The sequence below is a fragment of the Streptomyces sp. NPDC091279 genome (assembly GCF_044757465.1).
In the GTDB taxonomy this organism is placed as follows: domain Bacteria; phylum Actinomycetota; class Actinomycetes; order Streptomycetales; family Streptomycetaceae; genus Streptomyces.
The window spans coordinates 109696-225038 of record NZ_JBIVVA010000008.1; the positions used below are offsets into that span (position 1 = coordinate 109696).

Sequence of the window (115343 nt, forward strand, 5' to 3'; positions counted from 1 at the left end):
GCATGCGCCGCGTCGAGGCCCTCGCCTCCTGGACGGAATCGCTGCGCGACACCATCGCCGGCGCGGTCGGCCTGGAACAGGCCATCCCCGCCTCCGCGCGCGCCGCCGCCCCCGTCCTGCGGCCCCATCTCGACGCCCTCGTCGACCGGTTGAGGTCCCGCACCCCGCTGCCCGAGGCGCTCCAGCACCTCGCCGACGAGATCGACGACGCGTCCGCCGACATCATCGTCGCCGCGCTCATCCTCAACGCCCGGCTGCGCGGCCCCGGTCTGCGCCAGGTCCTCGGCGCGCTCGCCAAGTCCGCGCGCGAGGAGGTCGACATGCGCCAGCGCGTGATGGCCCAACGGTCCTCCACGCGCCGCTCGGTGCAGATCGTCGTCGGCGTCTCGATCGCGTTCGTGCTCGGCCTCTCCATCTTCAACCGGGACTTCGTGGCGCCGTACTCCACGCCCACCGGGCAGCTCGTCCTGGCCTGCGTGTGCGGGCTGTTCGCGCTCGGCTTCTGGTGGCTGCGCAAGCTCTCCACCATCGAGACGCCCGAACGTTTCCTGGTCCGCGACGACTCCAACGTCCAGCTGGTCCGCCCCCGCACCACCCCCGCCCCGCAGGCCCACCCCGGCCAGCCCGCCCCGCAGGCCCACCCCGGCCGGCAGGGCTACCCGGGCCAGCCCGTCCACCCCGGTCAGCCCGGTCAGCCCGGCCAGAGCCCGTTCCCGGAAGAGGGGGTACGACGATGAACCTGACGATGCCCGTCCTCGTCGGCGCGGTCCTGGGCCTCGGGATCTACGTCCTGGTCCGCGCCCTCATGCCGTCCAAGCGCAGCGCCGTCTCACAGGTCGCCCGCATCGACGCGATGCGCGCCCGCGGCGCCGCCTACGAATCGGCCAGAAAAACGGCGGAGCAGGGGAAGTTGGGTTCGGTGCGGGCCCAAGTCGGCCTGCGCGTATCGGAGTTCTACCTCCAGCAGGGCTGGGAGCAGCGCTCGCTGCGGGCCGACCTCGCTGTCCTGGACCGGAGTTGGGAGAACTTCCTCGCGACCAAGGTGCTCCTCGCGGTCGCCGGGCTGATCTTCGGGCCGTTCCTCTTCGCCGTCGTGTGGACCCTGAGCCTGGCCAGCGGCCCGGTCATCCCGGTCTGGCTGGCGCTCGCCTGCGCGGCCCTGTTCTTCTTCCTGCCCGACGCCGAGGTCCGCAGGGACGCCGCCGAGAAACGCCGTGACCTGCGGCGCGTGATCGGCGCCTATCTCGACCTGGTGTCCATGAGCCTGGCCGGCGGCCGGGGTCTGCCCGAGGCGCTGATGGCGGCGGCCGAGGTCTCCGACGGCTGGGCCACCCAGCGCATCCGCAACGCCCTCGCCGACGCCCGCATCACCGGCATCAGCCAGTGGCAGGCGCTCGGCCAACTCGGCGAGGAGATCGGCGTGGAGGAGCTGAAGGACCTCTCCGCCTCGCTCGCCCTGGTCGCCGACGACGGCGCCAAGGTCCGCGAATCCCTCGCCTCCCGCGCCGAGACCATGCGGCACCGCGAACTCGCCGAGATCGAGGGCAGCGCGGGCGAGAAGTCCCAGTCGATGCTTGTCGCCCAACTCCTGCTGTGCGCGGGCTTCTTGGTGTTCCTGATCTTCCCGGCGGCGATGCGGGTGTTCCAGGTGTCATGACGCGAGCAGCGGCATCCGGCGACCGTCGCCGGCCCACCGCCACCGGACCGGCGCCGTACCCGCGCGCCGACGACCAGCTTCTGAACCAGCGGACGCGAACCGCCGTCGAACAGTTTCTGAGAGGACAACTCACCATGAACCAGCGGAACTTCCACACCGGTGTCCCCGGCCTCGACTTCCTGGTCACCTTCTTCCAGGGCCGCGTGCAGCGCGTCCGCTCCGGCGAACTCGACCGCGGCGCCTCGGCCGTGGAGTGGGTCATCATCTCCGCGGTCGTCGTCGCCATCGTCGGCGTCGTCGCCGCGATCATCAACGCCGCGCTGAGCGACGGCGCCAACAAGGTCGGCGACTGCATCAAGGGCGCGAACGCGGGCAGCACCTGCTGATCGCCCTTCCGGGAACAAGGCCAACGGGGATGTCGGTGCGCGTACGTCGCTGGATACGCCGCCGGGTGGAGGCAGCCTCCGCCCGCGGTGACTCCGGCATGACCGCGATCGAGTTCGTGCTGCTCACGCCGGTGCTGTTCTTCATGATCTTCGCGACGGTGCAGTTCGCGCTGTACTTCTTCGCCGATCATGTCGCTCAGGCGGCGGCCCAGGCGGGCGCCCGCAAGGCCCGCGCCACCGCCCACGACCAGCCCGGCGCCTGGCGCGGCGAGGCCCGGGACGTCGTGGACAGCTACATCAGTCAACTGGGCCCGCAGTTGGTCCTCGCCCCGAATGTGACGATGCGTCAGCCGGACGCCAACACCGTGGGGGTGGAGATCACGGCCCGCATCCCGACCGTCTTCCCCGGCCTCGACCTCACGGTCCACGCGCAGTCCGAGGGCCCGGTGGAGCGATTCGTACGGGACGACGGGACCACCAACTGATGAGCCGTCACGCCGAGTTGGACGGCGTTCGCCCGCCCGTGCAGGCCTCCGACGACCGGGGCCTGTCCACCATCGAGGTGGTGATCCTCGCCCCGGTGATGATCCTGTTCATCCTCGTGCTGGTGGCGTTCGGGCAGTTGGTGGACGGCCGGGGCGCCCTCGACGGCGCCGCCCGCGACGCCGCCCGCGCCGGCTCCATCCAGAAGGACTACGCAACGGCCCTGTCGGAGGCCGAGTCGGCGGCGCAGGCCGATCTCACCGACGTCTGCTCGGGCCCGGTGAACGTCACCCAGACCAGCAGCGGCTTCGAACCCGGCACCATCTTCACGGTCGAGGTCAGCTGCCAGGTGCGCGGTCTTGCGATGCTCGGCCTGGACATCCCCACCACCCTGACATCGACCTTCAGTTCACCCCTGGACCCGTTCCGGAGGTCGGCATGAGGCTCAACGCCCTTGAAGCGGCGCGCACTTGGCTGTCGTCCCGCAAGTCCCTGATGGACGACCGGGGTTCGGGAGCGGGCGCGGTCATCATCTTCGCCCTGGTCTTCCTCTCCCTCTCGGCGTTCGTCATCGACGGCGGCATGTCCATCTCCAAGCGCGAACGCGCCGCCGACATCGCCGAACAGGCGGCCCGGTACGCGGCCCAGGACATCGACCTCGACGCCCTCTACGACGACGAGGGCGGCGCGGCCCCCATCAACTACGAGAACTGCGACGCCCGCGTCAAGACCTTCGCCGCCACCATGAACATGTCCGGCGCCGACATCGCCGCCACCCACTGCATCACGGCCACCGCCGACGAGGTCCGAGTAGAGGTCCAACTCACCTACTCCCCAGTCTTCACCGGCCTCTTCTACGGCGGAGCGGTAGTGGTCCACGGAGACGCAGCAGCCGAGAACGAGGTGGGGTAGGGGTGTTGGGGCGGAAGAAGAAGGAGCCGGTGCTTGAACCGGTGCCGTGGGAGCGGGCCGACTGGTTCGTGGTCACGGAGACGGTACGGCTGTCGACGTTCCGCCGGAAGAAGCTCACCGGCCCGCGCGCCGTGCGCGTCCCGACGATGGTCGACGGCGTCCGGCACTTCGCGCCGGTCGCGGTGGTCACCGGCAGCGGGGGCGACACCCCGACGTACACGCTGTACGACGCCACCCGCCCGGATGCCGTGCTGTGCACGCTCACCCCCGAGAAGGGCGGCGCCCGTTACCGGGTGACGGACGAGCGCGGCACCGAGCTGGGGACGGCCCACCGCACCCCCGCCGCCAAACGCACGATCCAGCACAGCTGGTGGCTCCGCCCCACCGGCCACCCGGACGTCGTGGCCCGCTACCACTGGTCGCGGGGCAGCGTGAAGGACATCGCGGTACGGGGCAAGGACATGGCGGTGCGGGAGGCGGGGCGGGTCGTGGAGACCGCGATCGACACCGCCCTCAGCTTCGGCGTCGAGGACCCCGGGGCCGGCGGGAGACCGGGCCCCGCCCGCCCGGTCACCTGGCTCGCGGACGGCGCCGAGGAGCCGTTGGCGCTCACGTCCGGCCACGTGGACGGCGTAACGACCTATACGCACAAGGCGAGTTGGCTGGACCGCCGACTGGTGTTCGCGCTGGGGATACTGCGAGAGGCCTGAACGGCGCCCGGGGCAACGTCACTTGCCCCCGGAGCCCTCCGATTTCACGGCGTCGTCGGCCTTCTTGGCGAGGTCGTCGTCGAGCTTCTTGAACTCCCGTACGACAGCGTCGGACATGTCGGCCAGCGCGTCCAACTGCTGGGTGATGTCCTCGCGTCCGTCCTCCCAGTGGGACTCGAAGTCGTCGAGAGCGTCATAGACACTGCCGTCGCCGAGGTCGTCCCGGTAGGACTCGAAGAGCTTCTTGGTGTGGTCGAGGCGGGTCTTGAGGGAGCGCAGTCTGCCCCCGTACTCTTCCAACTCGCTGAGCGGCAGCGCGAGGTCGCTCTTGCCCTTGCCCATAGGCCCGTCCCCCCGGTCTCGTAGTCTGAGCGAACCGTATGTCCGAACGATATTCCCACGCGCAACCTCGGGAACGGGGAGAACCGGAGACAATCATGGCCCGCTACATGGAGGCGCTCACGATCGAGCGCGGAGGCTTCCGGATCAAGGTGCCCGAGTCGTGGTGGGAGTTCGACGTCCGCCCGGAGTCGCGCGACGACTCGATCCACCGCATGGTGACGGAACGTGTGCGCCGGCAACCGGAGTTGGCTCCCCACCGGGACACCTACGTCGGCTTCCTCCAGAAGGCCGCGGCGGATGCCTGGAAGTCCGGTGCGCTGTACTGCGGTTGCATGGCGGAGAGCTTCGGCGGTGACACCCCGATCACCGGATCGGTGACGGTCTCACTGGTCGGCGGCCGGACCCGCGAGGGCGCCCCCCTGTCGACCGACCCGGCGGCGATCGCGGCCGGCCTCGCGCCCAAGGAGGCCCAGCGCGAGGGGGATTCCTGGCGGAAGGTGACGAACGTCGACATCTCGGGCGTCGGCGGCGCGGCCCGCACCTTCGGCGTCGAGGACATCGCCGTACCGGACGACGCTCTCAACCGCACGGTCCGCGCCGTGCTCATGCAGACGTTCATCCCGGTCCCCGGCCAGGAGGGCAAGATCGCCCTGGTGGCCGGCAGCAGCCAGGTCCTGGACCTCGCCGACTCCTTCTTCGACATCTTCGACGCGATCACCTCCACGTTCCGGTTCACGGGGTGAACGGGGGAGGGGCAAGGCGTCTCCGACCTCCATGCCACCCCCAACTGGACGTTGCCTCCGGCGAGTTGGTACGCCGACGACGAGACCGACGTTCGGACGCAGATCGGACTCAGGCGAGAAAGGACGGACGGGAACGGTGGACCTGACCGGTCACGCGACGGACTACCTCGTGGACGCGACGTTCCCCGAGGCGATGAGCCGCTTCGTCGATCACGGCCGCCGCCGCTGGCCGGACGCACACGTGAACGGCCGACCGCTTCCCCCGCAACCGGCGCGGCCCTGGCATCTCCCCGAGCCCGAGGGCGACGGTTACCCGGACATCGTCACCTTCTCATCGGGCCAGGAGATGGAGGACTTCTGGGAGGAGAACGGCTATGCGCTGGACGCGGCGGGGGAGGGGCCGTACGCGGTCTTCCACCGACTGCACCCGACAGTGCAGGACGGCTCACCACAGGCGAAGGAGGAGACGGCGCTGCCGCCTGCCGGGTACTACACCGTCAGCTTGGTCACCCCGGACGACCCGTCCACCGACCCCTTCTCCCAGACCGTCGTGACCGACTTCGAGGCGTCCCTCGGGGATGCGGGCGCACGGCTGCGGACACGGTGAGGGAGAGAAGGCCTGGCGGTGGAGCGGGGGTGGAGCGTGGCGGGTATCAACGATCCCGTGGCAGTGGGCGCCGCGTTCGGGAGTGGCGGGCGGGGCTTCGGGGCGGTTGGTGGGGCGGCGCCGTTACGTGCTTATTTGACGCCTGAGTTGTGCATCGCGTTGCGAGGTGAAAACTCCAACGGCCATGCTGTCGAAGCCATTCGAGCACGCTGACGCGGTTCAAGCGGCGGTGACTGGTGACCGAAGGCGGGGCGGCCGGAGGGGTGCTGATTCTGGTGCGGGGATGTGGTGGGGGAGGCTTGGCGGGCGGGGTGCGTCGAAGCCCTCTCTGAGTGGTCAGGCTGCTTGCAGCGGCCCTCTGTTCGCATCCGGGGCTTCACGCTGAATGGGCGTGCGCGGTAAGTTCGCTTGTGCACATGGCTGTTGACGGGGTGTCTGTGGCGGGGGTTGCGTGATGGTGGGGTATCGGCCTCGGGATTGGCATGTCCTGGACCTGGACAAGGACCCCACGCCGGGTGACCCGGATCGGGTGCGGACGCTGGCGAAGTCGTTGCACGACTTCGCGGATGACGTCTCGGACGCGTTGAAGGTCGTCAAGGGGATGGCGGACGACGACGCGACGTTGCAGTGGGCGGGGCTGTCCGCGGAGGTGTTCAAGGACCAGTTCTCCGGCGTCCCGAAGAACTTCAAGAAGCTCAAGAAGTCGTACGAGCTCTGCGGTGATGCGCTGGCGGCGTACTGGCCGAAGCTGGAGCGGGCACAGGCGCTGGCGGACAAGGCGCTGGCGAAGGGCCGTGAGGCGCAGGCGGACCTGTCGTCGGCGAAGTCCCGCCTCTCGTCGGCCGATTCATGGGTCACCCGGGCGGGCAAGGAAGCGGACAAGTACAAGGACGATCCGACGGGCAGCAAGTCGGATGCCGAGAAGCCGGACGAGTCGAAGGTCCGCGCCGCCACCCGCGACGTCCAGAACGCCAAGTCCGCGCACACCAAGGCGCAGTCGGACGTCACCGGCGCCCAGAACGCGTTGGACGCGGCGAAGAAGATGGCCGAGGACGCGCGCACGATGCGTGAGGACGCGGCACGGGAGGCCAAGCGGAAGATCGACGATGCCTCCGATGCCGGTATCCAGAACCGGCATTGGTGGGAGGAGGTCGGCGACTGGTTCGAGGACAACTGGGACACCATCGTCACGGTCTGCAAGGTGGTCGTCGCGGTCGTCGGCATCATCGCGATGATCATCGGTGGGCCGATCCTCGGTGCGATCGTGCTGGTGGCCGCGCTCGTGGTGCTCGCGGACACGCTCTACAAATACTCCAAGGGACAGGCGTCCTTGTGGGATGTGGGGTTCGCGGCGCTGGACTGCATACCGGGCATGAAGGGCCTGACGACGCTGGGGGGTCTCGCCAAGGGCATGAAGGTCCTGGGCAAGGGCGGGCTCAAGGGCATGGCACTTGGCGCGAAGGGGCTAGGCAAGTCCACCCGTTCACTCGGTCGCCCGATGAAGAGGCTCTTCACCTGCGGCGACCCGATTGACATGGCAACGGGTCAGATGGTCATGTCCGAGACCGACATCTTCCTTGACGGCGTCCTTCCCTTGCAGTTGGAGCGACACCATCGTTCGGGTTTGCGATCGGGGCGTTGGTTCGGACCTGGTTGGGCGTCCACTCTCGATCAGCGGCTCATCCTCGATCCGGACGGCGTCCGGTTCACCACGGCCGACGGGATGATCCTCACCTATCCGGTACCGGACGTGGACATCTCCGTGTTCCCGGTCGAGGGGCCGCGCTGGCCGTTGGAGTGGGACGAGTCCGAGGCCGGCAGCATGATCGTGCGGCAGCCCGACCTCGGTCAGGTGCTCCGGTTCCGACCGTTGCCCGACAGTGGGTCGGCCGAGTTGCCCGTGGCTGATATCAGCGACCGCAACGGCAACGCGATCGAGGTGGGTTACGCGGCGGACGGGGCTCCCCGGGAGGTGGTGCACACGGGGGGTTACCGCGTCGGAGTGACTACGGAACAGGGGCGCATCACCTCGTTCACCCTACTCAGCGACCCCGAGCAGCCGGTCGTCGTCCGCTACGGGTACGACAGTCGGGCCAATCTTGCCGAGGTCTACAACTCCTCGGGGCTCCCGCTGAAGCTCTCCTACGATGAGCAACGACGCATCACCGGATGGGTAGACCGGACCGGCACCTGGTACCGCTACGACTACGACGTCGAGGGGCGCTGCGTCCGCACCGACGGTACCGATGGCATCCTCGGCTACACCTACTCCTACGACAGCGTCAGCCACATCTCGGTGGCCACGAATTCCCTCGGCCACAGCACCATCCACCGCTTCAATGACGCGTATCAGCTCATCGCCGAGACCGATGCGCTCGGACACACGACGAACCGGACGTGGGATCGCTACGACAATCTCGTCTCTCTCACCGACCCGCTCGACCGGACCACGGCCTACGAGCACGATGACGCGGGCAACACCGTCCGAGTCGTCCACCCTGACGGTAGTGCCGCCCACTACACCTACGATGCTCACGGGGCACTGGCCTCGGCCACAGAGCAGGACGGTGCGCACTGGCGGTACGACCACGACGACCGTGGGAACGTTGTTGCGATCACGGACCCCGTGGGGACCACCACCGCCTACGCGTACGACGAAAGCGGAGCCGTTGCCTCGGTGACCGACGGACTCGGCAACGAGAGCCGGGTGCGCAGCAACGGGGCCGGTCTCCCGACCCTCGTTGTCTCTCCTGTGGGCGCTACCACCCGGTTCGTGTACGACGCCTTCGGCCGAGTCCGAGTGGTGGTCGAACCGGACGGCGGCACCACCATGGTCGGGTGGACGGTCGAAGGACTGCCCGCGCGCCGGGATCATCCCGACGGTTCTGCCGAACGCTGGGTCCACGACGCAGAGGGCAATCTCCTCTCCCACACCGACGTACGCGACCGTGTCACACGTTTTGAAGCAGCCCCCTTCGACCGGCCCCGGGCGCGGATCGACCCGGACGGCACCCGGATCGAGTTCGCGTATGACACGGAGCTGCGACCTGTTGCCGTTCGTAACGCCCAGGGGCACAACTGGACTTACGAGTACGACGCCTTGGGTAACGTCCTGCGCGAGACGGACTTCAACGGCCGGACTGTCGCGTATCGGTACGACGCCGCATGTCAGGTCGCAGAGCGGACCAACGGCGTTGGCCAGACTGTTCGTTACGGCAGAGACCTCCTCGACCGGGTGGTCGAGCAGCAGGACTCGGAGGGACGGGTCACTCGCTTCGCGTACGACCTGGGCGGTGGCCTGGTCATGGCGGACAACGAGGACGCCCAGCTCCACTTCACGTACGACGCGTGCGGTCGCATTCTGACGGAGACCTGCAACGGCCGTGTTCTGACGAACAGCTACGACGTGCTCGGCCGCCGGGTACGGCGGCGGACTCCTGGCGACGTGGTCAGCGAGTGGCGTTACGATGCGGCGCATCAGCCGATCGAGCTTCGTGGCTCCGGCAGGACCGTGGGGTTCGAGTACGACGTAGCCGGGCACGAGGTATTGCGTTCCCTCCCCACTGGAGCGTCGCTGTCGCAGCGGTGGAGTGCCGTGGGCCACCGGTTGGTCTCCCAGACAGTCCGTTCCCCGGAAGACGCGAGCGTGACACGCGATCGACGCTATTCCTACCGGTTGGACGGTCTGCCCACTGCGGTCGTGGACTCCGTCACGGGGACGACGGTTTATGAACTCGACGAGGTCGGCCGCGTCACGGCGGTCACCGCTGCGGCCGGTCAGGAGCGGTACGCCTACGACACGCTGGGCAATCTCGTCCGTTCCGAACTACCCAGCGGGGACGTTGAACAGGCGAGCGGTGCTCGGGCAGAGATGACGTACAGCGGAACGCTCGTGCGGACCGCTGGACGCTCCCGGTACACGCACGATGCCCAGGGCCGGGTGGTACGTCATACGCGCTCCCTCCTGTCGGGCGGATCGCGCACATGGCTCTTCGCATGGGACGCCGAGGACCGACTGACGAGTGTCACCACCCCGGACGGAAGCCGTTGGCGGTATCGGTACGACGCCTTGGGCAGGCGCATAGCCAAGGAACGCCTCGCTGCGGATTCTGACAACGTGTGTGAACACACCATGTTCGTCTGGGACGGAACGCGACTGGCGGAACAGAGTCGGTCGCGCATGCCGGGAAGGGATGCCCCGAGCGTCACCACCTGGGACTGGGAGCCGGGCGGTGACCGTCCCCTCGTCCAGCGCACCGGTTTCGGAGAGACGAACGACGAGGCCTGGGTTGACGAGCAGTTCTACTCCATCGTCACCGATCTCGTGGGCACTCCCACAGAACTCGTCGACGAAGCCGGCGGCACAGCATGGCGTGCTCGTCATTCTCTCTGGGGGCTGCCACTGCCCGATCCGGCGAGGGATTTCGTCGACTGCCCCTTGAGGTTTCCAGGCCAGTACTTCGACGGTGAGACGGGCCTTCACTACAACCTTCACCGCTACTACGACCCGGGCGCGGCGCGCTACCACAGCCCTGACCCGTTGGGTCTGGAACCTGCCCCGCACCATCACAATTACGTCGTCAATCCCCTTGTCTGGCTCGACCCGCTCGGCCTAGCCCCCTCTTGCAAGGCCATCATCAGGCACTACACGGACAAGACCGGATACAACAAGATCATGGGCGGCGGTGGTAAGGACGGAATCACCCTTAAGGTTCCGAGGAGCACCAAGAGCAAGAACGCAGCTGCTGTGTATGTCAGCCCGATGAGCCCTGCCGATCTGGCCAAGAGGCCCAGTGGGTTCAAGTCCTATCTCGGCGTCACTAAGGAGAAGAGCGAGTACATGATCGAGTTCGAGATGGAGAAGAAACTGTTCTCTGGGCGCCTGCGAGGTGGCCGTGATCACGTCTGGTTCGCCAATTCCGACGTGGCCATTCCCCGGGACGCGATCAGGTATCACGGCCCGACCTCCGGCTGGAAGGGCTGACCCGTGGAGCCGACTGGCTACTCGACGGACTACATCGTGGACGCGTCGTTTCCCGAGTCGATGCGCCGTTTCGTGTACCGCGCGCAGCGGCGCTGGCCCGCTGTATACGTGAACGGCCAGCCTCTGACGTCCGGTTCTGCATCGGCCTGGAGTCTTCCCGAATCCCCTGACGACGACTACGGAAGTATCGTCACCTTCTCGTCGGGCCAGGAGATGGAGGACTTCTGGGAGGAGAACGGCTACGCCCTTGATGCCTCCAGTCAAGGCCCGTACGCCGTCTTCTACCGATTCCATCAGCGATCCTTGTCGGCGGGAACCGTGTCCGGGGTCCGGGTCGGCTCGCGAGAGGCCGAGGAAGCGACGGAGGGAGTGTCGTTGCTGATGTCGGAGTATTACGCCGTCAGCTTGGTCACCTCCGGTGACCCTGCGGCAGATCCCTTCTCCCAGGCCATCGTGGAGGACTTCGTAGAGTCCTTCTCCTCTTCGGGATGAGCAACTGTTACCTGGACGGCCCCCTGTCCTGCGTCCCATGACAGTGAGGGAGCGCGGGCTCCACGGGGCTAGTGGTTGACGGCCTGGAACTCCTGGACGTTCATGTCCTGGGTCGTCTCGAACGTCCCGTCCGGCAGGTCGCCGCCGGTGCCCCTCCAGCAACGCCTCTCAGGTCTTGGCGACGACACGCGGTGCGGCCAGCTGCAAAGTCGTGCCTCCCCGTCCCGCCTCCAGGTCATCCCTCGGCAAAATCCGGATATGGGCGGCAACGTGTCGCCCCGTCAGAGGCGACCCCGTCCGGAAGATCACCGCGCGGGGTATCCGTTCCCCGGGCGGTGATGACGTCGGCAGCCGGGTACCCGCCCCCGGTTGCCCGGGCTCGACAGGAACTGTTCATGCAGCACAGGAACACCCCGGCCGATGCGCCCCGTCGGCACCGCAGAGGGACCTTTGTGAAGGCGCGGATCGCGCTGAGCGCGGCGTTGGCGGCGGCCGCGGCCGGTGGAGTGGTCGCGTATGCGAACGCCGCCGGCACGACCACGACCACCGCCGCCGCGATACCGGCGTCGGCCACCGGCGACAGCCGTACGGTCACGGAACCCGCCGTTCCGAAGACCGTCTGCCGCAGCCTCGCGGCGACCCTGACGCTGACGGGCCGCAAGGCGAGCAGCGCCCAGGAGGCCGCCGCGCCCGACACCTCCCGCATCCAGCAGGCCCTGGACGCGTGCAAACAGAGCGGTTCCGGCCAAGTTGCCGTGAAGCTCACCGCGGGTGGCAGCAACACCGCCTTCCTGACCGGCCCGCTCACGGTGCCGCAGGGCGTCGTGCTGCTGCTCGACAGCCCCGTCACGCTCTACGGTTCGCTGCGGGCGTCCGACTATCAGATCAGCGGCAAGTCCACGTGCGGCACGGTCGCCTCGTCCTCCGGTGGCTGCAAGCCGCTGATCAGCGTCTCCGGCGCGCACACCGGCATCGAGGCCGTCCGCGCCTCGAACGGCACCCAGGGTCGCGTCGACGGCCGCGGCGACCTCGCCCTGTACGGCACGAGCACGTCGTGGTGGGACCTCGCCGAGCAGGCCAAGAACAACGGCGGCAGCCAGAACAACCCGCGCATGATCCAGGCCGTGTCCTCGAACGACTTCACCCTCTACGACCTCGACCTCGTCAACGCCCCCAACTTCCACGTCTCCTACCAGAACGGCACCGGCTTCACCGCCTGGGGCGTCCGCATCAAGACCCCGGCCGGCGCCCACAACACGGACGGCATCGACCCGAGCGGCGCCACCGACGTGACCGTTTCCGACTCATACGTCATGGCCGGTGACGACGGCATCGCCATCAAGGGCGGCAGCAACGCCTCGAAGAACATCACCATCAGGAACAGCCACTTCTACGGCACCCACGGCATCTCCATCGGCTCCGAGACCGCCGCCGGCGTCAGCAACGTCCTCGTCACCGGCAACACCCTCGACGGCAGCGACGCCAACGGCACCGCGAGCGTCGCCAGCACCGGCCTGCGCATCAAGAGCAGCGGCCTCAACGGCGGTGCGGTCACCCAAGTCACCTACACCGGCACCTGCATCACCCGGACCAAGCAGCCCCTGGTCTTCGACACCCACTACGCCACGGGCAGCGGCAGCACCCCGAGCTTCACGGGCATCGTGGTCAACGGCGTCAAGGCGACCGCGTCGACCTCCGGCGCCAAGTCCGTGATCAGCGGCTACGACGCGGGCCACCCCGTCGGCCTGACCCTCCTCAACGTCGCCCTCGACACCAGCACCACAACGGCGCAGTACGCGACGGTCGGCCTCTACAACTCGACCGTCAAGCCGTCCGGTACCGGCGTCACCACCACGTCGGTCACCGGCACCGGTTCGGTGCCCATCTGCACGTTCCCGGGGTACCCGGCGCTGTAGTCCCGGCCGAGTCCCGCCCATCTCCCGTGCGGTGGGCGGGACTTGCGTCCAGCGCGGTCAGCGGTTGACGGCCTGGAACTCCTGGACGTCCATGTCCTGCGTCGTCTCGAACGTCCCGTCCGGCAGGTCGCCGCCGGTGCCGTCGCTGCCCTTCCAGGACACCTTCCACGTGATGCTGGCGGTGAGTTGGTAGGGGGTGCCGCTCGTCGCGCGGAGGTAGGTGATTCCGCACGGCGGGGTCTTGCCCGCGTCGCCCTCCTGGAACTCCGTGCCGATCGAGCCGTCGTCGTTGATCGTGCAGTCGCCGGAGGCCGGGAAGGTGGCGGCGTCGGAGGTACCCGGATTCAGGTGCAGGGCAACGGGCTTGGCGGTCGTCTCCGCCCACAACCCGGTATGCGGCAACTCGGCCCGAACGGTGACGTCCTGAAAGGTCCCCTTGTCAAGCCACACCCAAGTGGGCGCGTTGACAGTGGACTTGGCCTTCGGCTTCAACTCCACCTCGGTGCTGGGGACTTTGACCTGGTTGTAGGCGTACTCGGCGAGGGTCTTGGGGGTGGGGGCGTTGGGAACCTTGGGTACCTTGCCGGCGTCCTCCCAGAACATGATCTTGCCGCAGTCCCAGGACTCGGTGGCGCTGTCGTCCGGAGCGACGCCACGCCAGAAGTAGCCTTCCTTACCGATGTTGTAGTCCTTGTACCCCTTGGCGATGCTGTTCGTGGGCGCGTTCATGTCGAAGTTCTCGTGCGGCTTCCCGTCCCGGTAGTGGTCCGTCCACAACCCCTTGCCGTACCAGGACTGGTGGATGCCGACGTCCCCTTGACCGTTCGTCTTGTCGACGAACGCCTTGAGTTCCTCGCCGGTGAACAAGGGCTCGTACCAGCAGGCCGGCGGCTTCCAGTTGGAGTCCACAGAGGCGAGAGTGCCGCGCTTGCCCTTTGTGGAGCCGCTTACCTGGCGGACCTGGATCTGGGAGTGGCTGGCGGAGGCGTACAGCTCGTCTCCCTTGCTGCCACCCTGCGGACTGCTGTCGGCGGGCGGGGTCGTTCCGCCAACCGGCTTGTCGGCGTGGGCGGTACCCGCTGTCCAGAGCAGGGTGCCAGCGGCTAGGGGAACGATCCACTTCGCTCGCGTGGACGCGGTCAGTCCCGGCATTCTGCGGCCTTCCCGGTGACGGTGATCTGCGAGGCACGCCAGACGGCTGATCCCTTGGGCAGGGCCATGACCAGGCTGAACTTCTGGTAACTGGCCAGAGTGTCCTTGGTGTAGAGGATCTTGTCGGTCTTGACCTCCTTGCCATAGACCTTGGACTGGTCGGAGCAGAAGGTCACGCGGACCAGCTTGACCGCCTTCGTCTCCGCGGTCGTGGCGGTCTCGGCCCGGTAGTACCGTTCCTTGCCGGTGAGGGTCCAGCCGCCGTCCACGTACTCCTTGATCTGCCCGTGCGCGTACTGGAAGGCCTGGCCCGACGAGTAGAACTGGAAGGCCCGGTCCGTGGGGTCCTGTCGGGTGATGCCGTGGTCGAGGGCGCGCAGGTAGTTGCCCGCGTCCGCCAGGGCCGCCGCGTGGTCTTCGTCCGAGGGCTTGTCGAAGTCGAAGACGATGCTGAGGTCGTCGGGAAGGCTCACATCGGGCCGCTTCACCGCAGATGCCGAAGCCGTCGCCGACGCCGAAGCCGAAGGACTCCCCGACCCCGTGTCCGCCCCCTCGATACCCCCCGAGGACGCGTCGTCACCCCCACCGCACCCGGCGAGAAGCAGAGCCGCCGCGACGGTGAACGCGGTGGTGATGGTCGGCAAGGCGCGGCGGGCCACGTGTGATCTCCCCCGGAGTAGGTCAGGCGTAGGTCGGCGTATACACCAGGAAACGACGCTAACAGGGCCAGGTGAGGGGGCCTTGGGCGGTTGTCGGGGATTGTGTGGGGGATGTGAGGAGTGTGCTGCGACCTGAACCCGCCGCACCGATCCTGCCTGTGTGGGCCCGGATCGATTGCAGATCGAGTCCTTCTCGCTTCGACCTCGCAAACCCCCAGTCCATAAGATCTCTGTAGGCTCGGAACACCCCACCCCCGCACGTGCCCCCACCGACGTGCCCCGCACGACCCGCACACCCGCAGGACCGCAATACCCGCACGACCCGGCCCCCGCCGGACCCCCGCACCACCCGGCCCCCGCCGCGGAACCCGTACGACCCGTACGACCCGTACAACCCGCACCACCCCGGCCACGCCGGACCTCGCACCACGGTGCACCCGCAGTACCCGTAATACCCGCACCACCCGGCCCCCGCCGGACCCCCGCACCACCCCGGCCCCGCCGGACCCCCGCACCACGGTGCACCCGCAGTACCCGTAATACCCGCACCACCCGGCCCCCGCCGGACCCCGCACCACCCCGGCCCCCGCCGGGCCCCGTGCCCCCGCACCCCCTCCCGTCCCACTCACCCACGATCCAGGACACTCGCCATGCCGCGACGCAGTACCTCTAGCTCGACGGGACGTTCGACGGGCGGTTCGTCGGCGCCCAGGAACCGGACGCCGCAGGCGGTGCGTCTGCGGCGGCGGAGTTTCGGTGACATCGCGAAGGCGTTCTTCGCGTTCCTCGCCCTGCTCGGGCTGGTCGTCGGGGTGCCGGGCGCGCTCGCGATGTTCATCGGGTGGCCGCTGCCGAGCGGGATGCCGGGGCTCGACTGGCTCCAGCAGGAGATCACCGTCTCGACGTTCCTGCACATCCTCACGGTGATCGTCTGGCTGGCCTGGGCGCAGTTCACGGCGTGCGTGCTGGTGGAGGTGAAGGCCGCGCTGTCCGGCGTCGGCGTCCCCGGACGCGTCCCCGGCGCGGGCCCCAGCCAGATCCTCGCCCGGCAACTCGTCGCCGCGCTGCTGCTCGTCGGCGCCACCGCGGCGAGTCTCACGCCGGGCCTCTCGCAGCTCGGGCACAGCATGGAGGGCAACCAGAAGCCCACCGTGGCCGCCGCCCAGCAGACCCCGGGCCTCTTCGCACAGCAGCGGGAGCAGGCCGCCGACAGCGCCGCCGCCCTCGCCGAACAGGCCTCGCACGCCGCGGCGCACGCCGAGGCCGGTGCCAAGCAGCACGGCGCCACGAAGTACTACCGGATTCAGCCGCCCGAGGGCCGCCACCACGACTCGCTCTGGGAGATAGCGCAGCGCCACCTCGGCGACGGACGCCGGTACAAGGAGATCTACCAGCTCAACAAGGACCGTGTGCAGCCCGACGGTTCGCGGCTCTCCGAGGCCAGCCTCATCAGGCCCGGCTGGATCATGGAGATGCCCGGCGACGCGCACGGCGGCGAACTCGTCGAGATGCCCGACGCCGGCGGCCAGGCCTCCTCGGGCCTGACGCAGCAGCTGCACGACTACGCCCAGACCGGCGACCACGCCCAGGGCAGCGGCGGCGGCAGCCAGGCCTCCGTACCCCAGCAGCGGCCCGCCGACGGCGGCACCGGACACCAGCGGCAGGAACAGCACCAGGGGCCACAGCAGCAGGCCAACGACGTTGCGGGCAGCGACAGTTCGTTCGGGCTGCCGGAGGCGCTGCTCGGCGCCCCGCTGCTCGCCGCCGGTCTCCTCGGCGCCCTCGGACGACGCCGCCGACAGGCGCTGTGGCAGTCGGCGTTCGGTGCCGTCGGCGGGCGGCGCGGCATGGAGCCGCCGATCCCGACCGGCGACGCCGCCGACGTCCAGGACGCCCTGCTGGTCGGCGCCGACCCCGAGGGCGTCCGGCTCCTGGACCGTTCGCTGCGCGGCCTCGCCGCTCAACTCGCCGCCGAATCACGGCCGTTGCCCACGGTCTACGCGGCCTGGCTCACCGGCGGTGACCTGCATCTGCAACTCGCCCAGCCGGCCGGCAAGCCCCCGGCGCCCTGGCAGCTCGGGCAGGACCAGACGTTCTGGATGCTGGCCCGCACCGACGCCGAGCGCTACGACGACAACGACACCGCCGCCCCCTACCCGGGCCTGGTCAGCCTCGGCACCCTGGACGACTCCCGGCTGCTGCTGAACCTCGAAGCCGTTCCCGGCATCGTCTCGCTCAGCGGGCGGGAGGCCGACCGGTCCGCGTTCTTCGCGTCGGTCGCCGCCGAACTCGCCACCAACGGCTGGTCCGACCGCATGACCATCACCCTCGTCGGCTTCGGCGAGGACCTCACCCCGCTCGCCCCCAACCGGCTGCGCCACCTCGACGGCATCGACGACCTCATCGAGACGATGGAGGCGGAGACCCGGCAGCGCCGCGGCGCCCTCGGCGCGGCCGGTCACGACTCGGTGCTCACCGGCCGCACCGGCCCTGCCCAGCACACCCGTTGGGCCCCGCACCTGGTCCTGCTCGCCGCCCAGCCGTCCGCCGAGGACGCCGTCACCCTCGCCGAACTCGCCTCCGACGCAAGCCGGTTGGGCATCGGCTACCTCGTCGGCACCGAGACCGGTGAACTCCCCGGCGCCTCCTGGGAGATGGAGGTCACCCCGGAGGGCCGGCTGCTCGCCCCGCTGCTCGGCCTCGAACTCGACGCCCAGCTCCTGCCGTCGGCCCAACAGCGGGCGGTCGTCGAGCTGTTCACCGACGCCGACCCCGAGCGCGATCCCCAAGGCCCGTCCACCGCACCGCCGTTCCTCGTGGACATCAGTGAGCAGGGGCGGCCCGCGGTGTACGCGCGGCTGGTCGGACCGTACGAGATCATCGGGCTCGACACCCCCGACGGCGACCGCAGCGCGCTGCTGCACGAAGCGCTCGCCCTGCTGCTCCTGCACCGCGAGGGCGTCCATCCCCGGGTGCTGGCCTCGGCGTTGTGGCCGCGCGGCGCCACCGACGACGTCCGCGAGGCGCTGCTCGAACGGCTCCGCGCCTGGCTCGGCACCGACCCCGACGGCACCCCCCGGCTCACCGCCGACGCGACCGGGCGCCTGGTGCTCGCCAAGTCCGTCGTCTCCGACCTGGACGTGCTGCGGTCGCTGTACCACGAGGCCACCCAGGGCAAGGGCGTCGACAGCCGGGTGGTGCGCGGGCGGCTGCTCACCGACGCCCTGGTCCTGGTGCGCGGGCCGCTCCTCGCCGACCGGCCCGAGGGCCGTTACCGCTGGCTCACCCACGAGATCATCGACGCCCAACTCCCGTTGCTGGTCGCGGACATCGGACTCGCCCTGTCCGAATTCCACCTGGAGAAGGACCGCGCGGAGAAGGCCATCGAGGCGCTGACCGCGGCGCTGGGCTCCGCGCCCGGCGACGAGCGGCTCTGGCACGAACTGCTGCGCGCCACCCACGCCACCGGGGACACCGGCCGCCTCCAGGCGCTCGCCGTCGACCTCGTCGACCGCAGCGGCGCCCGGGGCGTTCCGCCGCGCACCGAGGCGCTCCTCGACGAGCTGCTGCCGAGCTGGCGCGGCGGCGCCACCGCGGCGGGATGACGCCGGACACCGGACCGCTCCTCGCCGTCGCCGCCCTCTGGGGCGCGGCGGCGGGCGCGCTCCTGCCGCGCGCCGCCTACCGGCTCGCCGCCCCGGACGGCGGCCCCTGGCACCGCACCTGCCCCCAGGGGCATCCCCTCAAGGGTTGGCTCGGCCGCGCCCGCTGCCCCCGGTGCCAGGACACCCCGCAAGCGGAACGCCGGGCCAACGGCGGTTACGGGCCCGGCGTCCTGCCGCTCGCCCTCGCCACCGCTCTCGTCTGCGCCGCCCTCGCCGCCGCCACCGGCGCCCGGTTCGAACTCCTCGTCTGGCTGCTGCTTGCACCCCCAGGGGTCCTGCTCACGGTCGTCGACTTCCGGGTGCGGCGGCTGCCGGACCCGTTGACGCTGCCGTTCGCGGGCGCCGCGCTCGCGCTCCTCGGCGTCGTCGCGCTGCTGCCCGAGCCCGCCGGGCACTGGCCGACCGCGCTGTACGCCGCCCTCGCCCTCGGCCTCGCCTTCACCGTGCTGTGGCTGATCAACCCGCGCGGCATGGGCTTCGGCGACGCCAAGCTGGCGCTCGGCGTGGGCGCGGTACTCGGGTGGTACGGGTGGCCGACGGTGATGCTGGGCACGTTCGCCGGGTTCCTGCTCGGCGCGGTCTACGGGATCACCCTGATCGCCCTGGGCCGCGCCGGGCGCAGGTCGACGATCGCGTTCGGGCCGTTCCTGCTGGCCGGGGCGTTCCTGGGGCTGCTGATCGGCGCGTTCACGGCCTGACGTGGGCCGCTCCCGGCCGCTGGCGTAGGCTGGTCCGGTCCGTCCACACCCCTTGACGAAAGGGACGTTCCCGGTGACCGAGAAGGCCGATCTCCAGTCCGTTCTCGACCGTGCCGCTGCCGGTGGGCGGATCACCCCCGAGGAAGCGCTCGTCCTCTACCGCGACGCGCCGCTGCACGCGCTGGGCGCCGCCGCCGACGCCGTACGGCGCCGCAGGTACGCCGGGACCGAGCACATCGCGACGTACATCATCGAGCGGAACATCAACTACACGAACGTGTGCGTCACGGCGTGCAGGTTCTGCGCCTTCTACGCGGCCCCCAAGGACACCGCGAAGGGCTGGACCCGCGACCTCGACGACATCCTGCGCCGGTGCGCGGAGACCGTCGAACTCGGCGGCACGCAGATCATGTTCCAGGGCGGCCACCACCCCGACTTCGGCGTCGAGTACTACGAGTCGCACTTCAAGGCCATCAAGGACGCCTTCCCGCAGCTGGTGATCCACTCGCTGGGCGCGTCCGAGGTCGAGCACATGGCCCGGATCTCCAAGGTGTCGGTGGAGGAGGCCATCACCCGCATCCACACGGCCGGCCTCGACTCCTTCGCCGGCGCCGGCGCCGAGCTGCTCCCGGCCCGCCCCCGCAAGGCCATCGCCCCGCTCAAGGAGAGCGGCGAACGGTGGCTGGAGATCATGGAGACGGCCCACGGACTCGGCGTCGAGTCGACGTCGACGATGCTGATGGGCACCGGCGAGACCAACGCCGAGCGCATCGAGCACCTGCGGATGATCCGGGACGTCCAGGACCGCACCGGCGGCTTCCGGGCCTTCATCCCGTACACCTACCAGCCCGAGAACAACCACCTGAAGGGCCGCACGCAGGCGACGCTCTTCGAGTACCTGCGCATGATCGCCATCGCGCGCCTCTTCATGGACAACGTCGCCCACATCCAGGGCAGTTGGCTCACCACCGGCAAGGAGGTCGGCCAACTCTCCCTGCACTACGGCGCGGACGACCTCGGCTCGATCATGCTGGAGGAGAACGTGGTCTCCTCGGCCGGCGCCAAGCACCGTTCCAACCGGCTGGAGATCATCGACCTGATCCGCCGGGCGGGCCGGGTGCCGGCGCAGCGCGCGACGACCTACGAGCACCTGCTCGTGCACGACGACCCGGCCAACGACCCGGTCGACGAGCGCGTGATGTCGCACATCTCGTCCACGGCGATCGAGGGCGGCACGGCCCACCCCGAGTTGAAGCTCCTCTCCGCCAACTGACTCCCCGTTGCAGACCCTTCACGCCGCAGAACGGCTCCGGACGTCCTGGGACGGCGCGTTCGACGAGCCTGTCGTGGGCGGCGCCGTCCTGGTGACCGATGGCCGGATCACATCGGTCGGTCAACTCGCCGTGCTGGCCGAGGAGTTCCCCGGCGCCCGGGTGCGGCGCTGGCCCGGCGTGCTGGGCCCGGGTCGGCTCCACGAAGGCCCGCTGCCCGACGCCCCGTCCCCGCGCGAACGCGTCCACGCCGTGCTGAAGTCGGGCGCGACGGCCGTCCTCGCCGGTTTCCTCGACTCGCCCGGACTCCGCTCCGCCGCCGACCGCAACGACCTCGTCGTCCTGTCGGCGGCCACGCCCCCGGCGCTCGGCGAAGGGGGCCGCGCCGACCTCGCCGTCTTCGACGAGACCGGTGCCTGCGTCGCCACGGTGTGCGCGGGCCGCCTGGTCTTCCGGCGCCGGTAGCCGCTCGGCCCCGGTCAGCCACGGGCCGCTCGGCCGCTCAGCGCCTCAGCCGCACGCCGCACGCCGCTCAGCGCCTCAGCCGCTCAGCGCCTCCGCGAACGCGCCCGAAGTCTGGCTCACGCCGCTACAGTTGGTCGCCGCGTTGTCCTGCGAGGATTCACCCGACTCGCACGGAACGTCCCGGAAGGTCGACCACATCGATATCCAGCCGACTTCCTTCTCCTCCGCGAACGTCCGCACCTCCGCCGCGTCCGACAAGGTGAACGTCTCCCCGTCGACGTCGTTCACGCCGATCATGGAGGTGAGCGCCATGCCCCGCCACGCGCCCTCGTCGGAGAGCCCGAACACCTTCTTCAGCTGGGTGTGCGCGGCCTTCGCGGCGGTGATCGCATAGCTGCCCATGTCGCCGCTGAAGGACTCGGCGTAGTTCATGGTCATGATGTTGACGTTGGAGACCTGCACGTCGTACTTGTTCGCCGAGGCCAGCAGCGCGAGGCTGTCCGAGTCGAGGCCGGTCGGCATGACCGGGAGGGTGAACGTCACCTTCAGGTCGGTGCGGTCCTCCTGGAGCAGCGCGATCGCCTTGGAGCGCAGGGTGATCGAGTCCGTGTCGGTCAGCTGGTCGCCCTCGATGTCGAAGTCCGCCTGGCTGGAACCGGCCGCGTCGAGGGCCTTGCCGTAGGCGGCGGCGAGTGCGGAGGCGCTGTCGCAGGTGGACGCCAGCTCGGTGCCGGAGGCGCCCCCGAAGGAGACCCGGACCGCGGCGCCGCCGCTCTTCAGCTTGGTGATCCGGGACGTCACCGCGGAGTCGGCGATGGCCTCGGCGCCGTTCCACTTCGGTGTGCAGGTGCTGCCGTCGGAGATCACGAACGCGAGGTTGTACGTCGTCGGCGACCCGGCCGAATCGGTGTCGGCGGCGTCCGTGGCGCTCACGTAGGGGGCGTACGAGGTCCCCGTCGAACTGTCGCTACTTCCTGTGCTGCTCGACGCCTCCGGTGAACTGGACGCCTGTTTGGAGCTGCTCGGCGTCGAGCTCGACGTGGTGCCGGACGTCGAGGAGCATCCTGCCGTGGCCATGGCAAACACGCAGGTGAGCCCGGCCATCGGCTTCAGAACACTCCGCATTGAACACGCACCCTTACTCATGGCGTCTGTCTCAGGATGGAAACAGACTCGGATTGTTTAAAGGGAATGTCTCACACCCGACTGAGCTTCACGGGCACAGGTAATGCACGGGAAACACATAGCGGGGACTGGGCATACCGTGCCAATCGGTCGAACCCGCCGGACATTCAACGGCTTTCGCCCCGTGGGGAGTTGTGCAGGCTTTCTTGGAATCTCTCAGGTAAAAGACAGGTTCGGTGGTTTCTCATGGGCGCCTCACAAGAAGTCTGATTTCGGGCACATAAAGGCTGCCTAATATCTGGGGAATGCAATCCGAGCCTGCCATCGAAAGCCGTGCTGCCGTGCACGGTCGCCGCCGCAAACGCGGTAACGGGTCCGCCGAAGGGCCCGTGTTCGTTGACAACTCCGGTCGTCGCTCCAAGATGCTGCGGCGGATCGGCCTCCTCCTCGGTGCCCTGTGCCTGGGCTACGCGGGCCTGCTCGGCCTCACGTTCATGGGCATCGGCACCTCGTACACCCCGTCCTCGCTGCTGCCCTTCGCGGGCGGCGGCCAGGGCCCGGCCGGCGTCCAGGGCGGCAACGGCCCCGGCGGCGAGGCCGGGCGGCCCAGCGGCGTTCCGACCGCCGCGCCCTCGGGCGTGCCCACCCCGACCGCGTCCTCCTCCGCGTCCGCGTCCGCCGCCGCGGTCTCCAACTGACCTGAGCGCAGGCCCACATGACTACGACGACGTCTCCGCGCCGCCGCCGGCGCGCTCCCTCCCGGATCGAGCGGGCCGCGGGGAAGGCCGCGGCGCTCCAGAAGCCGCGAGTCATCCTCGCCGCCCTGCTCCTGCTGGCGCTGACCAGCATCATGCTGCTCGACGGCTATCTGCGTGCCGAGGTCGGCGGCGACGAGCGGGTGCGCGACGGGGCCAGCTCAAGCAAGGTGCCCGACAAGATCATCGACGGCGGGCCGATCCTGACCTTCCGGGGCGGCCAGGCGACCACCGTCTCCGTCCCGAAGAAGACCATCGCCCTCACCTTCGACGACGGCCCGAACCCGACCTGGACCCCGCAGGTCCTCAAGATCCTCCAGAAGTACGACGTACCCGGTACGTTCTTCCTGGTCGGCTCGATGATCTCGCGCTACCCCGACATCGTGAAGTCCATGGTGGAGGAGGGCAACGAGGTCGGCATCCACACCTTCACCCACGTCGACCTGTCGTACCAGAGCGACGCCCGGGTCGACCGTGAGATGCAGCAGACGCAGTTGGCGCTCGCGGGCGCGGCCGGCATCACGACGACGTTGTTCCGCGCCCCGTACTCCTCGGAGACGAACGCGATCGACAACTACAGCTGGCCCGTCTACAAGAAGCTCGGCAAGGAGGGCTACACCAGCGTCTTCGTCGACACCGACAGCGACGACTGGAAGAAGCCCGGCGTCTCGAAGATCGTCAAGTGGGCCACGCCGGCGAACGGCAAGGGCGCCTCGGTGCTCTTCCACGACGCGGGTGGCGAGCGCTCCCAGACCATCAAGGCGCTGCCCCAGTACATCGCGAAGATGAAGGCGAAGGGCTACACCTTCACCACCATCAGCGGCGTCATCGAGAAGGACAACACCAGCGCGAACGCCGCCAATCGGCAGGCCGGAGCCGTCAACTCCCCTGCCGACAGCGCCGTTTCGGCCACGCCGTCCGCCAACGCCTCCACCGCGCCGTCGGCCGCCCCGTCGGGCGCCCCGAACGGCACCGAGGCCGGCGCCGCCCCGGGCGCGGGCGCGGGTGCCGCCGCGGGAGCCGGTGCCGCCGGTGCCGGTGGCGCGGGTGACGGTGGTGCCGCCGGGGGCGGAGGTGCTGCCGGCGGCGGAGGTGCCGGCGGCGGCGGTTCCGGTAACGGCATCTCCCGGCTCCAGGCCGCCCACCGCACCGCCACGGGCACGATCCTCTACGAGGGCAAGGCGCTCATCTTCGCCGTGGACATCGCGGAGTGGACCGTGCCCGCCCTGTCGGTCGGGCTGATGGTCGTCGGTGTGGCCGTGATGGGCCGGTTCGGGATGATGGTGATCCTCGCCCGGCGCCACTACAGACAGCGCAACAAACGCCGCTTCAGCTGGGGCCCGACGGTCACCCGGCCGGTGACCGTGATCGTCCCGGCGTACAACGAGAAGGAGTGCATCGCCAACACCCTCAAGTCGCTGGCGACCAGCACCCATCCGATCGAGGTGATCGTCGTCGACGACGGTTCCACCGACGACACCTCGCAGATCGCCCGGGACGCCGCCGAGGAACTCGGCATGACCAACGTCCGGGTCATCCGCCAGGAGAACGCGGGCAAGCCCGCCGCCCTCAACAACGGTGTGCGCAGCGCCAGTTACGACATCGTCGTGATGATGGACGGCGACACGGTCTTCGAACCGGACACCGTCGGGCACCTGGTGCAGCCGTTCGCCGACCCCGAGGTCGGCGCGGTCGCGGGCAACGCCAAGGTCGGCAACCGCAACACGATCATCGGCGCCTGGCAGCACATCGAGTACGTGATGGGCTTCAACCTCGACCGGCGCATGTACGACCTGCTGCGCTGCATGCCCACCATCCCGGGCGCGATCGGGGCGTTCCGCCGCGAGGCGGTCCTTGAGGTCGGCGGGATGAGCGAGGACACCCTCGCCGAGGACACCGACATCACCATCGCGATGCACCGCGCCGGGTGGCGGGTCGTCTACCAGGAGCACGCCAAGGCGTGGACGGAGGCGCCGGCCTCGCTCAAGCAGCTGTGGTCGCAGCGCTACCGCTGGTCCTACGGGACGATGCAGGCGCTGTGGAAGCACCGCAAGTCCCTGACGGACAAGGGTCCTTCGGGCCGCTTCGGGCGGGTCGGCATGCCGCTGGTGGTGATCTTCCAGATCATCACGCCGGTCTTCGCACCGCTCATCGACGTGTTCACCGTCTACTCGATGATCTTCGTCGACTTCCAGGCGGCGCTGTACGCGTGGCTCGCGGTCCTCGCCGTCCAACTCTTCTGCGCCGCCTACGCGTTCCGGCTCGACCGGGAGCAGTACCGGTACCTCGTGATGATGCCGCTCCAGCAGCTCGCCTACCGGCAGATGATGTACCTGGTCCTCATCCACTCCTGCATCACCGCGCTGACCGGCGGCCGACTCCGCTGGCAGAAGCTCAAGCGCACCGGCGAGGTCGGCACACCGGCGGGAGCGGGTTCATGAGCTGGGAACAGCATCCGGGCCAGGGCGAAGGCCAGGACCGGGGTCAGGGCCGGGGCCAGCGCCCCGGCCAGGGTCGGCCGGGCCAGGAGCAGGGCCCCGCCCGGCAGTTGGAGTCGGGCGCGCGGGCCGTCCCCCCGCAGGGGTACGGGTATCCGCAGCGCCCCGTCACCCCGCAGGGCTACGGGTACCAGACCGGCCCCGGCCCCCAGCAGGGCCAGCCCCCTCAGCAGAGCTACGGGTACCCGTCAGGGTCAGGGCAGGGTCAACCCTCGGAGTACGGATACCAGCCGGGCTACCAGGGCTACGAGTACGACTACGGCACCGACCAGAGCCAGAGCCAGAATCAGGGCCAGGGTCAGGGCCAGGGTCAGGGTCAGGGTCAGGGTCAGGGGTACGGCAACGGCGGTCAGGCCCACGGCGTCGGCAACGGCAACGGCGTCGGGGTCGGCGTCCAGGGCCGTCAGCAGCCCTACGCCGACTACGCCTACGCCACCACCCCGGCGACGGAGGCCACCGCCCCGCTCCCGCCGGTCGGCCCGGAACCCGGCACGGACCTCCCCGCCGGGTCGGCCGGGCAGGCCGGGGCCAGGGAAGCGCACGGTTCCCTGACCCCCGACCAGGCTCAGGAGACCCCGGCCGCGCCGCCGGCCAAACCCCAGGGCCGGGACCGTTACTTCGACTCGCTCCGCTGTCTCGCCCTCATCCGGGTCGTCACCTATCACACCTTCGGGTGGGCCTGGTGCGGCATGGTCTTCCCGTCCATGGGCATCATGTTCGGCCTGGCCGGCACCCTGATGGCCAAGTCGCTGGAGCGCCCGGCGCCGAAGGTGGTGAAGAGCCGGCTGCGCCGCCTGCTGCCGCCGTTCTGGTTCTGGGGCTTCTTCGTCCTGCTCGCGATGTTGATCCACGGCTGGATGCCGGGCTGGCAGATCGTCTACTGGGTCGTGCCGCTCGGCGATCCGCCGGGCAACCCGTGGGGCCAGCAGGCCTGGGAGATCCTCTGGTACCTGCGCACCTACATCTGGTTCGTGCTGCTGTCGCCGGTGCTGCTGTGGGTGTTCCGCAAGGCGCCGATCCCGGTGCTGCTGCTGTCGCTGGTGCCGATCGTCCTCCTCAAGTACGTGTGGGCGGGCCCGGACAACCGGTTCGGCAACGCGCTGTGGGACCTGTCGACGTACCTGTTCTGCTGGCTGCTCGGATTCGCCCACCGCGACGGGGTGCTCCAGCGGCTGAAGCCGTTCCTGGTGGTGACCCTCTCGATCGCCGCGATCGTCTTCGGCGGCTGGTACGCCTTCTCGCACCAGGCCGAGGCCGGCACCTACGACCTGGACGAGAACCCGCTCGCCCAGACCTACTGGTCGGCCGGTTACGTCATGCTGCTGATGTGGGCCAAGGCCTACTTCAACATCGACTTCGCCTGGCTGACGCGGCTCCCGCGCCTCGACCGGATCGTGACGATCTTCAACGCGCGCGCGGTCACCATCTATCTCTGGCACGAGATCGCGCTGATCCTCGCGGTCCCGCTGACCGACCAGATGTGGAAGGTGCCCGCGTTCGAGAAGTGGCTCCCGCTGGGCAGCCAGTGGTTCATGTTCGGCGTCGGCTGGGTGCTGATCGCGGTGTTCGTGATGCTGTGCGGCTGGGTGGAGGACGTCGCCGGGAAGAAGAAACCCCGGCTCCTGCCGTGAGGCGGGCGCGGGCCGCCTGCAAGAATGGCCGGGTGACCCGCGCCTCCCTGAACAAACAGCCGCACGAAGTCGCCTCGATGTTCGACCACGTCGCGGAACGGTACGACCTGACCAACGACGTGCTCTCGCTCGGCCAGGACCGGGTGTGGCGCAAGGAGGTGGCCCGGGCGGTCGACGCCCGGCCCGCGCAGAAGATCCTGGACCTCGCGGCGGGGACGGCGACCTCGTCGTTGCCGTTCGCCCGCACCGGCGCGTACGTCGTGCCGTGCGACTTCTCGCTCGGCATGCTCCGGGTCGGCAAACGGAACCACTCCTGGCTGCCGTTCACGGCGGGCGACGCGACGAGGCTGCCGTTCCGCGACGACGTCTTCGACGCCGTCACCATCTCCTTCGGGCTGCGCAACGTCCAGGACTTCGACGCCGCGCTGCGTGAGATGTACCGGGTGACCCGGCCCGGTGGGCGCGTGGTGATCTGCGAGTTCTCGCATCCGACCTGGGCGCCGTTCCGCACGGTGTACACGGAGTACCTGATGCGGGCGCTGCCGCCGGTGGCGCGTGCGGTCTCCTCGAACCCGGACGCGTACGTCTATCTCGCCGAGTCGATCCGCGCCTGGCCCGACCAGCCGGCGCTGGCCGAACACCTCCAGAAGGCCGGCTGGACGAACGTCGCCCACCGCAACCTCACCGGCGGCGTGGTAGCCCTCCACCGAGGCTTCAAACAACCCTGACGGACCCCCGAGCCTCCGAGCCCCCGGCCACCTAGGGCCAGCCCCCTGCGGGCGGGCCCTTACGGGCGTTCCCCGACGGGGTGGTCCCCTACGGGTGACCCTCACCCCCCTGACAAGGTCACGTCGAGTCGACCATCGCGTACGGGCCGCCCGGTTCGGGGAGTTCGCGGGGGAGGCCGCCGTGCGGGGGGCGGGGGATGAGTGGCTCGCGCACGCCCCCGCCGCCCTCTCCCTCCGCGAAGTCGAACCACACGTAGACCATCGACTCCCGCGGCACCGCCGCCCCGGGCTGCGGATACTGGCGCACCACGTAGTCGACGACGGCGAGATGGAAGTCGGGGCGGTCCGGCGCGTTGACGAGGAGGCCCTGCGCCCGCGCCGTCTCGCGCGCGTCCACGGCCATCAGGCCGACGAGCCGTGGCACGCGCACCTCGGGTGTTTTCGGCTGTATATGCACAGATGTCACCCCCAGTGGGTACTGGCAGGGTAACCGCCGGGGGCCGCCATTCGGAAGCGCTGCGTGAGATTAAGTGCCAAACGGCTACGCTGCGTTACTTCCTAGAAGGTCGAGCCGATAGCAGTGCCCCTCCCGGCGCGAGGTCGGCGTCGCGAAGACCTCCGCGAGCCGCATGCCGAGCCGTCGCGTGACCTCGATCGAGCGCTTGTTGTCGGCCAGCACCATCGCCACCACGCGCTCCACCCGCGCCGCCCGCAGCCGCTCCAACGTCATCTGCGCGGCCGCCGTCGCATACCCCCGGCCCCAGAACTCCCGCCCCAGCCGCCAGCCGATCTCGATCTCGCCGGTCGGCCCCCACTCCCGCTCCCACGGCTGCGCGCCGGTGAAGCCGATGACCCGGCCCTCGGCGTCAAGCAGCGTCCACAGACAGAAGCCGCGTTCGGCGTCGTGCCGGCGCTGCCGCGCGGTCAACTCCTCGTAGACGGAGACCTCGGCGGAGGCGTTGCCGTGGAACTCCATGACCTCGGGGTGGTCGAAGAGCCGGTGCCAGGCGAGGGCGTCCTCGTCGGTGGGGACGCGCAGCCGTACGACGGGGAGAGCTCGGTTCACGAGGGCAGCCCTTCAGCCGGGTGATCAATTCTGCTGAATAGACTGCCCGTGTCCAGTGCCGCTCGGCACAGAGAATTCCGAACTTGGGGAGATCCCGCCGTGACCGCCGTGACCGAGCCCCACTCCGAGCCCAGCCCCGAGCCCAGCCCCGGGCCCCGCTCCGACCCCTTCTCCGAGAACACCGCCGACGTCATCGTCGTCGGCGCGGGGCCGGCCGGCGCGACGACGGCGTACCACCTGGCCAAGGCCGGACTCGATGTCCTGCTGCTGGAGAAGACCGAGTTCCCGCGCGAGAAGGTGTGCGGCGACGGGCTGACCCCGCGCGCGGTCAAGCAGCTGGTGGCGATGGGCATCGACATCTCGGAGGAGGCCGGCTGGCTGCGCAACAAGGGCCTGCGGATCATCGGCGGCGGCGTCCGTCTCCAGCTGGACTGGCCGGATCTCGCGACGTTCCCCGACTACGGCCTGGTCCGCAAGCGTGACGACTTCGACGAGCAACTCGCCCGCCAGGCGCAGAAGGCGGGCGCCCGCCTCTACGAGCGCTGCAACGTCGGCGCGCCGATCCTCGACGACCGCACCGGCCGCATCGTCGGCGTCCACGCCAAGCTCGGCGAGGAGAAACGCGAGGTCACCTTCCGCGCGCCCCTGGTGGTCGCCGCCGACGGCAACTCCACCCGGCTCTCCCTCGCGATGGGCCTGCACCGCCGCGAGGACCGCCCGATGGGTGTGGCGGTGCGGACCTACTTCGAGAGCCCCCGCCACGAGGACGACTACCTGGAGTCCTGGCTCGAACTGTGGGACCGCCGAGGCGCCGAGGACCGCCTGCTGCCCGGCTACGGCTGGATCTTCGGCATGGGCGACGGCACCTCGAACGTCGGCCTGGGCGTCCTCAACACCTCCGACTCCTTCAAGGAGTTGGACTGGCGCGAGGTCCTCAAGGCCTGGTGCGCCTCGATGCCGGAGGACTGGGGCTACACCCCGGACAACATGACCTGCCCGATCCGCGGCGCCGCGCTCCCCATGGCCTTCAACCGGCAGCCCCACTACACCAAGGGCCTGCTCCTGGTCGGCGACGCCGGCGGCCTGGTGAACCCGTTCAACGGCGAGGGCATCGCCTACGCCATGGAGTCGGGCCAGCTCGCCGCCGACGTCATCGTGCAGGCCCACGCCCGCTCCACGCCGGCCCAGCGCGAGACGGCCCTCCAGCACTACCCGCAGATCCTCAAGGACACCTACGGCGGCTACTACACGCTGGGCCGCGCCTTCGTGAAGCTCATCGGCAACCCGAAGGTCATGAAGATCGCGACCCAGCGCGGCCTGACCCACCCGCTGCTCATGAAGTTCACCCTGAAGATGCTCGCCAACCTCACCGACCCGACCGGCGGCGACGCCATGGACCGCATCATCAACGGCCTGAGCAAGGTGGCCCCGAAGGCCTGACCTCCGGCCACCGCAACAGTCGCCCGGCGTGCGAACACCCCGTCACGCCGGGCCACACCGATGAGCGCGGCGCGTTCGGGCCCGGGCTCGGGCTCGGGCACACCGAAAAGGCCGCTGCCCCCGAGCGGCTGCGGCCTCTTCTGTGGTGGGGGTCGGGTCAGAGGACCCGGACGGCGCCGGTCGGCGGGTCGTAGTCGAGGGGGCGCTCGACCACGCCGGTCGACGGGTTCTGCGCGCCGACGAACATGCCGTCGCCCACGTACACGCCCACGTGGTACGCGCTGCCCGCGCTGCCCCAGTACAGGATGTCGCCGGGCTGGAGGTTGCTCAGCCCGACCTGGGTGCCGGCCGTCGACTGGTCCTGCGAGACGCGCGGCAGGTCGACACCGACCTGCTTGAACGCCGCCTGCACCAGGCCCGAGCAGTCCCACGAGTTGGGGCCGGTGCCGCCGGACACGTACGCGTCGCCGACCTGGGCCTTCACGAACGCGATGACCGCGGCGGCCGAACCCGTCGCCGTCGACGTGCTGGTGGAGGCGCTGCTGCCGGCCGACGTGGAGGTGTCGGTGCTCGCGGAGGCGGTCAGGGTGGCCCGCTCGGCGCTGCGGGCGGCGGCGCGCTCGGCGGCGGCCTTGCGGGCGGCCTCCGCCTTCTTCTTGGCCTCGGCCTTCTTCTTGGCCTCCGCGAGGTCCGCCTTGGCCTGCTTGGCGGCCGACGCGGCGGCGGCGTCGCGCTCCGCCTGCAACTCGTAGTTGGCGGCGGCCTGCTGCGTGGCGTCGGCGGACTGGGCGACCTGGGCGGACAGGTCGGCGGTGAGCGTGGGCAGTTCGATGGTCTGCGTCACCGGCTCGGCAGCGCTCGCCGAACCGGACGCCCCGGCCACTGCCAGGGTGCTGAGGACGCCACCGGCAACTCCGGCTCGCATCGCGAGCGTCGACGCGCTGCGACGGGGTTTGCGGTGGCTCCGTATGAGAGCGGTGTGGGACATGGGTACAACCGGTATCAGGGCCTTCTCCATACCTTCAAGAAACGTGTGCTGCGCCACAGTTACTCAATCGCGACCCCAACTCCCGGGCGTGTCGGTCCTTATTGACGCCGTAACGGACATTGCGGGCGTGCCCCATGGGGCGTGTGATCACGTACTTTCGCCATAAGGTCCGAATTGCCCGCTGCCTAGCATCTGTTGGGGTAGGTGGCCAAGCCTCGTTCTCATGCGCCTCTCATCGATGTGGTGGAGGTCACGCAACGGTCACGACCGCGACCGCGTCCCGCGCGAACGTCCACCCTCACCCCCTCGTGAATGTGCGCACGCGTCCACATCCCGTCTCACCCCTCCCTCTGATGTGTGAATGCGGTGCCACTATCAACCACTCGTGTCCAGCGCCAATTTGCATGCACGGGAACCCACTTGATAGAGGGGCCACCCCTCTGAGCTGCTCCGACGAGCCAAAATGTCACCGCTGGTGATCAGTCGGACGCTTCGCGTATGAAGATCACTGCTCATCCGACTTCATGATCCTTCGTCAGGTGGTGGAGATCACAAAGCTTGTGCAATACGCCGTGTCGCAGATCACAGATCCCCGGGCATAGGATGCGAGGCAGTTGGGCTTGTGACCCGCTTCACATGTTCGCGATCTTCGTTGGGACGAACGAGGTTCGTGGCGTCCGTGAGGCACGCGAGCCCTGTGCCATCGCCAGCAGTCAGTGCCGACTGAGAGGAGCGAGGAGCGGTGAACGCCTATGCGCCCATCCTCGTACTGGGAGCCCTCGGGGCAGGCTTTGCGATCTTCTCCGTGGTCATGGCCACGCTGATCGGTCCGAAGCGGTACAACCGGGCCAAGCTTGAGGCCTACGAGTGCGGGATCGAGCCGACCCCCACGCCGGCCGGCGGCGGGCGCTTCCCCATCAAGTACTACCTGACGGCGATGCTCTTCATCGTCTTCGACATCGAGATCGTCTTCCTCTACCCCTGGGCCGTCACCTTCGACGCCCTGGGGATCTTCGGGCTCGTGGAGATGCTGCTCTTCGTGCTCACCGTCTTCGTCGCGTACGCGTACGTATGGCGGCGGGGCGGTCTGGAATGGGACTGAGGGGCTTTTAGAGACATGGGACTCGAAGAAAAGCTGCCGAGCGGCTTCCTGTTGACCACCGTCGAGCAGGCCGCGGGCTGGGTGCGCAAGGCGTCCGTCTTCCCCGCCACCTTCGGCCTCGCGTGCTGCGCCATCGAGATGATGACCACCGGCGCCGGACGCTACGACCTCGCGCGCTTCGGCATGGAGGTCTTCCGCGGGTCGCCCCGCCAGGCGGACCTGATGATCGTCGCGGGCCGGGTCAGCCAGAAGATGGCGCCGGTGCTCAGGCAGGTCTATGACCAGATGCCGAACCCCAAGTGGGTGATCTCCATGGGGGTCTGCGCCTCCTCGGGCGGCATGTTCAACAACTACGCGATCGTGCAGGGCGTCGACCACATCGTCCCGGTCGACATCTATCTCCCCGGCTGCCCGCCGCGGCCGGAGATGCTGCTGGACGCCATCCTCAAACTCCACCAGAAGATCCAGGGCTCCAAGCTCGGCGTGAACGCCGAGGAAGCGGCCCGGGAGGCGGAGGAAGCGGCGCTCAAGGCCCTGCCCACGATCGAGATGAAGGGGCTGCTGCGGTGAGCGACGCGAACGGCACGGGCGGGGCGAACGGCGCCCCGAAGGAGGCCGGCAAGGCCGCCGAGGGGGCCGGCGGAGCCCCGGGGGCGACGAACGGGACGTCGAGCGGGACGTCGGCCGGGACGTCGGCCGGGACGTCGGCCGGGACGTCGGACGGCGCGTCGGCCGGGACGTCGGACGGCGCGTCGGCCGGGACGTCGGACGGGGTGAACCCCGAGAAGGACCTCGGCACCGACAACCTCCCCGGCCAGCGAGGTCAGGGCGGCGAGGAGATCCGCGTCCAGCGCGGCATGTTCGGCGCCGGACAGAGCGGCGACACCTCCGGCTACGGCGGCCTGGTCCGCTCGGTCCGCCTCCCCGGCCCCGCGACCCGCCCCTACGGGGGGTGGTTCGACGAGGTCGCCGACGAGTTGGAGGGCGCCCTGGAGGAACAGGGGCTGCTGCCCGCCAACGCCATCGAGAAGACCGTCGTCGACCGCGACGAACTGACCTTCCACATCGAACGCGAGCACCTGGTCCGCGTCGCCCGCACCCTGCGCGACGACCCCGCCCTCCGGTTCGAACTGTGCACCGGCGTCAGCGGCGTCCACTACCCGCACGACAAGGGCCGCGAGCTGCACGCCGTCTACCACCTGCGCTCGATCACCCACAACCGGCTGATCCGCCTGGAGGTCAGCGCCCCCGACAGCGACCGGCACATCCCGTCCCTCGTCCCGGTCTACCCGACCAACGACTGGCACGAGCGCGAGACGTACGACTTCTTCGGGGTCGTCTTCGACGGTCACCCGGCCCTGACGCGGATCATGATGCCGGACGACTGGCAGGGCCACCCGCAGCGTAAGGACTACCCCCTCGGCGGCATCCCCGTCGAGTACAAGGGCGCCCAGATCCCGGCTCCGGACCAGCGGAGGTCGTACTCGTGAGCACGCAGTCAGCATCGGCCCGCGAGACCACCGAGGGACCCGTCTACACGGTCACCGGTGGCGACTGGGACGAGGTCGTCCAGTCCGCGGCCCGCGCCGACGACGAGCGCATCGTCGTCAACATGGGCCCCCAGCACCCCTCCACCCACGGAGTGCTCCGCCTCATCCTGGAGATCGACGGCGAGACGGTCACCGAGGCCCGCTGCGGCATCGGCTACCTGCACACCGGCATCGAGAAGAACCTCGAATACCGCACGTGGACGCAGGGCAGCACCTTCGTCACGCGCATGGACTACCTGACGTCGTTCTTCAACGAGACCGCCTACTGTCTCGGCGTCGAGAAACTCCTCGGCGTCGAGGACCAGATCACCGAGCGGACCAAGATCATCCGGGTGCTCCTGATGGAGCTGAACCGGATGTCCTCCCATCTGGTCTGCATCGCCACCGGCGGCATGGAACTGGGCGCCACCACGATCATGATCTACGGATTCCGTGATCGTGAAATGATTCTCGACCTCTACGAGTTGATCACCGGCCTGCGGATGAACCACGCGTACATCCGCCCCGGCGGCCTCGCCCAGGACCTGCCGCCCGGTGCGGTGGACAGCATCCGCGCCTTCGTCAAGAAGATGCGCAAGAACCTCCCCGAGTACGACAAGCTCGCCACCGGCAACCCCATCTTCAAGGCCCGTATGCAGGACGTCGGTTACCTCGACCTCTCCGGCTGCATGGCCCTCGGCGTCACCGGCCCGATGCTGCGCTCCACCGGCCTCCCGCACGACCTGCGCAAGTCCCAGCCCTACTGCGACTACGAGACCTACGACTTCGAGGTCCCGACCGCCGACACCTGCGACGCCTACGGCCGCTTCCTGGTCCGCCTGGAGGAGATGCGCCAGTCGCTGTCGATCGTCGAACAGTGCCTGGACCGGCTCCAGCCCGGCCCCGTCATGGTCGCCGACAAGAAGATCGCCTGGCCCGCCCAGCTCGCCCTGGGACCCGACGGGCTCGGCAACTCCCTCGACCACATCAAGAACATCATGGGCACCTCCATGGAGGCCCTGATCCACCACTTCAAGCTGGTCACCGAGGGCTTCCGGGTACCGCCGGGACAGGCGTACACGGCCGTCGAGTCACCCAAGGGCGAACTCGGGGTGCACGCCGTGTCCGACGGCGGCACCCGCCCCTACCGGGTCCACTTCCGCGACCCGTCCTTCACCAACCTGCAAGCCATGGCGGCGATGTGCGAGGGCGGCCAGGTCGCCGACGTCATCGTCGCCGTCGCGTCCATCGACCCCGTGATGGGAGGCGTCGACCGGTGACCACCAGTTCTTCGGAGCGGGGCGTCAGCCTGGGCATGCCCAGGCTGCCCGCGCCCGCCTACCCGGACGACATCCGGGCCCGCCTTGAGACCGACGGGCGCGCGATCATCGCCCGCTACCCGGACTCCCGGTCCGCCCTGCTGCCGTTGCTGCACCTCGTGCAGGCGGAGGAGGGCCATGTCACGCGCACCGGACAGCAGTTCTGCGCGGACCTGCTGGACCTGACGACGGCCGAGGTCGCCGCCGTTGTGACGTTCTACTCGATGTACCGGCGCCGCCCCTCCGGCGACTACCAGGTCGGCGTCTGCACCAACACGCTCTGCGCGGTGATGGGCGGCGACGCCATCTTCGAGGAGCTCCAGGAGCACCTGGGCGTCGGCAACGGCGGGACCACCGACGACGGCAAGGTCACCCTGGAGCACATCGAGTGCAACGCGGCCTGCGACTTCGCGCCGGTGGTGATGGTCAACTGGGAGTTCTTCGACAACCAGACCCCGGCCAGCGCCAAGCGCCTCGTCGACGACCTGCGCGCGGGCGCCGACGTACGCCCCACGCGCGGGGCGCGGCTGTGCACCTTCAAGGACACCGCCCGCATCCTGGCCGGCTTCCCCGACGAGCGGGCCGGGGCCGTCGAGGAGAGCGGCAGCGCGGGCCCCGCCTCACTGGTGGGCCTCCGCCTGGCCAGGGGGGAGACCGCACCCGCGCGGGTCGTGCAGCCGCGGGACGGCGGACCGCAGGACGCGCGCGACGCGGCCCGGGACCGGACGGCGCCCGAGCCGGCGCCGTCCGAGCACCTCAGCTCGCACGACGCGCCACAGGACACGTCGGCCTCCGACCCCGCCCACCCGGCAGGGCCCGCCGCCGAGGAGGGGGAGTGATGACCTTGGCACCCGAACTGAAGGACACCAGCCCCGAGAAGCTGCTGTCACCCGTGCTGTCGGCGTTCTGGGACGAGGACCGGTCCTGGTCCCTGGACGTGTACCGCCGCCACGACGGGTACGAGGGCCTGCGCAAGGCCCTCGCGATGACCCCGGACGACCTCATCGCCTATGTGAAGGACTCCGGGCTGCGCGGCCGGGGCGGCGCGGGCTTCCCCACCGGGATGAAGTGGCAGTTCATTCCGCAGGGGGATGGAAAACCGCACTATCTAGTTGTCAACGCCGACGAGTCGGAGCCCGGGACGTGCAAGGACATCCCGCTCCTCTTCGCGAACCCGCACAGCCTCATCGAGGGCATCGTCATCGCGTGTTACGCCATCAGGTCGTCGCATGCCTTCATCTATCTGCGGGGTGAAGTCGTCCCCGTTCTGCGGCGGTTGCACGAGGCGGTGAACGAGGCCCGTGCGGCCGGCTACCTCGGCGCGAACATTCTCGGTAGCGGCCTCGATCTCCAACTCACCGTGCACGCGGGCGCCGGCGCGTACATCTGCGGTGAGGAGACCGCCCTGCTCGACTCGCTCGAAGGCCGTCGTGGTCAACCGCGGCTGCGTCCCCCCTTCCCTGCCGTCGCGGGCCTCTACGCGTGCCCGACTGTAGTGAACAACGTCGAATCGATCGCGTCGGTTCCCGCGATCCTGAACCGGGGCAAAGAGTGGTTCCGGTCGATGGGCAGTGAGAAGTCGCCCGGCTTCACGCTCTACTCGCTCAGCGGCCACGTCACCAACCCCGGCCAGTACGAGGCCCCGCTCGGCATCACGCTCCGTCAACTCCTCGACATGAGCGGCGGGATGCGGCCGGGCCACCGCCTCAAGTTCTGGACGCCGGGCGGTTCCTCCACGCCGATGTTCACCGCCGAACACCTCGACGTCCCCCTCGACTACGAAGGGGTCGGCGCCGCCGGTTCCATGCTCGGCACCAAGGCGCTCCAGTGCTTCGACGAGACGACCTGCGTGGTGCGGGCCGTCACCCGCTGGACCGAGTTCTACGCCCACGAGTCCTGCGGCAAGTGCACCCCGTGCCGCGAAGGCACCTACTGGCTCGTGCAGTTGCTGCGCGACATCGAGGCGGGCAAGGGCGCCCTGTCCGACCTCGACAAGCTGAACGACATCGCCGACAGCATCAACGGCAAGTCCTTCTGCGCCCTCGGCGACGGCGCCGCCTCGCCGATCTTCTCGTCACTGAAGTACTTCCGCGAGGAGTACGAGGAGCACATCACGGGCCGCGGCTGCCCCTTCGACCCGGCCAGGTCGACGGCCTGGGCCGACCGCACGGAGGTGAACGCATGACCGTGACCAGCAACGCCCCCTCCGGGGGTGAGGCGGCGGCCCGCCCGCCGCAGGATCTCGTGTCGCTGACGATCGACGGCGCCGAGATCAGCGTGCCCAAGGGCACGTTGGTCATCCGGGCCGCCGAACAGCTCGGCATCGAGATCCCCCGCTTCTGCGACCACCCGCTGCTCGACCCGGTCGGCGCGTGCCGCCAGTGCATCGTCGAGGTCGAGGGCCAGCGCAAGCCGATGGCGTCCTGCACCATCACCTGCACCGACGGCATGGTGGTCAAGACCCATCTCACCTCGCCGGTCGCCGAGAAGGCCCAGCACGGTGTGATGGAACTGCTCCTCATCAACCACCCGCTGGACTGCCCCGTCTGCGACAAGGGCGGCGAGTGCCCGCTCCAGAACCAGGCCATGTCGCACGGCAACGCCGAGTCCCGTTTCGAGGGACGCAAGCGGACCTACGAGAAGCCGGTCCCGATCTCCACGCAGGTGCTCCTCGACCGTGAGCGGTGCGTGCTGTGCGCCCGCTGCACCCGGTTCTCCAACCAGGTCGCGGGCGACCCCATGATCGAGATGGTCGAGCGGGGCGCGCTCCAGCAGATCGGCACCGGCGAGGGCGACCCGTTCGCCTCGTACTTCTCCGGCAACACCATCCAGATCTGCCCGGTCGGGGCGCTGACCTCGGCGGCCTACCGGTTCCGTTCCCGCCCCTTCGACCTGGTCTCCTCGCCGTCGGTGTGCGAGCACTGCTCCGGCGGCTGCGCCACCCGCACCGACCACCGGCGCGGCAAGGTCATGCGGCGCCTCGCGGCGGCCGACCCGCAGGTCAACGAGGAGTGGATCTGCGACAAGGGACGTTTCGGGTTCCGGTACGCGCAGCAGCGCGACCGGCTCCAGACGCCCCTGGTCCGCAACCCGGAGGGCGACCTGGTGCCGGCCTCCTGGCCGGACGCCCTGGAGATCGCCGCGCAGGGGCTGCTCGCCTCACGCGCGCGTACCGGCGTCCTGGCCGGCGGCCGGCTCACCATCGAGGACGCCTACGCGTACAGCAAGTTCGCGCGCGTGGCGCTCGACACCAACGACATCGACTTCCGCGCGCGCGTGCACAGCGCCGAGGAGGCCGACTTCCTGGCGGCCCAGGTCGCGGGCCGCGGCCTGGACCTGGACGGAACGGGCGTCACCTACACCTCCCTTGAGCAGGCGCCCGCTGTTGTGCTGATCGGGTTCGAGGCCGAGGAGGAGGCGCCCGGCGTCTTCCTGCGGCTGCGCAAGGCGTGGCGCAAGCACGGGCAACGGGTGTTCGCGCTGGCCCCCTTCGCCACCCGGGGCCTTGAGAAGGCGGGCGGCACGCTGCTGCCTGCGGCTCCCGGCACCGAGACCGAGTGGCTGGACGCGCTCACCAGCGGCGTCGGCCTGGAGGACTCCGGGGCCCGGGCCGCCGAGGCCCTGCGCGCCGACGGCGCCGTGATCGTCGTCGGCGAGCGGCTGGCCGGGGTGCCCGGGGCGCTGACCGCCGTCGTGCGGGCCGCGTCCGCGACCGGGGCGGCGCTGGTGTGGATTCCGCGCCGGGCCGGTGAGCGCGGTGCCGTCGAGGCGGGCGCGCTGCCGTCGCTGCTGCCGGGCGGCCGCCCCGCCACCGACCCCCGCGCGCGGGAGGAGGTCGCCGCCGTCTGGGGCGTCGCCGAACTCCCGCACCGTTACGGGCGCGACACCGGCCAGATCGTCGAGGCCGCCGCCCGTGGCGAGTTGCAGGCCCTGGTGGTCGCCGGGGTCGAGGTCGCCGACCTGCCGGACCCGGCACGCGCGCGTGAGGCGTTGCGGGAGGCCGGGTTCGTGGTCTCGCTCGAACTGCGGCCCGGTGAGGTCACCGAGCACGCCGACGTCGTCCTTCCGGTGGCCGCGGTCGCGGAGAAGGCCGGCACCTTCCTCAACTGGGAAGGCCGGGTCCGCTTCTTCGAGGCCGCGCTCAAGCCCGACCAGATGGCCCGCACGCTCGCGCCGACCGACGCGCGCGTGTTGCAGATGCTGGCCGACGCCATGGACGTTCATCTGGGGCTGCCCGATCTGCGCACCGCGCGGGCCGAGTTGGACCGGCTGGGCGGCTGGGACGGCGACCGGGCCGGGGCGCCGGGGGCGACGGCGGCGCCGTTGCCGAGGCCCGCCGTCGGTGAGGCGGTCCTCGCCGGACACCGGCTGCTGCTCGACCGGGGGCTCCTCCAGGAGGGCGACGAGGCGCTCGCCGGTACCCGGCACGCCGCCTACGCGCGCGTGTCGGCCGCCACGGCCGCCGAGGTCGGCGTCAAGGACGGCGACCTGCTCGCCGTGACCGGGCCCGCGGGCGTCCTCGAACTCCCGCTCCGGACCACCGAGATGCCCGACCGGGTGGTCTGGCTCCCGCTGAACTCCGTGGGCGCCGGTGTCGCCTCCGACACGGGGGCGCTGCCCGGCGCCCTCGTCCGTATCGGCCCGGCGACGCTCGTCGACGGGGCCCCCGAGGAGGTGGAGGCATGAGCCCGTACCTCGCTGCGGAAGACCTCTCCATGTTCGGCCGCGACCCCTGGTGGCTCGTGGTCGTCAAGGCCGTCTTCTGTTTCGCGTTCCTGATGGTGACCGTGCTGTTCTCCATCGTGTGGGAGCGCAAGGTCGTCGCCTGGATGCAGCTGCGGATCGGCCCCAACCGGCATGGCCCCTGGGGCATGCTCCAGTCGCTCGCCGACGGCATCAAACTGATGCTCAAGGAAGACCTCGTCGTCAAACGCGCCGACAAGGTCGTCTACGTCCTCGCCCCGATCGTCGCCGCCGTGCCCGCCTTCATGGCGATCGCCGTGATCCCCTTCGGGCCGGCCGGCAACGAGGTGTCGATCTTCGGGCAGCGCACCACGATGCAGCTGACCGACCTGCCTATCGCGATGCTGTTCATCCTCGCGGTGGCCTCGGTCGGCATCTACGGCATCGTGCTCGCGGGCTGGAGCTCCGGATCGACCTACCCGCTCCTGGGCGGCCTGCGCTCCTGCGCCCAGATGATCTCCTACGAGATCGCCATGGGCGCCGCGTTCGCCTCGGTGTTCCTGTACTCGGGTTCGATGTCGACGTCCGCGATCGTCGAACAGCAGCACGACCGCTGGTACATCGTGCTGCTGCCGGTCTCGTTCCTCCTCTACATCGTGACGATGGTCGGCGAGACCAACCGCGCGCCGTTCGACATGCCGGAGTCCGAGGGCGACCTCGTCGGCGGCTTCAACACCGAGTACTCGTCGATCAAGTTCGCGATGTTCATGCTCGCCGAGTACGTCAACATGGTGACCGTCTCGGCCGTCGCGACCACCCTCTTCCTCGGCGGCTGGCGGGCCCCCTGGCCGGTCAGCACCTTCTGGGAGGGCGCGAACCACGGCTGGTGGCCGATGCTCTGGTTCGTCGTCAAGGTCCAGCTGCTGCTGTTCTTCTTCATCTGGCTGCGCGGCACGCTCCCGCGCGTGCGCTACGACCAGCTGATGAAGCTCGGCTGGAAGGTCCTCATCCCGGTCTCCGTGGTCTGGCTGATGCTGGTCGCCACCGTGCGGGCGCTGCGCAACGAGCACTACGGCTTCGCGAACATCGCGCTCTACATCGTCGGCGGGGTCATCGTCCTGCTGCTGTTGTCCTTCCTCGTCGACATGTTCCGCGAGCGGGCGCAGACGGCCGAGCGGGCCGAGGAGGCGCCGGCCGGGTTCGACCCGATGGCCGGTGGGTTCCCGGTGCCGCCGCTGCCGGGACAGGAGCTTCCGCCGGTGCCCAGGCGCAGGCCGCACCGCGAACGGGAGCTGATTGTCAGTGGTGGGTCGGATACTGCCAGTGACGGAACTTCGGAGGGAAAGGAGGCGTCCGATGGCTGACGAGCCCCAGGAGTCCGAGCAGATGAAGCCCGGCTTCCAGAACCCCGTGGCCGGCTTCGGCGTGACGTTCAAGGCCATGTTCAAGAAGCGGCTGACCGAGCAGTACCCGGAGCAGGAGAAGACCACCGCTCCGCGCTTTCACGGACGGCACCAGCTCAACCGCCATCCGGACGGCCTGGAGAAGTGCGTCGGCTGCGAGCTGTGCGCCTGGGCCTGCCCCGCCGACGCCATCTACGTGGAGGGCGCGGACAACACCGACGAGGAGCGCTACTCCCCGGGCGAGCGGTACGGCCGCGTCTACCAGATCAACTACGCCCGGTGCATCCTGTGCGGCCTGTGCATCGAGGCGTGCCCCACGCGCGCGTTGACGATGACCAACGAGTTCGAGCTGGCCGACAGCAGCCGCGCCAACCTGATCTTCACCAAGGATCAGCTGCTCGCCGGCCTGGAGGACGGCATGGTCGACAGCCCGCACGCCATCTATCCGGGCACCGACGAGCAGGACTACTACCGGGGTCTGGTCACCGAGGCGGCTCCGGGCACCGAGCAGCAGGTGGCCGTCTCCAAGGGCGAGAAGCCCGAGGAAGAGGGGGTGGAGGCATGAGTACGCAGCTCGCCGCCTACGCCACCTCCACCGGCGAGGCGGTCCAGTTCTGGCTGCTGGGCAGCGTCGCGCTGATCGGCGCCCTGGGCACCGTCTTCATGCGGCGGGCCGTGCACAGCGCGCTCTGCCTCGCCGGGACCATGATCATCCTGGCGGTGTTCTACCTCGCCAACGGCGCCTACTTCCTGGGCATCGTGCAGATCGTCGTCTACACCGGCGCGATCATGATGCTGTTCCTCTTCGTGGTGATGCTGGTCGGCGTGACGGCCGCGGACTCCCTGAAGGAGACCATCAAGGGCCAGCGCTGGCTGGCGCTGCTCAGCGGCGTCGGCTTCGGCGTCCTGCTGGTCGGCGGGATCGGCAACGCCTCCCTGACCGAGTTCGACGGACTCACCCAGGCGAACGCGAACGGCAACGTGGAGGGCCTCGCCGCCCTCATCTTCACCAAGTACGTCTTCGCCTTCGAGATCACCGGCGCCCTGCTGATCACGGCCGCCGTCGGCGCCATGGTCCTCACCCACCGGGAGCGCACCGAGCGCGCCAAGACCCAGCGCGAGCTGTCCGAACAGCGCGTGCGGGACGGCAAGCACCTGCCGCCGCTGCCCGCCCCCGGCGTGTACGCCCGGCACAACGCGGTCGACATCGCGGGCCTGCTGCCCGACGGCACCCCGTCCGAGCTGACCGTCAGCAAGACGCTGCGCGACCGAGGCCAGATCCGGGACGTCTCCAGCGAGGCGCTGGAGGACCTGCGGGCCCTGGAGCAGCGTTCCGAGGAGCGCCTGGAGCGCACCGAGGTGGAGCCGTCCCCCCTCCGGCGGACCGAGGAGGCGTCGAAGTGAACCCGGTCAACTACCTGTATCTGGCAGCCCTGTTGTTCACGATCGGCGCCACCGGAGTGCTGATCAGACGCAACGCGATCGTCGTGTTCATGTGCATCGAACTGATGCTGAACGCCTGCAACCTCGCGTTCGTCACCTTCTCCCGCATGCACGGCAACCTCGACGGCCAGATCATCGCGTTCTTCACGATGGTCGTCGCCGCCGCGGAGGTCGTCGTCGGGCTCGCGATCATCGTGTCGCTGTTCCGTTCCCGCCACTCGGCCTCGGTCGACGACGCCAGCCTGATGAAGCTCTGAGGGGCGCTGAATCGTGGAGAACCTGATTGCGCTGCTGGTGGCGGCGCCCCTGCTCGGAGCGGCGGTGCTGCTGTGCGGCGGCCGCCGCCTGGACGCCGTCGGACACTGGATCGGCACGCTGCTGGCGGCCGTCTCCTTCGTGCTCGGCGCCGTCCTCTTCGCCGACCTGCTCGGCCGGAGCGCGGACGACCGCACCCTGGTGCAGCACCTGTTCACCTGGGTCCCCGTCGAGGGCTTCCAGGCGGACGTCGCCTTCCGGCTCGACCAGCTGTCGATGACGTTCGTGCTGCTGATCACCGGCGTCGGCTCGCTCATCCACCTGTACTCGATCGGGTACATGGAGCACGACGAGCGCCGCCGCCGGTTCTTCGGCTATCTGAACCTGTTCCTCGCGGCGATGCTGATCCTCGTCCTCGCCGACAACTACCTCTTGTTGTACGTCGGTTGGGAGGGCGTCGGACTCGCCTCCTACCTGCTGATCGGTTTCTGGCAGCACAAGCCCAGCGCCGCCACCGCCGCGAAGAAGGCCTTCCTGGTCAACCGCGTCGGCGACATGGGCCTGTCGATCGCGATCATGCTGCTGTTCACGACGTTCGGGACGTTCGCCTTCGGACCGGTGTTCGCCGGCGCGGGTGACGCGAGCGAGGGCAAGCTCACCGCCATCGCCCTGATGCTGCTCCTGGCGGCCTGCGGCAAGTCCGCCCAGGTGCCGTTGCAGTCCTGGCTCGGGGACGCGATGGAGGGCCCGACGCCGGTCTCGGCCCTCATCCACGCCGCGACGATGGTCACCGCGGGCGTCTACCTGATCGTCCGCTCCGCCGTGATCTTCAACGGCGCCCCCGACGCGCAGCTCGTCGTCACCGTCGTCGGCGCGGTCACGCTGCTCTTCGGTGCGATCGTGGGTTGCGCCAAGGACGACATCAAGAAGGCGCTGGCCGGCTCGACGATGTCGCAGATCGGCTACATGGTGCTCGCCGCGGGCCTCGGCCCGATCGGCTACGTCTTCGCGATCATGCACCTGGTCACGCACGGCTTCTTCAAGGCCGGGCTGTTCCTCGGCGCGGGGTCCGTCATGCACGGCATGAACGACGAGGTCGACATGCGGCGCTACGGCGGCCTGCGCACCTACATGCCGGTCACGTTCGTCACGTTCGGCCTCGGCTACCTCGCCATCATCGGCTTCCCCGGCCTGTCCGGCTTCTTCTCCAAGGACAAGATCATCGAGGCGGCTTTCGCGAAGGGCGGCACCGAGGGCTGGATGCTCGGCGGCTGCGCCCTGCTGGGCGCCGCGATCACCGCGTACTACATGACGCGCGTGATGCTGATGACGTTCTTCGGCGAGAAGCGCTGGCAGCCGGACGAGCGGGGCGAGCAGCCGCACCCGCACGAGTCGCCCAGCACCATGACGATCCCGATGATCGTGCTCGCCTTCGGGTCGGTCTTCGCGGGCGCGATCTTCGGCGTCGGCGACCGCTTCCTGAAGTGGCTGGAGCCGGTCACCGGGCACGCGCACGGGCACCCGCCCGTCAGCGCCCTCACCGTCACCCTGGCCACCATGGTCGTCCTGGTGATCGGCGTCGCCGTCGCCTGGGCCCAGTACGGGCGCCGCCCGGTCCCGGCCGTCGCCCCGCGCGGTTCGCTGCTCACCCGGGCCGCCCGGCGCGACCTGCTCCAGGACGACTTCAACCACGTCGTCCTGGTGCGCGGCGGCGAACACCTCACGCGCTCCCTGGTCTACGTCGACCACACCCTGGTCGACGGTGTCGTCAACGGCACGGCGGCCTCGGTCGGGGGCCTGTCCGGGCGGCTGCGCAGGCTCCAGAACGGCTACGCGCGCTCCTACGCGGTCTCCATGTTCGGCGGCGCGGCGATCCTCGTCGCCGCGACGCTGCTGATGAGGGCGGTCTGATACCGATGTCCTTTCCCCTGCTGACAGCGACGGCGGTGCTCCCGGCCGTCGGTGCGGTCGCCACGGCCGCCGTGCCGGCCGCACGGCGCACCGCGGCCAAGTGGCTCGCGCTGCTCGTGTCGCTCGCCACGCTCGCGCTGGCGGTCGTCGTGCTGGTCCGCTTCGACCCGGACGGCGACCGCTACCAGCTCACCGAATCCCACGCCTGGATCAAGGACTTCGGCGTCCGGTACGAACTGGGCGTCGACGGCATCGCCGTCGCGCTGATCGCGCTGACCGCCCTGCTGATCCCGTTCATCATCCTGGCGGGCTGGCACGACGCCGACCCGCTGGAGACCGGCAGCACCCGGTGGCGGCCCACCCAGGGCTTCTTCGCGCTGATCCTGGCCGTCGAGGCGATGGTGATCATCTCGTTCGCGGCCACGGACGTCTTCCTCTTCTACATCTTCTTCGAAGCCATGCTGATCCCGATGTACTTCCTCATCGGCGGCTTCGGGGACCGGGCCCACGAGCACGGCGAGGAGAGCGCGTCGACCCAACGCTCGTACGCGGCGGTCAAGTTCCTGCTCTACAACCTGGTCGGCGGACTGATCATGCTGGCCGCGGTGATCGGCCTCTATGTGGTCGCCGGGAACTTCTCGCTCCAGGAGATCGCCCACGCGCGTGCCGACGGTTCGCTGCACATGGCGACCACCACGGAACGGTGGCTGTTCCTCGGTTTCTTCTTCGCGTTCGCGGTGAAGGCGCCGTTGTGGCCGCTGCACACCTGGCTGCCCAACGCGATGGGGGAGGCCACCGCCCCGGTCGCCGTCCTCATCACGGCGGTCGTCGACAAGGTCGGCACCTTCGCGATGCTCCGCTTCTGCCTCCAGCTCTTCCCGGAGGCCTCGAAGTGGGCGACGCCCGCCATCCTCGTCCTGTCGCTGATCAGCATCGTCTACGGGGCGCTGCTCGCGGTCGGCCAGCGGGACATCAAACGGCTGGTGGCGTACGCGTCGATCTCGCACTTCGGCTTCATCATCATGGGCATCTTCGCGATGACCAGCCAGGGCCAGTCCGGCGCGACGCTCTACATGGTCAACCACGGCATCTCCACCGCCGCCCTGATGCTGGTCGCCGGCTTCCTGATCTCCCGGCGCGGCTCGCGGCTCATCGCGGACTACGGCGGGGTGCAGAAGGTGGCGCCGGTGCTGGCGGGCACGTTCCTGATCGGCAGCCTGGCGACCCTGTCGCTGCCCGGCCTCGCGCCGTTCGTCAGCGAATTCCTGGTCCTGGTCGGCACGTTCGCGCGCTATCCGGTGATCGGCGTCATCGCCACCTTCGGCATCGTGCTCGCCGCGCTCTACACCCTCGTCCTCTACCAGCGGACGATGACGGGTCCGGTGCGGCCGTCGGTCGCCACGATGCCCGACCTACGCGCGCGTGAACTGGTCGTCGTCGCCCCGCTGGTGGTGCTGTTGATCTTCCTGGGCGTCTACCCGAAGCCGTTGACGGAGATCGTCGACCCGGCGGTGAAGTCGACCCTGTCCGACGTACACAAGAAGGACCCCCAGCCCGAGGTGGAGGCGGCCAAGTGAGCGCAGCAGCCGTCCACAGCCTGTGGACAACATCGGCCGAACCGATCGCCAAGATCCAGGCGCCGAAGATCGAATACGGGCAATTGTCGCCCATCCTGATCGTCCTGGGAGCGGCGCTCCTCGGCGTCCTGGTCGAGGCGTTCGTCCCCCGCAGATTCCGTTACCACGCCCAGGTGTTCGTCTCCGTCGTCGCCCTGTGCGCCGGGTTCGCGGCCGTCGTCGCGCTCGCGGCCGACGGCTACGGCACCACCAAGGCGCAGATCGCGGCCATGGGCGCGATCGCGGTCGACGGACCGGCCCTGTTCCTGCAAGGCACGATCCTGCTGGCCGGGCTCGTCGGCCTGTTCACCTTCGCCGAACGGCGCCTGGACCCCGACGAGCACGGCAGCCCTGTCGACTCGTTCGCCGCCCAGGCCGCGTCGGTGCCGGGCAGCGACCAGGAGAAGGCCGCCGTCAAGGCCGGGTTCACCACCACCGAGGTGTTCCCGCTGCTGCTCTTCGCGGTCGCCGGCATGCTGGTCTTCCCCGCGGCGAACGACCTGCTGACGCTGTTCGTCGCCCTGGAGGTCTTCTCGCTGCCGCTGTACCTGATGTGCGCGCTGGCCCGCCGCAAGCGGCTGCTGTCGCAGGAGGCGGCCGTCAAGTACTTCCTGCTCGGCGCGTTCGCCTCGGCGTTCACCCTGTTCGGCATCGCCCTGCTGTACGGGTACGCGGGCTCGGTGTCGTACGCGACGATCGCGCAGGTCGTCGACGGCACCGTCACCACCGTCGACCCGGCCCTCGCCGACACCATGGGCAACGACGCGCTGCTGCTGATCGGCGCCGCGCTGATCGTCATGGGGCTGCTGTTCAAGGTCGGCGCCGTCCCGTTCCACATGTGGACGCCGGACGTCTACCAGGGCGCCCCGACGCCGGTCACCGGCTTCATGGCGGCGGCGACGAAGGTGGCCGCGTTCGGCGCGCTGCTGCGGCTGCTGTACGTGGTGCTGCCCGGGCTGCGCTGGGACTGGCGGCCGGTCATGTGGGCCGTCGCGATCGTCACCATGCTGGGCGGCGCGATCGTCGCGATCACCCAGACCGACATCAAACGACTGCTGGCGTACTCGTCGATCGCCCACGCGGGCTTCATCCTCGCGGGCGTCATCGCGACCACCCCGGACGGCGTGTCGTCGGTCCTCTTCTACCTGGCCGCGTACTCCTTCGTGACGATCGGCGCGTTCGCCGTGGTCACGCTGGTGCGCGACGCGGGCGGCGAGGCCACGCACCTGTCCAAGTGGGCGGGGCTCGGCCGCCGTTCGCCGTTGGTCGCCGCCGTGTTCGCGGTGTTCCTGCTGGCGTTCGCCGGTATCCCGCTGACCTCGGGGTTCGCCGGGAAGTTCGCCGTGTTCAAGGCGGCGGCGGAGGGCGGGGCGGCCCCGCTGGTCGTGGTCGGTGTGATCTCGTCCGCGATCGCCGCCTTCTTCTACATCCGGGTGATCGTCCTGATGTTCTTCAGCGAGCCCCGGCCGGAGGGCCCGACGGTCGCCGTGCCGTCGCCGCTGACGATGACGGCGATCGGGATCGGCGTCGCCGTGACGCTGGTGCTCGGTGTGGCGCCGCAGTACTTCCTGGACCTCGCCGGTCAGGCGGGCGTCTTCGTGCGCTGACCCACCCGCACGGCCGTGCACCTCGCCGTGAGCATGTCACCGGGCCCCGGTTCCCCCGTGCGGGAGCCGGGGCCCGGGCGCACGTTCGGGTGGGGCCTGTGGATAACTTCGGGGGCTGTCGGTGCGGGCGCCTATCGTGGGGGCAGTGGTCGAGGGACGACGTACGGGGGACCAGGCGATGAGCGCGACGCGTGTGATGGGCGGGATCAGCGAGATGCCAGAGGTGACGGAGAGCGAGGCGCTCTCCACGCTGCACCGGGTCTTCGGTTACGAGGCCTTCCGCGGCGAACAGGGAGAGGTCATCGACCACGTCGTGGCCGGCGGGGACGCGGTCGTCCTCATGCCGACCGGCGGCGGCAAGTCGCTGTGCTACCAGATCCCGGCGCTGGTGAGAGCCGGTACGGGCATCGTGGTCTCGCCGCTCATCGCGCTGATGCAGGACCAGGTGGACGCGCTGCGGGCGCTCGGCGTGCGCGCCGGGTTCGTCAACTCCACGCAGGACTTCGACGAGCGCCGGGTGGTCGAGGCGCAGTTCCTCGCCGGGGAGCTGGACCTGCTGTACCTGGCGCCGGAGCGGCTGCGCCTGGACAACACGCTTGATCTGCTGTCGCGGGGCCGGATCTCGGTCTTCGCGATCGACGAGGCGCACTGTGTCTCGTCCTGGGGCCACGACTTCCGCCCCGACTATCTGTCCCTGTCCGTGCTCGGCGAGCGCTGGCCGGACGTCCCGCGGATCGCGCTCACGGCGACGGCCACCCACGCGACCCACGAGGAGATCACCCAGCGCCTGGGCATGCCGAAGGCCCGGCACTTCGTCGCCAGCTTCGACCGGCCCAACATCCAGTACCGGATCGTGCCCAAGGCCGACCCCAAGAAGCAGCTGCTCGCCTTCCTCAAGGAGGAGCACGCGGGCGACGCGGGCATCGTGTACTGCCTCTCGCGCAACTCGGTAGAGAAGACCGCCGAGTTCCTGGTCCGCAACGGCATCGACGCGGTGCCCTACCACGCCGGCCTGGACGCGGGCACCCGCGCGGCCAACCAGTCCCGGTTCCTGCGCGACGAGGGCCTGGTGGTCGTCGCGACCATCGCGTTCGGCATGGGCATCGACAAGCCGGACGTGCGCTTCGTCGCCCACCTCGACCTGCCCAAGTCGGTCGAGGGCTACTACCAGGAGACGGGCCGCGCGGGGCGTGACGGACTCCCCTCCACGGCCTGGATGGCGTACGGCCTCAACGACGTCATACAGCAGCGCAAGATGATCCAGTCCGGTGAGGGCGACGAGGCGTTCCGGCGCCGGGCCGCCGCCCACCTGGACGCGATGCTGGCGCTGTGCGAGACCGCCCGGTGCCGGCGCGGCCAGCTCCTCGCCTACTTCGGCCAGGACCCCGAGGCCGCCGCCTGCGGCAACTGCGACACCTGCCTCACCCCGCCCGAGACCTGGGACGGCACGGTCGCGGCGCAGAAGGCGCTGTCGACGGTGGTGCGGTTGCAGCGGGAGCGGGGGCAGAAGTTTGGCGCGGTCCAGATCGTCGACATCCTGCTGGGGCGGCGCACGGCGAAGGTGATCCAGTTCGACCACGACCAGCTGTCCGTCTTCGGCATCGGGGAGGACCTCTCCGAGAGCGAATGGCGGGGCGTGGTGCGGCAGTTGCTGGCGCAGGGGCTGCTCGCGGTCGAGGGCGACTACGGCACCCTGGTGCTGACCGAGGCCAGCGGCACGGTGCTGCGCCGCGAGCGGGACGTGCCGCTGCGCAAGGAGCCCAAGAAGCCGGAGACCGCCAGGTCGGGTTCCTCCGCACGCGGCGAACGCAAGGCCAAGGCCGCCGCGGTCGAACTCCCCGAGGCGCTTCAGCCCGCCTTCGAGGCCCTGCGCGCCTGGCGCGCCGAACAGGCCCGCGAACAGGGCGTCCCGGCCTACGTCATCTTCCACGACGCCACCCTCCGCGAGATCGCCACCACCTGGCCGACCTCAGTCGCCCAACTCGGCGGCATCAGCGGAGTCGGCGAGAAGAAGCTCGCGACCTACGGCGAGGGCGTGGTGGAGGTCCTGGCAGGCCTGGAACCGCCGACACCGGTCGAGCCCCCGGTGGCAGCGGCCTCGGGCGCCGGGTCGGCCGCCGGGTCGACTCCGAGGGGAACGTCGGGTTCCACGCGGGGGAGTGGGGCTGGGGCGGGATCGAGGTCGGCGTCGGGGTCGGGGTCGGTTGCGCGGTCCGGGTCGGCGTCGGGGTCCGGGTCTGCGGCCGGGGGCTCGGTGGTGGCCGGGTCCGAGGGCGAGGACGACTTCTGGGCGAGCTTGGGTGAGGAACCGCAGGACTGGGCGTAGGAGGGGGCGGGGGCGCTGGCTCGCGGGGGTTGTCCCCGTTGCGGGTGGTGGCGTCGGCTGCTTCCGGCTCCGGCTCCGGTTGCGGCACCGGCTCCGTTGCGGCACCGGCTCCGGTTCCGGCTTCGGTTGCGGCACCGGCACCGGCTCCGGTTCCGGCGTTGGCGGGTTGGCGGGGCGTGCGTCGGCTGCCATTCGCGTCCGGTGACTCTCGGGAGGCGGCTGCGGGGGTGTCGGTGCGTGCGGGGTTGGTGCGTGCGGGGGTGTCGGTGTCTGCGAGGTCGGTGCCTGCGGGGGGTATCGGTGCGTGCGGCGTCGATGCCTGCGGGGGTGTCGGTGCTTGCGGGGCGGTGCCCGGGGATGCTGCGTCGAGCGGGCGGTGGCTTCATGGGCGACGGTCGGTGGTCTCGATGGCGGGGCGTGTCCGTCCGGGTCCGGCGGGGTGGCGGTGTGGTCAGCCCTCGGGGGCGTCGGTGCGGTAACCCCACTTGCTGCCTCACGCGGGCCGTGTTCTCGTGGCCTACGGTCACTTGGGCGTGCCTGTGCGGTGCGGGTTCCTGTGCCCGCGCCTGTGCCGTGCGGGTTCCTGTGCCGTCACCGCGCCGCGTCCGTGCCGGTTCCCGGGCCGCGTCCGCTCCCGTGACGCGCCCGCGCTCGCCCGTGCCGCCCCGCACACGCGCCCTTTCCCGTGTCACGTCCGCGCCGTGTCTGCCCCCGTGCCCGTGCTGCCTCCGCACCCGCGCCTGCGCCGTCTCCTCGTGGCCTACGGTCACTTGGGCGTGCCCGTGCCGGTTCCCGGGCCACGTCCGTGCCGGTTCCCGGGCCGTACCCGTGCTGCGCTCGCCCGTGCCGCCCCGTTCTCGTGCCGCACCCGTACCCGCGCGCGGGCCCTTTCCCGTGTCACGTCCGCGCAGCGTCTGCCTCTGTGCCCGTGCCGTACCCGTGCTGCGCTCGCCCGTGCCGCCCCCTTCCCGTGCCGCTCCCGTACCCGCGCGCGTACCCTTCCCGTGCCGTGTCCGTGCCGCCTCCGCGCCGCCCCCGTACCCGCGCTCGCGCCGCCCCGCACCCGGCCCGCCCCCATACCCGCCCCCGGCGGGCTCCCGGCTTACGTCAGGGCTGTCAGGCCTGGGCTGAAGACGATCAGTAGGGGGAGCAGCGGCACCAAGGCCGCCAGGGTTGTCGTCAGGGCTCGGTGTCTTCGGCCCAGGCGTGGGGGCGGTTGGAGGAGGCGGTCGACGCGTTCGCCGAGCAGGCGGTGGCTGGAGGAGCAGGACAGGACACCGCGGTGCATGTTCAGTTCGATCAGGGCGAGTGCGGTGGTGAGGTGGCCGCAGCGCCGGGACGCGGTGTCGTCGGCGGCCAGTTCGACCAGCCGGTGGGTCTGGCCGCAGAAGTGGGTGAAGAGCGGCACCCTCGGGAAGCCGGTGGCCAGCGCCGTCGACAGGTGCAGCAGCCAGTCGTGGTGGGCGCGGGCGTGGTCGCGCTCATGGGTGAGGACGGCGTCCAACTGGTGGTCGGTGAGCCGGTGCAGGGCGCCCGTCGTCACGACCAGTTGGGGCGGGTGGCCCGGCAGCCACCAGGCGTCCGGGTAGTCGTCCTCCAGGACAAGGAGCGGCCCGCGTGCGGGTGCCTCCAGTCCCGCAGGCCAGTCGGGCGCGAGTTCCCGCAGGTGGGCGCGGGCCTGTCCGCGTCGGCGGCGGGCCTCGACCAGTTCGCGGACGAGCATCGCCGCCGTCCAGGCCGCGCCGCCCGCGAGGAGCAGGGTGAGGGCGGCGGCCCAGGAGGGCGCGGCCGACAGGTCGTACGCGGCGGTCACCGCGGGTGGCGCGGGCGCGAAGACGTGGTCGCGGACCGTGTGGAAGACGGCCGCCGCGCCCAGCACCAACGCCGTCAGGCAGCACAGCAGGACGGTCGCGACCAGGCACTGCCACACCCACAGCGCCACCACCGGCTCCCGGTCGGGCCACCCGGCCCGTACCAGGGCATGCGGCACCGGCACAGCGGCCGTCAGGGCGACGACGCTCAGCAGGAGCAGGCAGACGGTCATGCCACGGGCTCCGAATCCGGCTCGGAGGAACGGGAGGTGAGGTGCGGGGCGAGGGGAGCGTGGTGCGCGGCCTGCCCGCCGTCAGTATGACCGTGGGCGGCCCCGTGCGTCAGGACCTGAGCAACAACCACTACGTCACGTACGACCACCGTCACACCCCCGATTCCCTCGCGCTGCGCTCGTCCCCGTGGACCGGGCTCGCGTCGTGCTCTCGCCTGCTCCCGAGGGCGAGGCCTTCTCGCTGCGGCTGACCTCGCGGACCAGCTCTCCGTCCCGTTCCGCCGGTCCCCGCGAGCCCGGTTCCGTCTCACCCGGAGCATCCCCGCCGACCGACCGGAGATCACCCCGAGCCCACCCTGAGACACCCCGGACAACACCCCGAGACCAACCCCGAGCCCACCCCTGACCCACCCCTGCGACGGCCTGCGAGCCCCTGCCCCGCCCGCCAACGGGCCCCCGCCAGGCCTCACCTGAGCCCCGCCCGCCCCCGGCGACGAGCCGCCCGAGCTGGGGCCGGGCCCCGCCCGCTCACCGCAGCCGCGCCGCGCCCCGCCGCCCCCGGCCCACTCACCGTCGTTCGGCCGCGCCCCCGCCGCCCCCGGCCCACTCACCGTCGTTCGGCCGCGCCCCCGCCGCCCCCGGCCCACTCACCGTCGTTCGGCCGCGCCCCCGGCGCCCTCGCCCCGCTCGCCGTCGTTCAGCCGTGTTCCCGCTCCTCCTCCGCGCCCGCGACCACGCGGCCTGTTACCTCGCCCAAGCCCACCTTGAGGTTTCCTGGGCCTGGGGCCCAGGCTGTGAGGGTTACCTCGTCGTTGTTTTCCAGGAAGGTGCGGTTGCCGGTGGGGAGTTGGAGGGGGGCGCGGCCGTTCCAGGTGAGTTCGAGGAGGGAGCCGCGCTGGTGTTCGGCCGGGCCGCTGACCGTGCCGGAGCCGTAGAGGTCGCCGGTGCGCAGGGAGGCGCCGTTGACCGTCATCTGGGCGAGCTGCTGCGCGGCCGTCCAGTACATCGTGGAGAACGGTGGCTCGGCGACGACGTGACCGTTGACGGCGACGGAGATCCGCAGGTCGTAGCCGCCGGGCTCGTCGTCGGAGTCGTCGAGGTAGGGCAGCGGGGGGTGGGTGCGCTCCGGCGACGCCACGCGCGCGTCCTCCAGCGCGTCCAGCGGCGTGATCCACGCGGACACCGAGGTGGCGAAGGACTTGCCGAGGAACGGGCCGAGCGGAACGTACTCCCAGGCCTGGATGTCCCGCGCGGACCAGTCGTTGAGCAGGCACAGCCCGAAGACGTGGTCGCGGAAGTCACCGAGCGGCACCGGCGTCCCGCGCCGGGACGGCACGCCGACCACGAAGCCGACCTCGGCCTCGATGTCCAGGCGGACGGAGGGACCGAAGACGGGGGCCGGGTCGGCGGGCGCCTTGCGCTGGCCGGACGGGCGCACCACCTCGCTGCCGGAGACGACGACCGTGCCGGAGCGGCCGTGGTAACCGATCGGCAGATGCTTCCAGTTGGGGGTCAGCGCGTCCCCGGCCTCGGGGCGGAAGATCTGGCCGACGTTCCGCGCGTGATGCTCGGAGGAGTAGAAGTCGACGTAGTCGGCGACCTCGAAGGGCAGATGCAGGGTCACCGAGGACAGCGGGTGGAAGAGACCGGCGATCGTCTCCTGGTGCGCGGGCACCGTCACCCACGCGGTCAACGCGCGCCGCACGTCGGACCAGGCGGTGCGCCCGGCCGCGAGCAACGGGTTCAGCGACGGCCGCGCCAACAAGGAGGCGTACGGCGAATCGAGCGCGCGGGCCGCCGCGCCCGCGTCGAGAACCTGGTCGCCGAGGCGGACGCCGACGGTCCGGTCCGTCGAACCGGCGACCGAGAAGACGCCGTAGGGGAGGTTGTGCGGGCCGAAGGGGTCGCCCTCGGCTACGTCGAAGGGGGGCATGGGGTACTGCCTCGCTCTCACCATGTGTCGGGTGCTGACAGGTGGCCTGGCCACACGTTACGGGTGAGTTGCCGCTCCTGTGCAGTGCCTAAAGAGTTTGCAATGTCCTCATTGCCCCTGTCGGAGGCGCTAATTCCGGCTTAGCGTCCTTTGGGGACACGGACGGGGTGGGTCCGGTCCGGAGGGGGACGCGTGAGGGGACCCGTGGCCGGGAACGGCAGGCCGCCGTTGGAAGTGGACCGTGAAGTTCCGGGTCTCCTGGTGAAGTTCGGCGACTATCCGTTGCATCACGGTGGCGTCGGCGCCGTTCGCAGTCTCGGTCGGCTCGGTGTGCCCATGTATGCGATCACCGAGGACCCGTACACGCCCGCCGCCGCGTCCCGTTATCTGCGGCGCGCGTTCGTCTGGCCGACGTCGGGCACGGAGGAACCCGCGCGTCTCGTCGACGGGTTGCTGCGGATCGGGCGGCGCATCGGCCGGCCCGCCGTGCTGGTGCCGACCGACGAGGAGGCCGCCGTGCTGCTCGCCGAGCATCAGGAGGCGCTCGCCGGGCCGTTCCTCCTCCCGCGCGTGGAGGCGTCCCTGCCGCGCCGCCTGGCCAGCAAGCAGGGGTTGCACGAACTCTGCCTGGAACACGGCATTCCGACTCCGGCGACGGCGTTCCCGCTGTCCTACGCCGACGTCGTCGCCTTCGCGGAGACGGCACGGTTCCCGGTGGTGGCCAAGAACCGGGAGGCGTTCCTGCGGCGCGCGCGGCCCGCGGTGCGCGGCACCACCAGGATCGCCACCCGCCAAGGCCTCCTGGGCCTCGCCCGCGACTGGGGCGAGCGGCCCGGCGTGATCCTCCAGGAGTACCTGCCGCGCGAACACGCCGAGGACTGGATCGTGCACGCCTACTTCGACCGCGACGCGACGCCGCTCGCGATGTTCACCGGCGTGAAGGTCCGCTCCTGGCCGCCGCACGCCGGAATGACCGCGCACGCCTACGTCGTCGACAACCCGGAACTCGCGGACCTCGCCGCACGTTTCATCAAACAGATCGGCTTCACCGGCATCATCGACCTCGACCTCCGCTACGACCGACGCGACGGCCGCTACAAGCTCCTCGACTTCAACCCCCGGATGGGCGCCCAGTTCCGGCTCTTCGAGAACGAGTCGGGGGTGGATGTCGTCCGCGCGATGCACCTCGATCTGACCGGACGTCCCGTCCCCGAGGGCGAACAGCGGGCCGGTCACCGCTACGTCGTCGAGAACATCGACCTGCCCGCCCTGCTCGCCTACCGCCGCAGCGGCCGCACGACCCCGCACGCCCCGCCGCGCGCGAGCGGGACGGAGCTGGCCTGGTTCGCGGGTGACGACCCGCTGCCGTTCCTCACGATGCTCGCGCGCTGCGTACGGCCGGGCGCACGGCACGTGTACCAGCTGTGGCGCGCCAACCGCCGTACTGGCAACACCCGTTCGGGTGGCTGACGGGCCCGCCCGGTTGACCCCGTTCGCACACAACACATGCCAGCACACGCCAGCACATGACAACGCACAGCAAGAGATGTCGTCCTGGGGAGGGCTTCGTGGAACAACCGGGCATGGAAGAACCGGCAGTGGAACGTCCGGCCGTGCCGCAACCAGCAAGGGAACGATCGACCACGCGCCGCCCGGCCACAAGGCAACCGCCTGCCACAAGTCAACCGCCTGCCATAAGGCAACCGTCGGCCATGCGACAACCGTCGGCCAAAAGGCAACCGCCGGTCATACGGAACCCGGTGGCCGTCATCGGTGCCGGGCCGTTCGGGCTGTCGACCGCCGCGCATCTACGCGCGCGGGGCATACCCGTACGGGTCTTCGGTGAGCCGATGGTCAGTTGGCGTGACCACATGCCCGCCGGGATGCTGCTGAAGTCGACCCCGGCAGCCTCCAGCCTCGACTGCCCGCAGCCCGGCCACACCCTCGCCGACTACTGCGCGGCGGCGGGCGGCCCGAGCCTGGTCAGTGACGAGGACATCATCCCGGTGGAGACGTTCATCGGGTATGGCGAGTGGTTCCAACGGCGGTTGGTGCCCGGTCTGGAACGGGTCAGGGTGGTCTCCGTCGACCGACGGCCCGGCGGCGGCTTCGAACTGAAGCTGGACTCGGGGGAGTTGTGCACCGCGCGCGCGGTGGTCGTGGCGACCGGCCTTGACGGTCTGGCGTATCTGCCGCCCGAACTGGCCCCGGCCGCGGGGGACGGGCCCTCGGGGCCGGTGTCGCACAGTTCCCGGCACCATGACCTCGCGGCGTACGCGGGGCGGGAGTTGATCGTCGTCGGGGCGGGGCAGTCGGCGCTGGAGACGGCGGCGTTGGCGGCGGAGGCGGGCGCACAGGTGCGGGTGGTCGCGCGGGGGCGGGGCCGGGTCGGGTTCGGCGCGCCGCCGTGGGAGCAGCCGAGGCTGCGGCCGGAGTCGCCGTTCGGCCGGGCCTGGTCGTTGTGGGCGCTGAGCCGCTACCCGCAGTCCTACCGCCACCTCCCCGAGCGGACCCGCCACCACCTGGTCCGCAACGTCCTCGGCCCGCTCGGCGCCTGGTGGCTGCGGGAGCGTTTCGAGGCCCGGGTGCGGGTCGACGACGTCGAGCGGATCGTCGGTGCGCGGGCGGCCGACGGCGCTGTTGTGCTCACCGTCCGCACGCACGCCGGTCGCGTCGAGCGGCTCGCCGCCGATCACGTGATCGCCGCGACGGGTTACCGGGTCGACCTCGCCGCGATGGGGTTCCTCGGCCACGAGCTGCGCGCCCGTCTCGCGGTGAGCCGGGGTGCGCCGAAACTGGGCGCCGGGTACGTGTCCTCGGTGCCGGGCCTGTACTTCACGGGGCTGGCGGCCGCGTCGTCGTACGGGCCGGTGATGCGGTTCGTGTGCGGGACGGAGTTCGCGTCGCCGAGGCTGGCCGGGCACCTCGCGGCGGCGTGCTGCTGACGTTCCGTCAACCTTCCGGTAAGGGAGGTCCCGTAGGGGTTGTAGGGGCGGAAGAGCCGAACGGCACAGGGGAGTTGGCGTGGAACGGACGGGGCTGGCGGGAACCCGGTGGTCGTCCGGTTCGGAGCTGAGTGGGTGGGGCGTGCGATCCGTATTCTCTGATCATGGCCGCACCCCTCGCATATGCCCTCATCGCCACCGACCTGGACGGCACGTTGCTCCGAGGCGACGACACGCTGTCCGACCGGTCCCGTGCCTCGCTCACGCGGGTGGCGGCCGCCGGCGCCCGGCACCTGGTCGTGACGGGCCGGCCGGCGCCCAGAGTGCGCCCCCTCCTCGACGACCTGCACAGCAGGGGGCTCGCGGTGTGCGGGCAGGGCGCGCAGGTGTACGACGCCGGCGCGGACCGGCTGCTGTGGTCGGTCACGCTGGACCGGGAGTTGGCCGAGACCGCGCTCGGCAAGATCGAGGCGGAGGTCGGCCAGGTGTACGCGGCCGTGGACCAGGACGGCGTGAACGGCCTCACGCTCATCGAGCCCGGCTACCGCATGCCGCACCCGACGTTGCCCGCGGTGCGGGTCGAGCGCCGCGCCGACCTGTGGTGCGAGCCGATCAGCAAGGTGCTGCTGCGCCACCCGGACCTGTCCGACGACGAGTTGGCGGGGATCGCGAGGTCGGTCGTCGACTCCCTCGCCACCGTCACGATGTCGGGCCCCGGCACCGTCGAACTCCAGCCATGCGGCATCACGAAGGCGACCGGCCTCGCGCTGGCCGCCGAGCACCTGGGGCTCGGCCCGCACGAGACGATCGCCTTCGGTGACATGCCGAACGACATCCCGATGTTCGAGTGGGCGGCCCACGGCGTAGCCATGGCCAACGCCCACCCCGAACTCAAACGAGTAGCCGACGAGGTAACCCTCTCCAACGAGGAAGACGGCCTATCCCAAGTCCTAGACCGCCTCTTCCCCTAACGCGCCCTATAGGGGCGCGGGGCTGTGTCAATGTGCGGCTCCGCCGCGCGAGCGCGACCAGCCACAACGGCGCGTCAGCCGGCAACTCACCGGCCCGGCGCCCAGCCCCCCGCCCCTCGGGCGAAGGGTCTAGTACGCCCCGTACACGTTGTCGATCGACCCATACCGCTGCGCGGCGTAGTTGCACGCGGCAGTGATGTTGGCAACCGGGTCGTACGGGTCGTACGACGTCCCGGACACGTGGTACGCCGCGAACGTCGGGTCGATCACCTGGAGCAGCCCCTTGGACGGCGTCCCGGCCGCAGCGTTGGAGTCCCAGTTGTTGATGGCGTACGGGTTGCCGGACGACTCACGGATCACGTTGCGGTAGATGCCGTTGTACGTGCCCGGAATGCCCTTTTCTGCCATCACGGACAGCGAGGCCCGAATCCACCCGTCGAGGGTGTTGGAGTAGCCCAGCGAGGTCGCGGTGGCCACCGTCGGCGTGGCGGCGGACGCACTCGTCGCGCCGATGACCGGGAGGGCGAGCACGGCGGCCCCGGTACCGAGGACGGCCAGCTTGCGGGCGATGCGAGAGCGGCGGGGAGCGGTTGCGCGCATGGGGAAGTTCCTCTCCGTCGCCTGCGAGGTGAGCTGTCGGGTTCGGGCGGGAGCTGCCCGGTCGCGCGGCCGGTGGGCCGTGCGGCTTAACCCCGAGCCGTCCCGGGCGATGGCCCGGTCCGGCGACTTACCTGGTTCCCCCGCTCCTGCCGTGCGTGAGTCGTCTCGGTGAATGGATGTACGGGCGGCGGCAGGATTAGGCGTCCACCCGACAGGCCGGGAACGTATGCGAGAGCACATGTCCGGAACAAGTGCCGGATTCACACTTCACGACAGTTGACCTTGGTCTGGGCGTTTTAGGGCGCTTGATCCTTTGCGGTCGCCACGCTTCAACTCCCGTTGCGCACAAGTTCTGCACAAGAAACACAACGGCGCGCGGGACGGGTGTCCGCGCGCGCCGTGGCGTGAGTCAAGTCACGAGAATCATCAAGCAGGGTAAATCGGGCAATGAGCCCAACTCGGCGTCAACCGGCCGTGCGTGGAATCCGCTTCTCCCACGTCCGGTGGAAGACCATCTCGCCGCCCTCCGTGCAGACGACCTCGTCGGACGTGACGAAGTCGGTGGCGTCGCAGGTGATCTCCGAACGGGTGTGCACCGTGGCGTCCCAGCCCAGCTCGGGCCGGTGCAGCCGGATCGACCAGTCCGAGCGGGTCCGGGCCGACAGCGGGTCGTTCTCCTGGACGGTGTACGTCTCCAGCGCGTCCTCGGTGAACTCCAGGCCGTCGGGGTACACGCGCGTGCCGCCGTAGCGCGGGTCGACCTCCAGGCGCCACAGGCCCGCCGCGACGTCCCGCACGACCAGGCGCTCGGGGCGCGGCGCGTCGAGGGTGGCGGGGAAGTTCACGCCGAGCGGAGGCGACTGCTCCGGTTCCTCGAAGACGATCCCGGAGTCGCCCTCACGCGCGCGTACCGGCAGATCGAGGAAGCTGCCCGCCGGGTCCAGGGTGAGACCGGCCTCGGAGCCGGGCTGCGGCCAGATCCACGGCCAGTACGCGGACGACACGGCGAGCCGGATGCGGTGACCGGGCGGAAAGGCGTGCCCGATGCCGTTCAGCTCGAACTCCACGTCCTCGAACGCCCCCGGCGTCCACGCCACCGCCAGGTCCCGCCCCCGGCGCGCCGAGAGGTTCAGCACACCCCGCGTGACCAGCGTCGACGACCCGTCCGGAGCGACGTCGCAGACCCGGGCCACCACCTGCCCACGGGGCGCGTGCGAGGCCAGCCGCAGCCGTACCCGGGGCCGCCCGAGCACCCATGTCTCCTCGCCCACCGCGAACTCGAAGCACGCCGAGCGCGCGTCCTCCTCGCGCTGGTCGGGCGGCAGGTCGGCGTCGTTGCCGAACGGGAAGAACCGCCCGGCGTCCACGCCCGTGTGCTGCGGCGAGCGGACCAGCACCGGAGCACCCTCAAGGGCGTGCGGAACGGTCGTGACGTGCGGCGACGGCCAGGACGGCTCGCCCACCCAGCGTCCGGGCAGCGTGTCGTACACGGTCGCCGGAGGGTGCGAGTCGCTCACATAGGAGCGCAGCAGCGGCTCGGCCATGACGCCGTTGTCGGCGCCCTTGAGCCAGTGGTCCCACCAGCGCAGCGTCTCCTGGAGGAAGCCGATCGCCGGGCCGGGCGGCAGCCCCCGGTCCGGGTACTGGTGGGACCAGGGGCCGATCAGGCCGCGCACCCGGTCGGCCGGGAGCTGCTCGGCCAGCCGCAGCACCGTGTCGCGGTACGGGTCGTGCCAGCCGCCCACCGCCAGCACCCCGGCCCTGATCGCGCCGTAGTCCTCGCAGACGCTGCCGTGGCGCCAGTAGTCGTCCCGCGTCTGGTGGGCCAGCCAGGTGTGCGAGAACGGCTCCAGGGCCTCCAGACGCCTCAGCCACAGCTCCCGCCAGCCCTCGCCGAGGTACGCCGGGTCCGGCGGCCGGGAGGTGAACGCCAGCATCGTCGACGCCCACGCGTGCATGTCCACCGCGAGGACGGAACCTCCCATGTAGTGCACGTCGTTGTCATAGCGGTCGTCCGTCGAGCAGACCGTGACGACAGCCTTAAGGGGATCAGGAGCGAGCGCCGCGATCTGGAGGGAGTTGAAACCGCCCCAGGAGATGCCGAACATGCCGACCTTGCCCGTGCACCAGGGCTGCGCCGCCAGCCATTCGACGACCTCGACGCCGTCCGCCAGCTCCGTCGCCGAGTACTCGTCGGTGGGCAGCCCCTCGCTGTTGCCGTGGCCGCGCACGTCCACGCGCACGGAGGCGTAGCCGTGGCCCGCGTACCAGGGGTGGCGCTGGGCGTCACGGGGCGCCGTCCAGTCCGTCAGCCGGTACGGCAGGTACTCCAGGAGCGCCGGTACGGGTTCGTCGGTCAACGGCCGCCACACGCGCGCGTAGAGGAGCGTTCCGTCGGACAGCGGGATGCGCAGGTCCTCATGGGCCGTCTCGTAGGGGAAGGACGTACGGATGTGCAGGCTCATGGCGGTACCTCAGTGAACGGGGTGCATGGTGCGGCGCAGCCACGGCGCGGCGGCGATCACGGCGAGCCCCACGGCCACCGCGATCGCGCCGTTGACGCCGAAGTAGGCGGGCTTGGAGACGTCGTCGTAGAACTTCACCGTCTGCGCCTGGATGCCGTTGGCGAGCGCCAGCGACAGGAACCACAGGGACATGGTCTGGCTGGAGAACGCGGCCGGGGCGAGCTTGGTGGTGGCCGACATCCCGGAGGTCTCCAGCAGGATGTCGCCGAGCCCGAGCAGCAGGTAGGAGCCCACGATCCACCAGACCGACATCAAGTACTTGTCGCCGGAATGCCCCGAGGTCGGCAGGACCATCAGCAGGAACGACAGTCCGCCCAGGATCACACCGAACGCGATCTTGTTGGAGGCGTGCGGCTGACGGCGCCCCATGCGCACCCACACGGCGGCGACGACGGGCGCGAGCGCGACCTCGAAGGCGCCCAGCGCGGACGCGTACCAGCTGGCCGGGAAGTGGAAGCCGAGGATCGTCGTCTCGGCGTTCGTGGAGGCCAGCAGGATCATCGTCGAGTAGGCCTGGAACAGGATGAAGTTGAAGACCGTCGACGCGAGGAACAGCACCACATAAGGGCGCAGTCGGCCGCGTTCCTCGGCGCTCACGCGCGGGCTGGCGAACATCACCGAGAAGTAGACGACCGGCGCGATCACGGAGATCACCGTCAGCACGTCGACGAAGCGGCCCATGGTGAGCCACCCGGCCAGCGCGAGCGCGGTGGCGACGACGGCGACGACGACCGCGCCGACGGCGATCAGGAGCACCGCGCGGCGCATCGCGGCGGGGGCCAGCGCGAACTCCGCGGAGTGCTTGCGCCCCGCCAGATGACGCCGTCCGGCCACGTACTGGATCAGCCCGAACGTCATCCCGACCGCAGCCGCGGAGAAGCCCCAGTGCCAGCCCTTGTGATCGCCGAGCCAGCCGGTGACCAGCGGTCCCGCGAACGCGCCGATGTTGATCGCCATGTAGTACAGCGCGAACCCGGCGTCCCGGCGCTCGTCGTCGGTGCGGTACAGCTTGCCGACCATGGTGGCGACGTTCGGCTTGAGCAGCCCGGTACCGGCGCTGATCAGGCCGAGGCCCACCCAGGTCATCGCGGCCGTCGGCACCGCCATCGAGTAGTGGCCGACGGCGATCAGGATGCCGCCCCACAGCACCGCGCGGTACGAGCCGAGGATGCGGTCGGCGAGCCAGCCACCGGCCACCGACACCAGGTAGACGAGGGTGCCGTAGGCCGCCGAGACGGAGGCCGCCGTTCCGGGGGACATGCCCAGGCCGTCGTGGGCGACGGTGTCGGCGAAGTACAGGACGAGGATCGCCTGCATGCCGAGGAACGAGAACCGCTCCCAGACCTCCAGGCCGGAGAGCGTCAACAGCCCCCTGGGCTGGCCGAAGAAGGCATGATCGTCCGCGGCCGGCGGCTGATCTTCGGGTGGGACGTCAACCTCTGTTTGCGACACGCTGCACTACTTCCATCAAAGTCACTCAACAGTCATCCATATCAGGTGATCGAAAACATACCGGTCGTCGTTCGATACCGCCCAGGGTGGACCGGTGGGCGGCACCGGTGATCGAAAGGTGACCGGATACGCTGACTTGAGATGTCAGCGACCTATCGACAAACCGTGTAACCGCCAGTGGACACCAGCAGACAGGAGACCCCTCGTGACCGTCGTCGGGCCGTTCGGGCTGAGCGTGCGGGACCAGGCTCTGGAAGCCGACGTCCAGGCCGGGTTGACGGCTGTCGAGGAGGGACTGCTCGAAGCCACCAAGAGTGAGGTCCCTCTCATCACGGGGGCTGCCCAGCACCTGGTCAGGGCGGGGGGAAAGCGGTTCCGTCCGCTGCTCGTCATGCTCGCTGCCCAGTTCGGCGATCCTTATGCACCCGGAGTCGTACCGTCCGCCGTGGTCGTGGAGCTGACCCACCTCGCGACGCTCTACCACGACGACGTGATGGACGAGGCGACCGTGCGCCGCGGGGTGGCCAGCGCCAACACCCGCTGGAGCAACTCGGTCGCCGTCCTCACCGGTGACTTCCTCTTCGCGCGCGCGTCGCACATACTGGCCGACCTCGGGCCCGAGGCGGTACGGGTGCAGGCGGAGGCGTTCGAACGGCTGGTCACCGGCCAGATCCTGGAGACGGCGGGCCCGCAGGACGGCCGCGACCCGATCGACCACTACCTCGACGTCCTCGGCGGCAAGACCGGCTCGCTGGTCGCGGTCGCCTGCCGGTTCGGCGCGATGATGTCCGGCGCCGACGACACGGTCGTGGACACCCTCACCCAGTACGGCGAACGGCTCGGCGTCGCCTTCCAGCTCGCCGACGACGTCCTCGACATCGCCTCCGACTCCCACGAGTCCGGCAAGACCCCCGGCACCGACCTGCGCGAGGGCATCGCGACGCTGCCGGTGCTGCGGCTGCGCGAGCAGGCGGCCCGGCTCGGCCTGGCCGAGGACATCGCCCTGAGCGAGCTGCTCGACTCCGACCTGAGCGACGACGCCCGGCACGCCGAGGCGCTGAAGGCCCTGCGCGCCCACCCGGCCCTGGAGCAGGCCCGCCGGGACACCGTCCGCTACGCCAGGGACGCCCGCGCCTCCCTGGCCCCGCTGCCGGAGTGCGACGCCCGCGCCGCCCTGATGGAACTGTGCGACGCCGTGGTCCACCGCGCCGGATAACCGCGACCGCGATCGGGACCGGAACCGGAATCCGGCGGGGGAGCGGGGTCAGGGTTTTGCCGGACGTCCCGTAGGGGGCGGGAAACGGGGCCGCAGCGGGCCTGGAACGGGCGGCCGACCGTCGGCGGCCGCCCCGGCCCCGGCCGGACCCGCGACCACCTCCGGTACCACCCCTACGGGTGGGGTACCCGAGCGGCCGGTCTCTGTCATACCCGAGGCGTACATGGAGTTGGCTCCCCGGTCTGACGACTGATCCGCCCGGATTTGGTGAGATGGACACCACGGCACACACCACTGCTCACCGATTCGGGTGAGAATGGCGGCTCGGGGTTGTACGACGAGTGCAGTTGGACAGGCCGCCGCCGACGACGGAGGTAGGGCACACATGGCACCGCACGCATCCGACGACAGCACGACCGCACAGGAGCGCGACGAGCTGCGCACGGGCCGACGCAGGGCCGCGCGGTACGTCGTCCCGGTCACGGTGGTGGGGGTGGCCGCCGCCACCATCGGGCTGGTCCCGGCGCTCGCCGACTCCGGCGACCCCGATCTGCCCCAGGTCAGCGCGCAGCAGCTGATCGAGAAGATCGCCAAGTCCGACGTCCAGCAGCTGTCCGGCACCGTCAAGGTCACCACCGACCTCGGCCTGCCCGACGTCAGCGGTCTGACCGGCGGCCTGACGTCCGGCGCGACCGGTTCCGGTGACGGCTCCGCCGCCGACCCGTCGGCCAAGCTCACCGAGCTGGCCACCGGCACCCACACCCTGCGCGTCGCGGCCGACGGCCCCGACCGGCAGAAGCTCTCCATCCTGGAGAACGCGTCCGAGTACAGCCTCGTCCACAACGGCGACGACGTCTGGGGCTACGACAGCAAGTCGAACAGCGTCTACCACGCCACCACCGACCACGCCACGGACAAGGGCAAGGACAGCAGCAAGGCGCGTGAGCGGGAGCAGGCGCCGCAGGGCACGCCCGAGCAGCTCACCAAGGAAGCCCTCAAGGCCGTCGACAAGACGACCTCGGTGACCGTGGACGGCACCGCTCAGGTCGCGGGCCGGGACGCGTACCGCCTGGTCATCAAGCCGAAGGACGCCGGTACGACGGTCGGCGAGATCACCGTGGCCGTGGACGCGAAGACGGGCCTGCCGCTGAAGTTCACGCTGACCCCGAAGACCGGCGGCGCCGCGGTGATCGACGCGGGCTTCACGCAGGTCAGCTTCGCCAAGCCGGCCGCGTCGACCTTCGCCTTCACCCCGCCCAAGGGCGCGAAGGTCACCGAGGCAGACAAGGGCGCCAAGGGCGTCAAGGGCGACAAGGCCGGGCACAGCCTGAAGGACGGCAAGGGCTCCGGCTCCCAGGCGGGCAAGGGCACGGCCGGGGACCACCAGGGCCTCGACGGGCTGAACGTCATCGGGGACGGCTGGGACTCCATCGCCTCCTTCGACACCGGCGGCCAGGGCATGACGTCCGGGTCCAAGGCCGAGGGCGGACAGATAGGCGGCTTCCTGGACTCGCTGGGCGACAAGGTCAAGGGGAAGTTCGGCTCCGGGACGGTCTTCTCGACCCGGCTGGTCAACGCACTGATCACCGACGACGGCAAGGTCTACGTCGGCGCGGTCACCAAGGACGCGCTGGTGAAGGCGGCCGACGCGGCGAAGTGACCCCCGCGCGGGCGCTCCCTGTGCGGCGGGGCGGGCCCGCGCGAGCGGCACGACGAATCGAGGAAGCCGATGGACGAGGGGTCCGCCACGGAGCCGGATCAGCCGGATCAGGGTGACGCGGGTGACGGCGTCATCGTCACGCGCGGGCTCACCAAGCGGTACCGGGGCGGACAGCTCGCCGTCGACGGCCTCGACCTGACCGTTCCGGCGGGCAGCGTCTTCGGCTTCCTCGGCCCGAACGGCTCGGGCAAGACCACCACCATCCGCATGCTGATGGGCCTGATCGACCCCACCTCCGGCACCGCGCGCGTCCTGGGCCGCCCGATGCCGGGCGCCATCCGGACCGTGCTGCCGCACGTCGGCACCCTCATCGAGGGCCCGGCCCTGTACGGCCACCTCTCCGGTCGGGACAACCTGCTGCGCTACGACGCCGCCGACCCGACGGCCGACCCGCGCACCCGCAGAGCCCGGGTCGCGACGGCGCTGGACCGGGTGGGGCTGAGCGCGGCGGCCGGGAAACGGGCGAAGGCGTACTCGCTGGGCATGAAACAGCGGCTGGGCCTGGCCTGCGCCCTGCTCCAGCCGCGTCGGCTGCTGGTCCTGGACGAGCCGACCAACGGCCTCGATCCGCAGGGGATGCGTGAGATCCGTTCCCTGGTAAGGGAGTTGGCGTCGGACGGGGCGACCGTCTTCCTCTCCTCCCACCTGCTGGACGAGATCGAGCAGGTCTGCACGCACGCGGCGGTGATGGCGCGGGGCCGGTTGATCACACAGGGCGCGGTGGCCGAGCTGGCGGCGGGCGCGCGGGGCCGGCTGGTCGTGACGACGCCCGATGCCGGGGACGCGGCCCGGGTGCTGAAGGAGCAGGGCGCCGGGGACGTGGTGGTCGTCGACGACCGGGTCACCGCCGACCCGCCCGAGCGTGACCTCGCCGAGGTGAACGCGGCGCTGGTGGCGGCGGGCGTCCGGGTCAGGGGCTTCGGCGTCGAACGGGCGTCACTGGAGGACGCGTTCGTGGCACTGACGGGGGAGGGCTTCGATGTCGCGGGCTGAAGGCAGCGGGCAGGCCGGGCCGACGGCTCCTCCCGCCCCCGCCGAAGCGGCCGCCCCCGCCGACGTGGCCGTTCCCGCGGTGCCGCCGGTGCGCGGGGCCGGTCGGCTGTGGACCTTGGGGCTGTTGCGCAGCGAGCTGGGCACGACGTTGCGGCGATGGCGGACGGTGGCGCTGCTGGGGGTGTTGGCGGCGGTGCCGGTGCTGGTCGGAATCGCGGTGCGGATCGAGACCGGCGACGGGGGGTCGGCGGGCGGTGGGCCCGACGGGGGCGGCGGCCCGGCGTTCATCGCGCAGATCACCAACAACGGGCTGTTCCTGGTGTTCACGGCGTTGGCGGCGACGCTGCCGTTCTTCCTGCCGATGGCGGTCGGGGTGGTCGCCGGGGACGCGATCGCGGGCGAGGCCAGTGCGGGCACCCTGCGCTATCTCCTGGTGGCCCCGGCCGGGCGGACCCGGCTGCTGTTCACCAAGTACGTGACGACGATGGCGTTCTGTGTCCTGGCGACGCTGGTGGTGGCGGGCTCGGCGCTGATCGTGGGGGCGCTGCTGTTCCCGCTGGGCGATCTGACGACGATCTCGGGCACCCGGATCACGTTCGCGGAGGGGCTGTGGCGGGCCCTGCTGATCGCGCTGGTGGTGGCCGCGTCGTTGACCGGGGTGGCGGCGCTCGGCCTGTTCATCTCGACGCTCACGACCAGCGGGATCGCGGCGATGGCGACGACGGTGGGGCTGTTGATCACCGTGCAGATCGTCGACCAGATACCCCAACTGCACGCGGTGCAGCCGTACTTGTTCTCCCACTACTGGCTGTCGTTCGCGGATCTGATGCGGGAGCCGGTCTACTGGGACGACCTGGTGAAGAACCTCGGTCTGCAAGGCCTGTATCTGGCGGTGTTCGGTTCGGCGGCGTGGGCGCGGTTCACGACGAAGGACATCACCACGTAGCCGGTGCGGTGCACGCGCCCCGGGCGGGCGTGGCCGCGACGGGCGGCCGGACCGGCGGGAGCGACGCTGCTCCGTGGACCGGTCGGCCACCCGCCGCGGGGTCGGGGGGAGACAGGACGTCAGGGTGTCAGGGCGTCAGGGCGTCAGGGGGGGGCGTCACCAGGTGACGGGGAGTTCGTAGACGCCGTAGACCGAGCCGTTGTGCTTGAACGACAGGTCGTCGATGCCGGTGGCGAGGCGGAGGGTGGGGATGCGCTTGTAGAGGGTGCTGTAGACGACCTGGAGTTCCAGGCGGGCCAGCGGCTGGCCGAGGCACTGGTGGACGCCGAAGCCGAAGGCGACATGGGCGCGGGGGTTGCGCGTGAGGTCGAGGCGGTCGGGGTCGGGGAAGATCTCGGTGTCGCGGTTGGCGATGTCGTTGGGGGTGATGAGGCCCTCACCGGCGCGGACCAGTCGGCCGCCGACCTCCATGTCCTCCAGGGCGACGCGGCGCCGGCCGCTGTGGGTGATGTTGAGGTAGCGGAGCAGTTCCTCGACGGCGGAGGCGATCAGCTTCGGGTCGTCGGTGTCGCGCAACAGGGCGAGCTGGTCGGGGTGTTCGAGCAGGGCGAGGGTGCCGAGGCCGATCATGTTGGCGGTGGTCTCGTGTCCGGCGAGCAGCAGCAGGACGCCCATCTGGGCCACCTGGGCGCGGGTCAGTTCGCCCGCGGTCACCCGCTTGCTCAACCCGGTGAGCAGGTCGTCGGCGGGGTGGGCCAGTTTCTCGCCGACGAGGTTGTCGAGGTAGTCGCGGAGGTTCGCTCCGGCGGCGCCGCGCGCTTCGGGGGTGGCGTCCCGCTTGATCAGGACGCTGCTGTTCTCCTGGAAGAACTCGTGGTCGCTGTAGGGGACGCCGAGCAGTTCGCAGATCACCAACGACGGGACGGGCAGCGCGAACGCCGAGACCAGGTCGACCGGCTTGGGACCGGCGAGGATGTCGTCGATCAGGTCGTCGACGATCTTCTGGACGGCCGGGCGCATCGCGTTCATCCGCTTGATGGTGAACGGCGCGGTCACCATCCGGCGCAGCCGGGCGTGTTCGGGGTCGTCCATCATGATGAAACTGATGGAACTCTCGTCGATGAGCGGCATGATCCGCGGGTAGCCGGGCCGCCGGGGGTCGGCGCTGACCCGGGTGTCGCCGAGCACCTTGCGCTGGTCGTCGTAACGGGTCACCAGCCACGGCGTGCTGCCGTCCCAGAGGCGGACCTTCGTCAGCGGGGTCTCCTGTTGCAGGGTCCGCATCTCCGGCGGCGGGTCGAAGGGGCAGCGCATGTCCCTGGCCATCGGGAAGTCGGCGATCTCGGCTCCGTGCTCGTCGATGGGTTCCACGGTGCTGGTCATGACGTCCTCGATTTCACGGTCGATCGAACCTTCGGGGGCGACGCGGCCGGAGGTCTCCCGTCCGCTCGGCCGATGCGGCGGGCGGGCACGGGCTCTCGTCGCGTCGGGGCCCTCAGCCTCACAGGAGGTTGCCCAGTGTGCAAGTTTTCTCAATGGGCAATTTTGCTAGGAACCCCTATTCTCGCGGTGATGACTACGAGCCTGCGTGAACGCAAAAAGGCGGCCACCCGTGAGGCGCTGCACAACGCCGCCGTGCGTCTCGCCGTCCAGAACGGGGTCGAGAGCCTCACCGTCGAGGCGATCGCCGACGCGGCCATGGTCTCGCGGCGGACGTTCTCGAACTACTTCGCCGGCAAGGAGCAGGCGCTGTTGCACCGGGATCGGGCGCGGGTGTCCGTGCTGGCGGCGTTGGTGCGGGCGGTGCCTGAGCGCGAGCCGCTGCGGGCCGCGTTGGTCAGTGCGGTCGAGCAGATCGCCGTGGAGCGGGCTGCCGATCCCGAGCTGGAGGCGCAGTATCAGGCGTTGCGGCTGCACCCCGCGCTGATCACCGAGTACGTCGCCACGTACACGGCTGTGGAGCCCGAACTTGCCGATGCGATCGCCGAGCGGCTTCCTGTCGATCCGAACCGGGTGCTGAGGTCGCGGGTTCTCGCGGCGACCTTCCTGACGGTTCTGCGGGTCTCCGCGCACCAGCTCTTCGCCCACGACGAACGAGCCCCCCAGGACCTCGTCAACCAGGCCATCACAGCCCTCCGAGAGGACTTCAGATAGCGCGCAGGCTTGTCGCGCAGTTCCCCGCGCCCCCTTTTTTTTTGCGGCGCTGCCGTGCCGGAGTCGGACAGTCGGCCCCCGTCCAGACCCCGGGCCCGGGTCGTCGGGACGGTGCGGCGCCGTGGGGGCTGGTCGCGCAGTTCCCCGCGCCCCTTTGGGGCGTTGGCCCAGCGGAGTTGGACAGTTGGCCCCTTTCCAGGCCCCGGGTCAGGGTCGTCGGGATGGTGCGGCGCCGTCGTGGCTGGTCGCGCAGTTCCCCGCGCCCCTTAAAGGCAGGGCGTTGCCGGGCCGTGGGCGGGTGGCTCGGGAGCCTTGAGAGTGGTCGCGCAGTTCCTCGCGCACCTTTGGGGGTGCTGACCGGCCCGGAGTTTCTGGAGTGCTGGGGGTGGCAGCGTGTGGCTGCGAGACCGTGAAGCGAACGAACGTTCGAGGGGTGACGTCCCACCCGACCCCATGACCGCCCCACCCACAGGCCGAGCATCCAGCCCACGCCCCAGCAACGCCGCCAAGGGCCGCGGGGCTGTACCCAACACGCGGCTCCGCCGCGAGGACGCGCCCAGCCCCCACGACCCCGCACCCGCCCACCGGGCGTCCTCCAGGCCCCCGAGCCAACCGCCCACGGCCGAGCAACCCCCTGCTCTTAAGGGGCACGACCAGCAGGCCCGAGCCAGCCGCCCACGGCCCGGCAACGCCCTGCTTTTAAGGGACGCGACCAGCAGGCCCGAGCCAGCCGCCCACGGCCCGGCAACCCCCTGCTTTTAAGGGGCGCGGGGAACTGCGCGACCAGCCACGACGGCGCCGCACCCGCCCACCGGGCGTCCTCCAGGCTCCCGAGCCAGCCGCCCACGGCCCGGCAACGCCGAGAAGGGGCGCGGGGAACTGCGCGACAAGCCCCCACGGCGCCGCACCCGCCCCCCGGGCACCCCCCCGCCCCCCGGGCGCCGCACCCGCCCCCCGGGCACCCCCCCGCCCCCGGGGCGCCGCACCCGCCCCCCGGGCACCCCCCCGCCCCCGGGGCGCCGCACCCGCCCCCCGGGCACCCCCCCCGCCCCCCGGGCGCCCCCGACCCCGAGGTCGGCTACCTCGTACCGCCGTCGCCCCCGCCCAGTGCCCGCGCCAGCGGGGTTGTTTCCCGGGGCGGCGCTCCCGTGAAGTCGCCGAGTCGCCACGCCGGCACCCACGGCACCCGATGCACGGTGATGAGCGGCTCCAGGCGCCGAACCTGCTGGACCAGAGCCCGAGGCAGCCGCCCGGCGGAATCGGCGACCAGAACGACGGCGTTCAGAGTGAGCCCCGCAGGCGGCTCCCCGTTCCGGAACATCTGCAACGTACGCAACGCGGCGGCCAGCCCAGCCGCATGCGTCCGCGCAACCAACAACACCGCCCCCGGCGCCGGAGGAACCGGCCACTCCCGCCCACTGTCGTGGCCGCCGAACACCCCGGCGAGCGTGCTGGTCCCCGCACCCCCGTGCGCCCCGACCCACGAGTACAGCTCGGACGGCGCGTCCACCGGCCCCCGGACCCAGATCTCGGGGCCGAGGCCGCCGTCACTCCTGTCCGTGCCCATCGCGTGCTCCTCTCCCGGGTTCGACCAGGTTCGACGTTTCCTGGAACGAGTCTGTGACGCCATGGTGACGTCAGAACCCGCGCTGAGCGGCGAGACTCGAAGGTACGTGCACGACCGGATCTTGACGCCGGGGGAACGGAGACCCCGACGGCGGGAGGGCGCATCATGGAACGTGCCCGAACGCGTCGCGTCAGCCGAGTCCCGACGCATCCGAGTGAGGGAACGATGTCTCGACTCAGCCGCGACAAGAAGCGGGACCAGATCAGTGACCGGCAGCGGGGCGCGCTCGCGCTCGCGGCGACGCCGGTCGACGTGCGCGTTCCGGCGCGCGGAACGGCCGCGCTGGTGGGGGATGTGCCGGTGGTGGCGGGGGCGGGTGCGGAGTTGCAGCAGGTGGTGCTGGACCATCTGCACCGCATCGCGCGCACGACCGGCCGCCCGGTTCTCGCGACGGTCCATGACGAACGCATCGGCTATGTGGTGCGGTTGAGGATCGAGACGAACGGTTCGAGCGACCTGGCGGGCGAGCCGGTGAAGCTCCCGGCCCGCACCCCCTCGGGCACCCGCACCCCCGAGGAACCCCTAGAGGTCCCCACCTCCAGGCTCCGCATGCTGCGCGAACCGATCGAAGACCGCGCACCCGGAACGGCGTTGGCGCCCTTCGGCGAGTTCGGCCCACCCCCGGTGATGGACGCCGTGCCCGCAGGCAACGGAACGTCATCGGCACCGGAGTTCGCGGCACCCCCCGCACCCCAGGCCACCTCGGACCCGACCCCGCCGCACCCCACCGCCCCGCACCCCACGACCCTCAACTCGCCCCCGGCACACGGCTTCCCGCCCGCTCCAGCCTCCGCCTCCGACCAGTTCGCCCCGCAGTCGCCCCACACCCTGGCGACCCCCCTCCCCACCCCGCCCCCGGCGTCGAACATTCCCCCCTTCCCCCCAACCCCCCTCCCGACCCCGCACCCGGCGTCGAGGCCCCGTTCCCGTTCCCCCATCCCGCTCCTCCCCGAGCCGGAGCCCGAGCCGAAGGTCGCCCGCATCCGGGGGTTCGACGCGGTCGCCGAGGCGGTGATGGGGTGTGGGCCCGTCGACGGGCTGGCCGTGCTCGCGGAACCTGTGGGGCGGATCAACGACGCCGTGCAGGCCGGACGGACCGAGGAGGCGGGGGAGTTGGCGCGCCGGACGGTCGTCGAGGCGACTCGGTCGCTCGGGGCGGAGCACACCGAGGTGCTGCGGCTGCGTGAACTCGCCGCCTACATCGCGTACTTGGCGGACGACCCGGTCGACGCCCTCACGACCTGCCTGGATCTCGCCCGCATCCACCACTACGCCGGTGACGCGGAGGGGGCGTACAGCAACGTCCTGAGCGCGTCGACCGCGTGGCGTGCCGTGCGGAACCCGGAGCAAGGCCTCGCGCTGGGCGCCGAGTTGATCGACCTGTGGACCGAACTCGCCGCCCAGGACGGCCCGGCAGCCGAGGAGTCCGAACGACTGGACTCCGCCAGAACCCGCATGCTCCGCCTCACCACCCGAACCCAGTCCCCCTGACCAACCCCCCTCAAGGCTCCCGAGCATCCAGCACCCGGCCGGGCAACCCCCTGCTTTTAAGGGGTGCGGGGCTGTATCGATGTGCGGCTCCGCCGCGCGGGCGCGACAAGCCCCGACGCCGCCGCACCCGCCCCCCTCAAGGCTCCCGAGCATCCAGCCCACGGCCCGGCAACCCCCTGCTTTTAAGGGGCGCGGGGAACTGCGCGACCAGCCCCGACGGCGCCGCACCCGCCCACGAGCCCCTCTTCCAGGCCGAGACCCGAGCTTCAAACCCCCGCCCGGGCAACGCCGGAAAAGGGGCGCGGGGAACTGCGCGACCAGCCCCGACGGCGCCGCACCCGCCCACGAGCCCCTCTTCCAGGCCGAGACCCGAGCTTCAAACCCCCGCCCCGGCAACGCCGCTAAGGGGCGCGGGGAACTGCGCGACCAGCCCCCACGGACCCGCACCCGCCCGCCGGGCGAGCCGCACCCGCCCGCCGGGCGAGCCGCACCCGCCCGCCGGGCGAGCCGCACCCGCCCGCCGGGCGAGCCACCCCGCCCGCCCGGCAAGCCCACCACCTACTGCGACAACGCCCACATCGCGTAAGCAATCGCATCCGAATTCCGGTCAAGGGCAGTGTCGTTGATGTTGGACACCGTGTCGCAGGAAGCGTGATAGCACGCGTCAAAGGCCCGCCCGACCGTACCGCCCCACTTGCTGACCTGCGCCGACGTCTTCGTGTAGTCGGCGCCACTGAACAGCCCGCCGACCGGAACGCCCGCCGTCTTGAAGGGCGCGTGGTCGGACCGCCCGTCGCCCTCGGTCTCCGGCTCGGTCGAGATGCCCAGGCCGGTGAAGTAGTCCTTGAAGGTCTTCTCGATGGTGGGGTCGTCGTCGTAGACGAAGTACCCGGGGTTGGGGGAGCCGATCATGTCGAAGTTCAGGTAGTCGACGATCTTCGCGCGGTTGGCGGTGGAGAGGCCGTTCACGTAGGAACGGGACCCGACCATGCCCAACTCCTCGGCGCCCCACCAGGCGAACCGCAGATGCTTGGTCGGCTGGTACCCCGTACGGGCGACGGCGAGCGCGGTTTCCAGGATGCCGGCGGACCCGGAACCGTTGTCGTTGATCCCCGCACCGGCCGTCACGCTGTCCAGGTGTGACCCGGCCATGACAACCTGATTGCTGTCGCCACCGGGCCAGTCGGCTATCAGGTTGTAGCCGGTGCTTCCGGAGGAGGTGAACGTCTGGACGGTGGTGGTGAACCCGGCCGCGTCCAGTTTGCCCTTCACGTAGTTGATCGAGGCGAGGTAACCGGCGCGCCCGTGGGCCCGGTTGCCGCCGTTGGCGGTGGCTATGGACTGCAACTGGGTCAGGTGCGCCTTGACGTTGGCGACGGGGATGTCGGGCGCGGCAACGGCGGCGGCGGCGACGTCGGCCTTGGAAGCGGGCGCCGCACCGGCGATCGATCCGGTGGCGACGAGCGTGACGGCGGTGACGACGGCGGCGGCCGACGTCCGTCGAGAGACGGAGAACTTCATGTGGGGGCTCCGTGATCCAAGTACCAGGGGAATCAGGTCGATTCCACAGTGAGTGGGGGTGCGGAGATCGTGGTGCGAGAGCCGACGTGCCGTCAAGAGCCGCAGTGTGTGTTTTCGGCCCCCGGAAACGCCGGAACGGCCGAGGCGCCGCACCCCGCACCCGTCACCGGGCGTGGGATACGGCACCTCGGAGCCCGTACGGGCGGGCGTGCGGGCGGGCGTGCGGGCGGGCGCGGGCGGCCGCGCGGCAGCCGGTGTCACCGCGCGCGGAGACCGGTCACTTTCTGACGGGACCCTTCGCCTTGCCGCCCCTGTTGCTGGGCGCGTTGCCCGGGGGCAGGGCGGTGGAACGGGAGGAATCGCCCGCCGCGCGCGAGGATTCCGCGCCGATCGACGCGGGCTGGAGGTTCGCCACGTTGGTGGCAGCGTTGGCCGGGGCGGACCGCTGCGTCGTGCTGGGGTCGAAGGTCGGCGCCGGTTGCCGCGGGGCGGTCGTCGGGGCGAAGTTGCCCGCGGGGGCGTTGTTCGAGACGGCGACGGGGCGGGCCCGGCCGGGCTCGGGGCTGCCGGTCTGGCTCCGGATCTCCCGGTCCGCCTTGTCGGTGAACTTGTCGTAGATCACCTGGCTGATCGAACCGGCTGCCTGGGCTGCCGCACCCGCCGTCTGAAGAGGCACGTTGATGCCGCGCAGGCCCGCGTACATGGCCGCTCCGGCAAACTCCGTCGCCCCCATGGCCATCTTCGGAATGCTGCCCGGCCGGTCCGAGTTGGGGTTCAACGCCGCGTTGACCTCGACACCGATCTGGTACAGGCCGTTGGCTCCGCTGATCGCGATGCCCCAGTTGTACGCGGAGTTGACGCCCTGGGACGAGTCGCCGAGCGAGGTGCCGACGGATTGCAGCGCCAGCCCGACGGCGGGCGCCGAGTCGACGGCGGTCTTGATGATCGCCGCCCGGTTCTCCACGGCCCAGTTGTACGTGTCGTTCGCGGCGTTGCGGGTGCCCCGGTAGAGCTGGGCTCCCTTCTCCTGCGAGTAGGCGATGAAGTACCGCAGGTTCTCGTTGGCCTTGTCGACCCACGTCTGGGTCGAGCTGTCGGGGAGTTGCGCGGTGGGTGTGGTCATGGTGAGCCGTCCTTAGCTGAGGGTTGCGCCTCCCACGCGACGGCTGCGTTCCTCGAACGGTTCATCGAATCCGGTGGTTTCATGGCGGAAATTCGTCCTTGCGGGGAGTTGGCCCGACCACCTCCCCGCAACGCCGAGAGCCCCGGCACGCCCTCGGGGGAGGGGTACCAGGGCTCTTGCCCACGTGCGGGCCCGGCGACGGATCAGACGGTGCCGAACGCGTCCGCCCTGACACCCGCCACGAATGACGTGAACGTACCGCTGCGGAAGCGCAGGGCGGCACGGCCCGGGTCCTTCGAGTCCCGTACCGGCACGACGCCCTGCGGGGCAACGAGGTTGAAGGCGACCTCGACGCAGTCGCCTCCGTTGTTGCTGTACGACGACGTGAACCAACTCGGGGATTCAGTCAACGCAGCCTGCCCTTCGGTCAGTTGAACTTCCCGGACTTGACGCCCGACACGAAGTGTCCGAACGCGGCGACGGGAAAGTCCAGTACCGGACCGGCCGGGTTCTTGGAGTCCCGGACGGGCACGGTGCCGTGGGTGGCGACGAGGTTGGCGGCGGCCTCGACGCAGTTGCCGCCGTTGTTGCTGTACGAGGACGTGAACCAGTTCGGAGATTCAGTCAACACAGCTTGCCCTTCGGTTAGTTGAACTCGCCGGACTTGACTCCGGTCACGAAGGACGTGAACGCGGAGGTGGGGAGGTTCAGGACCGGACCGGTCCGGGACTTGCTGTCCCGGACCGGCACGATGCCGTGCGGGGTGGAGAGGTTGACGGCGACCTCGACGCAGTCGCCGCCATTGTCGCTGTACGAGGACGTGAACCAGCACGGAGATTCAGTCAACACAGCTTGCCCTTCGGTTAGTTGAACTCGCCGGACTTGACCCTAGTCACGAAGGCCGCGAACGCGTCGGCCTTGAGGCCGAGGACCGGGCCGGTCAGGTTCTTGCTGTCGCGGACGGGAACGATGCCGTGCGAGGCGGCGAGGTTGGCGGCGACCTCCACACACTGGCCGCCATTGCCGCTGTAGGAGGACGTGAACCAACGGGGGGACTCGGTCGTCACGGGGTGCCCTTTCGTAACTTCTGGATCATGGCCACCGATGCAGCCTGCGACAGCGCCTCGGTTTGGAGTTGATGGTAGGCCGCCAAGAAGGGGAGCGCGAACGTACTTTCGCGTTCAAGATGGCCTCGATGAGCGGACTCTGCGTACGACATGAGTGAGCGGTCCGCCATCGTGAGCAACGTGATGGGCAGGCTGAACGGCCTCCGGGCGCCCATGGAGAACGGCGCAATCTGAAGCACGGTGTTCGGTAGTTCCGCGAACTCAAGCAGACGCTCGTACTGAGCATCCATGACGGAGGGAGCCCCCATCGGCCGACGGACGCACCCTTCGTCAAGTACCGCGAAGATCAGGGGTGATGGGGACCGCACGAGGGCTGCCTGCCGCATCTCCGCGAGGGCAACTCGTTCGTCGGCCTGCTCAGGAGTGATCGCTTCTCGCCTTACGGCATCCGCTTCCAGTGTCGCTGCGTACTTCGGCGTCTGGAGGAGACCCGGTATTACGCCTACCTCATAGAGCCTGATCTCTGCGGCTCGCCCCTCGTGCCTAATGAACTCCGGGAACCCTTCGATAAGGGCCGTTTGACGCAGCGCCTGACCCTGGCGTTCGAACTTATCTCCGGTTCCGAAAGCTCGGTCAGCGGCTCTCGCGAAGCGTGGAGTTGGTGGACGAAAACCAGTTTCGACGGCGGAGATGTGCGCACCGGAGCATCCGATACGCACCCCCAGTTCGACCTGGGTCCAGCCTCGTTCCTCACGCATGCTGCGGAGGCGTGCTCCGAACGCCGCACTCGGCGAGCGTTCGGGGTCAAGGTCTTTGAGATTAACCATCCCGCACCCGACTTACCTTTCAGCCTCACAAAGTTGAAGACGTTCCTGACTCTAGGCCAATCTGTGCTCTCCCGGTAGTGGAATGACTACGGAGAGGAGCGACTCATGTCCAAGGACACCGCCCCGTCCCTCGGAACCCTGTTGGTCGACGCTCACGACAAGGTGGGTGAGTTCCGGGCCGCGTTGTTCGGCCGTTGGTACCTGCGTCCCGTGAACGGGGGTGTCGAGTGGGACGTCGACCCCCGCGACGTCTCGCCGGCCAGCCCCGAACAGCGCCTGCGTGCCGAACTCGCCCGCGCCAACGCCCAGAGCCGCACGAACGCCTACTGCAAGCGCGACCCGAAATGACCACCCGCCCCCGGCTGAACTTCCGCCTCCCGCGCTGGTTACGCCCGCGTCGGCGCCGCCGTTCCGCGTGGCCGAACACCCTCCACCACTCCCGCCGCACCGGCCTTCCCCTGGAGCCGTCGAGCTACCGGGCCGAGGTCCGCGCCGAGTGGTCCGCCCCCGGCACCGGCGAACCGAAGTGGCTCGTCCTCGGGACGTTCCAGTCCATCTCCCCGAAGCTGATACTGCGCTGGCTCGCCGGAGAGGCGGTGCGGGTCGCGGACCGGCTGGCCCCCCGGCCCACCGGCACCCCGTGGGTGTCCCCGCTGATGCACGCCTTCCGTGTGCCCGACCCCGGCTGTTCCGGCGAACTCCGCGCATGGGCCGCCGACACCGACGAACTGCACGCCGCCCGCACCCACATCAAACGCGGCTACCCGCTGTTCGTGACGTTCACGGACGACGACGACTGCACCTACACCCTCACCGTGTGGCCCGTGAACTCCCGCACCCCGCACGACAGTTACACCCCGACCCTCACGCCCGCCCCGTTGCCGGTGTGGCACCGGGTCGGCGGGCTCGCCCACCCCCTCTACGTCCTCGCGCCGGAGGACCCATGGACGTAAAACCCACCCCAACTCCCGGCCACGACAACCGGGTTGAGCGGCGGACGTACGCCGAGAAGGCCGCCGCCCGCGACGCAGCCCGCGCCGACAGCGACACCATCATCCGCCGCTACCAGGCCCGCGAACCCGTCTCCCGCATCGCCGCCGACTACCGCGTCAACCCCGACTGGCTCGCCCTGCGCCTCGTCGAATGGGGCATCCACCGCCGCCACCGGCACGAGGCCCACGCGTTGCGCCGACCGGCAGGGCACGTCTTCCGGGGCCGGACGAAACGCCGGACCACCGCCGAAGTCCGCGACGCCCAGGCCAAGTTCACCGCGAACCGGGACGACATCAGCGCCCGCTACCTCGCCGGAGCGTCCGTCACCGGACTCGCCCGCGAATACCAGGTCGCCCCCACCTGGATCGCTGAACGCCTCGACGAGTGGGGCGTCCCCCGACGCGCCCGCCCGTCCCGACCCGCCCCCCGGGAACCACACAGCCCGAACCAGCATCTGGACGACTAAGGAAAGCCTGCCCGAGGGGGAAAGGCCCGACGGGGAAAGGCGCGAGGGGGGGAGGTCCAAAGGGGGGGAAGGGGGAAGCCCGCCCGGATGAAAGGAACACCCGCACGCCGGCCGCCACTTCGGCCGCCCGGCCGCACACACCCGGCCGCACGCACGAAAGCTCCGTGACCTCCGTTGCCGACCCACATACGTGTCCTCGCCGCGCTGCCCGCCGTCCTCCGTCGCCCGCCCGCCTGGTCGTTGGTGGCGCTGTGGACCCTCGCCCTCGGACTGTGGGGGCTGTCGCGGCACCACACGGTGTGGCGGGACGAGGCCGCCACCTGGCAGGTCGCCCGCCGCCCGGCCGCCGACATCTGGCACCTGCTCGGCCAGGTCGACTCCGTCCACGGCCTCTACTACCTCCTGATGCACGGCCTGTTCACCCTCTTCGGCCCCGGCACCACGACCCTCCGCCTGCCCTCCGTCCTGGCCACCTCGGTCGCGGCGGCCTGCGTGACGGTCATCGGCCGCCACCTGGGCGGGAGTCGGGCGGGGAACGCGGCGGGCTTCACCCTCGGCCTGCTCCCGGCGGTCGAGTTCTACCTCCAGGAAGGCCGCCCGTACGCCCTGATCGCCATGGGCGCGAGCATCAGCACCCTGCTCCTCGTCACCTCTCTCAACGGCCTTGAGAGCAACGGCCGTTGGGCTACCTACGCCGCCACCGTCGCCGTCTGCGCCCTCCTCAACTGGCTCTCCCTGCTCATCCTCCCCGCCCATCTGCTGACCCTGCTCCTGGCGCGGGCCGACCGGACGACCTGGACACGCTGGGCGGGCGCCGTCTGCGGGGCGACGGCCTGCGCGGCGCCGTTGATCCTGTTCAGCCGGGGACAGGCCCAACAGGTCTCCTGGATACCGGCGTTGACGTGGCACCTGCTGATCGGCCCGGCCGTCCTGCTGGCCCTCGGCGCACTCGGCGCCCTGCTCGACCGCTCCCGCCCGCGCCGCCCGTCCCTCACCTCCGTCGGCCTGCCGCTCCTCGCCATGCCCCAACTCGCCCTGCTCGGGATCAGCTTGGTCCAGCCGCTCTACCTCGACCGGTACATCCTGTTCAGCATGCTGGGCCTCGCCCTGCTCATCGGCGCGGCCCTGGACGCCGCCCTGCACGCCGTCGCCGCCCGGGCCCCGCGCACCCGACCCTGGCTGCTGCCCACGTCCATCGGCGCGGCGACCCTCGCCCTGCTGCCCCAACTCCTCGACAAACGCTCACCGGAGAGCCGCGTCGACGACGTGCTGGCGGTCGCCCACGACGTCCGGCGCCTGAAGCACCCGGGTGACGCCGTCCTCTTCATCCCGGCCGCCCGCCGCGACGCGGCCCTCGTCTCCCCCGCCGACTTCGACGGGCTGCGGGACATCGCCCTCGCCCAAACGCCGCTCGCCTCCGGGACGTTGAAGGGCGTGGAATCCACTCCCCACCGCCTGCGCGGCCAACTCGCCGCACAGCACCGCGTGTTGCTCGTCACCGACAGCCCCGACCTCGCCCGCCCGCCCACCGCAGCGCGGGACCAGGTCAAACTGGCGGTCCTGCACCACCGTTTCCGACCCGTCGCGGACCGGCGCTCCCACGGCCGCCGCGTGACCGTCTACGAACGACGGCCCTGAACACGGCAGTTGGCGACCTGCCTCGGCCCCCGCCGCGCCCCGGCCGTCCCGTGCCTCAGCTCTTGACGTCCGCCGCGGTCGGCGGCACCACCGTCCCCCGCGCCACCACACCCCCCTGCTCCACCCGACGCGCCGCCCGGAACGCGTCGAACGTCAGCAGGCACAACGCCAGCCACACCAGCCCGAACCCCGCCCACCGCTCCACCGGCATCGCCTCATGGAAATACAGCACCCCCAGCAGAAACTGGAACATCGGCGCCAGATACTGCAACAACCCCAGCGTCGACAACGGCACCCGGATCGCCGCCGCCCCGAAACAGACCAACGGCACCGCCGTCACCAGCCCCGTCGCCGCCAGCAGCGCCGCATGCCCCGCCCCCTCGCTCGTGAACGTCGACTCACCCCGCGCCCCCAGCCACACCAGATACCCCATCGCGGGCACGAACTGGATCGCCGTCTCCGCCGCCAGCGACTCCACCCCGCCCAGATTCGCCTTCTTCTTCACCAGCCCGTAGACCGCGAACGAACACGCCAACGTCAGCGAGATCCACGGGGGTTGGCCGTACCCGATCGTCAGCACGACCACGGCCGCGAACCCGACCCCGACCGCCACCCACTGCACCCGCCGCAGCCGCTCCTTCAGCAGCAGCACGCCCAGCGCGATCGTGACCAGCGGGTTGATGAAGTAACCGAGCGACGCCTCGACGACCCGGCCGTGGTTCACCGACCAGATGTACAGGCCCCAGTTGACGGTGATGACCGCCGCGCCCACCGTCACCAGCGCCAACCGCCGTGGCTGGCGCAGCAGTTCACCCGCCCACGCCCACCGCCGCACGAAGACCAGCATCACGGCCACCAGGACCAGCGACCACACCATCCGGTGGGCGAGGATCTCCCCGGCGTCGGCCGGCTTGAGCAGGGGCCAGAAGAGGGGGACCAGCCCCCACATTCCGTACGCCGCGAAACCGTTCAGCAGACCTATCCGGCTCTCACCCTTCGGCTTCCCGCTCACGGGACTCCCCTCTCGACCGCGCCCGCACGCGCGGACAGGGCACGAAGGTAACGCCGCCGCTCCCCGCCTGTCATGTCCCCTAGTGGTGGACGGTCATGACACCTAGGGGTCGTCCCGTAGCCCGTCCCGCAGGCTGCCCCGTAGACCGCCCCGTAGGCCGTCCCGTAGGGCCCGCGGAGTCCCGCCCCGCAGGCCCGGTGCCGTCGAGCCTCAGCCCTTGACCGCCGCCACGACCGCCTCCGCGAGCGGCGTCGTCGGCCGCCCGATCAGCCGGGCCAGGTCACCGGAGGCGACGACCAGCTCGCCCTTCTCGATCGACGCGTCGACCCCCGCGATGATCGCCGCGAGCGGCGCGGGCAGCCCGGCCCCGGTCAGGATGCCGGTCAGCGCCTCCACGGAGACGGGGCTGTAGACGATCTCCTGGCCGGTCTGCCGACTCAGCTCGGCCGCGTACTCCGCGAAACCCCACGCCTCGTCGCCGCCCAGCTCGTACGTCTGGTTCTCGTGCCCCTCGCCGGTCAGCACGGCGACGGCGGCGGCGGCGTAATCGGCGCGCGCGGCCGCGGAGACCTTCCCGTCACCGGCGGCCTGCACGACCGCGCCGTGCGCCAGGACCGGGGCCAGGTTCTCGGTGTAGTTCTCGTGGTACCAGCCGTTGCGCAGCAGGGCGTAGGGCACGCCCGACGCGATCAGGTCACGCTCCGTGCCCCGGTGGTCGTCGGCGAGCGCGGCGGTCAGGGTGCCGGGCGCGCTGGTGTAGGCGAGCAGCGCGACCCCGGCCGCCTTCGCGGCGTCGATCACGATCCGGTGCTGCTGCACCCGGCCCTTGTCGATCTCGCTCCCGGAGATCAGCAGCACCTTGTCACCGGCCGCGAACAGCCCGTCGAAGGTCTCGGGGGCGTTGTAGTCGGCAACGGCGATCTTCACCCCGCGCGCGGCGAAATCGGCGGCCTTGGCAGGGTCCCGCACCACAGCGGTGACCTCCCCGGCCGGAACCTTCTCGATCAACTGTTCGACAACGTGACGGCCGAGGTGTCCGGTGGCTCCGGTGACGACGATGCTCATGGTGAGACTCCTTTGTCGCGGTGTGCTGTGTACGTCACTAACCCTAGGTCCTGCGCTAACCGCTGGAAAGTACCCACTTTGAAGTAAGGTACCCCCATGACAGTGAGTCCAGAGGTGAGTGCGGCGGGTGCGGACGCGACGGTGGAGGTAGCGGTGGAGGTAGCGGTGGAGGTGGAAGCGGAAGTGGCGGTTGCTGTGGGCGGCGGGCGCGAGGTGGCGTGCCCCTACCGGCTCGTCCTGGAGCACGTCACCAGCCGCTGGGGCGTCCTCGTCCTCATCGAACTCCTCGAACGCCCCTACCGCTTCAGCGAGTTGAAGCGCGCGGTCGGCCGGGTCAACCCCAAGGTCAGCGAGAAGATGCTCACCCAGACCCTCCAGACCCTGGAGCGCGACGGCCTCGTCCACCGCGACGCCAAGCCCGTCATCCCGCCCCGCGTCGACTACTCCCTCACCGACCTCGGCCGCGAGGCCGCAGAACGGGTACGGGGCCTCGCGCACTGGACCGAGGACCGGATGGACCAGGTGACAGCGGCCCGCGAACGCTACGACCAGCGCAAGAGCGCCACCGGATGAGGTGACACCCCCGCCCACGGGCCAACGACGACGACACCGCCGTTGGCCAGGAAGCAGGTGGCCCCGGACGGTCAGCCGACGACCGTCCAGGTGTCGCCGCCCGCCAGCAGCGCGGCCAGATCACCCACACCGCTCCGCTCGACGGCCGCGTCCAGCTGCTCGTTCAACTGCGTGTCGTACACCGGCCGTTGGACCGACCGCAGCACCCCGATCGGCGTGTGGTGCAGGGTGTCAGGATCGGCCAGCCGGGACAGCGCGAACGCCGTGATCGGCGACGCCGCGTGCGCGTCGTGCACCAGCATCCGGGACGCGTTCTCCGCCGTGACCTCGACGACGTTCAGATCACCCGTCGCCTCCTCGCGCACCACCCCCTTCGCGCCGTCGGCCCCGAACCGGATCGGCTGCCCGTGCTCCAGACGGATCACCGCGTCCTCCGCCCGCTGCCGGTCCTTGATCGCGTCGAAGGCGCCGTCGTTGTAGATGTTGCAGTTCTGGTAGATCTCGATCAGCGCGGTGCCCTCGTGGGCGGCAGCCTGGCGCAGCACCTCGGTCAGATGCCTGCGGTCCGAGTCGATCGTCCGCGCCACGAACGTCGCCTCCGCGCCGAGCGCCAACGACACCGGGTTGAACGGCGCGTCCAGCGACCCCATCGGCGTCGACTTGGTGATCTTCCCTACCTCCGAGGTAGGGGAGTACTGGCCCTTCGTCAGCCCGTAGATGCGGTTGTTGAAGAGGAGGATCTTCAGGTTGACGTTCCGGCGCAGGGCGTGGATGAGGTGGTTGCCGCCGATGGAGAGCGCGTCCCCGTCGCCGGTGACGACCCACACGCTCAGATCACGCCGGGAGGCGGCCAGGCCGGTCGCGATGGCGGGGGCGCGGCCGTGGATGGAGTGCATGCCGTACGTGTTCATGTAGTACGGGAAGCGCGAGGAGCAGCCGATGCCGGAGACGAAGACGACGTTCTCCCTGGCCAGGCCCAGTTCCGGCATGAACCCCTGGACGGCGGCGAGGATCGCGTAGTCCCCGCAGCCCGGACACCACCGCACCTCCTGATCCGACTTGAAGTCCTTCATCGACTGCGGCGAGTCGGCTTTCGGCACGAGCGAGAGAGACGCGAAGCCGCCGGTGGTACGGGTAGCACCGGTCGTCGACGGGGCGGCGGCCGCTTTGCTGCTGATGTCAGCCATCGATGGCCTCCTTGAGGGCCGTCGCGAGCTGCTCGGCCTTGAACGGCATGCCGTTGACCTGGTTGTAGGAGTGCGCGTCGACGAGATACTTCGCCCGGACCAGGGTGGCGAGCTGGCCGAGGTTCATCTCGGGGATGATCACCCGCTCGTACCGCGCCAGCACCGCCCCGAGGTTCCCCGGGAACGGGTTGAGGTGGCGCAGATGGGCCTGCGCGATGGACTCACCGGCCGTCCGCAGCCGCCGTACCGCCGCCGTGATCGGCCCGTAGGTGGAACCCCAACCCAGCACCAGGGTCCGGGAGTTGTGCGGGTCGTCGACCTCGATGTCAGGGACCTCGATGCCGTCGATCTTGGCCTGGCGGGTGCGGACCATGAAATCGTGGTTGGCGGGCGCGTAGGAGATGTTCCCGGTGCCGTCCTCCTTCTCGATGCCGCCGATGCGGTGTTCGAGACCGGGCGTGCCGGGCAGCGCCCAGGGGCGGGCGAGGGTGTGCGGGTCGCGTTTGTAGGGCCAGAACACCTCGGTGCCGTCGTCCAGGGTGTGGTTCGGGCCGCGCGCGAACTCCACGGTGAGATCGGGGAGTTCGGCGGTGTCCGGGATGCGCCAGGGCTCGGAGCCGTTGGCGAGATACCCGTCGGAGAGGAGGAAGACCGGCGTGCGGTAGGTGAGCGCGATCCGGGCCGCCTCGATCGCCGCGTCGAAACAGTCGGCGGGCGTGCACGGCGCGACGATCGGCACCGGCGCCTCGCCGTTGCGCCCGAACATCGCCTGCAACAGGTCGGCCTGCTCGGTCTTGGTCGGCAGCCCGGTCGAGGGCCCGCCCCGCTGAATGTCCAGGACCAGTAAGGGGAGTTCGAGCGAGACGGCCAGTCCGATGGTCTCCGACTTCAGGGCGACGCCGGGCCCGCTGGTCGTGGTGACACCGAGCGAGCCGCCGAACGCCGCGCCCAGAGCGGCACCGATCCCGGCGATCTCGTCCTCCGCCTGGAAGGTACGCACCCCGAAATTCTTGTGCCGGCTCAGCTCATGCAGGATGTCGGAGGCCGGGGTGATCGGGTACGACCCGAGAAACAGGGGCAGTTGGGCCTGCCGGGACGCCGCGATCAGCCCGTACGCCAACGCCAGGTTGCCGGAGATGTTGCGATAGAGACCGGGCGGGAACGCCGTCGCGGCCGGGGCCACCTCATAGGAGACGGCGAAGTCCTCAGTGGTCTCCCCGAAATTCCAACCCGCCCTGAACGCCGCCAAGTTGGCCTCGGCGATCACGGGATTCTTGGCGAACTTGGCCGCGAGGAACTTCTCGGTCCCCTCGGTCGGCCGGTGATACATCCAGCTCAACAGCCCGAGCGCGAACATGTTCTTGCTCCGCTCGGCCTCCTTGCGGGAGAGGTCGAACTCCTTCAACGCCTCGACGGTGAGGGTGGTGAGGGGAACGGGATGAAGGCTGTACCCGTCAAGGGACCCGTCCTCCAACGGCGAAGCGGCGTAACCGACCTTCTGCAAGGCCCGCTTGGTGAACTCGTCGGTGTTGACGATGATCTCCGCGCCGCGCGGCAGATCGGCGAGGTTCGCCTTCAGAGCGGCCGGATTCATGGCGACCAGCACGTTCGGCGCGTCACCGGGCGTCAGGATGTCGTGGTCCGCGAAATGCAACTGAAAGGAGGACACGCCGGGGAGGGTTCCGGCCGGCGCCCGGATCTCGGCGGGGAAGTTCGGCAGGGTGGACAAGTCGTTCCCGAACGACGCCGTCTCTGACGTGAACCGGTCACCGGTGAGTTGCATTCCGTCGCCGGAGTCTCCCGCGAACCGGATGATCACCCGGTCCAACCTGCGGACATCCTTCTCGCCCGCGGGCTTGCGCTGCTCTCCCAGTAGGGGTTCGTCGGCCTGCTCCGCTGTCCTGCTGGCCTGGCTGGTCACTGAACTGGACCTCCCTTGAGGCGGCTGTCAGGGCCGGCCTTCCCGCAGACCTGCCCGGGATCAACCCTACGACCGGACAGGTCCCGTTTCCCCGGTCATGCACACGAGCAATGCGCTTTTCGGGCGACCGAACGCCGGGATTTATAGGGATTAGGCCCCCGAAATAGGGCGGACCCCTAGGGGGTCTGGGGGTGACGCCCCGGAGGCCCGGGAGGCGCGGGGAGGGCCCCGGGGGAGGGGGGTTCGCCGGGTGGACGGGTGCGGGCCCGGTGGGGGCTGGTCGCGCAGTTCCCCGCGCCCCTAAAGGCGGGGGGTGGGGGGTTCGCCCGGTGGGTGGGTGCCGGCCCGGTGGGGGTTGGTTGCGCAGTTCCCCGCGCCCCTGGAAGTGGGGGGATCGGGTTGTGGAGGAGCTTTCGGCCGGTGGGGGCTTGTCGCGCAGTTCCCCGCGCCCCTGAAAGTGGGGGGCGCCCGGTGGGTGGGTGCGGCGGCGTTGTGGCTGGTTGCGCAGTTCCTCGCGCCCCCTCTTTTTTGGGGCTCAGGAGTTGAGGTAGGTGAGGACTGCTAGTACTCGGCGGTGGTCGCCGTCGCTGGGGGAGAGGCCCAGCTTCAGGAAGATGTTGCTGACGTGCTTCTCGACGGCGCCGTCGCTCACGACGAGTTGGCGGGCGACGGCGGAGTTGGTGCGGCCCTCGGCCATCAGCCCCAGCACCTCCCGCTCCCGGGGCGTCAACCTGGCCAGCACATCCTGCTTGCGGCTGCGCCCGAGCAACTGCGCGACGACCTCGGGGTCGAGTGCGGTACCCCCCTGAGCCACCCGCACCACCGCGTCCACGAACTCCCGCACCTCCGCGACCCGGTCCTTCAGCAGGTACCCCACGCCCCGGCTGGAACCGGCCAACAGTTCGGTGGCGTACCGCTCCTCCACGTACTGTGACAGCACCAGCACCCCGAGCCCCGGATACGCCTTGCGCAACAGCACGGCGGCGCGAACGCCCTCGTCCGTGTGGGTCGGCGGCATCCGTACGTCGGCGACGACGACGTCGGGCAACTCTCCGGCGTCGTTCAGTTCGGTGACCGTCTTCACCAACGCGTCCCCGTCCCCGACACCGGCGACCACGTCATGCCCGAGATCCGTCAACAAACGGGTCAATCCCTCGCGCAGCAACACAGAGTCCTCAGCGATAACCACCCGAACTCGCTCCACCACGTCCCCCATAACACCCTCATCTCCCACTCCGACGGAGTCATTTCCTACCGGAGGGGACAGGATCTCAGGGTTGGGGGGCCCTTTCGGGTTGGGGGAGTGTCTACTCCGGTGGGGGCGGTTCTTTTTGAGGGCCGGGGGTGCGTGAATCAGTCTGTCCGGTGCGTATGAGGGGCGGGGCCCCAGGGTCTTGTGCGTGGCTGGGTAACGCGGGGTGCGTAAATCAGCCCGTCCGGCGTTTGAGGACGAGGCCGTTCAGGCCGAAGGGGGTCTGGGGGCGGAGCCCCCAGGGGACGGGGGTAAAAGGGGCGCGAGCCTCTTGAGGGGTGCGGGGTGTCAGGGGCGCCAGCCCTTGAGGTGCCGGGGGCAAGGGGCGCGAGCCCCTTGAGGTGCGGGGTGTCAGGGGCGGCGCCCTTGAGGACGGGACGGGACGGGAAGGGGCGGCGGGGGCGTAAAACCCCCGGTCACCGCAACGCCGTTCACCTCAAAGCCGTTCCCCCCGCCAGGGCAATTCCACGGTCACCCGCGTGGGCCCACCCACCGGCGAATCAACCACGAACACCCCCTCCACCGCCCCCAACCGCTCAGCCAGCCCCCGCAACCCACTCCCCCCATCAACCCGCGCCCCACCCCGCCCATCGTCCTCGACCTGAATCAACAGCCGATCGCCGGCCCGCCAAACCTCCACCCCCGCAGCCCCCGCCCCACTGTGCTCACTGACATTCCGAAGCAACTCGGAAACGGCGAAATAGGCAATCCCCTCGATGGCCCGAGCCGGCCTCTCCGCAAGATCAACACTCACCCGCACCGGCACCCCGCACCGCGCCGCCACCGCGGACAACGCCGCATCCAGCCCCCGATCCGTCAGCACCGCAGGATGAATCCCCCGCGCAAGATCCCGCAACTCCCGCAACGCCGTCTTCACCTCACCGTGCGCCTCGTCCACCAACCGCGCCGCCGCCCGAGGATCACCGGCGAGCTTCTCCTTGGCGAGCCCCAACTCCATCGCGAGCCCGACGAGCCGCGCCTGCGCCCCGTCATGCAGATCCCGTTCGATGCGCCGCAGATCCGCCGCGGCGGTGTCGACGACGACCCCCCGGTCGGACTCCAGTTCGCCCACCCGCGTGGACAGCCGCGTCCTCCCCAGCAGCCCGGGCACCAGCAGCCGGTCAACCTGCGTCAACGACCGCACGATCCACGGCGCGGCGAGCGCGAAGAGCAGCCCGACGACCGCAGTCATCCCGATCTCGAAGGGGTTGTCGAGGTAGATGCCGTGACTCTCGTCGCCGTACAGCTGAAGGCCGCCCTGACCGGCGTACACGGGGAAGACCCAGAACCACAGCGGATACGTCAGCAACGACCAGCCGAACGTCCAGAAGGTCACCGAGACGGTGAACGAGAAGACGGCCCAAGGGAGTTGGACCAGCGCGTACAGCAGCGCCCGCCACGACGCGCCGCTCTTCAGCACCGCCCCCACCCAGGCCATGAGCCCATCACCCTTCACCCGCAACGGCTCCGGGTCGGCCACATCGAGGTGCAACAGGCCGCGCGCACGGGCCCGTTCGAGCGCCCCGAACCCACGGCAACCGGCAAGTCCCAACGCCAGCAAGGGAATTCCGACGAACGTCACGAGCAGCCCCGCCCCGACCGCCACCATCGTCACGGCGTACGTGAACAGCAGGATGCTGATCGGCAGACTCAGCAGCACATACCCGAACTCCCGCAGCCCGCGCGCCTCGAACGGCGCCCGCAACCCGACCGGCACCCGCCCCCGCCGCCCCCTGTCATACCCGTGCCCGTCGCCGTACCCGTACTCCATGGCCATGCCCGCCACCCCGTCCCTGCTCATCACACACACCCGGTCGTCCACTGGTCCCTTGGTCCCTGCGGGCACTCACTCACAAGCCCACCCGCCGCCACCGGCGCGACCGCACGCGACGTTCGACGGGGGGCGTTCCGCAGTACCTCAACCCTCCTGCGGCGCAGACCCACAGACCATGGAGTCCGTCGGCGTCTCGAAGGTGGGGCTACCCCCACCCCCACACAGCACCCCGGCACACAGGACGCCCCCTCCCTACCCCGGCCTATCCCCTAGGGGCCGGTTGTTCGTCGCTCCGGTCCCGCCAGGGCAGTTCCGCCGTGACGACGGTCGGCCCGCCCACCGGCGAATCGAGCACGAACAGCCCGTCGACCGCGCCCAACCGTTCAGCCAGCCCCTTCATCCCGGTCCCGCCGTCGAGCCGCGCCCCGCCCCGCCCGTCGTCCTCGACCTGGATCAACAGCCGGTCGGCAGCCCGCCACACCGCCACCCCCGCAGACCTCGCCCCGCTGTGCTTACTGACGTTCTGAAGCAACTCGGAAACGGTGAAGTAGGCGATGCCCTCGATGGCCGCGGCCGGACGTTCCGCGAGGTCGACCTCCACCCGCACCGGCACCGTGCACCGCGAGGCCACCGCCGACAACGCCGCATCCAGCCCCCGGTCCGTCAACACGGCGGGATGAATCCCCCGCGCAAGATCCCGCAGCTCCTGCAACGCCAACTTCACCTCGCCGTGCGCCTCCGCGACCATCACCGCCGCCGTGTCGGGGTCGTCCAGCAACTTCTCCTTCGCAAGACCGAGCCCCATCGCGAGGTTGACGAGCCGGGCCTGCGCGCCGTCGTGCAGATCACGTTCGATGCGCCGCAGATCAGCGGCGGCCGTGTCCACGACGACCCCCCGGTCGGACTCCAACTCGGCGATCCGCCGCTCCAGTTCGTCCGACGGCGACAGCAGCCCGCGCACCATCGCCCGGTCGACGTCCGTCATCCAGCGCGCCAGGAACGGCAGCACAGGCCACAGTACGAACAGCGAGGTCAGCGTGGTGACGAAGGTGAGGATGCCCCACGGCAACCGGATGAAGTCGTAGAGGACGGTCCGCCAGGCCACCGGGTCCTTCAACGTCCGCCACAGCCACCCCAGCAGCCCACCCCGCCTCGGCAACGGGCTCGGCTCCTCGATCCGCACCCCCAACAGCCGCCGCGCCCGGGCCCGTTCCAGCCGCCCCGACCACCGCGCGCCCACCAGCCCGAGGGCCAGCAACGGGAACCCGATCACCGTCACCGCCAGCCCCCCACCGGCGAACACCACCATGACGACATACGTGAACGCGACCAACGACACCGGCAGGTTCGCCAGCAGATGCGCGATCTCCTTCCAGGTCACCCGCCCGTAGGCGAAACGGGGGGCGGGCAGCCGTTCGTCGCCGTGGTCACCGCTGCCGCTGCCGCTGCCGCTGCCGCTGCCGTCGCCGTCGTTGAAGAGTCGTTCGGTCATATGCGCAGGGTGCCCGGTGGGGCGCTCCCACGCCATGAGGTGGGCCGCCCACCCACCCTGGGGAAAACCCCACCCCCGACCCCTAGGTGCCGACAGGTACCGACAGGGACTGCTTACCGCTCCTTTACAGGGCCTAGACTCCCGTGCGTACGGATCATCACCTAGGGGATCACCGGGAGCGAGGGGACGGACGTGCGGGAATCGACCGTCGTCGCGGCGGACTACTTCCAGTCGTACTCCGTGGTCGGACTGCTCGCCGTGGTCGGCGTGCTCTTCGTCGCGGTCGCGTTCGGCGCGGGCCGCCTGCTGAGACCCGTAGTACCGACGCCCGAGAAACTCCTGACCTACGAGTGCGGCGTCGACCCCGTCGGCGAGGGCTGGGCCCACACCCAGGTCCGCTACTACGTCTACGCGTTCCTGTACGTCATCTTCGCCGTCGACTCGATCTTCCTCTTCCCCTGGGCGACGGTCTTCGCCGCCCCCGGATACGGCGCCGCGACCCTCGTCGAGATGTTCATCTTCCTCGGCTTCCTGGCCGTGGGCCTGCTGTACGCATACAAGAAGGGCGTCCTGGCATGGACGTGAGCCCAGAGGCGAAACCCCCGGCCGAAGCGGAACCCGCGGTGCCGCAACCGGTCCTGCTCCCGGAGCCCCGACGCCTCGGCGCCCTCGCCCGCCTCGCCCCCGAACCGATGAAGGTCGTCCTCAACTGGGGCCGCCGCTACTCGCTCTGGGTCTTCAACTTCGGCCTCGCCTGCTGCGCCATCGAGTTCATCGCCGCGTCGATGGCCCGCCACGACTTCATCCGCCTCGGCGTCATCCCCTTCGCGCCGGGCCCCCGCCAGGCCGACCTGATGGTCGTCTCCGGCACGGTCACCGACAAGATGGCCCCGGCGGTCAAGCGCCTCTACGAACAGATGCCCGAGCCGAAGTACGTCATCTCCTTCGGCGCCTGCTCCAACTGCGGCGGCCCCTACTGGGACTCCTACTCGGTGACCAAGGGCGTCGACCAGATCATCCCGGTCGACGTCTACGTCCCCGGCTGCCCACCCCGCCCCGAGGCCCTCCTCCAAGGCATCCTCAAACTCCAGGAAAAAATCGCCCGAGAGTCCTTGGGAGACCGGTACGGGAGTAGCGGTAATGGGGGCGGAGGCGTGAGCACGGATCGAGTCTCGCCCGCAGCTCTCCAGAGCGGCTTGGTAAAGCCCCCGGCACCACCGTCTCCCAACTCTCCCAACTCCCCCAACTCTCCCGATTCCGCCGGTGAGGAGGGCGCACGATGACAACGGTCGGTTGGCTCCCCGCCCCCGTCGACGAACTCTTCGGCCCGGATGCCGCCGGGGAAGAGTCGTACGACGTTCTCACCGTCGACGTTCCTTCCGCCGATTGGCTCGCCGCGCTCCACGTGGCCCGCGCCACCCTGGGCTGCACCTACTTCGACTGGTTGAGCGCCGTCGACGAACCCGGCACCGGCTTCCGGGTCTGCGCCCACCTCGTCGCCCTCACCCCGGTCCGCCGCCTCCTCGTCCGGACGACGGTCCCGCACGAGACCCCGGTCCTCGCGTCCGCCGTCGACATCTACGCGGGCGCCGCCTGGCACGAACGTGAGACCCACGAGATGTTCGGCGTCACCTTCGAAGGCCACCCGGGCCTGGACCACCTCCTCCTTCCCGACGGCTTCGAAGGCCACCCCCTGCGCAAGGACTTCGTCCTCGCCGCCCGAGTCGCCAAGGCCTGGCCCGGCGCCAAGGAACCCGGCGAGTCCGAACACGGCACCCCCAAACGCCGCCAGATCCTCCCCCCAGGAGTCCCCGACCCCAACGACTGGGGCCCCCTCAAAAACCAACTCCCCACACCCCCACGCCCAACACGGCCGGCACGGGCAGGGGGCACGGCACGGACAGGGGGCACGGCAAGGGCAGGGGACGCTTCCCCAGCGGGGCGTGCTGCGAGGGCGGGAGGCGCTTCCCCAGCGGGGGGTACTTCCCGAGTTGAAGGTGCTGCTTCCGGGGCGGGGGGTGCTTCCCCAGCTGGGGGTACTTCCCGAGTTGACGGTGCTGCTTCCCGAGCGGGGGGTGTTTCCGGGACCGGGGCGGACGGTGGGTCTCAAGCTGCGGGGGGCGGTGCTTCGGGGGCTGCGGCGGACAGTGCTTCGCGACCGACCGAGGGTCGGGTTTCGGGAGCGGCAGCCGACGGTGGCTCGCGAGTAGGGGAGGGCGGCACTTCCCGAGTGGTGGGGGGCGGTGCTTCGCGACCGACCGAGGGTCGGGTTTCGGGAGCGGCAACGGACGGTGGCTCCGGTGATGGCTCGGGTCGGCCCCTGTCCGACCGCCCCCGCCGTTCCCGTTCAGCGTCCCAGGGATCGGCCAGCCAGATCCGGGCAACGGGGGACGCCGGTGAGGTAACTGGGCCTTCGGGGGCCCCGACCGCACCGGGCAGGGCTAGCGCGCCGGGTGCGTCGGGGGAGCCGTCTGCGCCGGGTACGCCTACGGTGCCGGGTGCGTCGGGCGAGTCGTCTGCGTCGGGCGAGTCGTCTGCGCCGGGTGCGTCGGGTTCGTCGGCAGTACCGGGTACGTCTGCTGGGCCGGGTGGATCGGGGGCGCCGGGGGCTTCGGATGCGTCGGGTACGCCGGGGGAGTTGGCAGCACCGGGTGCGCCTACTACGCCGGGTACTTCGGGGAAGCCGTCGGTGCCGGGTACGTCCGGGGTGTCGGTCGCGCCGGGTGCGCCTACCACGCCGGGTACGTCGGGGAAGTCGTCGGCGCTGGGCGCATCGGGGTCGTCGGCAGTGCCGGGTGCGCCTGTTACGCCGGGCGAGTCCGCTGCGCCGGGTACGTCCGGGGTGTCGGCATCACCGGGTGCGCCTACCACGCCGGGCACGTCCGGGGCGCCGGTTGCGCCGGGAACATCGGGTTCGTCGGCAGCGCCGGGGGCTCCTGTTACGCCGAGCAAGTCCGCTGCGCCGGGCACGTCCGAGGCAGCTTCGGCGACTGGCACGCAGGGTGAGCCGGAGGGCTCATCGGGGAGCACGGTGCCGGGTGGGCTGACGGCGCCTTCGACGCCCGGTACGTCGGGTGAGCCTGGGGCGACTTCGGGAACCGACGCCCCGCCAACTGGGTCGGCATCGGACACTCCCCCCGCCCCTTCCCGCACCGGCCCGCGCCGCTCCCGCAGTGCCTCCGACGGTTCCGCCACCCAACGCGCCGCGACAACGCCGCAGTCACCGGCCCCGGCCGACGCCCCGACCCCGGGGACGACCACGCCCTCGGCGCGCCCGGCGACAGCCCCGCGCAGCTCGGACGCCCCCTGGCACCACGCCCGCCCAGCCTTCGAAAACACCCCGGAACCGAAGAAGCAGAGGCCTGCTTCGGAGGCTCCGATGCCGGAGGTGCGGTCGGCTTCGGGGGCCCAGGCGTCCGAGGACCAACCGGCTACGCCGCCCCGCCCGTCAGAGCAGCGCCCCGCCCCGGACGCTCCGGCGCCGAAGAAGCGCGCGGCTTCCGAGCCCCCGGCGTCCGAAGAACCCCCAACTCCGCAGCCCCGCCCGTCGCAGCAGCCCCCCGCCCCGAACTCCAGCCCCGCACAGCAGCAACCCTCCTCCGACCCCCCGGCATCGAAGGATCGCCCCGCTCCGGAACCCACGCCGTCGGACCAGCCCCCGGCACCCGTCTCCGAGCCCTCGGCGAAGCCCACTCCCGAGACCCCCGCGCCCAACTCCCAGCCCCCGGCACAGCCGCCCGCCCCCAAAGCCCACGAGGCCGACGAGGCACCCGAGCCCTCCCAAGACGCGAAGCCCAACTCTTCCCCGAACGAACCCCCTTCCGAACCCTCGGCGCCCGAGGCCCCCGAGCCCGCCCAAGGCACGCACCCCGACTCACCCTCTGAGGAACCGCCCTCAGAGCCCCCGCCCCCTAGAGGCAAGTCCTTCAAGGGCGCCCCTGAAGCACCCGGCCCCGAAGTCCGGACCCGCGAGGACCGGACCCGCGAGGACCGGACCCGCGAGGACCGGAGCACCGAGGGCCAGGCCACCGAGGGCCAGGCCACCGAGGACCGCCCACGCGAGGACCGGACCAGCGAAGGCCGGACCACCGAGGACCGGAGCACTGAGGGCCAGGCCACCGAGGACCGCCCACGCGAGGACCGGATTAGCGAAGGCCGGACCACCGAGGACCGGAGCACTGCGGACCGCCCCCGCGAGGACCGGACCCGCGAGGACCGGACCACCGAGGACCAGGCCACCGAGGACCGCCCCCGCGAGGCCCAGCCCCCTCAGAACCGTCCTCCCGAGGACCGCCCCCGCGAGGCCCGAACCCCCCACGACCGACCCCTGAAATCCCCGCCCCTCAAATCCCCGCCCCCCGAAGACCCCACCCCCGACTCCCCCACCGGAGGCCCGCAGTGAACGACGCTCTCGACGTCGGCCTGCGTCTCCTGATCGTCTTCGTCGTCTTCCTCACCTTCCCCCTGATCGTCGGGCAGACCGAGCACAAGGTCATGGCCCACATGCAGGGCCGCCTCGGCCCGATGTACGCCGGCGGCTTCCACGGCTGGGCCCAACTCGTCGCGGACGGCGTGAAGTTCGCGCAGAAGGAAGACATCGTCCCGGCCGGCGCGGACCGCCGCATCTTCCAACTCGCCCCCGCCGTCGCCCTCCTCCCGTACCTCCTCGTCCTCCTCGTCATCCCCGTCGGCCCGGGCGAGGGCGCCGTCGGCCAGGTGGTGGACGCGGGCATCTTCTTCGTCCTCGCGGTGATGGGCGTCGGAGTCCTCGGCTCCCTCATGGCCGGCTGGGCCTCCGCCAACAAGTTCTCCCTCCTCGGCGGCCTGCGCACCGCCGCCCAACTCCTCGCCTACGAACTCCCGATGCTCCTCACCGCCGCATCGGTCGCCATGGCCGCCGGAACCGTCTCCCTCCCCGGCATCCTCGACGCTTTCCAGTGGTGGTGGCTGCCCTGGCAGATCGTCGGCGCGATCGTCTTCTTCGTCGCCGGCCTCGCCGAACTCCAACGCCCTCCCTTCGACATGCCCGTCGCCGACTCGGAGATCATCTTCGGCGCGTACACCGAGTACACCGGCCTGCGCTTCGCCCTGTTCCTCCTCGCCGAGTACGCCGGGATCGTCGTCCTGTGCGGCCTGACCACCGTCCTCTTCCTGGGCGGCTGGCACGGCCCGTGGGGCGCCGACGGCCTCGGCTGGGTCTGGACCCTGCTGAAGACGGCCGTCCTCGCCTTCGTCGTCATCTGGCTCCGCGTGACCTACCCCCGCCTGCGCGAGGACCAGTTGCAGAAGCTCTCCTGGACTCTCCTCGTGCCTCTCTCCCTCGCTCAGATCGCCCTCACCGGCATCGTCAAGGTGGTGATCTCCTGATGGCCGAGTCGCACCCGCCCGCCCGGTCCCGCATCCCGGGCTCCGGCCTCGCCAAGGGCCTGGCCGTCACCCTCCGCACGATGACAAGGAAGACGGTCACCGAGCAGTACCCCGATACTCAGCCCGACCTCCCGCCCCGCAGCCGGGGCGTCATCGGCCTGTTCGAGGAGAACTGCACGGTCTGCATGCTCTGCGCCCGTGAGTGCCCCGACTGGTGCATCTACATCGACTCCCACAAGGAGACCGTCCCGGCGGCGGCCCCCGGTGGCCGCGAGCGCAGCCGCAACGTCCTCGACCGCTTCGCCATCGACTTCTCCCTGTGCATGTACTGCGGTATCTGCATCGAGGTCTGTCCTTTCGACGCCCTGTTCTGGTCACCGGAGTTCGAGTACGCCGAGACCGACATCCACGAACTCACCCACGAGCGGGACAAGCTCCGCGAGTGGATGTGGACCGTGCCGGCCCCACCCGCCCTCGACCCCGCCGCCGAGGAACCGAAGGAGATCGCCGCCGCCCGCAAGACCGCGGAGAAGCTGGCCGCGGCCCAGGCCGAACCCACGGAGGGGGACGCGTGAGCCTCGCCGCCGCCACCCACGGCTTCCTCTCCCCGACCGGCGTCGAGATCGCCTTCCTCCTCGTCGGCCTGGTCACCCTCGGCGCCGCACTGGTGACCGTCACCACCCGGCAACTGGTGCACGCCGCCCTGTGGCTGGTGGTCGCCCTCGGCGGACTCGCCGTCGAATACCTGCTGCTCACCGCCGAGTTCATCGCCTGGGTGCAGGTCCTCATCTACGTCGGTTCCGTCGTCGTCCTCCTTCTGTTCGGTCTGATGCTCACCCGGGCTCCCATCGGCCGCTCCCCGGACGCGGACTCCGGCAACCGCTGGACCGCCCTCGCCGTGGCCGTCGCGGCGGCCACCGCCCTCGTCTGGGTGGTCGTCGACGCCTTCCGGACCACCTGGGTCGATCTCGACGGCCCGGCGGCCGGCTCCACCGAGGCCACCGGAGCGAGCCTGTTCCAGAACTGGGTCCTGCCCTTCGAGGCCCTCTCCGTACTCCTCCTCGCCGCACTGGTCGGCGCGATCGTCCTGTCCCGCAAGGCGAAGTCGGAGGCGAGCTCTCCCCCTGTGAACTCCCGAGCCCGCACCAAGAGTTCCCCATCCGTCCCGGATGCCCGAAAAGATTTCCCCACCCCAAATACCCGGAAGAATCCGGCCGCCCCCACGAACCCCGCCACGTCGGCCGCCCACGAGAACCCCCAGACGTCGGAGGCCCGCGCGACCCCCTCCGCACCTGACGCCCGTTCGAACCGGACGGCCCCGAAGAATCCCCCCGCACCGGACGCTCGCGAGAGGCCCCCGGCATCGGACGGCCGCGCGACCCCCGGTGCACCTGGCGCCCGTTCGAACCCGACGGCCCCGAACGCCCCGGAGAACCCTGCCGCACCGGCTGACCCCGAGAGGCCCCCGGCATCGGACGGCCGCGCGACCCCCGGTGCACCTGGCGCCCGTTCGAACTCGACGGCCCCGAACGCCCCGAAGAACCCTGCCGCACCGGCCGACCCCGAGAAGCCCCCGGCATCGGACGACCCCGCGACCCCCGCCGCACCCAACGTCCGTCGGAACGTGGCCGAACCTGACGCCGGTCGGAACGCGGCCGCCCCCGACCCCCGCCGGAACCCGTCCGCCCCGGCCGACGCCCCGGGCCCGGGCGAGCAGGAAGGCGACCGCTGATGCACCTCGCCTATCCCGCCGTCCTCTCCGCCCTCCTCTTCTGCACCGGCCTCTACGGCGTCCTCGCCCGCCGCAACGCGATCCTGGTCCTGATGTCGGTCGAGCTGATGCTCAACGCCGTCAACCTCAACCTCGTCGCCTTCGACGTCTGGCTCAGCAGGGCCGCCCGCGACACCCTGCACTCCGGCCAGGCCCTCACCCTCTTCACCATCGCCATCGCCGCCGCCGAGATCGGCATCGGCCTGGCGATCGTCCTCGCCGTCCACCGCGACAGCGGCACCTCGGACATCGACCGGCTCCGCGCCACCGCCGAGGGCCACGAGCCCGACGAGCCCGAGGCCGACGCGGCCGCCGAGAAGGCTGAGGCCACCGCGTGACCACGACCACCCTCGCCGCCCTCGTCCCCGTCCTGCCGTTCCTCGGCGCGGTCGCCGGACTGCTCCTGGGCCGCACGGCCCCCGGCTTCGTCCGCCCGCTCGCCGTCCTGCCGACCCTCACCTCCCTGGTGCTCGCCACGCTGGTCGCGGCCCGGCAGGGCGGTGGCCGGGCCGTCGACGCCGCCACCCAGCTCACGCCCACCGGCTCCGTCCCGATCGAACTCGCCCTGCACATCGACGGCTTCGCCGCACTCGTCGCCGTTCTGGTCCCCCTCGTCGCCACCTGCGTGCAGATCTACTCGACCGGCTACCTGCGCGACGACCCGCGCTACGCCTCCTACGCCGCTCTCGTCTCCCTCTTCACCTCCGCGATGCTGCTCGTCGTCTACTCCGGCGACCTGATGGTGCTGCTGGTCGGCTGGGAGATCATGGGCATCTGCTCGTACTTCCTGGTCGGCCACTACTGGGAGACTCCGGAGGCCCGCGCCGCCTCCCTCAAGGCGTTCCTGGTGACCAAACTCGGTGACGTCCCCTTCCTGATCGGCCTGTTCGCGCTCGCCACCGCCGCCGGTTCGTTCCGGATCACCACGATCCTCGGCACCGTCGCGAACGGCGGGCTCGACCACCCGACCCTGATCGCCCTGCTGCTCCTCGCGGGCGTGGCAGGCAAGTCGGCGCAGTTCCCCCTGCACACCTGGCTCCCCGACGCGATGGCGGGCCCGACACCCGTCTCCGCGCTGATCCACGCCGCGACGATGGTCGCCGCCGGTGTCTACTTCGTCGCCCGTCTCCTCCCGGTCTTCGAGGCCTCCCGCGCCGCGATGGTCGTCCTCGCCCTCATGGCCGCCGTCACGATGATCGGCTCCGGCCTCGCCGCGCTCGCCCAGGACGACATCAAACGTGTCCTCGCCTACTCGACGATCGGCCAACTCGGCTACATGACCGGCGCCCTCGCCGTCGGCGACCGCGGTGCCGCCGTCTTCCACCTCCTGTCGCACGGCGCCTTCAAGGCGCTCCTGTTCCTCGCGGCCGGCGCGCTCATCCACGCCTCCGGCACCAACTCACTGGCCGCCATGTCCCGCATGGGCCACCTGCGCGACCGCGTCCCCGACGCCTACTGGACGATGACCGTCGCGCTCCTCGCACTCGCCGCGATCCCTCCCTTCAGCGGCTTCTTCTCCAAGGAGTCCGTCCTCGGCGCCGCCGAACACGCCGCCCTCGGCCACACCGAGCACGCCCCCGGCATCGCGGGCTGGACGATCCTCGTCGCCGGACTGCTCGCGGCCGTGCTCACCGCCGCCTACGCCACCCGCCTGTGGCTGCTCGCCTTCCGGGGCCACGGACCCGACGCCCCGGACCACGGACGCCAGCCGCTCAGCATGACCATCGTCCTGTGGGTGCTCGCCGTCCCCTCCCTCGCGCTCGGCGCGTTCACCTACGGATCGCTGCCCGGCTGGTTCGACAGCCGTGCCCTCACCCCGGCCCTGACCACCTCCGTCCTCGGCACGGGCGTCGCCCTGGTCGGCGGGCTCGTCACCTACGCGGCGTGGCGGCACACCACCGCGAACGCCGCCCGGGCCCCGCTCGGCGCGGTCGCCGCCCACCCCGAAGGCGACGCCGGACAGGTCGAGGCCGAGGCCATCGCCGCCCACCGGCCCGCCTACGGGGACGTCGCCGCCGCACCCGACCCGGCGGACCCGGGACGCCTGCTGCTCGGCCCGCTGTTCCGCCCCGCAGCCGACGGCTTCCACCTCGACGCCCTGTACACGGCCCTCTTCGTCCGGCCGGTCCTGGCCGGCGCGCGCCTCGTCCGGTTCCTGGACCGCGAGGTCGTCGAGACCTACGTACGCGGCGCGGGCGCCGTCCCCCGACTGCTGGGAGCCGCCGTGCGACGCGCCCAGACCGGCAATGTGCAGACCTATGTGAGCGCGCTGCTCGCCGGCACCGTCGTCCTGGCGGTCGCCGTCCTCCTCGTCGCCACGGGAGCGTGAGCAGGCGTGATCGATATCAACGAGTCCGTGATGCGGTTCCTTCTGGGGTTCGTCGTCGTCGGCCCGCTCCTCGGCGCCGTCGCCGCCCTCCTGCCCGCCCCGCCCGGGCTGAAGGGGAAGTCACCCGAACAGGCCGTCCTGCGCCACGGCGTGACCGTGACCGGCGTGATCCTCGCCGCCACGATCGCCCTCGCGCTCGGCTTCGACCACGACCACCCCTCGAAGATGCAGGCCACGACCGACATCAGCTGGATTCCCGCACTCGACGTGCGCATCCACCTCGGCATCGACGGCATCTCCCTCCCCCTTCTGGTCCTGACCGTGCTGCTGACCTTCCTGTGCGCGCTCTACTCGTACTTCAACCTGCCCGCGGGCCCGACCCCGAAGGCATTCGTCGCCCTGCTCCTCGTCCTGGAGTCCGGCACCCTCGCCACCTTCGCCGTCCTCGACCTGCTGCTGTTCTTCCTCGCCTTCGAGACCGTCCTGATCCCGATGTACTTCCTCATCGCCCGCTGGGGCGGCGAGGGACGGACCCGGGCCGCCTGGCGGTTCATCCTGTACACACTGCTCGGTTCGGTCGTCATGCTGCTCGGCCTGCTCCTGATCGGAATCAAGGCCGGCACATTCGACATGGTGGCACTCGCCACTGACAACGGCCGGTCGCTGACCACATCCGTGCAGGTCATCGCCGTTTTGGCGATCGGTATCGGGCTCGCGGTCAAGACCCCGATGTGGCCCCTGCACAGCTGGCTGCCGGACGCCCACACCGCCGCTCCGACCGTCGGCTCGGTCCTGCTGGCCGGTGTCATGCTCAAGATGGGCACCTACGGGTTCGTCCGCATCCTGCTGCCGGTCGCGCCGGACGGCTTCCGGGTCTTCGCGCCCTACCTCGCCGCCTTCGCCGTCGTCGGGATCATCTACGGCTCGCTGGCCTGCCTGGCCCTCGCCCAGAAAGGCGCCAAGGGCGACCTCAAGCGGCTCATCGCCTACTCCTCCGTCGGCCACATGGGCTTCGTCCTGCTCGGCATCGCCACCATGACCCCGACCGGCGTCAACGGCGCGCTCTTCGCCAACATCGCCCACGGCCTCATCACCGGCCTGCTGTTCTTCCTCGTCGGCGCCCTCAAGGACCGCACCGGCAGCACCGACCTCGACACCCTCGCCGAGACCACCGGCGCCGCCCTCTACGGCAAGGCCCCGCGCCTCGGCGGCCTCCTCGCCTTCGCCGCCGTCGCCTCGCTCGGCCTGCCGGGCCTGGCCGGGTTCTGGGGCGAGATGCTGGCCCTGTTCGGCGCCTTCGACCCGGCCGCCGGTCTCAGCCGCCCCGCCTTCCTCACGTTCACCGCGATCGCGGCCTTCGGCACCCTCCTGACGGCCGCCTACATGCTCGTCGTGGTCCGCCGCGTCTGCATGGGCCCCGCCCCGCAGGACACGCCGCGACTCGTCGACGTGCGCGCCTACGAGTTCGCGGCCTGGACCCCGCTCGTCGTCCTCACCGTCGTCGCCGGGCTGTGGCCCAAGGCCCTCCTCGGGCTGACCGACCCGGCCGTGCAGCAACTCCTCACAGGAGGCAGCCGATGAGCAGCCTGGCCCAGCCGCTGGCCGCGAGCCTCGTCCAGTCCGTCGACTGGCTCGCCCTCGCGCCGCCCACCCTCGCGGCCCTCGTCGGACTCGCCGTCCTCGTCGCCGACCTGTTCCTCGCCGAGCACCGCAAAGCACTCCTCGGCTGGGTCGCGGTGGCCGGTCTCGCCGCCTCCGGACTCCTGCTGCTGCCGCTCCTCGACGGCGACCGCTCCACCTTCTGCCTCGCCGGCCACACCGACATCTGTAGTTACACCGCCGACCGCTTCACCCTGGTCGTGCAGTTCCTGGTCCTCGGCGGCGCGCTGCTGACCGCCCTGCTGTCGGTCACCGCCCTCAAGGACGCCGACCGTGTACTCCCCGAAGGGGAGTACTGGTTCCTGCTGCTGTCGTCCGCGGCCGGCGCGGCCCTGCTGCCCGCCGCCCGCGACCTCGCCACCCTGATCGTCGCCCTGGAGGTCGCCTCCCTGCCCGCGTTCGCCCTCGTCGGCATCCGGCACGGCGACAAGAAGTCCTCCGAAGCGGCCCTGAAGTTCTTCCTGTCGTCGGTCACCGCGACCGCCGTCAGCCTCATGGGCATCAGCTTCGTCTACGCCACTACCGGCACCCTGTACCTCACCCAGGTCGCCGAACGCATCCAGCACGTCGACGGGCAGTTCCACACGCTCGCCCAGACCGGCGTCGTCCTCACTCTCGTCGGCTTCGCCTTCAAGACGGCCGCCGTGCCGTTCCACTTCTGGGTCCCCGACACCTACGTGGGAGCGCCCCTGCCGATCGCCGCCTATCTGTCGGTCGTCGGCAAGGCGGTCGGCTTCACCGGCCTCATCCTCGTCACCGTCGTCGCGTTCCCGTCGTACGCCGACGTGTGGGGCCCCGCGCTCGCCGTCCTGGCCGCGCTCACCATGACCGTCGGCAACGCCGGTGCCCTGCGCCAGCGGACCACGCGCGCGTACAGCGCGGTACGGCTGCTCGCCTGGTCCTCGGTCGGCCAGGCCGGCTACCTCCTCGTTCCGATCGCCGCGGCCGCCTCCTCCGGCGACGCCGACCACTCGATCGGCTCCACGCTCGCGTACGCCCTCATGTACGCCGCCGTGAACCTCGGCACCTTCGCCGTGGCCGCGCTGGTGGGCCGCACACACGCCACGAACCGTGTCGCCGACTACCGCGGCCTCTACGCCACCAACCCCGTCGCCGCGCTCCTCCTGGCGTTCTTCCTGCTCTGCCTCGCCGGACTCCCGCCGGGCATCATCGGCCTGTTCGCGAAGGTCACCGTGTTCTCGGCGGCCGTCGACGCGGGCCTGGGCTGGCTCGCCGTCGTCATGGCCGTCAACGTCGTGATCGCGCTGTTCTACTACCTCCGGTGGACGGCGCTGCTGTTCAGCACCCCCGAGGGCGAGCCCCACAAGCACCGCTTCCCGGCGCCCCTCACCGCGGCCCTCGCGCTCACCGGCGCCGTCGGCATCGCCCTGTCCGGAGCACCCCAGCTGATCCTGCGCTTCGCCGACACGACCCTGTTCTGAGGCCAGTACGCCCCCGCTCCGAGGCCCCGGCCGAGCCTGCTCGCGCCCTGAACAGGGCCTCACCCGGACGGCTCACCCGCGCGGTGCCCCGGGCGGGGAACTAGTCCCGTTCGCCTGGCGTTGACCAGTACGGGAGGGTCCACTGGACGTGACACCACGGCACCGGTGACATCGGAGACAGCAAGCAAAGGGTTCCCCTGCTGCACGACTTGGAGGGCGTACCGTGCACCGCCGGCACAACGGGCTAAGGACAGCGATCCTCCTCGGAGGACTGTCCGCACTCATCATCGTCATCGGCAGCTTCTTCGGCCGCACGGGCCTCGTCGTGGCGGTCCTGGTGGCTCTGGGGACCAACGCGTACGCGTACTGGAACAGCGACAAACTGGCGCTACGCGCGATGCGCGCGCGCCCGGTGAGCGAGTTCGAGGCACCGGCCCTCTACCGGATGGTCCGTGAACTCTCCACGCAGGCCCGCCAGCCCATGCCCCGCCTCTACATCTCCCCGACCGAGGCACCGAACGCCTTCGCGACCGGCCGCAACCCGCGCAACGCCGCGGTGTGCTGCACCGACGGCATCCTGCGCCTCCTGGACGAGCGGGAGCTGCGCGGCGTCATCGGCCACGAGCTGAGCCACGTCTACAACCGCGACATCCTCATCTCGTCGGTCGCCGGCGCCCTCGCCTCCGTGATCATGTTCCTGGTCAACTTCGCCTGGCTGATCCCGATCGGCCGTTCGAACGACGACGACGGCCCCGGCATCTTCGGCATGCTGATGATCATGATCCTGGGCCCGCTCGCGGCCAGCCTCATCCAACTCGCCATCAGCCGTTCCCGGGAGTACGAGGCCGACGCCTCCGGCGCCCAGCTCACCGGCGACCCCCTCGCCCTCGCCAGCGCCCTGCGCAAGCTCGAAGTCGGCACCAAACAGCTGCCGTTGCCCCCCGAGCCGCGCATCGAGACCGCGAGCCACATGATGATCGCGAACCCCTTCCGGCCGGGCCAGGGACTCTCCAAAATGTTCTCGACACATCCGCCGATGGCGGAGCGCATCGCCCGGCTAGAGAAGATGGCAGGTCGCCCTCAGTGAAAACCATCCTGAACGTCATTTGGCTCGTCCTGAGCGGCTTCTGGCTCTTCCTCGGCTACCTGGCCGCGGGCGTGCTGCTGTGCATCACGATCATCGGCATCCCCTTCGGCGTCGCCGCGTTCCGCATCGGCGTCTACGCCCTGTGGCCCTTCGGGTACACGACCGTCGAACGCCGCGACGCGGGCGCCCCGTCCTGCGTCGGCAACGTCCTCTGGCTGGTCCTCGCCGGCTGGTGGCTCGCGCTCGCCCACATCGTGACCGGCATCGCGCTCTGCGTCACGATCATCGGCATCCCGTTCGGCATCGCCAACTTCAAGCTCATCCCGGTCTCGCTGCTCCCGCTCGGCCGCGAGATCGTGCCGACGGACCAGCCGTTCGCGGCCCGCTGACCGACCGCGCGACCCCGGGAGCGGGCCCCGTCACCCGTTCGGGGCACGGCGATGTCCACAGCCCCACGCCCGTCCACAGGCCGCCCCGATTGTCAGTGGCACCCCGCACCATGAACTCATGACCGCGAACGAGCAGTTGCCGACCCCGCTGCCCCTCATCCCCGTGCCAACCCGCCCCCAGCCCGAGGGCGTCCCGCCGATACCCCACCGAGGCCGCGCGAGCCTCCTGGGCGGTGGTGGAACCGAGCCGGGCCACGAAGACGTCCTCGATGGCAGCAGGGCCTGAACACCACCACGGCATGAACCCAAGGCATGAACAGGCGTGCGGTGAGCAGTTGAGCAGGAGATCCGTACGCACAAGCACGGCACACGACGCGTGACGCACGGCAGGTCGGGAGCTGACTCACAGCACCAGAACAGTGCGGACACAGCACGGAAGGGCAGGTTCACGGCATGACGATCATCAGCTGGATCATTCTGGGGCTGCTGGCCGGGGCCATCGCCAAGTTCCTGCTGCCGGGCCGCGACCCGGGCGGCTTCATCGGCACGACCCTCATCGGCGTCGCGGGCGCGTTCATCGGCGGCTGGATATCGGCCCGTTGGCTGGACCACCCGATCACCAAGGACTTCTACGACGGCGCGACCTGGGCCGCGGCGATCGGAGGCTCGCTCGTCCTCCTGGTCCTCTACCGACTCCTCTTCGGCAACTCCCGCAGCTGACGGGGGAGCGAAGAGGCGGGGCCGACGAGGACGGCACGACAGCCCCGCCACACAACGCCGCCGAACGTCGAACCAGCCCTCCGCAACGCCGACCCACCCGAGCCTTGCCGCGCCCCGCCTCCCGGAACGGACGCGACGCGAGCCGGTCGGGGCGCCGTTCCCGGAGGGCAGCAGGCGCCGCGCTCCTCCAGGTGAGGGCGTCGATGTCGCCGTCGCGCCGACGGAAGCGCCGAGGAAGACACAACGAGGGCTGTCGACGAGACCGTTCTCGGCGCTGCGCCCCCGTTGTGCCGTGCTCAGTCGGCCTGGCAACGCCCGCGCGGGGCGGAGCAGTTGATCACCGGTAGTTCACGAACTGGATCGCGAAGTCGAAGTCCTTGCCCTTGAGGAGGGCGATGATGGCCTGGAGGTCGTCACGGCTCTTCGAGCTGACGCGCAGTTCGTCGCCCTGCACCTGAGCCTTCACACCCTTCGGGCCCTCGTCGCGGATGATCTTCGCCACCTTCTTCGCGTTGTCCTGGGAGATGCCCTCCTCGATGGACGCGAAGATCTTGTAGTCCCGGCCGGAGAGCTGCGGCTCACCGGCGTCCAGGGCCTTCAGCGAGATGCCGCGTTTGATCAGCTTGGACTGGAAGACGTCGAGGACGGCGTTGACGCGGTCCTCGGAGTTCGCCTCCATCAGGATCTTCTCGCCGGACCACGAGATCGAGGCGCCCACGCCCTTGAAGTCGTAGCGCTGCGAGATCTCCTTGGAGGCCTGGTTGAGGGCGTTGTCGACCTCCTGCCGCTCGACCTTCGAGACGATGTCGAAACTGGAGTCGGCCATGTCCTGTGGCTCCTTGTATCGGGGTGCGTGTGGGCTGCGGATCGGCGGTGGGGGAGGCCGCCGAACCCGGTGTGGTGCCGGGGCCGCATCCGCACAAGCGTAGCCACCTCGGGTGCCCCGAGCGCAGATCAATCGGGTGGCGAAGCACCCCCGGTCATCGGGTATTGTTTACGTCGTTGCCAGGGAGCACCGCCGAAAAGCGGTTCGAACGGCAGCAAACCCTGGCGGTGTGCCCGAGCGGCCAAAGGGAGCAGACTGTAAATCTGCCGGCTTCGCCTTCCGTGGTTCGAATCCACGCGCCGCCACAAGGGAAAAGAAGTGGCCTGTGACCTGCTTAACGGCAGATCACAGGCCACTTTTCGTGCGCCCCGAAGATCCAGGTACTGCCTCACTCCGCCTCGTGACGGAGACAGTCGGAGGTCACCACCCAGGAAGCGAGCGAACGCCAGAAGGCACGCAGCCCGCGAACGGGAACCCACACCCCCAACTCGCCGCCCACGTGCCACAGCCCGCCGAAGCAACCGCCCCGCCCTCGGCACCTGGGCCCTTTTCCGCCCCCGCGCCCGCTCTGGGCCCCGCCCCGCACGACGCGCCCGCGCACGACCTACCCGCGCACAACGCCCCCCACGCCCGGCGCACACGCCCGCACTAGCGCGACCCACACCCCCCGCTCCCGACCACGCCCCGCCCGCACCCGGGGCACACCTCCCGCAGCCGCACCCGCACCCGCACCCGAGGTCGCTCACCGAGATACGGCGCACCCCCGCCCGGGGCGCACTCCGCGAACCCCGTCCGCCCCGCCCCGCCCCTCGGTCCGACAACGCGCCCGCGCGCGAGGCACACTGACCCCATGTCCACTCCGCGCAGACGCTGTCCCGAATGCCGGCGCGAGATCGCCGTCGTCGCCGGCCGCTTCGCCCGACACGACCCGCCCGCCGCCCGCGAGAACGTCCGTCTGGTCTCCTGCCCCGGCTCCCGCCGCCAGGCCCATCTCGGCGCCGCGCAACCGTCCCTCGACGGCTATGTCGTACCGGAGTTCCCGGGCCAGATGCCCTTGTTCTGACGGGCCGTTGCCCCCCCGGAGACGGTTCTCGGGCGTACCGGAACGGCTGCCCGCGCGGGCGGTCCGGAACGCCCGGTGGTCAGTTCCCGGCGACCGACTTCACCGCGACCGACACCGGCGTCGACCCGCTGATCAGCTCCAACGTCAGGCCCGCCGTCGCCGTCGTGTCCAGCAACTCCGCGAGAACGGCGGCCACGTCGTCCCGGGGGATCGGGCCGCGCCCGGTGTGGGCCTCCAGGCGGACCAGGCCGGTGCCGGCGTCGTTCGTCAACATCCCGGGGCGCAGGATCGTCCAGTCGAGCGCGTCCAGGCCCTGGACGTAGGCGTCGGCCTCGCCCTTGGCGCGCTGGTACACGTCGAAGACGTCGTCGCCCTGGTGCGCGGGGTCGGCGCCCATCGACGAGACGACCACGTGCCGTCGTACGCCCGCGCGGACCGCCGCGTCGGCGAAGAGGACCGCCGCGCCCTTGTCGACCGTGTCCTTGCGGGCCGCCCCGCTGTTCGGCCCGGCGCCCGCCGCGAACACCGCCGCGTCCGCGCCCCGCAGCCGTTCCGCGACGTCCGCGACCGAGGCCGACTCCAGGTCCAGCACGACGGGTTCGGCACCGGCGGCTCGCAGGTCGTCGCCCTGTTCGGGTCGGCGGATGATCCCCGCGACCTCGTCCCCGCGCGCCGCGAGCAAACGCTCCAGCCGCAGCGCGATCTGACCATGACCTCCAGCGATGACAATGCGCATGCCTTCGACCGTACGCCCCGACAGCCGCATCCGCCGCACGACTTGGGGGGCGCCCCGGGGCGCACAGCAGGAGCACGCGCGTCAGGAATCAGCGCCTGTGACCCCGCCACCCCGGCGCACACGCAGCGCAACCGGCAACGCGCGCAACCCGGCGCACACACCCACCGCGCACTACCTTTCCCCACATCACAGGTCCCCCCCGGCCGCCCGACCGCACCCCGGTTCCCCGGCCGCCCGACCGCAGCCCGGTTCCCCGGCCGCCCGACCGCACCCCGGTTCCCCGGCCGCCCGATCGCAGCCCTGGCTCCCCGACCGTCCGACGACCCGGCGCACCCGCGCGAAGACTCACCTCACCCGCCCCGAGCCCCGAATCCCGCGCCCCCGGCACGCCCACAAGCCTTCCCGCCCGGGAACACGGCACCCAACCCACCCACCGCCCACCCACACCCCACGCACCGCACCGCACAGCACCCCACCCGGCAAAAACGCAGCCTTCTTAAGAAGGACCGCGTCACGACCTCAAGAAGGCCCCCGTCACGACGGATCGCCTACGAGGGAATGCCTACAACGGATAGCCCACAACGGATCGCCTACGACGGATCGCCCCGCCCCTGCCGAGGCAGCCCCAGTTCCGCAGCCGCCGCCGAGTTGCAGTACTCCCGCACCGCGCTGGTCCGCGCCACCACGCGCCCCCGGTGCACCACGATCCGGCTGTACGCCAGGGAGAGCGCACCCGCGAGCCGGTCGCCGCGGACGGCGAGGAGTTCCGCCGGGAACCCGGCCTCCACGCGGACCTCCGGCAGCCCGAGGGCTGCACGCGCGGAGGCGCTGATCGCGTCGTAGGCGTCCTCGGCGCGCAACCCGTAACGGGACGCGAGGAGGTAGGCCGCCTCCAGGGGATCGCCGCGGCCGACCGGGTTCGTCGCGTCGCGCAGGGCGCCACTGCCCGCCGCGAGCCGGACACCGGCCGCGCGCAGCAGCCGCACCGGAGCCGTGTCGCGGTGGTCGACGGCCGAACAGCCGCCCTGGGGCAGGCAGACGACCGTCACACCGGCCGCCGCGAGCTGGTCGGCGGCGCGCGAGACGACGTCGGCCGGGAGCCGGTCGAGGCCGCCGCAGGGGCCGAGGGTGACGCCGGGGCGCAACCCGCCGGCCATCGCGGCGAGGCGGGCCAGGCGGGCCGGATCGGCGGCGTCGGTGTGCAGGTCGACCGGGCAGCCGTGCTCGGAGGCCACCTCCAGGACGGCCTCCACGTACCCCGTCGGATCGGGGTCGAGGTCGGGACAGCCGCCCACCACGGAGGCGCCCATCTTCACCGCGTCCCGCAGCATCGCGAGCCCGTCCGCACCGGCCACCCCGGTCAGCAGCCTCGGCATCGCGACCGCCGTCAGCTCGGTCAGCCCGCGCAGCGAACGCCGGGCCTGCAACACCGCGGCCAGCGAGCCGAGGCCCTGGACGTCGCCCACGCGCACGTGCGCGCGCAAGGCGGTCGCGCCGTGCCCGAGCTGGAGCAACGCGGCTTCCGTGGCCCGGCGTTGGACATCGGACGGTTCGTGGGAGACGGGGCCGTCGGCGGAGAGCGCGGTATCGCCGTGGGCGTGCGGTTCGGCCGGGGCGGGCAGCAGCAGATGGCCGGTGAGATCCACGCGCGCGCCGCGCCCCCGGGTGCCGTCCGCCGCCAGGCTGCCGGCCGTGCCGACCGCCTCGATGCGCCCGCCGCCCAGTCGTACGTCGACGGTCCGGCCGTCGGTCAGCCGCGCCCCGCACAGCAGCAGCCCGGCCGGGTCACCGGCGCCGGACGCCCCCGACGACGATGACGAGCCCGACGACGATGACGACGAGTGAGGTGGCTGCGGCTGGCTGTCGGGCATCGCGCTCCAGGGGCTCGGGGGCTGCGCGACGGGACGCGCACAAGATCACGGAGAGTGAGTCGAGCCTAGGGCGGCGATCCGCTCAGGGCGGGGAGGAGCGCAATAGTCGTACCGGTGTGGTCCGTCGTTCCGGAGGGGTTCGCGGGGCCGGTGGGAGGGGCTCCGGAAGGGACTCGGACGGGACTCGGACGGGACTCGGATGGGACGTGGCTGGGAGTCCGGATGGGACTCCGGAAGGGCCGTTCCGGGGTCAGGGAAACGGATTTGGGCGATCGGCAGTCGAGCGTGTAATGTCTTCATCGCTCGCCCCAATAGCTCAGTCGGTAGAGCGTCTCCATGGTAAGGAGAAGGTCTACGGTTCGATTCCGTATTGGGGCTCCGGTGAGTGAGGTTCCCGTCGCAAGGCGGGAACCGATCACACCGAAGCGGTGTAGCTCAGTCGGTAGAGCAAGCGGCTCATAATCGCTGTGTCACCGGTTCAAGTCCGGTCACCGCTACTGACAGTAGCCGATTGCAGGGTCGGTCCTTCGATCGGCTACTCTTTCATGCGTTAATCGTTTCTATCCGTTCGTCAAGGAGCACTTCACGTGGCTGCCACCGACGTCCGCCCGAAGATCACGCTGGCCTGCGTGGAGTGCAAGGAGCGGAACTACATCACCAAGAAGAACCGGCGTAACAACCCGGATCGTATGGAAATGAAGAAGCACTGCCCGCGTTGCAACGCGCACACCGCGCACCGCGAGACGCGATAAATCAGGCTCGTACACGAGGCCGCCCCCGCAGTCGGGGGGCGGCCTCGCGTCGTTTCCGCACCGGTTACCGGCGAGTCGCCGGGGCGGACCAGCAGATCGATCACCATCGATCGCCGTCGATCAGATGCAGGCACGCAGGTATGCGGCCCTGCGACATCAGGAGGTACCGGGCCATGGCGCTCGACCAGTCCTTCGTCGGGCGGAGCTACCCGCCCAGCGCCCCCTATGAGGTGGGCCGGGAGAAGATCCGCGAGTTCGCGGAGGCCGTGGGTGACACCAACCCGGCGTACCTGGACCCGGAGGCCGCCAAGGCGCTCGGGCACCCCGATGTGATCGCCCCACCGACCTTTGTGTTCAGCATCACCTTCAAGGCGGCGTCCGTGGTCATCCAGGACCCGCAACTGGGCCTCGACTACAACCGCGTGGTCCACGGCGACCAGAAGTTCTCCTACCGCCGCCCGGTGCGGGCCGGCGACCGGCTCACCGTGACCTCGACCATCGAGGCCGTCAAGTCCATGGCGGGCAACGACATCCTGGACATCCGCGGCGAGGTCCACGACGACGCCGGCGAGCACGTCGTGACCGCCTGGACCAAGCTGGTCGCCCGCGCGGCCGAGGGGGCGTGACGACGATGACCGCGAAGATCGCTTACGACGACGTCGAGGTCGGCACCGAGCTGCCCGCCGGGACGTTCCCCGTGTCGCGCGCCGCGCTCGTCCAGTACGCGGGCGCCTCCGGGGACTTCAACCCGATCCACTGGAACGAGAAGTTCGCCAAGGAGGTCGGGCTGCCGGACGTGATCGCGCACGGCATGTTCACCATGGCCGAGGCGATCCGCGTCGTCACCGACTGGGTCGGCGACCCGGCCGCCGTCGTCGATTACGGCGTCCGCTTCACCAAGCCCGTCGTCGTCCCCAACGACGATCAGGGCGCCGTCATCGAGGTCACCGGCAAGGTCGCCGCCAAGCTCGACGACCACACCGTCCGCGTCGACCTCACGGTGACCAGCGCCGGCCAGAAGGTGCTGGGCATGTCCCGCGCGGTCGTACGACTGGCCTGAGAACGGCGGCTGCGGGACCCGGGGTGCGAGCGGCTGCCCCCGGTGCCCGCACGGATGACCCGGGGCACGCGCGCGTGACCCGGTGTAAGGGGCGCCCTCCATGGCGGGGCGCCCCTTACGCGTCCCCGGCGGTCCCCTCTGCGCCCGCCTACCTCCAGCCGTCCCGCCTGTGCCCGGCGTCCCCACCTGCCCCACGATCCCGCCCGTCCCCGCCAGCCCCATCCGCCCCGCCCTCCATTGACCCAGTTAGTGATTGAGCACTAACTTTCTTCCATGGTCAGGATGAGCGCAGAAGAGAGGCGCGAGAGCGTCATCCGCGCGGCGACCGCCGAGTTCGCCCGCACCGGCTACTACGGCACGTCGACCGAGGCGATCGCCAAGCGGGTCGGGGTCTCGCAGCCGTATCTCTTCCGGCTCTTCCCGGGCAAGAAGGCGCTCTTCCTCGCGGTGGCCCAGCGGTGCATGGACGACATCCTGCGGATCGTCGAGGAGGCCGCCGAAGAGCTGGAGGGCGAGGCGGTCCACGACGCCACGGCGCACGCCTACATCAAGGTCATCAGCGAACACCCCGAACAACTGCTGATGCAGATGCAGATGTACGTCGCGGTCGCCGCCGCCGAGCAGGCCGGTGACCACGAACTCGGCGAAGCGGTCCGCAGCGGATGGATGCGCCTGTGGGACACGGTGCACGGGTCGCTCGGCGCCGACGTCGACGGAACGACGACCTTCATGGCGTACGGCATGCTCATCAACTGCCTGGTGGCCATGGGGTTCCCGCCCGATCACCGGGTCTGGGCGGGAGTGTCCCCGGCCGCCCTCGTCGACGGGTTGGACAAGACGTGACGGTGGCCTCGGCCGCCAACGCCAGACGCGGCCGGGGACGCCGGGAACGGTCGGGGAAACGGGAGCGGGACGGCGTCGTAGCCGCCGTTTCCCGCCCGTGGAAGTTAGTCAGTGATCACTAACTAGATCAGCCTTTAGGGGGAAGCGATGCCACAGGCGTCACAGCAGACCGCACATCGCGGGGGGACCGTATGGGCCCTCGTCATCACCAGTGGCGCCGGGTTCATGGCGAGCCTCGACAGCCTCGTCGTCACCACCGCGCTGCCCTCCATCCGCGAGGACCTCGGCGGGGCGCTGGAGGACCTGGAATGGACCGTGAGCGCCTACACGCTCACCTTCGCCGTCCTGCTCATGTTCGCCGCCGCGCTCGGCGACCGCTTCGGCCGCCGCCGGGTGTTCCTGGCCGGCCTCGCCGTCTTCACCGGCGCGTCCGCCGCCGCGGCCCTGGCCACCGGCATCGACGGCCTCATCGCCGCCCGCGCGGTCCAGGGCATCGGCGCGGCGATCATGATGCCCCTCACGCTCACCCTCCTGACGGCAGCCGTGCCGGTCGCCAAGCGCGGGATGGTGTTCGGCATCTGGGGCGCCGTCAACGGCCTCGCGGTCGCCTGCGGACCCCTCATCGGCGGCGGCCTCACCGAACACGCCTCCTGGCACTGGATCTTCTGGCTCAACGTCCCCCTCGGCATCGTCCTGCTCCCGCTCGCCAGGCTGCGCCTCGCCGAGTCCTACGGCACCGGAGCCCCGCTCGACCTCCCCGGCACGCTCCTCGCCAGCGGCGGGCTCTTCGGGATCGTCTACGGGCTGGTGCGCGGCCCCGCCGACGGCTGGACCGGCTCCCTGGTGCTCACCGGCCTGACCGTCGGCGCCGCCCTGCTCGTCGCCTTCGTCGCCTACAGCCTGCGCGCCAAGAACCCCATGCTCCCGATGCGGCTGTTCCGCTCCCGCGCCTTCACCGGCATCAACGTCGCGAGCCTGCTGATGTTCCTCGGCATGTTCGGGTCGATCTTCCTGCTCAGCCAGTTCCTGCAAGGCGTGCTCGGCTACTCGCCCACCGAGGCGGGCCTCCGGATGCTGCCGTGGACCGGGATGCCGATGCTGGTCGCGCCGATCGCCGGCATACTCGCCGACCGCGTCGGCGGCCGGCCCGTCGTCGCCACCGGCCTCTTCCTCCAGGCCGCAGGCCTCGGCTGGATGGCCACCGCGGTCACCACCGACGTCTCCTACGGCACCCAACTGCCCGGCCTGATCCTCGGCGGCATCGGCATGGCGCTCTACTTCGCGCCCTCCGCCCACCTGGTCATGGCCAGCGTCCCACCCGAGGAACAGGGCATCGCGTCCGGCGCCAACAACGCCCTGCGCGAGGTCGGCGGCGCCCTCGGCGTCGCCATCATGGCGTCGATCTTCTCGTCCCAGGGCGGCTACCAGTCCGGCCAGACCTTCGTCGACGGACTACGCCCCGCCCTGATCACCGGCGCCGCGACCGTCGGCCTCGCCGCCCTGGCCGCCCTGATGATCCCGGGCCGCGGAAACGAGCCACGAACCCAGGAGACACCGACGCCACCGGTGAGCGCGGCAGCCTCTTGAACGACGGTCACGCGCGCGTGGGCGGCGTTGTGACCGACGTCGCCGTCACGCGCGCGTGGGCGGCACTCCGGGGGTTGCGGCGCTGGGCGGGTTGACGCCCCCGGGGGCACGGGAGTGTGACGCGGGCCGAGGAGGACGCGTGGCGTCGGCCTAGGTGCGGCTGTCTCCCGAACGGCACGTGCGCGTGGGGGCTTCTGGCCGGTGAGGCGGTCACGTGTTCGTGGGTGGGGTCTGGGGGAGTCGCCGTGCTGGTTGCCCTGGTGACCCCGGGCGCAGGCGGGCCGCGCGGACCGGGGAAGCGCGGGCGTCGGCTCTAGGTACGGCGGCTTCCCGAACGACACGTGCGCGTGGGGGCCGTTTCGGTTGGTGGCGCAGGTAGGTGTTCGTGGGCGGCGTCCGGGGGGCGTCGCCGTGCTGGTCGACTTGGTGAATTCCGGGGCGTGGGGGCACGAGGTGAGACCAGAGGCGTCCGCGTTGCTGGGTACCGCTGCCTCCTGCCAACGGCCCGCACGCGCGCGTGGCCCGGTCCGAACCGGCGTCGCCGTCACGCGCGCGTGGGTGGCACCTCGGGGATGTCGTCGAGTTGGCCGCCCTGACGGTCCCGGCGTGTGGGCGTGCGGCGCGGGCCGGGGAGGCGTGGATGTCGGCGGCGGCTTCTTGGCACGGTCCCCGCTTGACCTGCGGTCACGCGCGCGTGGGGCCCGGCCCGACCGGTGTCGGCGTCATGCCTGCGTGGGACCCGGCCC

100 protein-coding genes, 3 tRNA genes, 2 pseudogenes and 1 riboswitch (1 of these 106 running past the window's edge) are annotated in these 115343 nt (G+C 70.6%); of the genes and pseudogenes, 74 read left to right on the top strand and 31 right to left on the bottom strand.

The genetic code is table 11. The annotated features are described in order from the left end of the window. The 7 genes from ACIQOU_RS21115 to ACIQOU_RS21145 form a co-directional block, all read left to right on the top strand. Window positions 1-737, top strand: partial view of a type II secretion system F family protein gene (locus ACIQOU_RS21115; protein WP_401538338.1) — the 3' portion only. 337 nt of this gene lie to the left of the window's left edge; the window shows 737 of its 1074 coding nt (coding positions 338-1074); its start codon lies off the left edge, out of view; the stop codon is at window positions 735-737. After that, on the top strand, window positions 734-1657 hold the full coding sequence (locus tag ACIQOU_RS21120) for a type II secretion system F family protein (protein WP_401538339.1): 924 nt from the start codon (window positions 734-736) through the stop codon (window positions 1655-1657). The genes ACIQOU_RS21115 and ACIQOU_RS21120 overlap by 4 nt, the downstream gene beginning before the upstream one ends. Window positions 1658-1791: 134 nt before the next feature. Continuing rightward, the gene (locus tag ACIQOU_RS21125; protein WP_401538340.1) at window positions 1792-2043 is read left to right on the top strand and encodes a hypothetical protein; all 252 of its coding nucleotides are present in this window, start codon (window positions 1792-1794) and stop codon (window positions 2041-2043) included. Between the two features lie 29 nt (window positions 2044-2072). Next, window positions 2073-2528, top strand: a complete 456-nt coding sequence (locus ACIQOU_RS21130; RefSeq protein WP_401538341.1) for a TadE family protein — start codon at window positions 2073-2075, stop codon at window positions 2526-2528. Further along, window positions 2528-2968, top strand: a complete 441-nt coding sequence (locus ACIQOU_RS21135; RefSeq protein ID WP_401538342.1) for a TadE/TadG family type IV pilus assembly protein — start codon at window positions 2528-2530, stop codon at window positions 2966-2968. Before ACIQOU_RS21130 ends, ACIQOU_RS21135 begins: the two co-directional genes overlap by 1 nt. Continuing rightward, window positions 2965-3438: a pilus assembly protein TadG-related protein gene (locus tag ACIQOU_RS21140; protein ID WP_401538343.1), complete on the top strand. Its 474-nt coding sequence runs from the start codon at window positions 2965-2967 to the stop codon at window positions 3436-3438. The genes ACIQOU_RS21135 and ACIQOU_RS21140 overlap by 4 nt, the downstream gene beginning before the upstream one ends. 29 nt (window positions 3439-3467) lie before the next feature. Continuing rightward, the gene (locus ACIQOU_RS21145) at window positions 3468-4148 is read left to right on the top strand and encodes a hypothetical protein (protein WP_401538344.1); all 681 of its coding nucleotides are present in this window, start codon (window positions 3468-3470) and stop codon (window positions 4146-4148) included. An 18-nt stretch (window positions 4149-4166) separates the two neighbouring features. On the opposite strand, the gene ACIQOU_RS21150 is transcribed toward ACIQOU_RS21145, so the two are convergent. Next, window positions 4167-4490, bottom strand: a complete 324-nt coding sequence (locus ACIQOU_RS21150; RefSeq protein WP_401538345.1) for a hypothetical protein — start codon at window positions 4488-4490, stop codon at window positions 4167-4169. Between the two features lie 95 nt (window positions 4491-4585). On the opposite strand from ACIQOU_RS21150, the gene ACIQOU_RS21155 reads away from it, so the two are divergent. The 5 genes from ACIQOU_RS21155 (at window position 4586) to ACIQOU_RS21175 (ending at window position 13232) form a co-directional block, all read left to right on the top strand. Next, window positions 4586-5233, top strand: a complete 648-nt coding sequence (locus tag ACIQOU_RS21155; RefSeq protein ID WP_401538346.1) for a hypothetical protein — start codon at window positions 4586-4588, stop codon at window positions 5231-5233. Window positions 5234-5369: 136 nt separating this feature from the next. After that, window positions 5370-5840 carry a hypothetical protein gene (locus ACIQOU_RS21160; RefSeq protein WP_401538347.1) on the top strand — a complete coding sequence of 157 codons (471 nt, stop codon included), beginning with the start codon at window positions 5370-5372 and terminating at the stop codon, window positions 5838-5840. Between the two features lie 454 nt (window positions 5841-6294). After that, window positions 6295-10824: a DUF6531 domain-containing protein gene (locus tag ACIQOU_RS21165; protein ID WP_401538592.1), complete on the top strand. Its 4530-nt coding sequence runs from the start codon at window positions 6295-6297 to the stop codon at window positions 10822-10824. Between the two features lie 3 nt (window positions 10825-10827). Next, window positions 10828-11316, top strand: coding sequence for a hypothetical protein (locus ACIQOU_RS21170; RefSeq protein WP_401538348.1), 489 nt, complete (start codon window positions 10828-10830; stop codon window positions 11314-11316). Between the two features lie 395 nt (window positions 11317-11711). Continuing rightward, a complete protein-coding gene (locus tag ACIQOU_RS21175) occupies window positions 11712-13232 on the top strand; it encodes a glycoside hydrolase family 28 protein (protein WP_401538349.1) in 1521 nt (506 codons plus the stop codon). A 57-nt stretch (window positions 13233-13289) separates the two neighbouring features. On the opposite strand, the gene ACIQOU_RS21180 is transcribed toward ACIQOU_RS21175, so the two are convergent. Together ACIQOU_RS21180 and ACIQOU_RS21185 are read right to left on the bottom strand one after the other, a co-directional pair. Beyond that, on the bottom strand, window positions 13290-14384 hold the full coding sequence (locus tag ACIQOU_RS21180) for a hypothetical protein (protein ID WP_401538350.1): 1095 nt from the start codon (window positions 14382-14384) through the stop codon (window positions 13290-13292). Beyond that, window positions 14372-15043, bottom strand: a complete 672-nt coding sequence (locus tag ACIQOU_RS21185) for a hypothetical protein (protein ID WP_401538351.1) — start codon at window positions 15041-15043, stop codon at window positions 14372-14374. The genes ACIQOU_RS21180 and ACIQOU_RS21185 overlap by 13 nt, the downstream gene beginning before the upstream one ends. 650 nt (window positions 15044-15693) lie before the next feature. Here ACIQOU_RS21185 and ACIQOU_RS21190 point away from each other — a divergent pair. The 4 genes from ACIQOU_RS21190 to ACIQOU_RS21205 all read left to right on the top strand — a co-directional run bounded on the left by ACIQOU_RS21190 (window position 15694) and on the right by ACIQOU_RS21205 (window position 21142). Further along, window positions 15694-18648 (top strand): BTAD domain-containing putative transcriptional regulator, encoded by a 2955-nt coding sequence (locus tag ACIQOU_RS21190; RefSeq protein ID WP_401538352.1) that lies wholly within the window; start codon window positions 15694-15696, stop codon window positions 18646-18648. Next, the gene (locus ACIQOU_RS21195; protein WP_401538353.1) at window positions 18645-19406 is read left to right on the top strand and encodes a prepilin peptidase; all 762 of its coding nucleotides are present in this window, start codon (window positions 18645-18647) and stop codon (window positions 19404-19406) included. Before ACIQOU_RS21190 ends, ACIQOU_RS21195 begins: the two co-directional genes overlap by 4 nt. Window positions 19407-19479: 73 nt before the next feature. Continuing rightward, complete coding sequence (mqnC, locus tag ACIQOU_RS21200) at window positions 19480-20679, top strand: cyclic dehypoxanthinyl futalosine synthase (RefSeq protein ID WP_401538354.1); 1200 nt, start codon at window positions 19480-19482, stop codon at window positions 20677-20679. A 7-nt stretch (window positions 20680-20686) separates the two neighbouring features. Then, on the top strand, window positions 20687-21142 hold the full coding sequence (locus tag ACIQOU_RS21205) for an imidazolonepropionase-like domain-containing protein (RefSeq protein WP_401538355.1): 456 nt from the start codon (window positions 20687-20689) through the stop codon (window positions 21140-21142). 75 nt (window positions 21143-21217) lie between these two features. Here the strand turns inward: ACIQOU_RS21205 and ACIQOU_RS21210 are convergent, their stop codons facing one another. Continuing rightward, window positions 21218-22219, bottom strand: coding sequence for a chitinase (locus ACIQOU_RS21210; protein ID WP_401538593.1), 1002 nt, complete (start codon window positions 22217-22219; stop codon window positions 21218-21220). On the opposite strand from ACIQOU_RS21210, the gene ACIQOU_RS21215 reads away from it, so the two are divergent. The 5 genes from ACIQOU_RS21215 (at window position 22119) to ACIQOU_RS21235 (ending at window position 27879) form a co-directional block, all read left to right on the top strand. Further along, window positions 22119-22328, top strand: a complete 210-nt coding sequence (locus ACIQOU_RS21215; RefSeq protein WP_401538610.1) for a hypothetical protein — start codon at window positions 22119-22121, stop codon at window positions 22326-22328. The genes ACIQOU_RS21210 and ACIQOU_RS21215 overlap by 101 nt on opposite strands. A 328-nt stretch (window positions 22329-22656) precedes the next feature. After that, window positions 22657-22965 carry a hypothetical protein gene (locus ACIQOU_RS21220; protein ID WP_401538356.1) on the top strand — a complete coding sequence of 103 codons (309 nt, stop codon included), beginning with the start codon at window positions 22657-22659 and terminating at the stop codon, window positions 22963-22965. A 17-nt stretch (window positions 22966-22982) separates the two neighbouring features. After that, entirely contained in the window at window positions 22983-25463 is a 2481-nt protein-coding gene (locus tag ACIQOU_RS21225) for a bifunctional polysaccharide deacetylase/glycosyltransferase family 2 protein (protein ID WP_401538357.1), read from the top strand. Window positions 25464-26068: 605 nt separating this feature from the next. Beyond that, window positions 26069-27151, top strand: coding sequence for an acyltransferase (locus tag ACIQOU_RS21230; protein ID WP_401538594.1), 1083 nt, complete (start codon window positions 26069-26071; stop codon window positions 27149-27151). Between the two features lie 32 nt (window positions 27152-27183). Further along, window positions 27184-27879: a demethylmenaquinone methyltransferase gene (locus tag ACIQOU_RS21235; RefSeq protein ID WP_401538358.1), complete on the top strand. Its 696-nt coding sequence runs from the start codon at window positions 27184-27186 to the stop codon at window positions 27877-27879. A 118-nt stretch (window positions 27880-27997) separates the two neighbouring features. Here the strand turns inward: ACIQOU_RS21235 and ACIQOU_RS21240 are convergent, their stop codons facing one another. Beyond that, window positions 27998-28309: a PASTA domain-containing protein gene (locus ACIQOU_RS21240; RefSeq protein ID WP_401538359.1), complete on the bottom strand. Its 312-nt coding sequence runs from the start codon at window positions 28307-28309 to the stop codon at window positions 27998-28000. 111 nt (window positions 28310-28420) lie between these two features. After that, on the bottom strand, window positions 28421-28945 hold the full coding sequence (locus tag ACIQOU_RS21245; protein WP_401538360.1) for a GNAT family N-acetyltransferase: 525 nt from the start codon (window positions 28943-28945) through the stop codon (window positions 28421-28423). Window positions 28946-29053: 108 nt separating this feature from the next. Here ACIQOU_RS21245 and ACIQOU_RS21250 point away from each other — a divergent pair, with 108 nt between their 5' ends. Beyond that, the gene (locus ACIQOU_RS21250; protein WP_401538595.1) at window positions 29054-30385 is read left to right on the top strand and encodes a geranylgeranyl reductase family protein; all 1332 of its coding nucleotides are present in this window, start codon (window positions 29054-29056) and stop codon (window positions 30383-30385) included. A gap of 157 nt (window positions 30386-30542) precedes the next feature. Here ACIQOU_RS21250 and ACIQOU_RS21255 read toward each other — a convergent pair whose 3' ends face one another. Beyond that, window positions 30543-31373, bottom strand: a complete 831-nt coding sequence (locus ACIQOU_RS21255) for a C40 family peptidase (protein WP_401538361.1) — start codon at window positions 31371-31373, stop codon at window positions 30543-30545. Between the two features lie 742 nt (window positions 31374-32115). Between ACIQOU_RS21255 and ACIQOU_RS21260 the strand changes: the two genes are divergently transcribed. The 15 genes from ACIQOU_RS21260 to recQ all read left to right on the top strand — a co-directional run bounded on the left by ACIQOU_RS21260 (window position 32116) and on the right by recQ (window position 50567). After that, window positions 32116-32475 (top strand): NADH-quinone oxidoreductase subunit A, encoded by a 360-nt coding sequence (locus ACIQOU_RS21260; RefSeq protein WP_003992243.1) that lies wholly within the window; start codon window positions 32116-32118, stop codon window positions 32473-32475. Between the two features lie 15 nt (window positions 32476-32490). After that, window positions 32491-33045 carry an NADH-quinone oxidoreductase subunit B family protein gene (locus ACIQOU_RS21265; protein WP_329869522.1) on the top strand — a complete coding sequence of 185 codons (555 nt, stop codon included), beginning with the start codon at window positions 32491-32493 and terminating at the stop codon, window positions 33043-33045. Window positions 33046-33248: 203 nt separating this feature from the next. Then, complete coding sequence (locus ACIQOU_RS21270; protein ID WP_401538596.1) at window positions 33249-33965, top strand: NADH-quinone oxidoreductase subunit C; 717 nt, start codon at window positions 33249-33251, stop codon at window positions 33963-33965. Continuing rightward, the gene (locus ACIQOU_RS21275; RefSeq protein ID WP_401538362.1) at window positions 33962-35284 is read left to right on the top strand and encodes an NADH-quinone oxidoreductase subunit D; all 1323 of its coding nucleotides are present in this window, start codon (window positions 33962-33964) and stop codon (window positions 35282-35284) included. Before ACIQOU_RS21270 ends, ACIQOU_RS21275 begins: the two co-directional genes overlap by 4 nt. Beyond that, window positions 35281-36162 (top strand): NADH-quinone oxidoreductase subunit NuoE, encoded by an 882-nt coding sequence (gene nuoE / locus ACIQOU_RS21280; RefSeq protein ID WP_401538363.1) that lies wholly within the window; start codon window positions 35281-35283, stop codon window positions 36160-36162. The genes ACIQOU_RS21275 and nuoE overlap by 4 nt, the downstream gene beginning before the upstream one ends. Beyond that, the gene (nuoF, locus tag ACIQOU_RS21285) at window positions 36162-37508 is read left to right on the top strand and encodes an NADH-quinone oxidoreductase subunit NuoF (RefSeq protein WP_401538364.1); all 1347 of its coding nucleotides are present in this window, start codon (window positions 36162-36164) and stop codon (window positions 37506-37508) included. Before nuoE ends, nuoF begins: the two co-directional genes overlap by 1 nt. Next, a complete protein-coding gene (locus ACIQOU_RS21290) occupies window positions 37505-40009 on the top strand; it encodes an NADH-quinone oxidoreductase subunit G (RefSeq protein ID WP_401538365.1) in 2505 nt (834 codons plus the stop codon). The genes nuoF and ACIQOU_RS21290 overlap by 4 nt, the downstream gene beginning before the upstream one ends. Next, window positions 40006-41370 (top strand): NADH-quinone oxidoreductase subunit NuoH, encoded by a 1365-nt coding sequence (gene nuoH, locus ACIQOU_RS21295; protein WP_401538366.1) that lies wholly within the window; start codon window positions 40006-40008, stop codon window positions 41368-41370. Before ACIQOU_RS21290 ends, nuoH begins: the two co-directional genes overlap by 4 nt. Continuing rightward, complete coding sequence (nuoI, locus tag ACIQOU_RS21300; protein ID WP_401538367.1) at window positions 41363-41974, top strand: NADH-quinone oxidoreductase subunit NuoI; 612 nt, start codon at window positions 41363-41365, stop codon at window positions 41972-41974. The genes nuoH and nuoI overlap by 8 nt, the downstream gene beginning before the upstream one ends. After that, on the top strand, window positions 41971-42813 hold the full coding sequence (locus tag ACIQOU_RS21305; protein WP_401538368.1) for an NADH-quinone oxidoreductase subunit J: 843 nt from the start codon (window positions 41971-41973) through the stop codon (window positions 42811-42813). Before nuoI ends, ACIQOU_RS21305 begins: the two co-directional genes overlap by 4 nt. After that, on the top strand, window positions 42810-43109 hold the full coding sequence (gene nuoK, locus ACIQOU_RS21310; RefSeq protein WP_020130147.1) for an NADH-quinone oxidoreductase subunit NuoK: 300 nt from the start codon (window positions 42810-42812) through the stop codon (window positions 43107-43109). The genes ACIQOU_RS21305 and nuoK (ACIQOU_RS21310) overlap by 4 nt, the downstream gene beginning before the upstream one ends. A gap of 13 nt (window positions 43110-43122) precedes the next feature. Next, window positions 43123-45018, top strand: a complete 1896-nt coding sequence (gene nuoL / locus ACIQOU_RS21315; protein ID WP_401538369.1) for an NADH-quinone oxidoreductase subunit L — start codon at window positions 43123-43125, stop codon at window positions 45016-45018. Window positions 45019-45023: 5 nt separating this feature from the next. Continuing rightward, window positions 45024-46595: an NADH-quinone oxidoreductase subunit M gene (locus ACIQOU_RS21320; protein ID WP_401538370.1), complete on the top strand. Its 1572-nt coding sequence runs from the start codon at window positions 45024-45026 to the stop codon at window positions 46593-46595. Continuing rightward, window positions 46592-48241, top strand: coding sequence for an NADH-quinone oxidoreductase subunit NuoN (gene nuoN / locus ACIQOU_RS21325; protein ID WP_401538371.1), 1650 nt, complete (start codon window positions 46592-46594; stop codon window positions 48239-48241). Before ACIQOU_RS21320 ends, nuoN begins: the two co-directional genes overlap by 4 nt. A gap of 178 nt (window positions 48242-48419) precedes the next feature. Next, window positions 48420-50567 carry a DNA helicase RecQ gene (gene recQ, locus ACIQOU_RS21330; protein WP_401538372.1) on the top strand — a complete coding sequence of 716 codons (2148 nt, stop codon included), beginning with the start codon at window positions 48420-48422 and terminating at the stop codon, window positions 50565-50567. A 1102-nt stretch (window positions 50568-51669) separates the two neighbouring features. Here the strand turns inward: recQ and ACIQOU_RS21335 are convergent. Continuing rightward, entirely contained in the window at window positions 51670-52611 is a 942-nt protein-coding gene (locus ACIQOU_RS21335) for a M56 family metallopeptidase (protein WP_401538373.1), read from the bottom strand. Between the two features lie 697 nt (window positions 52612-53308). Then, window positions 53309-54544, bottom strand: coding sequence for a fumarylacetoacetase (gene fahA, locus ACIQOU_RS21340; protein WP_401538374.1), 1236 nt, complete (start codon window positions 54542-54544; stop codon window positions 53309-53311). Window positions 54545-54736: 192 nt separating this feature from the next. Between fahA and ACIQOU_RS21345 the strand changes: the two genes are divergently transcribed. The 3 genes from ACIQOU_RS21345 (at window position 54737) to ACIQOU_RS21355 (ending at window position 58460) form a co-directional block, all read left to right on the top strand. Then, on the top strand, window positions 54737-56014 hold the full coding sequence (locus ACIQOU_RS21345; RefSeq protein ID WP_401538375.1) for an ATP-grasp domain-containing protein: 1278 nt from the start codon (window positions 54737-54739) through the stop codon (window positions 56012-56014). A gap of 278 nt (window positions 56015-56292) precedes the next feature. After that, window positions 56293-57489 carry an NAD(P)-binding domain-containing protein gene (locus ACIQOU_RS21350; protein WP_401538597.1) on the top strand — a complete coding sequence of 399 codons (1197 nt, stop codon included), beginning with the start codon at window positions 56293-56295 and terminating at the stop codon, window positions 57487-57489. Window positions 57490-57653: 164 nt separating this feature from the next. Beyond that, complete coding sequence (locus ACIQOU_RS21355) at window positions 57654-58460, top strand: HAD family hydrolase (RefSeq protein ID WP_401538376.1); 807 nt, start codon at window positions 57654-57656, stop codon at window positions 58458-58460. Between the two features lie 129 nt (window positions 58461-58589). Here ACIQOU_RS21355 and ACIQOU_RS21360 read toward each other — a convergent pair whose 3' ends face one another. The 3 genes from ACIQOU_RS21360 to ACIQOU_RS21370 all read right to left on the bottom strand — a co-directional run bounded on the left by ACIQOU_RS21360 (window position 58590) and on the right by ACIQOU_RS21370 (window position 63037). Further along, entirely contained in the window at window positions 58590-59060 is a 471-nt protein-coding gene (locus ACIQOU_RS21360) for a transglycosylase SLT domain-containing protein (RefSeq protein ID WP_401538377.1), read from the bottom strand. A 3-nt stretch (window positions 59061-59063) separates the two neighbouring features. Further along, a riboswitch (cyclic di-AMP (ydaO/yuaA leader) is annotated at window positions 59064-59241 on the bottom strand. Between the two features lie 283 nt (window positions 59242-59524). After that, the gene (locus tag ACIQOU_RS21365; RefSeq protein ID WP_401538598.1) at window positions 59525-61519 is read right to left on the bottom strand and encodes a CocE/NonD family hydrolase; all 1995 of its coding nucleotides are present in this window, start codon (window positions 61517-61519) and stop codon (window positions 59525-59527) included. Window positions 61520-61534: 15 nt separating this feature from the next. Beyond that, a complete protein-coding gene (locus ACIQOU_RS21370; RefSeq protein ID WP_401538378.1) occupies window positions 61535-63037 on the bottom strand; it encodes a peptide MFS transporter in 1503 nt (500 codons plus the stop codon). A 205-nt stretch (window positions 63038-63242) separates the two neighbouring features. Between ACIQOU_RS21370 and ACIQOU_RS21375 the strand changes: the two genes are divergently transcribed. From ACIQOU_RS21375 to ACIQOU_RS21390, 4 genes are all read left to right on the top strand, one after another. Next, window positions 63243-64253, top strand: a complete 1011-nt coding sequence (locus tag ACIQOU_RS21375; protein WP_401538379.1) for a polyprenyl synthetase family protein — start codon at window positions 63243-63245, stop codon at window positions 64251-64253. A gap of 385 nt (window positions 64254-64638) precedes the next feature. Beyond that, a complete protein-coding gene (locus tag ACIQOU_RS21380; protein WP_401538380.1) occupies window positions 64639-65913 on the top strand; it encodes an outer membrane lipoprotein carrier protein LolA in 1275 nt (424 codons plus the stop codon). A 69-nt stretch (window positions 65914-65982) separates the two neighbouring features. Continuing rightward, a complete protein-coding gene (locus tag ACIQOU_RS21385; RefSeq protein WP_401538381.1) occupies window positions 65983-66966 on the top strand; it encodes an ABC transporter ATP-binding protein in 984 nt (327 codons plus the stop codon). Further along, window positions 66953-67912, top strand: a complete 960-nt coding sequence (locus ACIQOU_RS21390; protein WP_401538382.1) for an ABC transporter permease — start codon at window positions 66953-66955, stop codon at window positions 67910-67912. Before ACIQOU_RS21385 ends, ACIQOU_RS21390 begins: the two co-directional genes overlap by 14 nt. 156 nt (window positions 67913-68068) lie before the next feature. Here the strand turns inward: ACIQOU_RS21390 and ACIQOU_RS21395 are convergent, their stop codons facing one another. Beyond that, window positions 68069-69295 carry a cytochrome P450 gene (locus tag ACIQOU_RS21395; protein WP_401538383.1) on the bottom strand — a complete coding sequence of 409 codons (1227 nt, stop codon included), beginning with the start codon at window positions 69293-69295 and terminating at the stop codon, window positions 68069-68071. 189 nt (window positions 69296-69484) lie between these two features. Between ACIQOU_RS21395 and ACIQOU_RS21400 the strand changes: the two genes are divergently transcribed. Further along, complete coding sequence (locus ACIQOU_RS21400) at window positions 69485-70066, top strand: TetR/AcrR family transcriptional regulator (protein ID WP_401538384.1); 582 nt, start codon at window positions 69485-69487, stop codon at window positions 70064-70066. Between the two features lie 1078 nt (window positions 70067-71144). On the opposite strand, the gene ACIQOU_RS21405 is transcribed toward ACIQOU_RS21400, so the two are convergent. Continuing rightward, window positions 71145-71633, bottom strand: a complete 489-nt coding sequence (locus ACIQOU_RS21405) for a DUF6668 family protein (protein WP_401538385.1) — start codon at window positions 71631-71633, stop codon at window positions 71145-71147. 225 nt (window positions 71634-71858) lie between these two features. Between ACIQOU_RS21405 and ACIQOU_RS21410 the strand changes: the two genes are divergently transcribed. Continuing rightward, window positions 71859-73184: a tetratricopeptide repeat protein gene (locus ACIQOU_RS21410; protein WP_401538386.1), complete on the top strand. Its 1326-nt coding sequence runs from the start codon at window positions 71859-71861 to the stop codon at window positions 73182-73184. 558 nt (window positions 73185-73742) lie between these two features. Here the strand turns inward: ACIQOU_RS21410 and ACIQOU_RS21415 are convergent. The 7 genes from ACIQOU_RS21415 to ACIQOU_RS21445 all read right to left on the bottom strand — a co-directional run bounded on the left by ACIQOU_RS21415 (window position 73743) and on the right by ACIQOU_RS21445 (window position 77722). Then, window positions 73743-74705 carry a M28 family metallopeptidase gene (locus ACIQOU_RS21415; protein ID WP_401538387.1) on the bottom strand — a complete coding sequence of 321 codons (963 nt, stop codon included), beginning with the start codon at window positions 74703-74705 and terminating at the stop codon, window positions 73743-73745. Window positions 74706-74982: 277 nt separating this feature from the next. Further along, on the bottom strand, window positions 74983-75828 hold the full coding sequence (locus tag ACIQOU_RS21420) for a hypothetical protein (RefSeq protein WP_401538388.1): 846 nt from the start codon (window positions 75826-75828) through the stop codon (window positions 74983-74985). 203 nt (window positions 75829-76031) lie between these two features. Then, a complete protein-coding gene (locus ACIQOU_RS21425; RefSeq protein WP_401538389.1) occupies window positions 76032-76238 on the bottom strand; it encodes a DUF397 domain-containing protein in 207 nt (68 codons plus the stop codon). A gap of 17 nt (window positions 76239-76255) precedes the next feature. Further along, window positions 76256-76459, bottom strand: a complete 204-nt coding sequence (locus ACIQOU_RS21430) for a DUF397 domain-containing protein (protein WP_401538390.1) — start codon at window positions 76457-76459, stop codon at window positions 76256-76258. Window positions 76460-76473: 14 nt separating this feature from the next. Continuing rightward, a complete protein-coding gene (locus tag ACIQOU_RS21435) occupies window positions 76474-76677 on the bottom strand; it encodes a DUF397 domain-containing protein (protein WP_401538391.1) in 204 nt (67 codons plus the stop codon). A 14-nt stretch (window positions 76678-76691) separates the two neighbouring features. Then, the gene (locus tag ACIQOU_RS21440) at window positions 76692-76895 is read right to left on the bottom strand and encodes a DUF397 domain-containing protein (RefSeq protein ID WP_401538392.1); all 204 of its coding nucleotides are present in this window, start codon (window positions 76893-76895) and stop codon (window positions 76692-76694) included. Beyond that, on the bottom strand, window positions 76892-77722 hold the full coding sequence (locus ACIQOU_RS21445) for a helix-turn-helix transcriptional regulator (RefSeq protein WP_401538393.1): 831 nt from the start codon (window positions 77720-77722) through the stop codon (window positions 76892-76894). The genes ACIQOU_RS21440 and ACIQOU_RS21445 overlap by 4 nt, the downstream gene beginning before the upstream one ends. A gap of 105 nt (window positions 77723-77827) precedes the next feature. Between ACIQOU_RS21445 and ACIQOU_RS21450 the strand changes: the two genes are divergently transcribed. From ACIQOU_RS21450 to ACIQOU_RS21465, 4 genes are all read left to right on the top strand, one after another. After that, window positions 77828-78070, top strand: coding sequence for a hypothetical protein (locus ACIQOU_RS21450; protein ID WP_401537957.1), 243 nt, complete (start codon window positions 77828-77830; stop codon window positions 78068-78070). Further along, window positions 78067-78675, top strand: a complete 609-nt coding sequence (locus tag ACIQOU_RS21455) for a hypothetical protein (protein WP_401538394.1) — start codon at window positions 78067-78069, stop codon at window positions 78673-78675. Before ACIQOU_RS21450 ends, ACIQOU_RS21455 begins: the two co-directional genes overlap by 4 nt. Continuing rightward, complete coding sequence (locus tag ACIQOU_RS21460) at window positions 78666-79181, top strand: hypothetical protein (RefSeq protein ID WP_401538395.1); 516 nt, start codon at window positions 78666-78668, stop codon at window positions 79179-79181. Before ACIQOU_RS21455 ends, ACIQOU_RS21460 begins: the two co-directional genes overlap by 10 nt. A gap of 174 nt (window positions 79182-79355) precedes the next feature. Next, window positions 79356-80819, top strand: coding sequence for a hypothetical protein (locus ACIQOU_RS21465; protein WP_401538396.1), 1464 nt, complete (start codon window positions 79356-79358; stop codon window positions 80817-80819). 55 nt (window positions 80820-80874) lie between these two features. Here the strand turns inward: ACIQOU_RS21465 and rarD are convergent, their stop codons facing one another. Together rarD and ACIQOU_RS21475 are read right to left on the bottom strand one after the other, a co-directional pair. Continuing rightward, window positions 80875-81831, bottom strand: coding sequence for an EamA family transporter RarD (rarD, locus tag ACIQOU_RS21470; RefSeq protein ID WP_401538397.1), 957 nt, complete (start codon window positions 81829-81831; stop codon window positions 80875-80877). 210 nt (window positions 81832-82041) lie between these two features. Next, window positions 82042-82896 carry an SDR family oxidoreductase gene (locus ACIQOU_RS21475; protein WP_401538398.1) on the bottom strand — a complete coding sequence of 285 codons (855 nt, stop codon included), beginning with the start codon at window positions 82894-82896 and terminating at the stop codon, window positions 82042-82044. 96 nt (window positions 82897-82992) lie between these two features. Here ACIQOU_RS21475 and ACIQOU_RS21480 point away from each other — a divergent pair, with 96 nt between their 5' ends. Then, window positions 82993-83469 carry a winged helix-turn-helix transcriptional regulator gene (locus ACIQOU_RS21480; protein WP_401538399.1) on the top strand — a complete coding sequence of 159 codons (477 nt, stop codon included), beginning with the start codon at window positions 82993-82995 and terminating at the stop codon, window positions 83467-83469. A 71-nt stretch (window positions 83470-83540) separates the two neighbouring features. Here ACIQOU_RS21480 and ACIQOU_RS21485 read toward each other — a convergent pair whose 3' ends face one another. From ACIQOU_RS21485 to ACIQOU_RS21505, 5 genes are all read right to left on the bottom strand, one after another. Then, a complete protein-coding gene (locus ACIQOU_RS21485; RefSeq protein ID WP_401538400.1) occupies window positions 83541-84656 on the bottom strand; it encodes a 2-oxoacid:ferredoxin oxidoreductase subunit beta in 1116 nt (371 codons plus the stop codon). Further along, complete coding sequence (locus ACIQOU_RS21490) at window positions 84649-86577, bottom strand: 2-oxoacid:acceptor oxidoreductase subunit alpha (protein ID WP_401538401.1); 1929 nt, start codon at window positions 86575-86577, stop codon at window positions 84649-84651. The genes ACIQOU_RS21485 and ACIQOU_RS21490 overlap by 8 nt, the downstream gene beginning before the upstream one ends. 535 nt (window positions 86578-87112) lie before the next feature. Beyond that, window positions 87113-87793: a LuxR C-terminal-related transcriptional regulator gene (locus tag ACIQOU_RS21495; RefSeq protein WP_401538402.1), complete on the bottom strand. Its 681-nt coding sequence runs from the start codon at window positions 87791-87793 to the stop codon at window positions 87113-87115. Window positions 87794-88265: 472 nt separating this feature from the next. Continuing rightward, window positions 88266-89606 carry a sensor histidine kinase gene (locus tag ACIQOU_RS21500; RefSeq protein WP_401538599.1) on the bottom strand — a complete coding sequence of 447 codons (1341 nt, stop codon included), beginning with the start codon at window positions 89604-89606 and terminating at the stop codon, window positions 88266-88268. A gap of 259 nt (window positions 89607-89865) precedes the next feature. Further along, on the bottom strand, window positions 89866-91095 hold the full coding sequence (locus ACIQOU_RS21505) for a sensor histidine kinase (protein ID WP_401538403.1): 1230 nt from the start codon (window positions 91093-91095) through the stop codon (window positions 89866-89868). A gap of 192 nt (window positions 91096-91287) precedes the next feature. Between ACIQOU_RS21505 and ACIQOU_RS21510 the strand changes: the two genes are divergently transcribed. The 14 genes and pseudogenes from ACIQOU_RS21510 (at window position 91288) to ACIQOU_RS21575 (ending at window position 105859) form a co-directional block, all read left to right on the top strand. Further along, complete coding sequence (locus ACIQOU_RS21510; RefSeq protein WP_401538404.1) at window positions 91288-91680, top strand: NADH-quinone oxidoreductase subunit A; 393 nt, start codon at window positions 91288-91290, stop codon at window positions 91678-91680. Next, on the top strand, window positions 91671-92378 hold the full coding sequence (locus tag ACIQOU_RS21515; protein ID WP_401538405.1) for an NADH-quinone oxidoreductase subunit B: 708 nt from the start codon (window positions 91671-91673) through the stop codon (window positions 92376-92378). Before ACIQOU_RS21510 ends, ACIQOU_RS21515 begins: the two co-directional genes overlap by 10 nt. Further along, window positions 92375-92984: pseudogene (locus ACIQOU_RS21520) on the top strand (NADH-quinone oxidoreductase subunit C); the annotation flags it as partial. The gene ACIQOU_RS21515 and the pseudogene ACIQOU_RS21520, both read left to right, overlap by 4 nt. Before the next feature lie 2509 nt (window positions 92985-95493). After that, window positions 95494-96462, top strand: a complete 969-nt coding sequence (locus ACIQOU_RS21525) for an NADH-quinone oxidoreductase subunit H (RefSeq protein ID WP_401538406.1) — start codon at window positions 95494-95496, stop codon at window positions 96460-96462. Beyond that, entirely contained in the window at window positions 96462-97037 is a 576-nt protein-coding gene (locus ACIQOU_RS21530; protein ID WP_401538407.1) for a NuoI/complex I 23 kDa subunit family protein, read from the top strand. The genes ACIQOU_RS21525 and ACIQOU_RS21530 overlap by 1 nt, the downstream gene beginning before the upstream one ends. After that, window positions 97034-97678: pseudogene (locus ACIQOU_RS21535) on the top strand (NADH-quinone oxidoreductase subunit J); the annotation flags it as partial. The gene ACIQOU_RS21530 and the pseudogene ACIQOU_RS21535, both read left to right, overlap by 4 nt. A gap of 515 nt (window positions 97679-98193) precedes the next feature. Further along, complete coding sequence (gene nuoK / locus ACIQOU_RS21540; protein WP_401538408.1) at window positions 98194-98571, top strand: NADH-quinone oxidoreductase subunit NuoK; 378 nt, start codon at window positions 98194-98196, stop codon at window positions 98569-98571. Next, window positions 98568-100562: an NADH-quinone oxidoreductase subunit L gene (locus ACIQOU_RS21545; RefSeq protein WP_401538409.1), complete on the top strand. Its 1995-nt coding sequence runs from the start codon at window positions 98568-98570 to the stop codon at window positions 100560-100562. Before nuoK (ACIQOU_RS21540) ends, ACIQOU_RS21545 begins: the two co-directional genes overlap by 4 nt. Window positions 100563-100568: 6 nt before the next feature. Continuing rightward, window positions 100569-102143, top strand: a complete 1575-nt coding sequence (locus ACIQOU_RS21550; RefSeq protein WP_401538410.1) for an NADH-quinone oxidoreductase subunit M — start codon at window positions 100569-100571, stop codon at window positions 102141-102143. Next, window positions 102140-103663: an NADH-quinone oxidoreductase subunit N gene (locus tag ACIQOU_RS21555; protein ID WP_401538411.1), complete on the top strand. Its 1524-nt coding sequence runs from the start codon at window positions 102140-102142 to the stop codon at window positions 103661-103663. The genes ACIQOU_RS21550 and ACIQOU_RS21555 overlap by 4 nt, the downstream gene beginning before the upstream one ends. A 223-nt stretch (window positions 103664-103886) precedes the next feature. Further along, entirely contained in the window at window positions 103887-104750 is an 864-nt protein-coding gene (gene htpX / locus ACIQOU_RS21560) for a zinc metalloprotease HtpX (RefSeq protein WP_401538412.1), read from the top strand. Next, window positions 104747-105139, top strand: a complete 393-nt coding sequence (locus ACIQOU_RS21565) for a YccF domain-containing protein (protein WP_401538413.1) — start codon at window positions 104747-104749, stop codon at window positions 105137-105139. Before htpX ends, ACIQOU_RS21565 begins: the two co-directional genes overlap by 4 nt. A gap of 118 nt (window positions 105140-105257) precedes the next feature. Further along, a complete protein-coding gene (locus ACIQOU_RS21570) occupies window positions 105258-105425 on the top strand; it encodes a hypothetical protein (protein ID WP_401538414.1) in 168 nt (55 codons plus the stop codon). Between the two features lie 167 nt (window positions 105426-105592). After that, window positions 105593-105859 carry a GlsB/YeaQ/YmgE family stress response membrane protein gene (locus ACIQOU_RS21575; RefSeq protein WP_401538415.1) on the top strand — a complete coding sequence of 89 codons (267 nt, stop codon included), beginning with the start codon at window positions 105593-105595 and terminating at the stop codon, window positions 105857-105859. Window positions 105860-106196: 337 nt separating this feature from the next. Here the strand turns inward: ACIQOU_RS21575 and ACIQOU_RS21580 are convergent, their stop codons facing one another. Then, on the bottom strand, window positions 106197-106685 hold the full coding sequence (locus ACIQOU_RS21580) for a YajQ family cyclic di-GMP-binding protein (protein ID WP_401538416.1): 489 nt from the start codon (window positions 106683-106685) through the stop codon (window positions 106197-106199). Window positions 106686-106908: 223 nt separating this feature from the next. On the opposite strand from ACIQOU_RS21580, the gene ACIQOU_RS21585 reads away from it, so the two are divergent. Both ACIQOU_RS21585 and ACIQOU_RS21590 read left to right on the top strand, forming a co-directional pair. Further along, window positions 106909-106990: transfer RNA gene (locus ACIQOU_RS21585), tRNA-Tyr, on the top strand. Window positions 106991-107535: 545 nt separating this feature from the next. Beyond that, window positions 107536-107748, top strand: coding sequence for a hypothetical protein (locus ACIQOU_RS21590; RefSeq protein ID WP_401538417.1), 213 nt, complete (start codon window positions 107536-107538; stop codon window positions 107746-107748). Between the two features lie 79 nt (window positions 107749-107827). Here the strand turns inward: ACIQOU_RS21590 and ACIQOU_RS21595 are convergent, their stop codons facing one another. Continuing rightward, window positions 107828-108484, bottom strand: coding sequence for an SDR family oxidoreductase (locus ACIQOU_RS21595; RefSeq protein ID WP_401538418.1), 657 nt, complete (start codon window positions 108482-108484; stop codon window positions 107828-107830). 590 nt (window positions 108485-109074) lie between these two features. After that, complete coding sequence (locus tag ACIQOU_RS21600) at window positions 109075-110355, bottom strand: hydrolase (protein ID WP_401538419.1); 1281 nt, start codon at window positions 110353-110355, stop codon at window positions 109075-109077. Between the two features lie 305 nt (window positions 110356-110660). Here ACIQOU_RS21600 and ACIQOU_RS21605 point away from each other — a divergent pair. The 7 genes from ACIQOU_RS21605 to ACIQOU_RS21635 all read left to right on the top strand — a co-directional run bounded on the left by ACIQOU_RS21605 (window position 110661) and on the right by ACIQOU_RS21635 (window position 114597). Next, a tRNA-Thr gene (locus ACIQOU_RS21605) sits at window positions 110661-110733 on the top strand. Window positions 110734-110779: 46 nt separating this feature from the next. Further along, window positions 110780-110852, top strand: a tRNA-Met gene (locus tag ACIQOU_RS21610). A gap of 90 nt (window positions 110853-110942) precedes the next feature. Continuing rightward, the gene (rpmG, locus tag ACIQOU_RS21615; RefSeq protein ID WP_018834916.1) at window positions 110943-111107 is read left to right on the top strand and encodes a 50S ribosomal protein L33; all 165 of its coding nucleotides are present in this window, start codon (window positions 110943-110945) and stop codon (window positions 111105-111107) included. A 173-nt stretch (window positions 111108-111280) separates the two neighbouring features. Further along, window positions 111281-111733 (top strand): MaoC family dehydratase N-terminal domain-containing protein, encoded by a 453-nt coding sequence (locus ACIQOU_RS21620; protein ID WP_401538420.1) that lies wholly within the window; start codon window positions 111281-111283, stop codon window positions 111731-111733. Between the two features lie 5 nt (window positions 111734-111738). Further along, window positions 111739-112167 carry a MaoC family dehydratase gene (locus ACIQOU_RS21625; RefSeq protein ID WP_401538600.1) on the top strand — a complete coding sequence of 143 codons (429 nt, stop codon included), beginning with the start codon at window positions 111739-111741 and terminating at the stop codon, window positions 112165-112167. A gap of 273 nt (window positions 112168-112440) precedes the next feature. Then, window positions 112441-113010 carry a TetR/AcrR family transcriptional regulator gene (locus ACIQOU_RS21630; RefSeq protein ID WP_401538421.1) on the top strand — a complete coding sequence of 190 codons (570 nt, stop codon included), beginning with the start codon at window positions 112441-112443 and terminating at the stop codon, window positions 113008-113010. A 147-nt stretch (window positions 113011-113157) separates the two neighbouring features. Beyond that, window positions 113158-114597, top strand: a complete 1440-nt coding sequence (locus ACIQOU_RS21635; protein ID WP_401538422.1) for a DHA2 family efflux MFS transporter permease subunit — start codon at window positions 113158-113160, stop codon at window positions 114595-114597. Window positions 114598-115343 lie beyond the last annotated feature (746 nt).

What these genes read in the sequence shown, in the direction of transcription:
- ACIQOU_RS21570 (WP_401538414.1), top strand. Translation starts at nt 105,258, where the DNA reads ATGACCGCGAACGAGCAGTTGCCGACCCCGCTGCCCCTCATCCCCGTG.
- ACIQOU_RS21495 (WP_401538402.1), bottom strand. Translation starts at nt 87,793, where the DNA reads ATGGGGGACGTGGTGGAGCGAGTTCGGGTGGTTATCGCTGAGGACTCT.
- ACIQOU_RS21175 (WP_401538349.1), top strand. Translation starts at nt 11,712, where the DNA reads ATGCAGCACAGGAACACCCCGGCCGATGCGCCCCGTCGGCACCGCAGA.
- ACIQOU_RS21445 (WP_401538393.1), bottom strand. Translation starts at nt 77,722, where the DNA reads ATGGTTAATCTCAAAGACCTTGACCCCGAACGCTCGCCGAGTGCGGCG.
- ACIQOU_RS21455 (WP_401538394.1), top strand. Translation starts at nt 78,067, where the DNA reads ATGACCACCCGCCCCCGGCTGAACTTCCGCCTCCCGCGCTGGTTACGC.
- ACIQOU_RS21400 (WP_401538384.1), top strand. Translation starts at nt 69,485, where the DNA reads ATGACTACGAGCCTGCGTGAACGCAAAAAGGCGGCCACCCGTGAGGCG.
- ACIQOU_RS21155 (WP_401538346.1), top strand. Translation starts at nt 4,586, where the DNA reads ATGGCCCGCTACATGGAGGCGCTCACGATCGAGCGCGGAGGCTTCCGG.
- ACIQOU_RS21135 (WP_401538342.1), top strand. Translation starts at nt 2,528, where the DNA reads ATGAGCCGTCACGCCGAGTTGGACGGCGTTCGCCCGCCCGTGCAGGCC.
- nuoI (WP_401538367.1), top strand. Translation starts at nt 41,363, where the DNA reads ATGGCTGACGAGCCCCAGGAGTCCGAGCAGATGAAGCCCGGCTTCCAG.
- ACIQOU_RS21460 (WP_401538395.1), top strand. Translation starts at nt 78,666, where the DNA reads ATGGACGTAAAACCCACCCCAACTCCCGGCCACGACAACCGGGTTGAG.
- ACIQOU_RS21515 (WP_401538405.1), top strand. Translation starts at nt 91,671, where the DNA reads ATGGACGTGAGCCCAGAGGCGAAACCCCCGGCCGAAGCGGAACCCGCG.
- ACIQOU_RS21150 (WP_401538345.1), bottom strand. Translation starts at nt 4,490, where the DNA reads ATGGGCAAGGGCAAGAGCGACCTCGCGCTGCCGCTCAGCGAGTTGGAA.
- ACIQOU_RS21580 (WP_401538416.1), bottom strand. Translation starts at nt 106,685, where the DNA reads ATGGCCGACTCCAGTTTCGACATCGTCTCGAAGGTCGAGCGGCAGGAG.
- ACIQOU_RS21630 (WP_401538421.1), top strand. Translation starts at nt 112,441, where the DNA reads ATGGTCAGGATGAGCGCAGAAGAGAGGCGCGAGAGCGTCATCCGCGCG.
- ACIQOU_RS21120 (WP_401538339.1), top strand. Translation starts at nt 734, where the DNA reads ATGAACCTGACGATGCCCGTCCTCGTCGGCGCGGTCCTGGGCCTCGGG.
- ACIQOU_RS21415 (WP_401538387.1), bottom strand. Translation starts at nt 74,705, where the DNA reads ATGAAGTTCTCCGTCTCTCGACGGACGTCGGCCGCCGCCGTCGTCACC.
- ACIQOU_RS21575 (WP_401538415.1), top strand. Translation starts at nt 105,593, where the DNA reads ATGACGATCATCAGCTGGATCATTCTGGGGCTGCTGGCCGGGGCCATC.
- ACIQOU_RS21480 (WP_401538399.1), top strand. Translation starts at nt 82,993, where the DNA reads ATGACAGTGAGTCCAGAGGTGAGTGCGGCGGGTGCGGACGCGACGGTG.
- ACIQOU_RS21590 (WP_401538417.1), top strand. Translation starts at nt 107,536, where the DNA reads ATGTCCACTCCGCGCAGACGCTGTCCCGAATGCCGGCGCGAGATCGCC.
- ACIQOU_RS21385 (WP_401538381.1), top strand. Translation starts at nt 65,983, where the DNA reads ATGGACGAGGGGTCCGCCACGGAGCCGGATCAGCCGGATCAGGGTGAC.
- ACIQOU_RS21360 (WP_401538377.1), bottom strand. Translation starts at nt 59,060, where the DNA reads ATGCGCGCAACCGCTCCCCGCCGCTCTCGCATCGCCCGCAAGCTGGCC.
- ACIQOU_RS21180 (WP_401538350.1), bottom strand. Translation starts at nt 14,384, where the DNA reads ATGCCGGGACTGACCGCGTCCACGCGAGCGAAGTGGATCGTTCCCCTA.
- ACIQOU_RS21635 (WP_401538422.1), top strand. Translation starts at nt 113,158, where the DNA reads ATGCCACAGGCGTCACAGCAGACCGCACATCGCGGGGGGACCGTATGG.
- ACIQOU_RS21190 (WP_401538352.1), top strand. Translation starts at nt 15,694, where the DNA reads ATGCCGCGACGCAGTACCTCTAGCTCGACGGGACGTTCGACGGGCGGT.
- ACIQOU_RS21600 (WP_401538419.1), bottom strand. Translation starts at nt 110,355, where the DNA reads ATGCCCGACAGCCAGCCGCAGCCACCTCACTCGTCGTCATCGTCGTCG.
- ACIQOU_RS21125 (WP_401538340.1), top strand. Translation starts at nt 1,792, where the DNA reads ATGAACCAGCGGAACTTCCACACCGGTGTCCCCGGCCTCGACTTCCTG.
- fahA (WP_401538374.1), bottom strand. Translation starts at nt 54,544, where the DNA reads ATGCCCCCCTTCGACGTAGCCGAGGGCGACCCCTTCGGCCCGCACAAC.
- ACIQOU_RS21225 (WP_401538357.1), top strand. Translation starts at nt 22,983, where the DNA reads ATGACTACGACGACGTCTCCGCGCCGCCGCCGGCGCGCTCCCTCCCGG.
- nuoF (WP_401538364.1), top strand. Translation starts at nt 36,162, where the DNA reads ATGACCTTGGCACCCGAACTGAAGGACACCAGCCCCGAGAAGCTGCTG.
- nuoK (WP_401538408.1), top strand. Translation starts at nt 98,194, where the DNA reads ATGCACCTCGCCTATCCCGCCGTCCTCTCCGCCCTCCTCTTCTGCACC.
- ACIQOU_RS21195 (WP_401538353.1), top strand. Translation starts at nt 18,645, where the DNA reads ATGACGCCGGACACCGGACCGCTCCTCGCCGTCGCCGCCCTCTGGGGC.
- ACIQOU_RS21130 (WP_401538341.1), top strand. Translation starts at nt 2,073, where the DNA reads ATGTCGGTGCGCGTACGTCGCTGGATACGCCGCCGGGTGGAGGCAGCC.
- ACIQOU_RS21530 (WP_401538407.1), top strand. Translation starts at nt 96,462, where the DNA reads ATGGCCGAGTCGCACCCGCCCGCCCGGTCCCGCATCCCGGGCTCCGGC.
- ACIQOU_RS21410 (WP_401538386.1), top strand. Translation starts at nt 71,859, where the DNA reads ATGTCTCGACTCAGCCGCGACAAGAAGCGGGACCAGATCAGTGACCGG.
- ACIQOU_RS21620 (WP_401538420.1), top strand. Translation starts at nt 111,281, where the DNA reads ATGGCGCTCGACCAGTCCTTCGTCGGGCGGAGCTACCCGCCCAGCGCC.
- ACIQOU_RS21255 (WP_401538361.1), bottom strand. Translation starts at nt 31,373, where the DNA reads ATGTCCCACACCGCTCTCATACGGAGCCACCGCAAACCCCGTCGCAGC.
- nuoH (WP_401538366.1), top strand. Translation starts at nt 40,006, where the DNA reads ATGAGCCCGTACCTCGCTGCGGAAGACCTCTCCATGTTCGGCCGCGAC.
- ACIQOU_RS21390 (WP_401538382.1), top strand. Translation starts at nt 66,953, where the DNA reads ATGTCGCGGGCTGAAGGCAGCGGGCAGGCCGGGCCGACGGCTCCTCCC.
- ACIQOU_RS21290 (WP_401538365.1), top strand. Translation starts at nt 37,505, where the DNA reads ATGACCGTGACCAGCAACGCCCCCTCCGGGGGTGAGGCGGCGGCCCGC.
- ACIQOU_RS21335 (WP_401538373.1), bottom strand. Translation starts at nt 52,611, where the DNA reads ATGACCGTCTGCCTGCTCCTGCTGAGCGTCGTCGCCCTGACGGCCGCT.
- ACIQOU_RS21395 (WP_401538383.1), bottom strand. Translation starts at nt 69,295, where the DNA reads ATGACCAGCACCGTGGAACCCATCGACGAGCACGGAGCCGAGATCGCC.
- ACIQOU_RS21420 (WP_401538388.1), bottom strand. Translation starts at nt 75,828, where the DNA reads ATGACCACACCCACCGCGCAACTCCCCGACAGCTCGACCCAGACGTGG.
- ACIQOU_RS21505 (WP_401538403.1), bottom strand. Translation starts at nt 91,095, where the DNA reads ATGACCGAACGACTCTTCAACGACGGCGACGGCAGCGGCAGCGGCAGC.
- ACIQOU_RS21265 (WP_329869522.1), top strand. Translation starts at nt 32,491, where the DNA reads ATGGGACTCGAAGAAAAGCTGCCGAGCGGCTTCCTGTTGACCACCGTC.
- ACIQOU_RS21355 (WP_401538376.1), top strand. Translation starts at nt 57,654, where the DNA reads ATGGCCGCACCCCTCGCATATGCCCTCATCGCCACCGACCTGGACGGC.
- ACIQOU_RS21405 (WP_401538385.1), bottom strand. Translation starts at nt 71,633, where the DNA reads ATGGGCACGGACAGGAGTGACGGCGGCCTCGGCCCCGAGATCTGGGTC.
- ACIQOU_RS21625 (WP_401538600.1), top strand. Translation starts at nt 111,739, where the DNA reads ATGACCGCGAAGATCGCTTACGACGACGTCGAGGTCGGCACCGAGCTG.
- ACIQOU_RS21555 (WP_401538411.1), top strand. Translation starts at nt 102,140, where the DNA reads ATGAGCAGCCTGGCCCAGCCGCTGGCCGCGAGCCTCGTCCAGTCCGTC.
- ACIQOU_RS21210 (WP_401538593.1), bottom strand. Translation starts at nt 22,219, where the DNA reads ATGGCCACGGCAGGATGCTCCTCGACGTCCGGCACCACGTCGAGCTCG.
- ACIQOU_RS21485 (WP_401538400.1), bottom strand. Translation starts at nt 84,656, where the DNA reads ATGGCTGACATCAGCAGCAAAGCGGCCGCCGCCCCGTCGACGACCGGT.
- ACIQOU_RS21500 (WP_401538599.1), bottom strand. Translation starts at nt 89,606, where the DNA reads ATGGCCATGGAGTACGGGTACGGCGACGGGCACGGGTATGACAGGGGG.
- ACIQOU_RS21595 (WP_401538418.1), bottom strand. Translation starts at nt 108,484, where the DNA reads ATGCGCATTGTCATCGCTGGAGGTCATGGTCAGATCGCGCTGCGGCTG.
- ACIQOU_RS21475 (WP_401538398.1), bottom strand. Translation starts at nt 82,896, where the DNA reads ATGAGCATCGTCGTCACCGGAGCCACCGGACACCTCGGCCGTCACGTT.
- ACIQOU_RS21165 (WP_401538592.1), top strand. Translation starts at nt 6,295, where the DNA reads ATGGTGGGGTATCGGCCTCGGGATTGGCATGTCCTGGACCTGGACAAG.
- ACIQOU_RS21140 (WP_401538343.1), top strand. Translation starts at nt 2,965, where the DNA reads ATGAGGCTCAACGCCCTTGAAGCGGCGCGCACTTGGCTGTCGTCCCGC.
- ACIQOU_RS21380 (WP_401538380.1), top strand. Translation starts at nt 64,639, where the DNA reads ATGGCACCGCACGCATCCGACGACAGCACGACCGCACAGGAGCGCGAC.
- ACIQOU_RS21305 (WP_401538368.1), top strand. Translation starts at nt 41,971, where the DNA reads ATGAGTACGCAGCTCGCCGCCTACGCCACCTCCACCGGCGAGGCGGTC.
- ACIQOU_RS21450 (WP_401537957.1), top strand. Translation starts at nt 77,828, where the DNA reads ATGTCCAAGGACACCGCCCCGTCCCTCGGAACCCTGTTGGTCGACGCT.
- ACIQOU_RS21320 (WP_401538370.1), top strand. Translation starts at nt 45,024, where the DNA reads ATGTCCTTTCCCCTGCTGACAGCGACGGCGGTGCTCCCGGCCGTCGGT.
- recQ (WP_401538372.1), top strand. Translation starts at nt 48,420, where the DNA reads ATGAGCGCGACGCGTGTGATGGGCGGGATCAGCGAGATGCCAGAGGTG.